Genomic DNA, 97434 nt, shown 5'->3' with positions numbered 1-97434 from the left:
CCGAACTCAGAAGTGAAACGTCTTAGCGCCGATGGTAGTGTGGGAGGTCCCATGCGAGAGTAGGTCATCGCCAAGCTTATATCCTAAAACCCGCCTACCTCACCGTGGCGGGTTTTTTTTTGCCTAAAATCGACTCTGTTAATTCACATGAGTATTTCTGCTCAGTGTTCTGTATCCATAAATCATCCGATAGCGTTATAATACGCGCCTGATTTAATATGCATTTAGGAAGAAATATGACACCTGCGCAAGCTGCAATTGCTCAAATGATCATCGATGCCGTTAATCTTGAAGACGTGACAGTAGAGGATATTGACCCTCAGGCTGCCATTTTTAACGATGGATTGGGATTGGATTCGATTGACGCTTTGGAAATCTCGCTGGCCCTGAACAAGCAGTACGGTATCAAGATCAAATCCGGCGACCAGAATGTATCTGAGATTTTTTCCTCTGTAGCGGCCTTAACCGATTTTGTTGAAGCCCATAAACCCGCTTAAGACGGTTTTGTGTGTTGTCACGTCTTTCACATCATGCATTAAGGGATGGCTGGTTATTAACTGACGGTACAGATGGTTATTCCACAAGTTCGATTATTAGTGCTGCCTGGCAGCTTGCCCAGCGCCTGCCTCCCAAGCCTCATGTAGTCAATCTGTTCAGTGATCGGCATGCCTTTTTGATAGTGCTGCTGGCGGTTGCGATGCGTAGCGGCACGCTTCTTTTGCCATCCGGCACGACGCGTCGTGCCTTGGACGATATTCAGGCCTTTTTTCCCGACAGCTTGTTGTGGTTGGCCAGCGACTGTTCAATTCTCAACAGGCCGGCTACCGAGTGGATCAGTTCTGCGGATATTAGTGATTGTCTTGCCCAAGAAGCATCTGTTTCGCTGGAACAAATGCTTGCTGAATTTGATTCCAATAGTGACGTGGTAATGTTTACTTCCGGTTCGACTGGCTTGCCCAAACCGGTGCGTAAAACCTGGCGTGAACTCGCCGCGATGGGTGAGCAAGCCATTGCACGTTTTGGCTGGGCGGATGTTAAACCTTACGTGGTGGCAACCGTTCCGCAACAGCATATGTTCGGCTTTGAGACCACCATGCTGTGGCCGTTATTGAGTGGCGCACAGGTATACAACGGACGTCCGTTATTTCCGGAAGACATTCAGGCTGCCATTAATGCCGTTGACGGCCGCGAAGTGTGGCTGATTTCCACGCCGTTGCATTTACGCAATCTATTGGACTACGGTGTTGAGCTCACTGTGCCTCGTCTTAATATCCTTTCTGCGACTGCGCCGCTGTCTGAAGCATTGGCGCGTGATCTCGCCATGCACCTTAATGCACGTGTCTTTGAGGTGTATGGCAGTACCGAAACCGCGTCACTCGCCTCGCGTGAACCATTGCATCATCCACTTTGGCGATTGTATGACGGCTACCGGTTGACACAGCGCGGTGATTGCACGGAACTGCATATCGACGCGCTGGCACAAACGCACGTCCTGCATGATCGCTTAAGATTGGCCGATGCTGACCAGTTTGAACTGCTGGGCCGGCAGAGTGACCTGGTTAAAGTCGCCGGCAAGCGGGCCTCGCTTGAGGATCTGAACAGAGCCTTGCTCGGGATAGACGGGGTCGAGGATGCCACCTTTTGGTATGATGCAGCTAGCGACCGGATGCACGCGCTGGTGGTTTCCACTTGTTTAGAGGCGGCGCGAATCAAAGCCGCGTTAACGCCCTGGATGGATCCGGTTTTTTTACCCCGTCGGATTCATTTTGTCGAATCCTTGCCGCGCAATGCCGTCGGCAAGTTACCGCAGGCGGCACTGGCTGAGTTGGTGGCGCATTTGCAGGAAAAATTGTCATGTCAACGCCACGCGTGAATTTACAAGAGATACAATGCATTCAGGCGAATCATCCGTCATTTGCCGGACATTTTCCAGGTCGGCCGATTGTGCCGGGTGTGGTATTGCTGCAACGCGTAGAACATCTGATTTCTCAACATTACCCCGAATTCTGTGTGGCAGCGGTCAATCAGGCCAAATTCACCGCATCGGTCCAACCGCAAGAAAACTGGTTGGTTGATGTGACTTTTAAGAGCAAATCGCCGCAAACCGTTAGCGCAGATTTTAAAATATGGCTGCATCCGGCCACACCGCAGCAAACCCTGGCCGTATCGGGGCAGTTTACGTTGGTTGAAAATGCCTTACTCTGAACGCAGTTGGACAAAACAAAAAGAGCGCAGTTCTAAATTCTGGCTGCGTCTGATACGCGGCATTGCTCTTAAACTGCCGCGTTTTGCCGTTTTGCCGTTGCTGTATCCGATCACGTTGTTTTTTGTGTTGATCTCCAAGTCGCAAGTCGCGGCATCCCGCCATTATTTACGTCAGGTCCTTGACCGGCCTGTTGGGTTTGCGGATGTTTTCCGCCATTTTTTGTGGTTTGCGACCACCATTCTCGACCGCGTCTATTTTCTGACTGGGCGTACGCATACGTTTGCCCTGCAGTTTGATAATCCCCCAAATTGGGCGGAGAGCATCAGCCGGCAGCCGGCCCAGCTGTTCCTGGGCGCGCATTTCGGCAGTTTCGACGCGATACGCGCTCTGTCGGCAAAGCGCCTCAGCCTGAAAATCAAAATCGTCCTTAAAGTCGATCAGAACCAGAATCTTGTCAAACTGCTGAACGACCTCAACCCGGCATTGGCCGAGAACATTATCGCCTCGGAGGGGATGGGCACCGTTTTTGCCATGCATGAGGCTTTGCAGAACGGCCAGTCCGTCGCCATGTTGAAAGACCGGGCGGTGGGCGATGAGACCACGGTACCGGTTAAGTTCTTCAACGATACGATTGCCGTGCCGGTGTCGGGGTTCAAGCTGGCCAAACGCTTCAAACTGCCGGTGAATGTCTTTTTCGGCCGTTTCGACGGCGGCAACCGCTATACCATTATCAACCGCCAGCTGGATTATACGGCGGATACGCCAATTGAAGAGATGGCGCAGGCCTATATGGATATGGTGGCGGAGCAGTGTCGTGTGTCGCCCTACAACTGGTTCAACTTCTTTCAGTATTGGCAGCGCTCGGGAGAGGCAGAGTGAAACGCGGGATTCTTGCCATGTTGCTGTGTTGGGTTCAATCCGCTGCGCACGCGCAAATCAGCCTGAACGAACTCTACCAGGCCTGGCCTCAACCCTTGGCCGAGCAAGGCTTTCAGGAAGAGCGTTTCGACGCCTTATTGGAGTTGACGAGCCGCTATGCCGGCCTGTTCAGATTTGTTTCGCCGCAGCATTTCGAGATGGTTTATACCGCGCCCATCAGCGGTAGACTCGCCCTGCAGGATGGGCAGTTGCAGGTTGATCTGCCGGGACGCAAATTGCAGATCGCTCTGGCCCAGCTACCCGAGGTGGCGCAGTTTATCGAACCTTTGCAGTGGTTGATGCAGGGGCGGCCGCAGAAGTTGCAACCACAGTATGCCAGCGAACTGCTTTGGCAAGATAACACGCATTGGCAGCTGCGCCTCAAACCCAAAGCGCAATCGCCACTGAATGCCAGTCAGATCGTGGTCAGCGGGGTCTATCAATCTCAACAGGCCGGGGTAGAGCGTATCCGTCTGGAGATGCGTCAGGGCGACTGGCGCGAGTTCAGCCTTTTACCGGCCTCAGCAACCGTAACCGGACCTAAGCCGTGATGGCCTCGCCGTTTTCAGCAAAAGCGCGTTATGTCTTGCTAGTGCTGATGATCCTGCTTTTCGCATGGCTGGCGGCGTGGAGCCTGCCTAAAATCACGCTGCAAAACCACCTCACCGCGTTTTTCCCCGCTCCGCAGACAACAGAGCAGGCGCTATTACAATCCACCTTAAAAGAGGCCTTATCGCAGGACCAGCGGCAGCAGCCGGTGATGCTGGCATTGCGTCTACCAAACCCGACTGACACGGCCGCGCTACTTCAGGCCGGCAACCAACTCAAAGCCTTATTGCAAGCCGACACGTCGGTTGCCAGAGTCGAAAACCAACCGCCGTCGCTGTTGGCCGCGCAAACGGCTGGATTGCTGCACTATCGCTACCTGCTGGCGTCGGCCGATTTCAGCGAAGCGGCGCTGCAGGCGGGGTTGCAAACCCTCTGGCAGGCGTGGCAGTTGGGGATTGTGCCGGATAAGACGCAGGCATTGGCCGATCCCACGCAACAGTGGTTGCGTTATATCGGGCAAATGCAGCAGCAAACGCAGATCGCCGTGCGTGACGGCTACTGGTTCGCCGAGGATACGCAGGGGGCTGCGGCGCTGCTGTTGGTCCATTTGCAGGCAGACGAGCAGGCGGCAGCGCATTTTTGGGCGGCGTTGCAGACGATACAAGCGCAGCAGCCGCAATGGCGGATTCAGGCCTCCAGCCCAGCGTTGATTGCCTGGCAGGCGCGGCAGACGATTCAGAGCAGCATTCAGCAGCTGTCGGTGTTGGCCATGTTGACAGTGTTGCTGTTTCTGGGCTGGCGTCTGCGTAAGCCGCTATGGGTGGCGTTGAGCTTTGTGCCCTTGGCGATCGGTTCGCTGTTGGCGGTGTTGGCGGTGCAGTGGCTGTTCGGCTTTGTGGAGGCGCTGGCGCTGGCGCTGGGTGTCGTGCTGATCGGCGTGGCGGTGGATTACCCCATTCACGCCTTCAGTGCGCGGCGTGACGGCCAAGCGGTCGAAAAACGCGCCTGGCCGTTGATCCGCCTCGGTGCGTTGACCACGGCGGCCGGATTTGTGACCTTGTTTGTGCTGGAGATTGACGGCCTGCGGCAGATGGCGGTGTTTGCCATCACCGGTATCTTGAGCGCTATGTGGCTTACCCGTGCCTTGTTGTGGGTTTTGCCGTCCACAACAGCGACTGAAATGGCGGGGCAGCCAGCGCAAACCACGCCGCAAGTTGGGTCTTATGGCCATTGGCTATTGCTGGCAGGATTGCTTCTGGCCGCCTGGCCGTTAAGCCAAAAATGGCTGTGGCAGGATGACCTGGCGAGTTTAAGCCCCGTGCCGCAAGGTCTGTTGCAGCAGGACGGTGAATTGCGCCGCCATTTTCAGCAGGCGGAGGCCGGGCAGTTTTTGCTGGTGAGCGCGCCGGATGTCGAAACCCTGTTGCAGCGTCAGGAGGCTCTGCTACCCGGCCTGTTGAGTTTGCAGCAGCAAGGTCAGATTGCGGGCAAAACGATGCTCGCCGATCTGCTGCCGAGCCAGGCTTTGCAGCACGAACGCCAATATGCACTGCCGGCGGCAGCAGACTTGCAGCCGGCTTTGCTTGCGGCGGCGCAACAGGCGGGAACGCCGTTCCAAGCCAAGCATTTTGCCGGCTTTATCGCCGAGGTTGAACAGAGCAAGAACTTGCCGTTGCTTGATTTGAAAGGGTTTGAATCCCAGGCCGCCGGTTGGCAGAGGGCGCTGGCCGATCATCTGCTGACGCAGCAAAAGGATGGCGTGGTCGGTAAAATTCTATTGCGACAGGTGGCCGATAAGGACAGCGTGCGTACCTGGGCACACGCCCAGGGTCTGGTCTGGTTCGATCAGCGCGAGTTTGTGGCGCAGTCGGTGGGCGCCTTGCGCACGCAGCTGTTGCAGGTGTTGGCGGCTTTTCTGGTGGTGATGCTGTTGGTTTTATGGGCGGTCAAGGCGCAAAGCCTCTCCTGGAAACGTGCGTTCACCCCGGCCTGTTCACTTTTAATGCCGGTCGTTTTGGGCTTGGTCTTTACCTATGCGATTTTGCTGGCGTTGGGGCAGGTGTTGACGGTTTTTCACCTGTTGGCGAGCCTGCTGTTGATCGGCATCGGCCTGGATTACAGCCTGTTCGCACAGAGTGCCCGCAACGACAAGCAGCCGGAATATCTACGTTCCGTGCATGCCGCGCTGCTGACGACGCTCTTGTCGTTCGGTTTTCTGCTGTTGACGCCGATTCCAATATTGGTGGCAATCGGCCAGGTGATGGTGGTGGGCGTGCTGGCGATTTATGTGAGCGCACGCCTTTTCTTCAAGGTGTGAGGTTTCAGCGGGCTTCGATAATGGAGACCAGCGTGTCGACCGCACGGCCGCTGTTTTTGACAAAGAAGTTCTTCGGATTCCACACGTAGCCGCTCAACACCGAGGTGATCGACTGCTTGATGCGCGGTTCCTTGTCGTCGGCAAAGAAGATGGTCTGCAAGCGGCCGTCATACCAGGCGGTGACGAATTCGCGGAAGACGTTGATGCCGCGCAGCATATAGTCTTCATATTCGACCTGCCAATCCACGGTTTCGCCGTTGAGTTCCTTGATGGTCAAATCGGCGGCGACCGAACCCGATTCCAGCGCCAGCGTTACGCCTGAACTGAATACCGGATCGAGGAATTCCGAGGCGTTGCCTACCAGCACGAAGTTGCTACCGTAAAGTTTTTTGACCGCCGCCGAATAGCCGCTTAAGAAACCCACGTCGTTGATTTTTTTGGCGTGCGCATAGCGCGCTTTGGCGGCCGGCGTGGTGTCGATAATGTGATCCCAGAATTCGCTTTCGTTCATGTTTTTGGACTGGAAGAACTCCTCGGTACAGACCACGCCCACCGAGGTGATGCCGTCGTTGAAAGGGATGTTCCAGATCCAGGCGTCGTTGTCGCCGTGAATGTCCACGTAAATGTAGCCGTCGGTGCCGTCTGCAGGGCGGATGTCGCCCTCTACGCGGCAGAAAGTCGCACGGCGCAGCGCCAGTTTGGGGGTGCTGTCCAAATCCAGCAGGCGCGGTAAAACGCGGCCGTAACCGGAGGCGTCGATGACCTTTTTGGCCTGATAACGTTCAATGTCACCCTGTTTGGTTCTGACGGTGACGATGTTGGCCTCCGGGTCGTAGGCGATCACTTCCGACTCAAACTCCACCTCCACGCCTTTGCGTTCGGCGTCTTTGAGCAGTTCATGGTCAAACAGTTCGCGCTTCACCTGAAACGAGCTGTTATGCGCTTCGCCGAGGTTGTCGGCAAAATGGTAGATCTCAAACTTGCCCGGCGTTTGGAAGGCGACGCCGCCTTTGAACTGGAAACCGGCGTTTTCGATGCTTTCCAACATATTGGCTTCGGCCAAGAGTTGGTTGCAACGCGGTAACAGTGATTCGCCGATGACAAAACGCGGAAAAGTCTGGCGTTCCACCAGTTTGACGTTGAAGCCGGCCTGAACCAGTTTGGCGCCGGCAATCGAACCGGCAGGGCCGCCGCCGATAATAAAGACATCGCAGTGTTTCAAGGTGTTTCCTTCGTTGTGGAGGAGATGAAAATGTTGGGTTTGTGTCTCAAGGATCTGAACAGGCCGGGTAGGAACAGGCCTTTTTTCAGCAGTTTTCTGGCCACCATCAGGGTGATCTGGGTGATGTCGAAACCCGGACGGAAATGGCTGGCGCGGCGCTGCTCCGGGTAGCTGGAGGCGATCGGCACAAAAACGAAATCAAAGCCTTCACGCGCCGCTTCAATCAAGACTTCGCTTTCAAACACAAAACCGGAACGGCGGTGCGGACGGATCGAGAGCTTTTCCAGCAAAGCAAACGGGTAGAGGCGGAAGCCGGATTGGCTGTCGGCAATCGGTTTGCCCGCCGCCCAGCTGACCCAGAAATCGGCGATTTTGTTGGCCATCAAGCGCGCTTTGGGGGCGTTTTCGCGGTTCTGCAGACGTGCCGCGACCACCAGATGCTGCGGGTGCTGCGCATAAGCTGCCTGCAGTTGCGGGATATTATGCGGATCGTGCTGGCCGTCGCCGTCGAGGGTGATGGCGTAGTCCACATTAAGCTGGCGGGCTTTTATAAAACCCGATTGCAACGCCGCCGCCTTGCCTTGGTTTTTGACGTGTTCAATGAGGATGGCGGCCGTTTGCTGCACGATTTGCGCGGTCGCATCCTGCGAGGCGTCGTTGACCACAATCACGTGCGGCGTGTGTTGCAAGGCGTTTTCCACCACCTCGCGAATCGTCAGGGCTTCATTGTACGCGGGAATGATAATCGCAAAGTGTGTTGCGGAAGAGGATAGGGTCATCTTAGTGGATCTTGTTGAGCATACGTTGGTTATTGAGCCGTTTACTGATAAAGGCGCCGGTATGGTACCAATGCACAAAGAAACCTTCCAGCGCAATTTTGAGGAGAGCGGCCGGCGTAGCTTGCCATTGTGCCTCGGCGGCGACCGGCACGGCATTGAGTCCCAATCTCCCGGCCATGATCATGCAGCGGTGCAGATGGTAGCGGTTGCTGATGAGCGCGACCGGTAGATTGCGTTCGGGCAGATAATCACGCGCCTGCTTGAGGTTTTCGAGCGTATTGCGCGAAGCCTCTTCCAACAGCAGCGCCGGTTGCAGTGCGGGACGGCAGGTCAGCAGATAGTCGGCCGCGGCCTGCGCCTCGCTAAGACGATTGCTGCCGGTTTTACCGCCCAATAGTACAATCGCTGGCGGCAACGGCTGATGTTCCGCTAGGCGTAACACGCCTTGCAAACGTCGTTGAAAATCGGCGTCGGGCAGGTCGTTGTGCAGTTGTTTGCCAAACAGAATCCAGGCGTACAGGGAATTTGGAGGTTGCGCCGGCGCGTGCCGCGCGGTGCGGGCGATTTGCAGGACTCTCCACAGCCAGAACAGCCCGCCGGAGAGTACCAGACTGAGCACCGCCAGAATCAGCATCAATAAGCCGTCCCGGTCGGTGCCTTGTTGCGAGGCGCTTGAGGTTAAGCGCACCCGCTTACATGCCGCTTAGTTGAACTTGAATGCGGTTGTTGAGGTTCTGCATCCAGCCGTTGTAGTTTTTGTGGATGGTGCCTTTTTCGGCATCGTAATCCAGGTTGACGCTGTTCTTGTAGATCAGGCTGTAAGAGGTGGTGGAGTAAGGGATGGAAATAACCGCCTGGTGGCTGCGTAGGTTCAAGGTACCTTTCAGTTTGTCACCGTCTTCGCTGATAATCCAACCCAAGCTCACGCCAGCCTGACGGATCGCTTGTTTTACCTGTTCGGTCGACTTGATATTGGTTGGAACCGGTTGCGCTTCATAGTTTTGCACCGGCGTGGCGCCGCAGCCCGCCAAGGTCAATGTGAATGCGACCAGTGCCGCCATGAAAGTGCTTTTTAGAACTGCTGCTCTCATTGTGATTTTCCTTTGGTTGTGTGAAAAAGTGATGGTTTAAATCAGTTCAGGTCGCCGAAACGCGCGCCGTCAACCGGTGAATTCAGCCACATGACAGTGTCTTTGGCGTTGGCTTCGACCGTGCGGCCCAGTACCGAACAAGAGCCTTTGTAGCCGCCGAAGAAGCCGCCGCCGGAAACGCGGCCAAAGTCCGCTTCAGCCATTTTTTGGCCGTCCTTGTAAAGCACCATGTGCATTTGCGTGTATTTGCGATGGCCGATAAAGGCGTTGCCGCCGCTGTGAATCTGCGTGAAAGTCGGTTTCAGGAAGTAGCCGTTTGCGGTTGGCTCCTGCGAGTTGACCACATTGACCTGAATGCCGTCGTCCTGCGCTTGTTCTTGCAGCAACTGCGTGTACTGGGTGGTCAGGGTGCATTCATTCAGAGCCGCCTGGCTGATTTGGCCGCGGTTGTCACTGATGGCGATAATCTGAGGTACGCTGACCAGCGTGATTTTATCGCTCTGCTGCGCCTGTGGTGCCGCGACCGTAGCGCTATCGGTGGCAGGTTGTGTGGTGGCGTTGCCGCCACAGCCGACCAGAGTTGAAGTGGAAAGAGCCAGAACCGCCAAATAACGTATTTTCATAAAGCCTCAAGCGTCGATTTAATGGATGGATAAACGTAGTTTTTGCGCATAAGTTACACTAAAAATCGGGTCTTGAAAAGAGCGGGTACGCATTTTAACGGTTCAGTCAAAGCTCTAGGCCATACCACCATTCACCTGAATCACCTGGCTGGTGATATAGGCGGCTTGTTCCGAGGCCAAAAAACTCACGGCATGAGCGACTTCTTGCGGCGTGCCGGCGCGTTGGGCGGGCACCATCTGCTTGATGGTGTCGGGGCTGAATACGTCCTCGGTCATGCTGCCGGCGATAATGCCGGGGGCGACCACATTCACGGTGATTTTGCGCGAGGCGAGTTCCAGCGCCAGCGACTTGCTGGCGCCGATCAGCCCTGCTTTGGCGGCGGCGTAGTTGGTCTGGCCGCGGTTGCCCATGACGCCGGCGATGGAGGCGATATTGATAATGCGGCCCCAGCGCGTGCGGATCATCGGCAGCAACAGCGGTTGGGTGACATTGAAAAAGCCGTTCAGCGAGACATCGATGACGTTCTGCCACTGTTCGTGGCTCATGCCCGCCATGACCGCGTCGTCGTGAATGCCGGCATTATTGACGATGACCTGGATCGCTCCGTCTTGCAGCAAGGCTTCCAGCGCGGCTTGGGTTTCCTGGGGGTGTGTCACATCAAACTGCACCGCCTGCGCTGCATAGCCTTGTGTCAACAGTCCATCCACGACCCCTTGGGCTTTGGCCAGTTGGCGGTTGGCGTGGACAATCACTTCGTAGCCGTCGGCCGCCAGTTGTGAGGCGATCGCCGCGCCGATGTCGCCGCTGCCGCCGGTAATCAGAGCGCGTTTAGGGGTGTTTTCAGGCATGCGTTTCTCCGGTTGGGGCGCTTGGCGGGTGGGCAATCATCACTCTGCCGTGACAGAGCCGCTGGTGTTGCGCGTCTGCAATGCAAAATTGATAGAGCTTGCCGCTTTCGTCGGCAAACAGCTGTTCGGCCTGGCCGAAAAGATGCGGGGTTTGCAAAGCGTCAGGCGCAAACTCACCGAACTGCACCTGACGCACGCTGGCCAGATAGCCGATTTGCGGGCCGGTTGCCGATGCGTTTTGCAAACTCAACAGGCCGCCATGTACCGCGACGAGTTGCGCGCCGAATTCAATCAGGTGCAGGCGCGACAGTTGGCCCTGCTCTTTCAACGGGTGATCGGGCATCAGATGCCGGGCCGTGCGGCAGTCAATCCGTTCCTCATCAAACGCCAGCACGCTGTCCCACAGGCACATGCCGCCTTTATGCGGGATCATTGCCTCAATCTGTGCAAAGTCGTACAGTGCGCTCACCGCTTTTCCAGCGTGATTTGCAGTGATTGGCTATTTGACAGCGGCAACAGGTGCAAGCCGTTCTGATGTCTTGCCAAAGACGCCAGCAGCGGCCAGATTTGCGCCGCACGGTTGTCGCCAAACAGCGGGTGCGATGTCACCTCGCTAGGTTGCTGCACGAGCGACAGCTGTATTTTGGCGAGACAGCGGGGCGAGGGCTGTGCGCTTAAAACCATGCCAAAGGCAAAGGGCTCAATCTTGGGCTGAAAGGTTTCAATCACCGGGTCGATCGGCAGGTCGTATGCCACCAGCAGCAGTTGGGGGTGGTTTGCGTCCAGCTGGCTCAGCCCCTCAAGCAGACTGTTGGCAAGCTGATAGTCGCCGGCGGAAATCGCCGAGGCGGCCTGCCGATTGCCTTTGCCGATCATCCAGTAACCGGCCGGCGCATTATGCACGGAGTTGTGGAACTGGATCGGCGAAATCATCGGCTCGTCTTCCAGAATCGCGGTGGTCATCTGCGCCGAAATCGCGGTGTCGCCGTCCACGCTGGCAAACAGTGTCAGCATGGCGGCAATCGCGTCATCCGCATAGTCAGCCGTGCAGGCTTCGGCGGTGCGCAACGCCAGTTTGATGGTGTCGGTGGTGCGGCGGCGTTCGTTGGCCGGCAAAAAGGCCGGGGCGTATTTGCTCAAGGGGGCGAATTCGTATGGTTGTTCGCCGCGCAAAACTGCACAGGCCGGCTCCCAGCCTTCCATGCCGGGGGCCTGCACGCTGACGCTGTCGATATAGGCGATCATCGGGCGGCCTCCGTCAGACTGAAAATCAGGGTGGCATTATTGCCGCCAAAACCGAACGAGTTGCTCATGGCGTGTTGCACCTTGGCCGCTTGGGTTTGGGTGACGGGCTGCAAATCCAGTTCGGCATCCACCTGCTGTAGATTGAGATTGGCCGGTACCAGTTGGTTTTGCAGGGCGATCTGGCAAAACACCGCTTCGGTAATGCCCGCCGCGCCGAGGGTATGGCCGGTAAATCCTTTGGTGGAGCTGAGTGGCGGCAAATTTTCGCCGAATACGCGGTGCACCGCCTTGGATTCCGACAGGTCGTTGCTGGGGGTGCCGGTACCGTGCAGGTTCAGGTAGTCGATTTGGGATGGCGCCAATTTGGCCCTGTCCAGCGCTTGCTGCATCGCCTGGCGCGCGCCTTCGCCCTCTGGATGCGGGGTGGAAATATGGTAGGCGTCGCTGCTTTCGCCGTAACCGCTCAAAACGATTTGCGGCGCATGCGGCGGCTGTTTTTCCAGCAGCATAAATCCGCCGGCTTCACCGATATTGATGCCGTTGCGCTTGGCATCCAGCGGGCGCACCGGGGTTTCGCTGACCAATCCCAGTGCGTTGAAGCCGTGCAGCGTGGTCAGGCAGAGGCTGTCGACCCCGCCGACGACCACCGCATCGACCAGATCATGCGCCATCCAGCGCGCGGCGGTGGCAAACACTTTGGCGCTGGAGGAGCAGGCGGTGGAAATGACCAGGCGCGGGCCGGCAGCCCCCAAAGCGGCGGCACAGAAATCGGCCAGGGCATTCATACGGTGGGTGTGTTCATAGCGGTAATCGGGCGGAAAGCAGCCGTGTTGTGCGTTATGCATCAGCGCCAGTTCGGTTTCCAGAATGCCGGAGGTGCTGGTGCCCACGGCGATACCGACGCGATGCGCGCCATAGCGGGCAACGGCCTGCGCCACCGCTTCGGCAAAACCGTCGGTTTGCAGTGCCAGCCAGGCGAGTTGATGGTTGCGGCAGTGATAGCTTTGCAGCGCCGGCGGCAGCTGCACGTCGGCCAGGGCGTCAACCTCGCCAAAAAACGAGTTGAGTTTGGGGGCAAACGCCTGCAAATGCGGGCGCAAGCCGGCCTGCTGGGTTTGCAAGGCCGCGGCGTGCGCTTGCAGGCCTCGGCCCAAAGGGCTGACGAGCGTGGAAGCGGTGATAGGCAGTGCAAGAGTCATCGTTGAGCGTGTTTGCGAATACTTGTTTGAATGCGCAAAGTATAAGGGAAAAACCTTAACCTTGTCAGCTGGTTTGGCGTTTTGCTTGCTGGGTGCGCTCAGGCGGTTGGAATCGCCAGACGGCGCTGAATGGCGTCTGCAGCAGTTGCAGCACAAATGTTCCCAAACGGGCCTGCGCCTGATCGGCAAACAGGCGCTTGCGGATCAGAAACTCGCCGCCCAGCAGGCTGAGCATGAGCAGCAGGCCCAGCAGATCGCTCCAGATTGAAAGCGGCAAACAAACTGAACAGGCCGGGTCGGGCAGGATGATTTGCAGTTTATTGAGCCAAAGCCAGCCGAGCAGAAGCGTCCACGCCCAGGTCACGCGGCGGGTATAGCGGCGTTTGCGTGCGTCCATGCTGCCGTCAATCAGCCAGGCGTACCGGGTAATCAGCGGGATCTGCTGCGGCAGCAGACTGGCGGCAAACAACAGCCAGACAAAACTCAACCCCAACAGCATCAAACCTTGCCAGATTGCCAACAGCAGCGCCTGGCTTTGCGGGAAGAGCCACAGGCAGATCAACAGCGCCAGAATCAGGCCGAAAAAACTCAACAGGCCGGGTCTGAACAGGTTCTTAAGCATCGCCTTAATCCAAACCTTTGACGGTTTCTTTTGACACGTAGAAGTTCCAGGTCAACGCCAGGCCAAAGGTTTCGGAGCGGGTGGTTTCCAGCAGCGGGCTGTCTTCATAAACGCTGCCGTTGAGGTCGTTGAGCTTATAGAAAGCGCCGAGCCAATAATCGCCCAAGTGCCAATTCAGGCCCAGCAGATAGGTCAGACCGGAAAAACCGCTTTTGCCCTCGTACGCCGGACGCGAAGCGGTGGCGTCTGCCGCATCCACGCCGTAAACATAGTGGTGGTAGGTGTCGGTGGCGAAGTTGGCGCTGATGCCGGCGCTGAATTTCACACGCTGCGACTGGTTGAACTGACGGCGGTAGGCGTAGTGCAGTCCCGGTGCGCTGATCCAGCCTTCCTGATGGATGGAGCGGAAGTCGGAGGCGATGACGGCGCGAATCGGCAGTTCGAACTGCAGGGTGTTGAGCCGGTCTTGCCACAGCGGATAACGCACCACCGGCCCCAGTTCAACCGCCGCATCCAGGTCGTCCATGCCGTTTCTCAAGCGGTTGTCCTTGCTGGAAACCGGGATCGAACCGGCCAGACTCAAATCCAGTTCCCATCTGCCGACATGGAAGAGCGGCTTTTTGACTTCGCGCTGGTCGATCTGGAAATGTTCGCCGCGATAGGTGATATAGGGAAACGGCAGCAGCAGCAGGGTGTTGCGCTCTTTGGAACCGGGGTAATCGGGATAGTCGATCAGACCCGGACCCAAGCCGATTTCCCATTTTGGCAGGGTTTGCTGCGGTTTTTTTGCCGTATTTTCGGTGGCCGAAGCGGAAAGGGTAAATGTCAGGCCCAGCAGGGCGAGCATCAGAAATCTGGTCATAAACGCGAACAAAAAGAGTGGTTGGGGGTGGAATCTTAGCGCGTTTTGCGGCGGCGTGCCACTCATGGATAAGGGATTTTAAGTAGGATACGGCGTGGGCAGAACGCCCACACCGAAGAGAGGGGGGCGATTACTTCAAGGCGTCCATAATCGCTTTTTCAACGGCGGCGATGGTTTGCGTGCCGTCGACCTTGACGTATTTCAGGTTGGCGTTTTGCGCCGCTTCGCCTTGGTAGTAGTCGATCAAAGGCGCGGTCTGCTTGTGGTAGACGTTCAGACGGTCTTTGACCACTTCCGGCTTGTCGTCGTCGCGCTGCACCAGGTCTTCGCCGGTTTCGTCGTCTTTGCCTTCGACTTTAGGCGGATTGTAAACCACATGGTAAGTGCGGCCAGACGCCAAGTGCGCACGGCGGCCTGACATACGGTTCACGATCTCTTCATCCGGCACGTCGATTTCGACCACGGCGTCAATCGCCACACCGGCTTCTTTCAATGCATCCGCCTGCGGAACGGTACGCGGGAAACCATCCAGCAGGAAACCGTTGGCGCAGTCTGCCTGGGCAATGCGCTCTTTGACCATGCCGATAATGATGTCGTCAGTCACCAATTGACCGGCGTCGATGGCGGCTTTGGCTTTCATCCCCAGTTCCGTGCCCGCCTTGATGGCCGCGCGCAGCATGTCGCCGGTAGAGATTTGCGGGATGTTGAATTGTTTGGTCAAAAACTGGGCTTGGGTGCCTTTACCAGCGCCGGGTGCGCCTAACAGAATGAATTTCATGGAAAATCCTAGTTGCTAACAGATTAATTTAAAACGGAAATTGGCGCCTATTATAAGACCTTTAAGCAGGCGGGAAAAGCCTTGGTGCTAATGCGTAGTATTTAGCGCGGTTGGCGTCATCTACCCGGCCTGTTGAGTTTTTTGGCCGGTTTTTTTGTGGTTAAGCGTTTGCCTGTCTTAGCAGGCTTTGCATGGTCTGTTCCGCCTGCTGGGCGTAATGGCCGCCAAACAGATTGAAATGGTTCAGAATATGGTAAAGGTTGTAGAGTGGTTTGCGGCTCGCATAACCGTCATCCAGCGGAAAGACTTCGTTATAACCAGCGTAGAAATCAGGCGAGAAGCCGCCGAACAGTTCGGTCATAGCGATGTCGGTTTCACGGTCGCCGTAATAGCAGGCCGGGTCGAAAACCACCGCGTCGCCGTCGGCGGTGAAGGCGCTGTTGCCGCCCCACAGGTCGCCGTGCAACAGACTGGCTTCGGGGCGGTAGTTTTGAAACCAATAAGGCAGGGTCTCAATCAGACGCAGTCCCAAATCGAATAGTGGCCGTGGAGCGCCACGCAATTGCGCCAGCTCCAGTTGCGGGCGCAGGCGCTCTTCGCCATAGAAGCCGATCCAATCGCTGTGCCAGCGGTTTTTCTGCAAGGTATGGCCGATATAGTTGTCCTCAAACCAGCCGAAGGGTTGTGTCTGCTGCTGATGGCGATTGATCTGGTGATGCATCAGCGCCAGATCGCGGCCGCGTTGAAAGTCGTCACCGTGCGAGGTCAGTGGCAGAAACTCCATCAACAACCAGGCCTGTCCATTATGTTCGCCGTAGCCGTAAGGCTTGGGACAGAGCAGGCTGTTGGACGCGGCAATGGCTTGCAGGTTGTGGGCTTCAGCGGCAAACAGCGGCAGCGCTGCCGCGCGGTTTAACTTCAGGAAGTAATTTCCTTCAGTACAGTGCAACTGGTAGGCTTCATGAATATCGCCTCCTGCGACGGCATGGGCCGAAACAATATGCAGCTCCCGTCCGAGCGAGTCCGCCGCCGTGATATTGATGGTTTTTGCCAAGTCCTGCCAGTTCATGTGTTTCTCCTATTGAAACAGCTCCTGCGTAATCTCGTGGATTTTGGTTTCCGTCTCATCGGGAATCTGCGGGGCGTTGTCGGCTTTGAATACCTCAAAGAAGGCGTTGGGCGTATCCGCCGGCACCGCTTCGCCGGTTTCCGGGTTGATGGGTACGTTCACCAAACCGTCGGGACGTGCCAGCGGCGCATTCGGGTAAGGCGCCAGAGCGCTGCGCATATAGTCGATCCAGATCGGCAGGGCGGCGCGGCCGCCGACTTCGCTGCGTCCCAGGGTTGACGGGGTATCGAAGCCAACCCAGACGGTGGTGACCACATCCGGGTTGAAGCCGGAGAACCAGGCGTCTTTCTGGTCGTTGGTGGTCCCGGTTTTACCGGCGATGTCGTCGCGGTTGAGTTCGTTGGCGCGCTTGCCGGAACCGTATTTAATGACGTCCTGCATCATCGAGGTGGCGATATAAGCGGTTTGCGGGCTGATGACGCGCGGCGCGCTCAACGGATCGTCTTCCAGACACTGCGCCTCGCAGGCCTTTTTCGGTTCGGCCTGATAGATGACGTCGCCGTTGAAATCGCGCACTTCCTTGATCAGATAGGGGTCGACTTTATAGCCGGTATTGGCAAAGGTGGCGTAGCCCTGCACCACTTCCCACGGCGTCAGTTGGACGCTGCCCAGCGCCAGCGACAGGTTGCGGGTGGCGTTGAGGGCGCTGCGGTCAAAGCCGAAGCGTTGTGCGTAATCGACCACATAATTGATGCCGATTTCCTGCAGCAGGCGGATGGAAACCAGGTTACGCGAATAGGCCAATGCCTGACGCAGACGGGTCGGGCCGTAGAAGCGGCCGGAGTAGTTTTCCGGACGCCAGACATCTTCCAGCGCGTTGTCGTGGAACACCACCGGCGCATCGTTGATGACGGTGGCGGCAGTCAATCCTTTATCCAGTGCGGCGGCATACAGGAACGGCTTGAAGTTGGAACCCGGCTGACGCTTGGCCTGAATGACGCGGTTGAACTTGCTGCGGAAGAAATCGAAACCGCCGACCAGCGCCAGCACACTGCCGTCTTTGGGGCTGATGGAGATCAGCGCCGCCTCGGTTAGAGGGTCTTGCGCCAGCTGCCAGCTGTTATTGAGCCACTGCAGATAGATGATGTCGCCGACTTTGAGCACGTCCTGCGGTTTGCTCGGTTTGGCGCCGGTCTTATTGACGTCGAGATAGGGTTCCGCCCACTCCATTGAGGCAAACGGCAGGGTCACGGTCTGGCCGTCGAGCATCAAAACTTCGGTGTCCGTGTGGTTGAAACGGGTCACCACGCCGGTTTTCAAATGGCCGAATTTGGGAGTGTTCTCCAAGGTGTTGAGAACGCTGGCTTCATCGGTCATTTCGGTGGGCGACAGGTGGGCCACCGGGCCGCGGTAACCGTGGCGACGTTCATATTCCTGCAAGCCGTCGCGCACCGCCAGATTGGCCTGGTTTTGCAGCTCGCTGTTGACTGTGGTGACGATGGTCAACCCTTGTTTAAGGGCGTCCTCGCCGAAACGCTCGACCGCAAAGGCGCGTGCCATTTCGGCGACATAACCGGCTTCGATGTCGATGCGGGCGCCGACCAGTTTGGCATGCACCTCGACCGCCTGCGCGTCGCGCATCTCCTGTTCGGTGATGAACCCCAGTTCGAACATGCGGCGCAACACATAGTTGCGGCGCAGTTTGGCGCGGGCGGCGTTGGCGATCGGATTATAGGCCGACGGCGCTTTGGGCAGGCCGGCAATCATGGCGTATTCGTCCAGCGACAGTTCGCTGATGGGTTTGCCGTAGTAAGTCTGTGCCGCGGCGGCGACGCCGTAAGAGCGGTAGCCGAGGAAGATTTTATTGAGGTAGAGCGCCAGAATCTCCTGCTTGCTCAGTTCGTTTTCGATCTTGTAGGAGAGGATGATCTCATTGAGTTTGCGCAGGTAGGTCTTCTCGCTGCTCAAAAAGAAGTTACGCGCCACCTGCATGGTGATGGTAGAACCGCCGGACTGCTTGCTGCCGGTGGTGACCAGTTCAAACACCGCACGCGCCAGACCTTTGTAGTCGACGCCGCCGTGCTCGAAGAAACTCTCGTCTTCGGAGGAGATGATCGCCTGCGTCATGCGCTCCGGGATTTCGGTGTAGTCCAGCGGAATGCGTTTCTCGGTGCCGATTTCGCTGATGAGTTTGCCGTCTTCGGTGACGATGCGCAGCGGCACATGATAGGTCACGTCTTTAAGGGTCGCGGCATCCGGCAGGGTCGGGTAGACGGTCAACACATAGACCAAAACGGCGGTGAACCCCAAGCCGATCAGGCTGAAAAACGAGCTTAGCCAGATCCAGCGCTGCCATCTGCGATGTTGAGGTTGCTTGGGTGGCTTCGGTGGTTTGGAATCGGGCTGCGGCGTGCCGGCGGGTTCAAGCTGGGCGCGTTCAAGGTCGATATGCGGGGTGGTTTCGCTCATAAGGGCTCAAAGTGGTCGTTTTGGAATTTTTTGCGAGTACGTCACCTGGGCGGCGGCGTCTGGCCGGATTTCATTAAGAAGTTGTTATTATACAAATTTATCCGGCAAATGCAGGGGCGAGGGAGTCTTTAGCGGCCTAAAAACGCAAAAGCCCGGCATTAACCGGGCTTTTGGCAGAAAAACGCTTAACGGATTAAGAGTTTTTGCTGTAACGACCTGTTTTGATGTCGCTCCACATCAGGTACAGGTTGCCGATCACGATGAAGCCGATGGCAGAAATCACGCCGATCATGCCGATAGCAACTTGCACCGATTGTGGCAGGATATCCATCCAGATGCCCAACAGAACAACTAGAGGGATGACAACTGCAACAACAATGGTCAGCAACATTTTAGTTAGATTATTCATAGTTTGCGCCTCAGATATTTATTATTGTGTTATTACAGCAGCAACTATACTTTTGTTAAATCCGAATTTCAAATAAAAATGCTTGATTTCAATCAAGAAAGCACACTGCTAGTCGGGTTATGTGTTCCGATCTGTTTTGTGATGCATTCCTTATTCGATATTCTGCACCTGCTCGCGCATCTGCTCGATCAAGACTTTCAACTCCACGCTGATCTGCGAGGTACGGCTGTCGGCCGATTTGGAGCCGAGCGTATTGGCTTCGCGGTTGAGTTCCTGCATCAAAAAATCCAGGCGGCGGCCAATGGCCTCTTTTGACTTCAACGTATGCGTCACCTCCAGCAGATGGGTGCGCAGACGATCCAATTCCTCTTGCACATCGAGCTTCTGCGCTAGGATGGCGACCTCCTGATGCAGGCGCATTTCATCGACCTCGTCCAGCAGGGTGAGGATGCGTTGTCGCAGTTTTTCGGTCTGCCCGGCAATGATTTCCGGCAGAAGTTGCTGTGCCTGCTCGACCAGCTGTTCAATGGCTTGACAGCGCTGGCGGATAATCTCGGCCAAAACCGCACCCTCGCGCTCGCGGTGGGCGTTGAGCGCGCTGATGGCGCTTGGCAGGGCGCGCAGGATGTCGTTTTCGCGCTGCGTTTCATCCTGGTCGTTGCCTGGGCCTGATTGCAACACGCCAGGCCAGTTGAGCATTTCCAGCGGATTGACATGGGTGGCTTCCGGCAGTGCCTGCTGCACTTGGCTCACCGCCTGGCTCAGTGCGGCGAGTACGGCGGGATTGATCTCCAGCGACCCGGCCTGTTGGGTTTCGTGAACCTTGAGTGTGACCTCGACCTTGCCGCGCTGCAACGCGGCCTTGAGCTGCTCGCGGGTGGCCATTTCCAGATGGCGCAGATTGTCGGGCAGCTTGAAGTAGGTTTCCAGAAAACGCTGGTTGACCGAGCGGATTTCCCAGCTGAAGCTGCCCCAGTCGGCGGTGTGTTGCGTGCGTGCAAAAGCGGTCATGCTTTTCATTAAAAAGACTCCATCGCTGCCCCGAAGGGGCTCATTGGTTTATAATGCGGGACAGTTTTAAATTACGTAAAGGATACCCCAATGAGCAGTCAGACACCAAGTATTCGTCCGAGCGGACGCCAGCCCGACCAGATGCGCGCGGTCAAAATCACCCAAGGCTTTACCAAGCACGCCGAAGGTTCGGTGTTGGTGGAATTCGGCGATACCAAAGTCATCTGCACTGCGACCGTGGAGGAGAGTATCCCGCCGTTTCTGCGCGGTCAGGGGCAGGGTTGGGTCACGGCGGAATACGGCATGTTGCCGCGCTCCACCGGCTCGCGTATGCGCCGTGAGGCCTCAAGCGGCAAGCAGAGCGGGCGCACGCAGGAGATTCAGCGTCTCATCGGCCGTTCGTTGCGCGCCGCGGTGGATATGAAAAAACTGGGCGAGCGCACCGTGTTTATCGACTGCGATGTGATTCAGGCCGACGGCGGCACGCGTACCGCGTCGATTACCGGTGCGTTTATCGCGCTGGTGCTGGCGGTCGAAGGGTTGATCGAAAAAGGCTTGCTGACCGACAACCCGATTCTGCATTATGTGGCGTCGGTTTCGGTGGGTATTTTTGAAGGGGTGCCGGTGCTGGATCTGGATTATGCCGAAGATTCCACCGCGCATACCGATATGAATCTGGTGATGGCCGAAGACGGCCGTTTTATCGAAGTGCAGGGCACGGCGGAAGGCGAGCCTTACTCGATGGATGAGATGCAGGCGATGCTGGCCTTGGGGCAGAAAGGTATTCGTGAACTGATCGCCGTCCAGAAAGCCGCCGTCAAGGCGTCGTGAGAGGGATTGCCATGAGACGAGTGGTTCTGGCCAGCGGCAATGCCGGCAAAATCCGTGAAATGACCGACATCCTGCAGCCGCTGGGCTGGCAGGTGCATCCGCAGACCGAGTTTTTTCAGACGGAAGCGGACGAGACCGGACTGAGTTTTGTTGAAAACGCCATTTTAAAAGCGCGTTACGCCTGTGCGCAGACCGGCTTGCCGGCGATTGCGGATGATTCCGGCATTGAGGTGATGGCGCTGCACGGCCGTCCGGGAATCTATTCGGCGCGCTATGCCGCGATGGCCGGCGGCCCGAAACCGAGCGATGAAGATAATTTGCAGAAACTATTGGCCGATATGGACGAGGTGCCGCCGTGCATGCGTCAGGCGAGTTATTACTGTGCGATGGTGTTCTGCGCCCATGCCGAAGACCCGACGCCGATTATCGGCTTGGGGCGCTGGCACGGTGAGATCGGCTACCAAAAACAGGGCGACGGCGGTTTTGGTTACGACCCGATTTTTGTGCTGCCGGAACGCGGTCTGACGGCGGCGCAGATCAGCAAAGACGAGAAAAACCGCATCAGCCACCGTGCGCAGGCGCTGCAATCGCTGGTGGAACAGCTTAAACACAGCACTGTTTAAGTTTCTCCAGAAACGCTGTAAAAAACTCAACAGGCCGGGTGCGTTACCCTTTTAGTTGCTGGCTTTGGCGGATTTTTACAAACGCCTCGCTTTGCGGTAGCGCTTTTGCCCACAAGTAGCCTTGACCCAAACGGCAGCCATGTTGTTTGAGGTATTCAGCCTGCGAATCTTCTTCGATGCCTTCTGCCAGGGTGTTCAGCCCCAGCGTTTGGGCGAGTTGTAAGATGGCTTTGATAATGGCGCGGTCGTTTTCGTCGTGATCGAGATCACGCACAAAACTACGGTCTATTTTAAGTAGGTCAATCGGCAATTGTTTGAGGTAGGCGATGGAGGAGTAGCCGGTGCCGAAGTCGTCTATCGCGATTTTGACCCCCAAACGGCGCAATTTTTGCAGGGCGACAACCGCCTTGTCGAGATCGCGCATCAGCATGCTTTCGGTAATCTCCAGTTCCAGCAGCCGTGCCGGCAGACAGGTGCGTTCCAGCACGGTTTGCACTAAAAACGGCAGGTCAATGTCGGTTAGCTGACGGCTGGATAGGTTGATGGCGATGGTAAAGTCGCTCAGTCCTTGATCGAGCCAATGTTTACGCACTTTGCAACCCTCGTATAACGCCCATTCTCCCAGTTCCAAAATCAAGCCACTCTCTTCAGCCACCGGAATAAACTCATCGGGAGCGATTAGTTTTTCGGCATGTTGCCAGCGCAGTAAAGCTTCTACGCCGATAATGCGGCCGGTTGAGAGGCTGATCTGCGGTTGGTAGAAGAGTCGTAATTCGTCCAGTTCAATGGCGTGGCGTAGTGCATTTTCGGTTTTAAAGCGGTTGCGTGATAGTGTGCTGAGTTCTTCGGAGAATAGTCTGGCTTGGCCTTTATGTTCGCGCTTTCCAGCGTGCAGGGCGGTATCGGCACTGCGCAGCAGGGCTTCTACGGTCTGTCCGTGTTCGGGATAGCGGCTGATGCCAATACTCATCGTCACAAAGAATTCGTTAGCATCAATCACAAAAGGCGATTTTAAAATCTGTTTGATCATGCGCAAAGCACTCTCAAGTTGCGCGGGCGGGAGTGCGATGGAGGTGATCATCACGAATTCGTCGCTGCCGAGATGAAACAGCCGCCAATCCTTGGGCAGGTTGTGGTGCATACGCTGGCCGACGGCATAGAGAAGTTTGTCGCCAGTAATATGACCATGGGTGTCATTCACGGCTTTGAAGTTGTCCAAATCAAAAAAGAGCAGAAAAAACGGATTGCGTGTCGGGGCGAGCCGGCCAAGGGTTTGGCCGAGTTCGTTAAAAAAAGCGTAACGGTTGGGCAGGTGGGTGATGCCGTCAAAATTGGCCTGTTGATAGAGCGCAGCCTCGGAGCGGCCAAGTGCGCGTTGGACTTTTTGCAGCATGAAATAAGCAGCAATGAGTGAGAGCAGCACAACGATAATAGTGATCGATAACAGGGTCAGCAAACGGGTTTTCAACGGATCGTAATTAATCAAAACCAGTAGGTGGCCTTGCACGCTGGCGTTAATCCATACGGGAAGGCTTATGACGTTGTCCGAAAGCCAAGGCGTATCGCTAACGTTCGCATATTGCATTTGCGTCAGTTTGGGGTGGAGCTCGCGGTGTTTGAACCATTGGGCAAACGGTTTTTGGTCGGTGTCGAGCAGCATGGCGGCTTCAACGGAACGGTTACTGTTTAGGCTGGATAAAATGGTCTGCGCACTGTCGCGGTCGCCGAATTGCAAGGCCGGAGAGATATTGTCGACAATGACACGCGCCTGATCGTTGACCATTTCCAGCAGTTGGTTTTTAAGTGATAAGTGGGTCAGATAGCCCAAAGAAAAGGTGATGAGTAGAAGAGCCAGTGCAAGGATGGCAAACTGTGGATTTTGGCGCAGAAAAAAATTCTGAACAGGCCGGGTTGCTGGCAGTGTGGGGAGGGTGGTATTCATTGCGTACTTCTTCTGGCTAAACGCAGTACCGAGGCGCTTAGATTGACCCCGGACTGTTTAAGGTGTTGGAGATTGACATCGAATATCAGACGGCCGTTGACCGTCGCCAGTTGCAACGCGGCAGCGCGGCCGTTGTCGGGAATGATATTGGTGATGCTCAGCAATGGATAGGCCGGCGCGGCATCCAGCAGGTCGGCGTATTGTGAGGCGGCGACAAACAGGGTTTGGCACTGCCAGAGTTCGGCGGCGTCCGTCACGGGGATGATCTGTACCTGGCGTTTTTGGACGGTTTTCCCCTGCAATTTCTGCAGTTGCAAACTGTCTCGGTTTTGTCCGGCAATGCACAGATTAAGCTGTTTGGATGAAATCACCGGCCATTTGGCAAAGACCATGAAGTTGTACACGAAGGCGGTGGTCAGATCGGCGGTATCCGGTGTGGTTTGCGCTTTTGCCTGGGAGGTCTGTAAGCAGCCAATCGTGATCAAAAGCATGAGCAGACTTTTTTGATAGAGAGGCTTTATAAGGCGGGCGTACATGGTTAGTACCGCCATTCCAGTTGCAGGGTGACAAAGCGACCGTCCTGCGGCACCGCACTCATCGGGAAATCGGCCGAAACCGGCGCGCAACAACTGCTATCCAGCAGGTTGAAAGCCGAGAGTTGCGTTTGCAGCGATTTGGAAAACGCTTTGGTAAAGGTCAGGTTGAATAGGCTGGCGGGGGCGGTGGAGTCGCCGGTGCGTTGCTTGCGCTCGCTGATATATTGCCATTCCAGTGCGGGGAGTATGCCTGCGACGCGCGGTGCGCGCAGTTGCATTTTGTAAAGCGCTTCGGGAGCGTCGACACGGAAGTCGCTACCCTCTTCGGTGACGGTTTGCCAGGTGGCGCTGCCGCCCAGGCGCCAGCCAGTCATCCAGCTTTTGTGCCAGGTCAGCTGCACGCCGGTGGCGGTGACACTGTCGCTGTTCAGATGGATTTCCTGCGTGCTGCTCGCGGGGGTCATCAGTTCAATCAGGTCATCGGTCTGATAGTGGAAAGCACTGGCCACCCAGCGACCGTTGTCGGGGCTGTCGATCTCCCAGCTGAGGTCGTAGGAGTCGATATATTCGGGCTTGAGATTCCAGTTGGGCGATTGAAAACCGCTGGTTGGGTCTTCACTGCCATAGCGGATTTGGTAGTCGCTTGGCGTAATCCAGGCTTTGGCCCAGTTAAAGCGCAGGGTGTGGCCGTTGGCAGGGCGGTAGATCAGGCCAAAACGCGGACTGTTGAGGTGCTCGGCCTGCATGTCGCGGTCGTGGCGCAGTCCCAGAATCACCTCTGCCTGCGGGTGAAAGTGCCAGTGGTCCTCTATCCAAAAGGCGCCGGAAGCGGTTTGTCTGGCCGAGTCGATGACCGGTTGGACGGCACCGATTTCGCCGGTATAGAGCCATTGATAGTAGTTGTTTTGAAATTCAATGCCTGCCGACAGGGTGTGTTCCGGCGTCATTTTCCAGGTGCCGTGCAACTCCACGCCCCACCAGCTGCCTTCGGCGCCGCCGCGGTAGTTGACGTCGCTTGGGTAGGCGTAATTTCCGTCAAAACGGTAGTTGCCCCAGTGCAGGCGACTGGTGAGTTGGGTGTCGGCGTCGTCAATAAGGCGGTAACGCAGGTCGGCGAGTATCCAGCGGTCTTCATACCAGGTGTTGGGGTTGTTGAATTCGGTGTATTCCACCATGCTGGGCACTTGTTTGGTGCGGTCGCTGAACATGAAATTGGCAAGCCAGGGACCGTTTTCGTATTTGGCAAACAGCTGGTTGGCGATTTGCGCGTCGCTGTGCGCTACCCGGCCGCCGTGGTTGGGGTAGTTGCGTGCCATGCCCTGACTGTCGACCTTGGTGGCGGAGAGCATCAAGGAACCTTCGGCTAAGTCGGTAAAGACGGTGGCGCGCCCCTTGAAAAGTTCGCCGCTGCCCACGGCACCGGCCAGTTCGGCTTTATGTTGACTGGCGGCGGAGCGGGTAATGATATTGACGACACCCAAAAAAGCGTTATTGCCGTTAGCCGCGCCGCCCGGCCCGGGCACGAATTCGACGCGGTCGATGAGGGCGACGTCGATGGGAAACTCATAACCCGACAGGCCCACTTGATGGTAGATGTTGTCGTTGAAGCGGTGGCCGTCGATGGTGACTAAAATACGCGAGTTAAAGCTGCCGTTGCCGATCAGACCGCGTGCGCCTGCGTAGGTGTAAATATGGTCGTTGGCGGTATATAAACCGGGTAGGGCGTTGAAGATGTCGCTGAGGGTGCGGTAGCCGAAGGCGCGGATGTCGGTGGCGGTGAGGACGGTGATGGCGACCGGCTGGTGTAGCGGGTCCTTGACCAGCATGGAGCCGCTTTCCACCTCGGCTTGTGTGGAGCTGAGCACATCCAGCGGCATGTTAAGAAGATGATCAAGTGTTTCAGCCCCACCTGCCTGTAAAGGGTAGACGCCGGCACCGAGTAATAAGAGCATGCCAATACGTTTAAGGGGGTGAAGGTGATTACGCATATATGCCTAACAATAAGGTTGTCTTGTAGGCATGTTAATCAAATTTATCAGTGCGCTCAAGCCTTTTTTCAGGCTTAATTTAGATAGGTAAAAACCATAAAAAAATTATGAAAAAGTGAACAGGCCGGCTCAAAAGTGGTTAATTTCAACCCGGCCTGTTCAGTTTTAAACCCACACCTCTTCGGCGTATTCGACGATATGCACCGTTTTGTGGAGCCGATCTTCTATGGCTTGCTTGAAAATCTGCTGTTTGTCGAGCTCTCCATGCACCAGAAACACCTTGCCAAGCGTTTGGAACTGGCCCATCCAGTGCAGCATCTCCGCCTGATCGGCGTGGGCCGAGAAGCCGTTGATCATATGCATCTGCGCACGGACTTTGATCGGTTCGCGGTACAGGGTGATTTCATCGGCGCCGTCCACCAGTTTGCGCCCCAGCGTGCCTTCGGCCTGATAACCGACAAACAGCACGCTGTTGCGCTCGTTCCACAAGCGATGTTTGAAATGATGCAGGATGCGCCCGCCGTGGCACATGCCGCTGCCGGCAATAATAATGCAGCCGCTGTCGATATCGTTGATGCGCATCGATTCCTCCGCCGTGGAGGTGTAGTGCAGCGCCGGGAAGTCGAAAATCGAACCGTCTTTTTGCAGCATCTGCTGGGCGCTCTGGTTGAGCTCGCCGGCGTGCTGGTTATAAATTTGCGTGGCGCGGATCGCCATCGGCGAGTCCACAAAAATCTGGCACGGCGGCAGTTCCTTGGCGTAGTAGAGCTGTTTGAGCAGCAGCAGGATTTCCTGGGTGCGTTCGATGGCAAACGACGGGATCATCACATTGCCCTGACGGGCCAGGGTTGCTTGGATGGTATCGCGAAATTCCGCCACGCTGTCTTCCAGCGAGCGGTGGTTGCGGTCGCCGTAGGTCGATTCGATATAGAGCGCATCGGCCTTGGGCGGCGTCTGCGGGGCGGGCATCAGCAGGTCGCGGCGGTTGCCGAGGTCGCCGCTGAAGACCACGCTTTTGGACTGCCCCTCTTCGATAAAGTCGATTTTGACGCAGGCCGAGCCGAGAATATGCCCGGCGTTGTAAAAGGTGACGCTGACATCGCGGCCGATCGTAATCGTTTTGCCGTAGTCGGCATATTGAATGTTCAGGTCAAATACGGCGTGGGCATCGTCCAGATCGTACAACGGCGCCTTGACGCGCTTTTCGCTGCCGCGGCGCTGGGCTTTTTTGTAGGCGGTGGCGTAATCCTCTTGCATGATCTTGGCGCTGTCCATGAGCACCACTTCGGCCAGTTCCATGGTCGGGCGCGTGGCGATGAGGCGGCCGTCAAAGCCCTCCTTGACCAGTTTCGGCAGGCGGCCGCAATGATCCAGGTGGGCGTGGGTAAGAATCACCACGTCGATCTTTTTGGGGTCAAAGCCGAAGTCTTCCGCGCTGCGGTTTTCCTGCAGCCCTTGAAACAGACCGCAGTCGATGAGGATTTTCGGGCCGTGGCGCAGCGCGAGCAGATGGCAGGAACCGGTGACCGTTTGTGCGGCGCCGAAAGATTGAATGGGTGTCATCATAAAACCGTATCCTTTGGAGGCTTGAGAGGCTAATTTAGCACAGCCGTTGCCGGCCGGGGTTGATATGCCGCAACTCCAAGCCCGGATTATTGGTCGGTCAGCGTGACGGTGACGCCTTTATTGGTGATGAGATAGGCGCGTCCTATGCCGCTGTTGGCCATGGTGCCTTTGACCATATGCTGGCCGCGCACCACCGAGCCGACATGTACCTCGCGGCCGTCTTTGATGCAGTTGACCGGCTCGAGCGTGTATTCGTAACGCAGACGCTTGGGGTTGAGGAAGGCATGGCCGTTGGCGATGCAGCCGGCAGCCGCGCCTTCGACAATTTCAAAACGGACCGCCTGCGGGTTCTGCGGGCTGATGTGGCCCTGTACGCTGTTTAGAAGCACCGCGCGGGTTGCGACGGCATCGTTCTGGTCGGCCTGACTGATGTCGGCGCCGAAGGTCAAGCTAAACAGTAAAGGGGTGAAAACAAACGAACGCATACTCATTCCTCCATTGAATGCGGCTCATGAATGTGACCCTGAGCCGGGATGCGGGGCTTGCGGGGGCAGGCTCCAACGGTTTTTCACTGCGCCGGGGCGCAGGTTAAGCACTTTCAGTATGAACTTGAGCGTCGGCTAATATCAATAGAAACAAATATTTAATTTTATGATGCGCAATAAAATTGAGTGATGACTTGTGCGGAATGGACGGTTTGGCGGAATTGAAATTGGGGTAAAATAGGCGGCATTTCGATGCCGATACCCGGCCTGTTGAGTTTTTTCGAGACGATTTTTGTGAATTTCACCCAACCTATTCCGTTGAGCCTGTATGTCCATTATCCGTGGTGCGTGCAGAAATGCCCCTATTGCGATTTCAACTCACATACGCTGAAGCAATCGGTGGATGAGGCGGCCTATATCGACGCCCTGTTGCTCCAGCTGGAGCAGACCCTGCCGATGGTCTGGGGGCGGCCGATCCGCTCGATTTTCTTTGGCGGCGGCACGCCGAGTCTGGTTTCCGAGGCGGGATTGAAGCGCTTTATGTCGCAGGCGCGCGCGCTATTGGGTTTTGGCCCGGAGATCGAAGTGACGCTCGAGGCCAATCCGGGCACGGTGGACTTTGAAAAGTTCGCGATGTTCAGGGAGGCCGGCATCAACCGTCTGTCAATGGGCATTCAGAGTTTTGACGACGCCAAACTCAAGGCGCTGGGGCGCATTCACAGCAGCGACGAGGCGCGCCGCGCGATTGAGGCGGCACACAAAGCCGGCTTTGACAATTTCAACCTCGATCTGATGTTCGCCTTGCCGGAGCAGACCTTGGCGGAGGCGATTGCCGATATCGAAACCGCAATCGCCTTTGCGCCGCCGCATCTGTCGCACTATCAACTCACTTTGGAGCCGAACACGCCGTTTTACAAGCAGCCGCCGGTGCTGCCGGACGAAGACCTCGCGTGGGAGATGCAGCTGGCCTGCCAGAGCCGTCTGCGCGCCGCCGGTTATGGCCATTATGAGGTCTCCGCCTACGCCCGGCCCGGTCGCGAGTGCCGTCACAATCTGAATTACTGGCAGTTTGGCGATTACATCGGCCTGGGAGCGGGGGCGCACGGCAAAATCACCGTGCCGCCGGAAGGCAAAATCTGGCGCACGCAGATGCCGGCCTCGCCGGGCGGCTATATCGAGACCATGAAGAATCCGCAGCCGGGTCGTATGACGCAGGTTTCGGATGAGGACGCGGTGTTTGAGTTTATGTTGAACGCCTTGCGTCTGCAAAACGGTTTTGAACTGGATTTGTTTGCGTTGCGCACCGGCTTGCCTTTAAATACCTTGGATGCCGCGCTGCAAACGCTCATGCAAAACGCCTGGGCGACCGTGGAGAAGGGGCGCTTGCAGCTCACCGCACGCGGTCAGCAATATTTAAACGATGTGGTCGCGCTGTTTTTGTAGGCCGCTTATTTTTTTGATGGAATCACACTCATGCAGTCAAATCCCCATTCCGAAGCCCCTGTTGAACCGCGCACCGCTGAAACCGGGCAGCCGTGCGACAGCTGCCCGGCCGAGCGCCGCCGTCGCGTCGGCTGGAAGGCGTGGCTCAAACGCCTGGTGACCGTCGGGGCGATTATCCCCCTTCTGTTGCTGCTGGCGTTTGCCGGGGCGATCAGCGTCATCGACTTCAATCAGTACAAGCCGCAGATCGAGCAGGAGGTAACCCAGCGTACCGGCCATGAGCTGCGTATTCAGGGGGCGATTGAGGTGTCGGTATGGCCGTTTGCGTTCAGCATCGGTGAGGTGGCGCTGAAAAACCGCGCGGCGTTTGCCGAACAGTTCGGCCAGCCGGATTTGCTGTCGATCAAGCGCGTGCGTGTTGAGCTGTCGGTGTGGGAGCTGCTGTGGCACAAGCGCATGGTGGTAAAAGGGTTGGAGTTGGTGGAGCCGAGTTTGGTGCTGCTGCGGACGCAAACCGGCGACAACTGGCAGCGACTGGCGCAACTCAACGCCCCTTCTGATGTCGGCGCAGAGGCGGCGAGACGTTATGCAGCGGCCTCGCAAGACGATTTGCGGGCGTTTTTAGAGCAAATCGTACCTGTTGCGCTGCAGGCGCAAGCGGGTTCAGCGGAAGCGCTAGAACTGGGGGATGCGCAAAAACCGGCGATGCCGGAGGCCGAAACGCTCAGTGCGCCGCCGGCCGAGGCGCCGCTGCAGCAGGCGGACAGCACGGCGCTGCAGGACATGCCGTCACAAAATATGCCATCACAAGATGCGGTAACACTTTGGCATTTTGACAGCGTGGTGGTCAGAAACGGCCGTTTTGAATTGCAGGATGCGGTGGTCAATCAGCAGGCGGAAATCACCGAATGGAACCTGATGGCGTTTAATGTCAATCTGGGGCAGCCGTTTAAGGTGCGCACCGATTTCCACTACCGCAACCCGCTGGAGCAGCGCGATTATTCGTTTGATTTGTCGGCCGATCTGCATGTCGACAGCGGCTTTATGCGTTGGCAGGTCAGCGACTGGCAGGGCATGTTCACCCTGCGTCTGCCGGAGGAAAAGCAGGTGCCGGAGATGCGTCTGGTCACCGAGGGGGCGCGTTTTAGCCTGAACCTGCGTGAAGATCAGGTGCAGGTGGAAGCGATGCAGCTGGAGACCTTGGGGTCGCGTCTGCAGGCTTCGTTTTCCGGACATTACGGCGCGCATCCCAATCTGTATGGCGTGTTGGAGATGCAGGGCGTCAATCTGCCGAACTGGGCGCGCCATCTGGGCGTGGACTTCCCGCGGTTTGTCAATGCCCAGGCGCTGACCGAGATCAAGGGGCAGATCGACTGGGAGTTGAATGGCAATACCCTGGCATTGAACCGGATTGATATGGTGTGGGACCAATCCAGACTGCAGGGCAAATGGTCGCGCAAGGCCACTCAGCCGGTGCGTTACGGCTATGATCTGCAGATTGATCGGCTGAATCTGGACGATTATCTGGCCTATGTGCAACAGCGCGACGACCGGACGGCAGCGCCGTCGGAAACCTATCTGCCATTGGCGGTGCCGATTGCCACCTTGCGCGATTCGCAGGTGAAAGGGACGCTGACAATGGGGCATTTGCAGGTGGCCGGCTGGCGTTTTGAGGAGGTAAGCAGTCGTTTGCAGGCGGACAAGGGGATTGTGGCGCTGCTGCCGTTGCAGGCCAGGTTGGCCGGCGGCGAGGTGGAGTCGCGTTTTGAACTCGACGTCAACGGCGCGACACCGGCTTACCGCTGGCAGGGGGAGTTGAAGCAGGTGGCGCTGGAGACGTTGCTGCAAGCCGCGCAAGGCCAGTCATCATTGGAGGGTGCGCTCAACGCTTCGTTTGAGCTGGCTTCGCAAGGCAGTAATCAGGCGGCGATTCTGGCCAATCTGACGGGCAATGTGAGTTTGCAGGCCAGTAAAGGGCATATCCAAGGGGTGGATTTGGCGAAACTGCTGGCCGGCGGCATGCCCAAAGCGGGCGACAAGACGGCGTTTAATTCGATGATATTGCGTGGCAAAGTGGCGCAAGGCGTATTGGACAGTCAGCAGCTGCGCGTGTTGGCGCCGCTGTTTGAAGCCAATGGCAAATTGCGTTTGGATCTGAACAAAGGCCGCGTGGACAGCGAGTTGCAGGCCAAACTGAAAAACCTGCCCAAAGGACTGGAAGCCCTGTCAAACGTGCGTGTGCCGTTGCGTTATGCCGGCCCGGTGGAGCAGGCGCAATGGTCGGTGGATTTGCAGAAGTGGTTGCGTTGAATCCAGCCTGAAAAACTCAACAGGCCGGCTTAAGGGTGATTTGAACCACAGAGACACGGAGAGATTGAGAAAGGGGATGTTGCCAACCAGCTTTTCTTACCCAAAAAGCTCTGTGCCTCTGTGCCTCTGTGTCTCTGTGGTGAAATCTTTTTAGACCCGGCCTGTTGAGTTTTTTCAGCTGATTTTCTCAAAGATCAGATCCCAAACGCCGTGCCCTAGACGGTGGCCGCGCTGCTCGAATTTGGTCAGCGGGCGGTAGTCGGGGCGCGGCGTGTAGTGTCCGGGTGCCTGAGTGTTTTTGAAATCGGGCGCGGCGCTCATCACTTCCATCATGTGCTCGGCGTAGTTTTCCCAGTCGGTGGCCATATGGAAGTGGCCGCCGGTTTTGAGGTGTTCGGCCAGGGTTTTGACAAAGGCCGGCTGCACGATGCGGCGTTTATGGTGGCGCGTTTTGTGCCACGGGTCGGGGAAGAACAGATAGACCGCGCTCAGGCTGTTTTTGGGGATGCGTTTGGCGAGCACATCAATGGCGTCGTGGTTGAAGATGCGGATATTGGTCAGGCCTTTCTCTTCGATGAGTTTGAGCAGGGCGCCGACCCCCGGACGGTGGACTTCGATGCCGATATAGTTCTGTTCGGGATGCGCCTCGGCCATCGCCGCCAGGCTCGTGCCCATGCCGAAGCCGATCTCGACGATAGTGGGCGCGTCGCGTCCGAAAACGGCGTTGAAATCGAGCGGTTCGTTGCTCACCTCCAGGCCGAATGTGGGCCATTGACTGTCGATTGCCTGCTGTTGCGAGGCCGACAGGCGACCCTGGCGCAGCACAAAACTTTTAATGCGGCGGTGCAGGCTGTTCTGCGCGGATTCTGTCTGAGGGTTATTTTCGGTTTTTGTCGTTTCGCTCATGGGAATATGGCCAATTTTTACTATTCAAGATTTTACTATTCAGATCAAGGACAAAGGGGACAACGGGCGTACCCCGGAAATCGCAATAGTATAGCCTAAGTTGTGAATGGACGCTTTTTTTCAGGCCCTGCCTTGCGGGCGAGCAATATCGTGAACGGAGTTTATGCAAAATTTTTCTAAGGCGCTGTTAAGTTGGTTCGATGTGCATGGTCGCCATGATCTGCCGTGGCAGCAGGATAAAACGCCCTATCGCGTGTGGGTGTCGGAAATCATGCTGCAGCAGACGCAGGTGCAGACGGTGATTCCCTATTATGAGCGGTTTATGACGTCGTTTCCGACGCTGCAGGCGTTGGCCGAGGCGGACCAGGAAAGTGTGCTGGCGCATTGGGCCGGACTGGGGTATTACGCCCGTGGACGCAATTTGCACAAAGCGGCACAGACGATTCTGCAACAGCATCAAGGCGAATTTCCGAGCGATTTTGAGGCGATTGTCGCCCTGCCGGGAATCGGCCGTTCGACCGCGGGGGCGATTCTGTCGATTGCGCTGCAGCAGCGTTATCCGATTCTGGACGGTAATGTGAAACGCGTTTTAAGCCGCTATTTTGCGGTGGAAGGCTGGCCGGGCGAGAAAACGGTGGAGGCGCAGTTATGGTCGCAGGCGCAAATGCTGACACCGTTGGCGCGCTTTGACGATTATACGCAGGCGATTATGGATTTGGGGGCGACGCTGTGTACGCGCAGTAAGCCCAGGTGCGATGCTTGTCCGGTGGCGCACGGTTGTGCGGCGCTGGCACAGGGGCGCGTGGCCGAGTTCCCGTTTTCCAAGCCCAAGAAAACCTTGCCGGTACGTCGAGCCAGTTTTTTGATGATGCTGAATCAGCAGCGTCAGCTCTGGCTGACGCGTCGGCCTTCGCCGGGCATCTGGGGCGGCCTGTGGAGTTTGCCGCAGTTCGAATCCCGAGAAGATTTAATCGCTGCCTTAAATCCTTCAATGCAAACAACCGAGGATAGTCCGGCGAGTTTGGTAAAATGGGAGGAATTTCGTCACACCTTCAGCCATTATCATCTGCAAATCGAGCCGCACCGGCTGGATAGGGTGCAGGAAGCGCCGGCAGAATGGCAAGGGCAGTGGCATGATTTGGACAAGGCAGCACAACTGGGGCTGCCGGCGCCGGTCAAAAAACTCGTGGAACAATTGGAGAAAGAAGATGGCCAGAATGGTTAAGTGCGTAAAGATGGGCGAAGAGTTGGAAGGCTTGGATTTTCCGCCGTTTCCGGGGGAGCTGGGCAAAAAGGTGTTTGAAAGCGTCTCCAAGGAAGCCTGGAAACAGTGGCTGGCGCAGCAGACCATCCTGATTAACGAGTATCGTCTGTCGAGTCTGGATCCCAAGGCGCGTACCTTTTTGCAGGAAGAGATGCAGAAGTTCCTCTTCAACGACGAAGATATTGATATGCCGGAAGAGTTTAAGGCCATTTAAGTGCGTTAAGTCTTTCAGTTGCGTCAGATAAAAAGCCGGGACATGAATAAGTTGGTTGATGTTTTTGTCGGTCGCCAGCCCATACTGGACAGGGAGATGAACCTGTTCGCCTATGAGCTGCTGTTCCGCGGCAACAGCGAGGATAACCGGGCGCTGGTTGTCGGCGGTGACAGCGCCTCGGCGCAGGTCATGCTCAGTGCGTTTGGCGATATCGGCTTGCCGGAGGTGGTGGGCGACCGTCGTGCGTTTATCAACTTTACCGAAGGCTTGTTGAATCCTGAGTATGAAGCGTTTTTTCCGCGCAGGCATATCGTCATCGAGGTGCTGGAGAGCGTTGAAGTCACGCCGCATCTGATTGCCTCGCTGCAGCATTTGAAGCAGAAAGGCTTTGTGATTGCACTGGATGATTACGTGTTTAATCCGGCGCTCGAGGTGCTGGAGGATTACGCCGATATCATCAAGGTCGACATTCTTGAGGTCGGCCCCAAGCCGTTGATTGAGCATACTGCCAAACTGCGCGCCAAGGGCATCAAATTGTTGGCCGAGAAGGTGGAAACCAAAGAGCAGTTTGAATACTGCAAGAAACTCGGATTCGATTATTTTCAAGGCTACTTTTTCGCCAAACCTAACATTGTGCAAGGCAAACGTCTGCCGGCCAACAAGCTGGCGATTCTGGAACTGCTGTCACGGGTCTATGACCCCGATATCGACCTGCGCAGACTCTCCGAACTGATTAGCCGGGATCTGACCATGAGTCAGAAATTGCTGCGTTTTGTCTCTTCCAACCTGCGCATGCAGCGCGAAATCAGCTCGATTCACGATGCCGTGCTGCAGTTCGGTTTGCAGCGCCTGAAGAGCTGGACCAGTATGCTGGTGATTTCGGGAGTGGATGACAAGCCGCTTGAACTGTTTAAAACGGCGTTGATCCGCGCCAAGTTCTGCGAGCTGGTGGGGGCGAGATTGCGTGAAACGTCGGTGGATACCTATTTTACCGTCGGTTTGTTTTCGAGTCTGGATGCGGTGATGGATGTCGAGATGAAATCGCTGCTCGACAAGATGAATTTGTGTCAGGAGGTTAAGCTGGCGTTGCTTGAGCGGCGCGGTAAGCTCGGTGTGGTTCTCGACGCGGTCTGCGGCCTTGAGAAAGGGGCGACCGATTTCGCGCTTCCAAACGGGGTGAGCGGCAAGGAGTTGTCGACCCTCTATTTGCAGGCGATGCGCTTTGCTGAAGAGGCCAAGCTGTTCTAACATCTGGTTTCAAGCTAAAAAAGCCCCGGAGTTCGGGGCTTTTTTAGGGCTGCAAGGCGCGATTACACGTGATATTGCGGGCTCAATTCCACCACGGCGTTGATAAAGGCCGCAGCGTGCTCCGGATTGACTTCCGGATGAATGCCGTGCCCCAGGTTGAAGACGTGGCCAGTGCCTTTGCCGTACTGCGCCAAAATGTGCGCCACTTCGTCGCGGATACGCTCCGGCTTGGCGTAAAGGATGCTCGGATCCATATTGCCCTGCAGCGCAACTTTGTCGCCGACGCGCGCACGGGCGTTGTCGATGTCGGTGGTCCAGTCCAATCCCAGTGCATCACAGCCAGTATCCGCCATGGCTTCCAACCACTGGCCGCCGCCTTTGGTGAACAGAATGACCGGCACTTTACGGCCCTCGTTTTCGCGCTTCAAGCCGTCCACGATTTTTTGCATATAACGCAAAGAGAACTCTTGATAGTCGCGTGGCGTCAACACGCCGCCCCAGGTATCAAATACCTGCACGGCCTGCGCGCCGGCTTCGATCTGCGCATTCAGATAAGCGATGACAGAATCGGCCAGTACATCCAGAATATGGTGCAATGTCATCGGCTCGTCGTACATCATCGCCTTGATTTTCGAGTAGGTTTTGCTGGAGCCGCCCTCAACCATATAGGTCGCCAAGGTCCAGGGGCTGCCGGAGAAGCCGATGAGCGGCACGCGGCCGTTCAACGCTTTACGGATGGTGCTGACGGCATTCATGACGTAACCTAGGTCGGAACCCATATCCGGTACATACAATTTTTTGGCGTCGGCCAGGGTGCGCACCGGCTTGTCGAACACCGGGCCTTCGCCGGTTTCAAAACGCAAGCCCAAGCCCATCGCATCGGGAATGGTCAGAATGTCGGAAAACAGGATAGCTGCATCCAGCGGGAAACGCTCCAACGGCTGCAAAGTCACTTCGCAAGCCAATTCGGCATTGCGGCACAGGTCCATAAAATTGCCCGCTTTGGCACGGGTAGCGCGGTATTCTGGCAGATAACGCCCTGCTTGACGCATCATCCATACCGGGGTGCGGTCCACTTCCTCTTTCAGAAGAGCGCGTAAAAAACGGTCGTTTTGCAGTGCTGCCATTGAGAATCCCTTTATCTATTATGAGTGCCGGCGCGTCATGGGACGCCAAGCCTTTGATATAACCAAAATAATTGCAAAAATAATCGCACTATTCTAACGGAAATGCGCGCCTGCGGAAACTAAAAAAGCCGCGCCGCTACGATTGGATGCGCTTAGGGGGTTGCAGGGGTGTGCAAGGGATTGAGCAGGTCGATCGCGTTGGGGGTGTCGATGACCATAAACATATTGCCTTTGTAGAAGTACGCCAGGCCGCGCGTTTCGATGACCCGGCCTGTTAGCTTTTGAAGCGCGTTGAAGTCGAACGCACTCCAGCGCTCTTTGGGAATGCGGATGCCGGTGGTGTCCAGATTCACGATGTAATAGGTGGAGGAGGCTTCGACTTTTTCGACCTTGCCGCGAATAATGCGCCAGCCGTCATCATCCTTGCGCAGCTCGGAACTGTTGGCAATCGGGAAATGCAGTTCGGGGTTTTTCTGGGCGAGGTCCCAAAGCTGGTAGCGGTTGTCGCGCGCCACCTTTTCGGCGGCAAAATAGCACTGTTGATGCAGGCTGTTAACGGCTTCCGGCTGCGCTAAAGCGAAACCGCTTTTGAGGATTTCGGCATTGATATTGGTGCCGTCGCGCAGAAACAGATGCACCATCTGGCGGCCGCGGTTATCGACGCTTTCCTGGTCATATTCGACCCCGACCTCCAGCTGGTTGTTGGCCAGCAGTTTGTTGAGGAAGGTTTGCGCCTCTTTAGCCAGCGGTTGGCCTGGTGTGTTGAATTTGTAGGTACGCGGGATTTGCGGCGCCTTGATGCCGATGAGACGCGCGCGCTGGCCCTGAATCACCAGGCTGTCGCCGCTGGTGGCATAGGTCGCCTTGACCCAGGTGAGTTCCTTGGTCGGCGCGCAGTCGTCGGCCCACAGGTTGGACGCGGCAAACAGGAGGCTGAAAGCGGCCAGGCGGCAAAAAGTATGGATGGTCATGGCAAAATTGTACTGTTTTTATCGGTTAAGCAAAGGATTGCATGAGGTTTACACCATCCTAGCAATTCCAGGGCCTAAATACAAAGTTTGGCCGAATGGCAATTTGCAGGCATAAAAAAAGCGCTGGTTCCAGGCGGTTGCCGGGAAAACAGCGCTTTGCTGGAGAAGCAAAAAATTTTGCTTATCGACGACCGTATTTCTGTTTGAACTTCTCAACACGACCTTCAGTATCCACCAGTGTTTGCTTACCAGTGTAGAAAGGGTGAGAGGCGCTAGAAACTTCAACACGAACTAGCGGGTAATCTTTACCGTCTAGAGTGATCGTCTCACCAGAAGTTTTTTCAATCGTAGAACGAGTCACGAATGTTTCACCAGTAGAGATGTCCTGGAAAACGACTTCGTTATATGCTGGATGAATGTCTGCTTGCATGATGACGGTCCATTGTTAAATTTCAAAGAAAGGTGAATTATAGTGATAAAAAATAGAATTGCAAATTTCTTTTTGGTGAAAATCGGCTTTTCTGATTGAATTTATTACCAAAATGCCACAAGGCTGCATAAAAAAACGGCGCTTGAATTGATTGCGCCGTTTTTCAGCAGGCCGGGTGCGCCGTTTAGCGTTTCATGGCGGCGAACAGTTCGGCGTTGGTTTTGCTGACTTTCATCTGATCGATCAGGGTTTCCATCGCTTCGGCTTCGTTCATGGATTGCAGGAAACGACGCAGAATCCAGATGTTCTGCAGTTCGTCCTGTTTGGTCAGCAACTCTTCCTTACGTGTACCGGATTTCTCCAGATTGATGGCCGGGAAAATGCGTTTTTCCGCGAGGCTGCGCGACAGGTGCAGTTCCATGTTACCGGTACCTTTGAACTCTTCAAAGATAACCTCGTCCATTTTCGAACCGGTATCCACCAATGCAGTGGCGATAATCGTCAAGGAACCGCCCTCTTCGATATTACGCGCCGCACCGAAGAAACGCTTCGGACGGTGCAGGGCGTTGGCGTCGACACCCCCCGACAGGATTTTGCCCGATGCCGGGGTCACGGTGTTGTAGGCACGCGCCAGACGGGTAATCGAATCCAATAGGATAATAACATCGGTTTTGTGTTCCACCAGGCGCTTGGCTTTCTCGATCACCATTTCGGCCACCTGCACGTGGCGTGTGGCCGGTTCGTCAAAGGTGGAGGAGATGACTTCGCCCTTGACGGTACGCGCCATCTCGGTCACCTCTTCAGGACGTTCGTCGATCAGCAGTACGATCAGGTAAGCGTCAGGATAGTTCTCGGCAATCGATTGCGCCATCTGTTGCAGAATCACGGTTTTACCGGATTTTGGCGGCGCTACGATCAGTCCGCGCTGCCCCTTACCGAAAGGCGCGGCAATGTCGATAATACGCGGGGTAATGTCTTCGGTACTGCCGTTGCCGATCTCCATCTTCAAACGCTGTTGCGCGTGCAACGGCGTCAGGTTTTCAAAGGCGATTTTCTTGCGCGCCACTTCCGGCTCTTCAAAGTTGATTTTCTCGACTTTCAGCAACGCGAAATAACGCTCGTTGTCCTTGGGAGGGCGGATTTTGCCCTGGATGGTGTCGCCTTTGTGCAGGCCGAAACGGCGGATCTGGCTTGGCGAAACGTATAGGTCGTCAGGGCCGGCCATGTAGGAGCCGTCGGCGGTACGCAGGAAGCCGAAGCCGTCAGGCAGGACTTCGAGTACGCCTTCGCCGTAGATGTCTTCGCCGTTTTTGGCGTGCGCTTTCAAGATGGCAAAGATAATGTCCTGCTTTTTGGCGCGGGCGACATTGTCCAGACCCATGTTGTTGGCCAGTTCAATTAAAGAGGAAACGGATTGTTTTTTGAGGTCACTTAAATTCATAGTGTATTCGCGTTGTGGCTAGTGTTGCAAAAGAGGGTTTGGGGGATTTGAATCGGGTTGATGTTCGCGGAGAGGAGATGTGTCGGCTGCGCGGCACCCGGTCGGGCGCGCGCAGAGGATCTTACAGATTGCCGTCCAAGAAAGCGCAAAGTTGTGATTTTGACAACGCACCCACTTGAGTCGCATCGACTTCGCCGTTTTTGAACAGCATCAATGTCGGGATGCCGCGTACGCCGTATTTTGGTGGCGTAGACGGGTTTTCGTCGATGTTCAGTTTAGCAATCTTGACCTTACCTTGGTACTCTGCAGAAACTTCGTCCAGAATCGGGGCGATCATTTTGCAAGGACCGCACCATTCCGCCCAGAAGTCTACCAGTACAGGAATATCAGATTGTAGAACTTCGGCTTCGAAATTTGCATCGCTGGTTGAGATCATGTTTTTTCTCCTAAGTTTTTATATTTTTTCTATACGCGGCTGTTCCATCCCGGTCCGCCTGACGTTGGCAGTTTAGGTTTGGGAGGTCTCAATGGATTCGTATGGAAAAGTTTGAATCGGTGATGGATGCTTGTTTTTTAAATGCGAGCTTTAAAAAGAGAGATGAAACATCCAATTATGGTTTTTTGAAATTCTGGATTTCAGTAATTATTACATTAAAAGAGTTGGCAGTTCAAGCCTGAATTCGGCGAAAAAATGAAAAATTCGTTAAAATGGGAAAAGGTAATTAAATTCTTTTAGAAACGTATCACGACCGCTTTGGGTACAGGGCGTTTAAAGTAAAGCATGTATGGATATCTCTTATATATTAAATGATTTGAATGATGCGCAACGCGAGGCGGTGACGCTGGACGAGCGTCACGCCCTGATTCTGGCGGGGGCCGGTAGCGGTAAAACCCGCGTCTTGGTGCATCGCATCGCCTGGTTGACCGAGGTGTTGGGGCAGTCGGCTTATAACATTTTGGCGGTGACCTTTACCAATAAAGCCTCGAATGAAATGCGCGGACGTATCGAGAACCTTATCGGCCACAAGGCGCAGGGGCTGACAATGGGCACGTTTCACGGCATTGCCTACCGTCTGTTGCGCCAGCATTATCAGGAAGCCAAATTGCCGCAGAATTTCCAGATTCTGGATGCGGACGATCAGAAGCGCGTGCTCAAGCGCCTGCTCAAAAGCCTGGAGTTGGACGAAAACCAGTGGCCGGTGCGCCAGGTGCAGTCCTTTATTAATAGCGAGAAGGAAGAGGGGCGCCGTCCGCATCATATCGATCCAGGTCACAACCCGTTTGTCATCAAGATGGTGCAGATTTATGCGGCTTATGAGGAGCAGTGTCAGCGCTCCGGCCTGGTGGATTTTGCCGAACTGCTGTTGCGCGCGCATGAGTTGTGGTTGAAAAATCCGCTGGTGCTGGCGCATTATCAGGCGCGTTTCCGTCACATTCTGGTGGACGAGTTTCAGGACACCAATACGCTGCAATATGCTTGGCTGCGGGTTTTGGCCGGCGGTTCCGGCAAGCTGTTTGTGGTGGGCGACGACGACCAGTCGATTTACGGCTGGCGCGGGGCCAAAATTGAGAATATCCGCCGTTTTGACGAGGATTTTGCCGATGTCAAACTGGTGCGTCTGGAGCAGAACTACCGCTCGACCGGTACGATTCTGAAGGCCGCCAACGCGTTGATTGCACACAACGCGGAACGTATGGGCAAGGAGCTGTGGAGTGCCGGCGAGGAGGGTTCGCCGATCAAGATTTACGAGGCCTTTAACGATCTGGACGAAGCCAGCTATGTCTGCAACCAGATCGAGGCCTGGTGCGAGCAGGGCGGGGCGCGTAAAGAGGTGGCGGTGCTGTATCGCTCCAACGCCCAGTCGCGACTGATGGAACAGGCGCTGTTGCAGGCGCAGATTCCATACCGCGTCTATGGCGGCCTGCGCTTTTATGACCGCGCCGAAATCAAGGACGTGCTCGCTTATTTGCGTCTGTTGACCAACCGTGACGACGATGCCGCCTTTGAACGCGCCTTTAACCACCCGCCGCGCGGCATCGGTCAGAAGAGTGCCGACGCTATTCGCGAGGTGGCGCGTGACCAGCAGATTTCGATGTGGGCGGCCGCCCGTTTGTTGGTGGAAAAAGGCTTTAGCGCGCGTGCCAAAACCTCGGTACAAGGGTTTCTGGAGCTGATCGACGAATTGGCGCAGATGCGAGAAGGGCGCGATTTGCAGGATCAGGTGATGCAGGTCATCGCCCGCTCCGGTCTGCAGGCGCATTTTGAAAAAGACCGCTCCGAACAGGGCGAAAGCCGTTTGGAAAACCTGGATGAATTGATCAACGCCGTCAGCCAGTTCAAGCCCAAGCCGCAGGAAACCGTGCCGGGTTTGGACACGGAGGAACAGGCCGAGCAGCAGGTGTTCGGCTTGCCGGAGCAGACCGATTTATTGGGCGAGTTTCTGGCGCAGGCCGCGTTGGAGGCCGGCGAGCAGCAGGCTGATGCGTGGGAGTCGTGCGTGCAGTTGATGACGCTGCACGCGGCCAAGGGGCTGGAGTTTCCGCTGGTATTTATGGTCGGCGTGGAAGAGGGGTTGTTTCCGTCGCAACAGGCGGTTGACGAAGGCGGCCGACTTGAGGAAGAGCGCCGTCTGGCCTATGTGGGCATTACCCGTGCCGAGCAGCAGCTGATTATCACCTACGCCAACCGCCGCCGTTTGCATGGCAATGAATTTTATCCGTTGCCGTCGCGTTTTATCAGGGAGATTCCGGCCGAGTGTGTGGAGCTGGTGCGTATGAGCGGGCAGGTACGTCCCACCAGTGAGGCGCCGGTGTTGAATACCAGCGTACAGGCGGCTTTGGCGGCACAGCGCCCGGCGGATTATCAGATCGGCCATCGCGTGCGCCACGAGAAATTCGGCGAAGGCATTGTGCTGAATATGGAAGGCGCGGGCGATCATGCCCGCGTCAACGTATTCTTTGAACAGGCCGGTGCCAAATGGCTGGTGATGGCTTATGCCAAATTGGAGCGGTGTTGATGTTACAGGTTTCGCAAGTACATACGCCGGGCATGCGGGGAAGCGTGAGTTTTGCGTTGCAGCGCGGCGAGTTGGTCATGCTGTCGGGGCGCTCCGGCAGCGGCAAATCGCTGTTGATGAAGGCGCTGGCCGATCTGTTGCCGCATGACGGCGAAGTGCGTCTGAACGGCGATTTGCAAACCGCCGTGCCGGCGCCGCTCTGGCGGCGCCAGGTGATGTATTTTGCTGCGGAAACGGCCTGGTGGCGCGACACCGTGGACGAGCATTTTGAGACAGTGCCGGAGGAGGCCGCGCTGGCAGCCATCGGTCTGAAAGGGGCTGATTTGCAGCGCAGTGTGGCCACGCTCTCCAGCGGCGAAAAGCAGCGTCTTGCGCTGCTGCGCGGGCTGCAATATGCGCCGAGTGTACTGTTGCTCGACGAAATCAGCGCCAATCTGGATCATCACACCACGTTGCAGGTGGAGCGCTATGTGTTGGATTATTGCCAAACCCGCCAGGCCGCCGTGCTGTGGGTGAGCCATGACTTGGCACAGCATCAGCGCCTGGTCGATGCGGCGCATTGCTGGTCGCTGGATGCGTTGTATGAGGAGAACTTAGCATGATTCATCTGAGTTATTGGGATCTGGCGACGCTATCGGTACTGGTGGTGCTGTTGGGTGTGCTGCTGTGGTTGAACGGCTTCACTCATGTTAAACAGTTTGCGTGGGCGAATGTCCGCATGACCGCGCAACTGCTGCTGATGGGTGTGTGGTTGAGCTGGGTGTTCTATGCCGAAAACTGGATTTGGGTGGCGCTGGTCGGCGCGGTGATGCTGGCGGCGGCTGCTTACGAGATTGCCAAGCGCCAGCACTACCGTTTTGTGAAAGGCGGCAGTGTGTGGATCGGCCTGTTTTCCATCTCCCTGACCTCGCTGCTGTTGCTGGTGGGCGTGCTCACCATTGTGATCGAGCCGACACCCTGGTATCAGGCGCAGTATGCAATTCCGTTGCTGGGCATGTTGCTGGGTAACAGTATGACGGCGATCGGCTTGGGGCTGGATACGCTGACGCGTAATGCGGTGCAGTTGCGCGCCCAGTTGGAGGCGCAACTGGCGCTGGGCAAAACCGCCAAGGAGTCGATGGCGTTTATCCGCGAGCAGAGTCTGCACACGGCAATGATTCCGGTCATCAATATGCTCGCGGCGGCCGGCATTATCTCGCTGCCGGGGATGATGACCGGGCAGATTCTGGCCGGCGCCGATCCCGCCGAGGCGGTCAAATACCAGATTATGGTGATGTTTCTGATTGCCACCTCCACCGGTCTGGGGACTTTGATTGCGGTGTATCTGGCTTCAAAACGGCTGTTTGACGAGCGCGAACGCCTGCAGCTGGCGCAGTTGCAGAAAAGCGCTTGAAATCGGCCGGAAAAACTCAACAGGCCGGGTGGTTTTGTGGAGCGGAATTGTTTTACATCATGTTTTGGTTTGCAAAACTGGTGTAAATTCAATTCGTTGCTATTGTTTCCCACAAAGGAGCGCATTATGCCGTTACGTTTGAAAGAGTTGGTTCAGGCCGCCAAGGCGAATATCAAAGAGGTCAGCTGTAAAGAGGCGCAAGAGCTGCTGAAGTGTGGCTACAAAGCGTTGGATGTGCGTGAAGCCGCGGAGTATTTGGACGGCACCATTCCGATGGCGGTGCATATTCCGCGCGGTATGCTGGAGCCGGTGTGCGATACCCAGTATGCGTGCCATAAGGGTGAGATGTCCGACCTGGATCAGGGTTGGGTGGTCTTTTGCCTGGCGGGCGGGCGCGGCGCTCTGGCGGCAGACACCTTGCAGAAAATGGGTTACACCCACGTGGTGAATCTTGCCGGCGGTTTCACCGCCTGGAAGGAAGCTGGGGGCGCTATTTCCGTGCCACCGATCGAAAACGGCCTGATGCGCTGCGACCACCCCTGGAACCCCGGATTTCAGCAAGGTTGATGGTCTTCGGCGGGTTTCCGGTGGAGGCTGCAAGCGGACGTGAGTATTGGCCTTAAATGGTTTTTTGCACGTCTTCGAAGCTCAATTCCGATTGCCCGCCTGTAGATTCGGGACGGCTAACGGTTATGCGGTTGCGTCCCGCATGTTTGGAGGCATAAAGCGCCATGTCGGCGCGATGTAGAAGGTCGGCAACCGATTCGTTCGCTGCAGGGCAGGCTAAGCCGCCGCTCAGCGTGAGGTGGCCAATCGTTTCAAAGGGTTGTTGCGCCACCCACTCTCTAAAGGTTTCCGCACGCTCCTGCGCGTGGACGATATCACAGTCTTCCAGAATGACAATGAACTCCTCGCCGCCCCAGCGGCCGAGGTGGTGTGCGGGGCTGAAATGCCGGCGCAGCAAATCGGCAAAAAACTGCAGGGTGCGGTCTCCGGTCATGTGCCCTTGGGTGTCATTGATCTGTTTGAAGTGATCCAGATCGATCAGCAGCACGCAATACGGCAGGCGTTTTTGCAGATGGTTTTCGTGCTGTTTCTCCAGAATGTTTTCGATTTCCAAACGATTGTTCAACTGCGTCAGCGGGTCGGTTGACGACAGATGCTGCAGCAAGCTGTTCTGCTTGAGCAGATCGCGTTGCGCTTCAATCAGTTCCTGGGTGCGCTTGTGTACTTCGGCTTCCAGATTGTCGTTGGCCTTTTGTAGGTTTTCGTTGATTTTATTGAAACGGCGGGTCAGGAACAGCGAAAAAACGATACTGAGTGCCACCAGTGCCGCCGCCAGCAGCATGACGGTTTGCATCAGATGGTCGATTTGATGGCGTGCTTTGCTAATGACGCTTTGAATCTCGTTGATTTGATAGTTGGAGAATTGGTTGACCTGGTCAATGAAAGTATCCAGTCCGTCTGTCGCCCGGGTTAAAAAGAGATTGCGGGCCTCTTCGATTTGTCCTGCCATCGCCATTTGCGCGATTTCGTCCTGCAAGGGGGCGATTTGGTGTGCGCCGCGATCCAGTTCGGTCAGCCAGTTCTGTTCAAACGGGCTCTGGGTCAGCAGTCTGACCAGCTGATCGCGGTGGCGCCCGTATTCCATGCCGTCGCGATAGAAGGTCATCAGCGCCTTGTCCTGTTCGAAAATATCGTTATGCAGCAACACCTGCTGCAGATCGACGCTGCGTTTCTGGCCCGCCATATGCAGGTTCATCAGATGGTGCAGCTTCTGATGCTGGATCTGTATCGCTTGGGTGGTCTGATTGAGTGCCTGAACGGTCTGCTTGTCGATAATGAAAAGCAAGGTGGCCACTAACAACAGGGTAACCGCAAACATCATCCATACGATGCTGTGATGGTAGGATTCTGGGCGTGATTGAGGCATCCAGAGATTTCCGATCCAGCCGGTGCTGGGTTCTAAAGAGGGTTAAAAAAGAATAATTTCAACAGGCCGGGTTATCTGAATGGCCGTTTTGCAGACTGTTATTTTTCAGTATGCAAAACGGATTTTTGCCTATTTTTTGAGATTTGGCAAGGCGTTAAGGCGGAATTGGCGCATCGAATGCTCCAGCGCTTCCGCAGATTCCAACAAAGTTTCCGTGGTGGCGGTGGTTTCCTCTACCAGCGCCGCATTCTGCTGAGTGGTGCTGTCGATCTGGGTGATGGCCTTGTTGACCTCGTCCACCCCTTGGGCTTGCTCTTGTGAGGCGCGTGACACATCACCGACGATTTCCAGTACCTTGCGGGTCTCTTCGGTGACATGTACCAGCGCGTCGCCCACCTTATCGACCTGGTTCACCCCAACCTGAATGGCGCTGGAGGTCTGTTCGATCAGGCTGTTGATCTCTTTGGCGGCGTCCGCCGACTTGGCCGCCAGATTGCGAACCTCGCCCGCGACCACCGCAAAACCGCGACCGTGTTCACCGGCACGCGCCGCCTCCACCGCCGCATTCAGCGCCAGCAGGTTGGTCTGGAAGGCGATCGAGTCGATCAGACCGGTGATCTCCTTGATTTTGTCCGACGCCTGCTGAATGTCACTCATCGAGACCTTGGTTTCGCGCATCACGTGATTGGCGTCTTCCAGCATATTGCTCTGTACCTGGGCAATACGCTGGGCATTCTGGGTGTTTTCCAGATTGCTGCGGATCTGCGCGGTGGTTTGCTCCATCGCCGCAGAGGTCTGTTCCAGCGCGGCGGCCTGTTCCTGTGTACGCTGGTTCAGGTTCTGCGTGCCTTCGACCACGGTGTGCACGCCGTCGCGCATCTGATAGGCCACATCGGTTACTTGCATGAGTGTCGCCGACAGGCGGCTGATGCTTTCGTTGATGGCTTGTTTCGCTTCATCCAGGGTGTACTCGTAAGGGCGTGCAATCGGCTGGGTAAAGTCGCCTTCCGCCATGCGGCGCGCAGCGCTGACAACATCGTTGAAGCCGGATTGCAGCACTTCCAGTGACTCGTTGATATTGGTCTGCAGACGACGGATGTCGCCTTCGGAGAAGTTGGCGATGCGTTCGTCCAGTTTGCCGCGCGCGGCAAACGCCATAATCCCGTTGATTTCGTTGAACACGCTATTCAGTGTGCGGGTGGCGCTGTTGCAGTCGTCAATGACGCGCGCGAACTCGCCTTTCAGGGTGTTTTCGCGCTGTTGATCGAAACGGCCGTTACGCAAGTCGCTCATGACGTCGCCGATGGTCTGGAATGTGCTCTTCAGACTCTCGGTGGCGGTATTGATGCGGTTCTGCAGCAGTCCGAAATCGCTTTCAAACGGGAAGTCGATATGGTGATCGAGGCGTCCGGCGACGATTTCGGTCATGGCGGTATTCACTTCCGAAATCACCACTTGCGACATCATGGCCTGACGGTTATAGGCCTGGGCCATCTGGTGGATTTCGTCGTTGCCGTAGGTATGAATCCGGGCAAACAGATCACTTTGCTCCACGGCCGCTTCCATGGTGTGCTGCGTACGGCGGATGGGTCTGATAACCTGCATCCACAGCAGAATCGCAAACAGTGCCAGCATCGACAAAATGCTGATCAGAATCCCCATAAAGGCGTTTTCGGCGACCTTGAGCTGTTTGGCGACGATGTCGTTAAACTGTCCGACCGGTTCGCTGATAATGTGGTATCCCATCAGTTTTTCAGCCGCGTCGTACACCGCTTGCGCGTAATGGAAATAGTCCGGGGTAATCAAATAGCCCTGTTTGAAGAGCGTATTCAAATCCAGTTTGCGCAAGGCTTCGATTTGCGTACCGGAGTTTTCCATGGAGAAATGCTTGTCGTTGCCGACCACCCATTTTTTGTCATTGGACACAGGGATGTTATTGGCGTTTTGGGCGCGGTATTTATCCCCGGCCAGCGCATAATCGACCGAGATGGCCATGAGATAGAGCTGCTTGTGCGAGGCAAAATCGCGTTTGACCGACCCCACGCCCTGAATGAATTCAGCAACCCCTTCAAAGCGTCCGTTTTCGAAAATCGGCACAACCGATTTGATATTGAACCCCACCGAGCTGATGGCGTTGACGATCATCGGTTTTTGTTCCTGCATCAATTTCTTGATATAGGCGCGGCTCGACAGATCGTCGATCACCTGTTTCTCGAGCGGCACCCACGATTTGAAGTAGGATTCGCCCTTTTCGTTAATGAAATGCAGTTTGATGTTTTGCAGATCGGACAGGGTACGGTAGTGGTCACCGATGCCGCTGAGGTTTTCGCTTAAAGCCGCCTGATCTTCCGCTGCTGCGAAGTGACGGATGGTTGCAGGGAAGGTTAAGCCCAGCGCGTTGGTCAGACCGATTTCCGCTTTTTTGGCGATGAGTTTGTCCAGATTGCTGCCGAGGAACTTGGTATGGTTAAGGGCGGCATTCAGTTGAATAGTGTGCTTTTCGTTTTGTTCGTGCAGATACGCCGCGCCCAAAATCACCGCTGAAATCAGGATCAGGGCGCCGAAGATTTTCTGTCCCAAACTGGCTTTGTGCAGACCAATCAGCGAATAGAGGCGGTGCTGGGTCTTGTTGACCCATTCACCGTTGTAATAGACCATTTTCCCCTGATTGATTTTGGCGTAGAGCGCCCGCGCCTTCTCAATCCGCTTAGGGTCTTCAATCACACGTTTAACCGAGGTATAACCCTGGTATTCACCCTCCTTAAAGACCGGCTGAATCGTCATGTCGACCCAGAAGCTCTCGCCGTTTTTCTTTTTTTCGTGGATCACGAAGTTGAGTGTGCGGTTATTGCGGCACTCGATGCGGATGACATCCTGAATCATTTGCGGAACATCATCGGCACGCAGCATGGCGGTGGGCTGGTTTTGGATTTCATCCAGGCGATAACCCAGCCAGAGCCGATAGTCTTCGTTGATATAGGTGATGCGAGCTTCGCTATTGACGTTGGTGATAAAGCGTAGATGGTTGTTTGATGACATAATAACTTTCGTGGATTAATGTGGCCTAAAGTTGTACGGTTGTATAACTTTTGTATTGTATTTCAAATCGTTCGATAAATGCCAATATAATCTACATGGGTGTCGGCGTCTATAAAATGATTTTTGACAAAAAACAGGACAAAACTTGAGGACAATCAAGCTGTCGGGCAAATGCCTCAAGCGGCGTTTGCCGCTGTTTATCGGCGCCGTTTGCGGATTAAACGCACCACCAGCAAGCCGACGGCCAGACCGATCAATCCCGCCAATACGTAGAGTTCAATCTGTTTGACTTCGTTAATCAACGCCGCCAGGGTTTGCCCGATCAGATAACCGAGCCAGCCGAAACTGATGGCCCAGATTGCCGCGCCGATCATGTTGAGCGCCAAAAAGCGCCCCGGAGGGTAGCCGCTGGCGCCGATAACAAACGGCGTAACGGTGCGCAAGCCGTAAAGAAAACGCGAGCTGATGACCAGCCAGTTCCGATGACGCTGGAGTTCTGCAAACACCTTGTCTGCATGCGCTTGCCATTTGGGATTGTTATCGATGAACTGACGTCCCTTGCGGCGTCCCAAATAGAAAAACAGCTGGTCGCCGGCGAGGCTGCCGACAAAGGCGGTGAGAATCACCCAGTGCAGTTCCAGATAGTCCTGATGGGCGAGAAAACCGCCGATCAGCAGAATAATCTCGCCCTCAAAGAAGGTGCCGATCAAAATCGCCCAGTAGCCGTACTGGCTGATAATCTGTTCCACATCCAAATCAAACAGCATGGGGTTAGGCCGCCAGACTCGGGAACAGCCCCTTGAGGCCGTTGGCGATGAACTCAATGGCAATCGCCGCCAGCAGCAGCCCCATAATACGGGTCACAATGGTCATGCCCATGACGCTGAGATGGCGTGAAATCCACGGTGTGAGCTGGAATACCGCCCACAGCAATGCGGCGATGACGAGGATGTCGCCCGCCAGAATGGAGTAGTGCATGACGCTGCTGCCGCGATGCGCTTCGATAATCACCGTACTGATGGCGCCGGGGCCGGCCAGCAGCGGAATCGCCAAGGGCACCACCGCGATGGAGTCGCGGTCATCGGCCTGATAGCTCTCTTTGGCGGCTTTGGGTTCGCTTTTGGCGTGCATCATGCCTATTGCCATCAGCAGGATCAGAATGCCGCCGCCGACACGGAAGGAGTTGATGGAGATGCCGAAAAACTCCAGCAATATCTCGCCGAACAGTAACGAGATCAGCAGAATGCTGGCCACCGCCACTACGCTCATATTGATAATGCGGCGGCGCTCCTGCGGGTAGAGGTCGGCGGTGAGCGCAAGAAACACCGGAATCACGCCAATCGGATTCACAATGGCGATGAGGCCGATCAGAAACTTGGTGTATTCGGTATAGTCCAGCATGACGGTGACGCGCCTTGATTTTATGCAGATGGGTAGCCTGTTAGTTTACTGGCAAAGCGCTGGCTAAACCAGTTTAATGCCCGAAAATAGAGGCGCTCAAACGGCGGGTCGTCCGCAGAATCTCATTGGGGGTTATTCGAGGCGCCCTAAACCCCGATAGGGGTCAGGTAACGCTGTCTCTTTTTGGCCTGGATTTTATCCAGTTCCACCAGAATCAGACTGTCGATGCAGCCGCCGAAATCGGGGTCGATGCTGAAATCGATAAAACGGCAGCCTTTGTCCTCGCACAGTTCGGCGTATTGTTTGAACAGGGTGGGAACCTTAACGCCTTCCAAATCGAGCAGGGCATTGAGTTTCTTGAAGCTGGTTTTGTAGTCCTCATTGAAGAGGGTCTGTGCAATCTGCCGATTGGCTTCGCTGACGCTGACCGGGCGTTTTGCACAGGCCAGGTCCTGATGCGAACCGAACTGCTGTTCATAAAAACCGATAATCAATTCCTTGGCGTTTTGCGGGTAGGCGTCGCTCAAGGAAACCGGGCCGAACAGGTATTTGATGTCAGGATGCTGCGCCACATAGGCACCGATGCCGTACCATAGATAGTCCAGGCTGCGCATCCCCCAGTAGCGCGGCTGCACAAAGCTGCGCCCCAGCTCGATGGCGTGCGGCAGATAGGGTTCGATTTCCGCTTTAAGGTCAAACAGCGTGCTGGAATAAAGCCCTTGTTTGCCGTGCGTATCCATAATGGCGCTGCATTCGCCGATACGGTAGGCGCCGACAATTTCCAGATCCTCTTCGTCCCACAACACCAAGTGACGGTAGTAACTGTCATAGGCATCCAGATCCAGCGAGTGCCCCGTGCCTTCTTCGACCGAACGGAAGGTCAGTTCGCGTAACCGGCCGATTTCGTGCATCACCGGCGAGTCCGGCGCAAAGTCGTACAGATAGATTTTTTTGCCGTCCTGCGTCTGCCCGAGCAGCTGGCTGGCCTTGAGGGCTTTTTTCAAGGCCTTGCGGTCAACCGGATGGGCCACGGTCTCCAGCGTTTCAAACAGCGCCGGCTTGCCTTTTTTGGCGGCTTTGGCCTCCTTGTCGAGTTGGTAGAGGTGTTTGCGGAAACGGTTGGCGAGGGTACTGGCCGGCAAATCCAGTTTGGCGACGGTTTTCCAGGCAATCGCCTTGCCGATATGGAACTGGATTTCCTGATGATCTTTATTGAACATCTCCTGCACCAGCATCAAGGTTCCTAACGGCTTGTAAAGCGCGGACAGACTGTAAAACAGCGCGGAATTGCGGGCATCGACATAAATCGGCACGATCGGCGCTTTGGTCTTTTCGGCCAGTTTGAGGAAGCCGCCTTTCCATTTGCCGTCGCGCACGCCGTTGGGGCGGATGCGCGAGACTTCGCCGGAAGGGAAAATAATCACGGCTTCGTCGTTTTGCAGCGCGCCCAGCATCGCCTTGAACTGGGTTTTGTGGCTGTTTTTGCCGCTGATATTGTCCACGCCCAGAAACAGCGATTGCAGGGGTTCGATATGATTGAGCAGGTCGCTGGCGACGATGCGCACGTCGGGCCGCACGCTGCGTACCATTTTCAGCAGCGACAGGCCGTCGAGCGAGCCGATGGGGTGGTTGGCGACGATAATGACGCGCCCTTCGGCGGGAATGCGCTGCAGGGCGCGGGAGCTGACCTTGTAGCTGAAGTTGAAGTGGTTGAGCACCGCATCCAGAAAGGCAAAGCCGCGCAGGTGCTGGTGGCTGAGGATGAACTGGTTGATCTCCTCTTCGTGACTCAATGCCTTGATGAGTTTGACCAGCCATTTACTGCCGGGCTTGCGGCTCAGTTCGGGGAATTTGTCGCTCAGCGCTTTTTCCAGATTCAGCATTCTTGTGATTACCTGTGTTTTTCGGGATGGATTCAGACTGGATTATCAGGCGGCTGTTTGACGCCGAGATGACAGCGACGTGATGTTTTTTTTACAGGCCATCTCTTCTACAATGGCGTAACCCGCATTGGGTGTCATTTGAGGAGAAGGCCGTGGCGCGTACCATTATTCAATTGCTGTTTGTCGTATGGAGCTGGAGCCTGCTTCCGGTTCAGGCCGAGACGCGCCCCTTGCCGCTTGCGGATGCCGAATTGAACATTGAGGTCGTTTCTGCAGAGGCGCCGGCTCAGGCGCGGCTGCTATGGCTGCCGTCCGAATATGGCGTGTTGTCGCAGGAACGCAAGGTCGCGGAAAGGCTGGCAAAAAACGGCATTGAAAGCTGGTTTAGCGATCTGTATGAACCGCTGTTCTTGGCGCCGGCGCCGAGCGCGGTCGATCAGGTGCCGACGGCCTGGGTGCAGGCGCTGATTAAAGAGGCGCGCAAGGATGGCAAGCCGCTGTGGATTGTGGCGGCCAACAAGGCGGCACAGCTTGCGGTGCGCGGCGTGAGCGCTTTCCAGCAGGAATCCTTGAACCACTTGGGATTGGTTTTGATCAATCCCAATTTGTATGTGAATACGCCGCAAGCGGGGGAATCGGCGCAGTACTGGAACGAGGTCGCCAGCGTCAATTTGCCGGTGACGATTTGGCAGGCGGAGTTGTCGCCCTGGCGTTGGCGTTTGGCGGAGCTGTCAAAACAATTTGAACAGGCCGGCAGCGATGTGTTTACCGTTTTGCAGCCCAAGGTGCGCGACCGCTTCTATTTCCGTGCGGACGCACTGGCGGTAGAAAAAACCGCGGCTGAACAGTTGGCCCCGCGCCTGCAAACCCTAATAGGGTTGCAACTGCCCTATATGTCTGCGGATCGGCGTATGGCGCCGGTCGCTTCCGCAGCGCCGCAGAAGGCCGCCAGCCATCGCTCCACCGAATTGCAGCCGTATCAGGGCCCGCAGGATCGCGTTTTGCAGTTGCAAGATCAGCAGGGTAACACGGTCGCTTTAAGCGATTATCGCGGCAAGGTGGTGTTGCTGAATTTCTGGGCGAGCTGGTGTCCGCCGTGCGTGCACGAAATGCCGTCGATGGCGCGCTTGAAAACCCGCTTAAAAGAGGCGCCGTTTGAGATTCTGGCGGTCAATCTGGCGGAATCGGCGGCGGCGATAAGCGCGTTTCTGCAGACTCATCCGGTGAATTTCCCGGTGTTGCTCGACCCGAGCGGTTCGGCGGTGAAGGAGTGGCAGGTGTTTGCCTATCCGAGTACCTATCTGATCGACAAGCAGGGACAAATCCGTTACGCGCTGTTTGGCGGCACGCAATGGGATGCAGCAGAACATCTGACGCTGATAGAAGAGGCGTTGCAGCAGCCGTAACCCGGCCTGTTGAAAATTTTGGGGAGAATTTGGGGAAGAGTTTTGGCACGATGCCGGAACAAGGTTTGAACCACCAGGAGGCCAAAACACCAAGGCGCGAAGCGTTTGGACGGTGAGGTCTGTGCGATTCGTGCCTGGGCGTTCCGGTGGTGTTAAATCACCTGAGTTTTGTCAGCTTTTCCAAACGTCGGCGGTAATGCTCTTGTACCAGCCGCGCGCGTATTCGGCTTCCATTTTGCGCACTTGTTGCGAAGCGCCCATCTGGCTGACGCCGCCGGCGATCTCTTTGATGATGCCGTCCTGCATTTCGTACACCCCGGCGATGCTGATGCCGTAGTGGGCGCCTACCAGACTGTAGCAGGTGTTGGCGTTTTTAGGCCGCGGCATGGCCCAGTTGTTAAGCTGGGAGACAATCGCCGCCGCGCACATTTTGCCGTGGCTGGAGGCGGAGTGTCCCGATTTCGGCATCTGTCCGGCAATCGAGGCGTCGCCAATCACGAAAATGCCGCGTTTCTGTGTGGATTCAAAGGTTTCCTGATTGACCGGACACCAGCCGGTGGCGTCGGTCAGGCCGGTATCAAACGCGATTTTGGCGGCTTTTTGCGGCGGAATCACGTTGATCACGTCGGCTTTGAAGGTATCCAGTTCGCAGCTCACGGTTTTGTTTGCTACGTCCAGCTCTTCAACGATGGCGCCGTCGTTTTTGCCGTACCACTCGATCATGCTGCCGTAAAGTTCCTGCCAGCCCTCCATAAACAGCGCCTGTTTGGAGAATTTGGATTTGGGGTCGAGCACGATGATTTTCGCCGTGGGATTGTGTTCCTTGAAGTAGGCGGCAATCATGCTGACGCGCTCGTAAGGCCCTGGCGGGCAGCGGAACGGATTGGGCGGGGCGATCATCAGGAAGGTGCCGCCCTGGCGCATTTCACGAATCTGTTGGTACAGCAGCTCGGTCTGCGGGCCGGCCTGATAGGCGTGCGGCAGCACTTCGCTGGCGGCTTCGGAGTAACCGGGGACAGCGTCGTAAACAAAGTCAATGCCGGGCGACATCACCAGACGGTCGTAATGCAGCGTCTCGCCGTTTTGCAGGGACACGCTTTGCGCGTCGCCATCCACGCGGCTGACGGTGTCGTGAATCACCTTCACGCCGTGTTGGGTTTTAAGCGCTTCATAGTCGTGCGTGAGGCTCGGCACATCGGTCAGGCCGGCCAGATACCAGTTGCTGCCGGGGCAGGTCATGTAGGTTTGTTTGGGCTCGATCAAGGTCACGTCGATCTGGTTGCGGCTGAAACGGCGCAGGTATTTGGCGGCCGTGGCGCCGCCAAAGCCACCGCCGATGACGACAACGTGCGGACGGGCGTTTCTGAACGGGGTGCTGCAGCCGTTTAGCGTGGCGGCCAGCGGTGCGCCCAGACCGGCAGCGGCCAGGGCTTTGATGAGAGTTCTACGATTGGATTGAATCATGTCGGTCTGTTCCTGTTGAAAGGGCGGCAAGGGCGTTAAGGCTTGAGCGTGGCAAAGTAGCTTGCCAGGGCTTCAATCTCTTCGTCGGAATACGCCTTCAGGTGGCGCTGCATGACGGTTGAGGGGCGCTTGCCGCTTTTCATGTCTTTGAGTTGCTGTACCATGATGTTGGCGGGATAGCCAGCCAGCGGCGGAATGGCGCCGCCGCTGTATTTGCCTTCGGGGCCGTGGCACATAAAACAGGTGGTGGCCGATAGTTCGGCGTTGCTGATGACGTCGGCGTGCGCGGCCAGCGGCATCAGGCTCAAAGCGCCGACAAACAGGGCGCTCAATGGCATCATGACGGTTTTCATAGGGTTCCCTTCTGGCTACGCGCCGTTGCTGGACGGCGCGTGTAGTGCATTGATGTGGATAGGGTTTTGGCAGGCCACCCGGCCCGCATAATTTTGTGGGCCTATTTTCACGAGTCTATAAGTAAATTCTAATAAATATAATTTTTTGCCATTCATAATCTATTTTTATGGCAATAAAAATACGCACAAGCTCTTATCAAAAGCGTGTTTTGAGAGCGATTTTTGAAAAAAATCAGGGATTACGGGCGGTTTTGAGCAGGCCGGGCTTTTAGGGGTATAAAAAAATATTATGCATTTTAAAAGTAGGGTTTTAGCGCGCTTTGCTGGTGGAGCATGGTTGTATTGCCGGACGGCGAAGAAGCTATCAACAAGATTTGAAATATCAATTGGCTAGGTTGAACAGGACGGCGCTAAGATAATTTGCGCGGCAAAGGTGTTTTCAACTTTGCCGTGTTGCCAGTAACAGGCAATCAGCCGATTCACCGGCCTGATTGTTGCACGCTCAAGGTGCTTGAGGGATATTTCTTTAACGCTCTATAGGGCACCTCTAATAACCCCCGATGAGATTCTGCGGGACTTAAAAGCCACTTATTCCAAGCGTGCGTTGCCGACCTTAGTCATTCTAAGGTCAAGGCGCACAATACCGAAGAAGTGGCTTTTAAGCACCGCCCGAAGGGGCTTAGCCAAATTTGTCATTTCTGCGTTGTGAAGTTTTGCAAGGTCTAGACATTACTGCAACTTCACGCCTTGACCTGACAAATTTGGCGTTGCCAGAATCCAACGTGAGTTATTAGAGGTGCCCTATAACCTTGTCCTGCAAAGTGCGCTGAGCCTCTGCACGCCTTTAATAGGCCACCCCAAACTTGGCTCTGCCAGCCGTTGATGCGGCGAACAGAGCCTTTTTTAGTCGCTTCCTTTAGCCGTTTTTTAGTGGCGCATTCAAATAACGTCCGGCCAGGTCGTAACCCAGCTGAATCATCGGTGATACCAGGGTGAATTCGAGCATGCCGCAGGCATTGCGCGGAATGTCGATGACCACATCGGGCGGGTAAGCCGCCAGTTTCGAGCGGGCAATGCTGTTCTGCATACTGTCGAAAGCCTGGTTGCTGATTTCATACACGTCCCACACAAACGGCGTTTCGCTGGTTTCCTGCGTACCAAAATGCGATTTAATGTCGCTCAGCAACTCGCCCAGGCTTTCCAGCCAGGCGGGCCGGGTCTCTGCCGGTTCGCTCAGTTGCAGGGTCTTATCGGCTTTGCCGCCGAGGTTGACGGCAATGGTCAGGTCGGTGCGGTCGCCGAAGGTGGGGGCGATGGGCACCGGATTGAGCACGCCGCCGTCAATCAGCGTCATGCCGTGGTGCTGGTGCGGCGTGAAAATCATCGGCAGGGCGATCGAGGCGCGGATGGCTTCCAGCAGCGAGCCGCTTTGCAGCCACACCTCTTTTTCGTGTTCGATATCGGTGGCCACCGCGGTGAATTTGATAGGCAGGCTTTCGATATCAGGGTTGCCGATCATCTCCTTCAGCACCGAGAAAAGTTTGTCGCCTTTGATCAGGCCGGTGCGATCCCAGGCGAGATCCAGCAGGGCGAGGATGTCGGTTTGGGTGAGTTGTTTGAACCAGTTCTCGAAGGCGTCGAGTTTGCCGGCGGCGTACACGCCGCCCACCAGAGCGCCCATGGAGCAGCCGGAAATGGAGTCGATGCGGTAACCGTTTTCTTCCAGCCAGCGGATCACACCGATATGCGCCAGCCCGCGGCCGCCGCCGCTGCCGAGAATCAGGGAGACACTTTTACGGTTGTCCGTGGTCATGGTCGAAGCGCGTTATCTTAGGCGTTCGCCAGCGCCTGGCTGACAATGGTTTGCGCTTCCTGCACAATCTGTTGCAGGTGCGCCTCGCCTTTAAAACTTTCGGCGTAGATTTTGTAAATATCCTCGGTGCCGGACGGGCGTGCCGCAAACCAGCCGTTTTCAGTGGTGATTTTCAAGCCGCCAATCGCCGCGCCGTTGCCGGGAGCATGCGTGAGCTTGGCGGTGATTTTCTCGCCCGCGAGGATGTCGGCTTTGACCATCTCCGGCGAGAGGTTGCTCAAAATCGTTTTCTCTTCGCGGTTGGCGGGGGCGTCAATGCGCGTGTAAAGCGGGTTGCCGAACTGTGCGGTCAGCTCCTGGTAACGTTCGCCGGGGTCTTTGCCGGTGACGGCGGTGATTTCCGCCGCCAGCAGGTTGAGGATAATGCCGTCCTTGTCGGTGCTCCAGGCACTGCCGTCCATGCACAGGAAAGACGCGCCGGCCGATTCTTCGCCGCCAAAGCCGAAGCTGCCGGTTTGCAAGCCGTCCACAAACCACTTGAAGCCGACCGGCACCTCGCACAGATTGAGGTGGTGCGCCGCCGCCACGCGGTCGATCATCGAGCTGGACACCAGGGTTTTGCCGACCGCCGCGTTCTTCGGCCAGTTGGGGCGGTGGGTAAAGAGGTAGTCGATGGCCACGGCCAGATAGTGGTTGGGATTCATCAAACCGACCGATTTCGTCACAATGCCGTGGCGATCCACGTCGGGGTCGTTGCCGAAGGCCAGATCGTAGTTGTCCTTGAGGTCGATCAGGCCGGCCATCGCATAGGGCGAGGAGCAGTCCATGCGGATTTTGCCGTCCTTGTCGACATGCATAAAACCGAAGGTCGGGTCGACTTGCTGATTGACCACCTCCAGATTCAAGCCGTAGTGTTCGGCAATCGGCTGCCAGAAGTCGATGGCGGCACCGCCCATCGGGTCGACCGCAAGTTTCAAACCGGCCTCTTTGATGGCCTGCATGTTGACCACCTTATGCAGGTTCTCGACATAAGGGGTGATCAGGTCGGTCGGGATGACGCAGTCGGACGCCATCGCCTGCGCCAAGGGTAGGCGTTTGACCTCTTTGAGGTCGTTCAGCAGAATCGCGTTGGCGCGGTTTTGAATCCATTGGGTCGCGTCGGTGTCGGCTGGGCCGCCGTTGGGCGGGTTGTATTTAAAGCCGCCATCCTGCGGCGGATTGTGCGACGGGGTGATAATCACGCCGTCGGCAAAGCCGCCCTGACGGCCGGCGTTGTAACTCAAAATGGCGTTGGAAATGACCGGTGTGGGCGTGTAGCGGCCGTTGGACTGGATCATCACATGAATGCCGTTGGCGGCAAACACCTCTATGGCGGTGGCGTGCGCCGCTTCCGAAAGCGCGTGGGTGTCCATGCCGATAAACAGCGGGCCGACGATGTTCTGCAAACGGCGGTATTCGACGATCGCCTGGCAGATGGCGGCGATATGGTTTTCGTTAAAGGTGGTTTTGCTGGAGCAGCCGCGATGGCCGGAGGTGCCGAAACTGACCGCCTGTTCCGGCAGGTTGGCGTCGGGTTTGAGGTGGTAGTAATCCGCCATGAGTTTGGGGATGTTTTCTAACAGTTTTGCAGGGGCTTTTTTTCCGGCATAGGGAGAGATCGCCATAGTCACACACACCTTTAGATTGCTGCCCCAAAAGAGGCAAATTCGTCGATTAACTGCGTCTAAATATCCGTTGATTATATCGGGGAATCTTGCTGTCGTGGCTAAAAAATAAACTCAACAGGCCGGGTGCTGGCAAGGGGTAAAAATAGCGGTTTTATCCTGTCTGTTGTGGATGCCATTTGTATGGCCGGTTGTTATAATGCTCGGCTATGATGAGTTTTATGATGCGTGTTAGGTTCTTGAAAAACCGGATTTTTTTAGCGGTTTTTCTGCTGGCGCTGTTTGTCTCCGCGCAAACGGCGTCGTTGTTGCATGCCGAAATTCATCCTTTTCATCACCATACCGCCGAATGCGATCTGCTGGAGCAGATAGCCCAGCCGGTGCAGGCGGCGAGTGATGCGGTCGCCCCGCTGGTCACGCAATGGCGTGCGCATATTGCTGTCACTGTAGCGGTTGCCGCGCCTGCGTTGGCCGTTGTCGTTCCTTATTACGGCCGTGCCCCTCCATTTTCTGTTTAAAACAGCTTTTTGATTTATTTAAATTTGTTTTAACAGGAAAATACCATGCGATTAACCAAACTTGCAGCCGCTTTGTGGGCGGCTGGTGGTGTGCTGTCTGCGCACGCCCAAACTACTTCCGATTCAACGACCTCAACTTCACTGGATGCCGTCACTGTGTCGGCCTCTCCGATACATGAACATGAAGCTTTCGATGTGCCTTCGCAGGTCGATGTCTTGAGCGGCCAGGATAAAATGCAACGCGATAGCGGCTCTTTGGGCGAAATGCTTGAATCCATGCCGGGTGTCAACAATATGAGTGCCGGCACGCAATCGGGCAAGCCGGTGATTCGCGGGCTGACAGGCAACCGCGTCAAAGTGCTTTCCAACGGCCAGAACACCGATTATCAGGCTTACGGTACGCGCCACCTGCCCAATACCGACCCGTATCTGGCGGATCGCGTTGAAGTGATTCGCGGGCCGCAAAGCGTGTTGTACGGTTCCGAGGCGATGGGCGGTGTGGTCAATGTTTTGCAGGCCCCCATCCCTTACGGACAGGACACCCACGGCGAATTGGCGACGGAATACAACACCAATAACCGTGAAACGCAATTTGGCGTAAAAGTCGGTGCCGGCGCCGAGAAGTTCGGCGTAACCGCCGGTTACTCTGTGCGCGAAGCGGATAACTTCACCGTACCCAATGCCGCTTCCAGCCAAGGGGCGACGCCCTCCAGCGCGGTGAGCGACAAGCCGCTGTTTGTGGGCGAAGTGCCTTATACCAATTTTGAGAACCGTTCCGGCACCATCGGTGTGGGTTACCGCGATGACTGGGGCAAGGTCGAGTTGCGTCATACCCAGTGGATTTCGCATCAGAACTATCTGGGAATTGAGGCCGCCAACAGCACGTCAGAATACGAGGCGCTGGCTGCCGGGCAGAAGTTGCAGAACGACGAGACGCAATTGAGCGGCGAATTCTATCTGAACGACGACTGGACGTTAAAACCAAGTTGGACGCATACCCGCAATGCGCGTGAAGCGTCGCATGATCTGCCGTTTGAAACCATGGCCGAAGACGAAGGCACCGAGGAATACCTTGATTTGCTGGTGCAGCGCGACGATATCAAGCTGGCGTTGCAGCATCCGGCTATCGGGCCGTTTGAAGGCGAAATTGGCGTGGAGTTGGGCGAGGTGCAGCAGACGTTGCGTTCCGGACATCTGACACCATCGGCCGACGAGAGCAAGCGTGCGGTTTATCTGTTTGAAGAAGCCGATATGGATAAATGGCTGGTGCAGTTGGGCGCGCGTTACGATACGCATACTGTCAAAGCACCATTGAATGCGGAAAACGAACACTTCTGGGATGAAATGGAGGTGTTTGACGCCAGCAACAATGAGCGTGAGTTTGATGTCTTTACCGGTTCTGCGGGCGCGACCTACCGCTTCAGCGACAAGCTGAGTCTGGCGGCGAATATGGCCACCGGTTTCCGTGCGCCGAGCATTTTCGAGCTGTATGCGGCGGGCGAACACGGCGGTGTGCAGGCGTTCCAGCTGGGTAACCCGGATCTGAAAGCGGAAACCTCGTTGAATACCGATCTGTCATTGCGCTGGCAGGACCAGGCCACGCAGATGACGGTCACGGTCTACCAGAACTGGATCAATAACTATATCTATCTGGCGAATACCGGATTCTACCGTGCCAAAGAGGGCGCGCCGAATGAAGGTCAGCAAGTGGCTTCGACAGCACCTGGCGCCATTCCCGAAATGCAGGCCGAGCAGACCGATGCCGAAATCCGCGGCTTGGAGTTGAGCGTGGCGCAGCAGTTCGATGCCAACTGGTCGGCGGATGCCGCACTGGAAATCATCGACGGGCGTGATGTCAAAAACCATCAGGCGCTGCCGTTGATTCCGGCCAACAATCTGGCGCTGAACGGGCACTACCGTTTTGATGACGCCGCTGGCCTAAAAAACCAGAAGGTCAGTCTGGGTGTACGTCTGGTGGACAAGAAGAAAATTGCCGGTCTGTACGAGCCGTTCTCGCAATTTGACAACCTGCCTATCGGTACCGGTTCGACCGATGCCTATGCGGTGTGGAACCTGAGTTATGCAGTGGATGTGAAACTCGACAGCAACACCCTGAAGCTGGGTGCGGCGGTGGAGAACCTGTTTGATACCGCCTACGTTGACTTCCTCAACACCTACAAAGGGTATACGTTGAATCCGGGGCGTAACTTCAAGTTGACGGCGCGTCTGGATTTCTAACCCGGCCTGTTCACTTTTTTGAGGCGTTTTTGTAAGCGCCTTCACCTCTCTAAAGCGTCTGTCATCCCGGGATGGCAGGCGCTTTTTTTATTATCACGTAGCCAATACGTTATATGACCCGGTTGTATGGCCTATCAGGTAATAAGGGGTTTCTATGTGTAAACTACGTTATTTTTGCTAAAATCGGAGCTCTATCATGGCCTTGCAGGTGGTGTATGCTCCCGTTATTTTCACAACTTCCTCCCGCCGATTATTACGCGCGGCGCACCGCCCTTTTCCTGAAGTATCAGGCCAGTCTGGCCGCCCTGGCCATTACTCCGATGGCCGTCTGGCGCTTCAGTCTGGAGCAGACCGTGCATGGCATTGTCGATGTGCTGATTGTGCTGTTTTTGCTGCTGCTCAGTTGGCTGGCGACCCGAGGGTTGGCGATTCGCGCAATTGCCTGGCTGGCGTCGTGTATCTATATGGCCGGTGCCTGGTATGTGGTGTACGCCTTCGGCACCTCTACGCTCTTATGGGCCTTTCCGGCGGGGGTGGCGATGCACTTCATTCTGCCGGACAAAGAGGCCTTGTTTGCCAATACCCTGCTGCTGTTCGGCGTGTTGTTGGTTGGTGTTAAGGTCGATGCCATGACGCTGACCATTTTTGCCTTGACCTATAGTCTGGTGGCGATATTTGCCTGGCAGTTTTCGAGCCGTTTGCGGGCGGATAACCTATTGTTGCAGCGTTTCGCCCATTTGGATCCGCTGACCGGTGTCGGCAACCGGCGGGCGTTGGATGTGCGTGTGGCCGAGTTGATTGCGAATCGCGACGTTAAATGCCAGCCCTCCTGTGCGATGTTGATGGTGGATATCGATCATTTCAAACGCATCAACGACACTCACGGCCACGAGGTCGGTGACGGCGCCTTGCAAAAGCTGGTGGGTTATCTGCACGAGCATTGCGATCCGCAAACCGAAATCTACCGTTTCGGCGGCGAGGAGTTTTGCATCCTCACGGCCAAAACCCTTGAAGGTGCGCATCATTTGGCGGAAGTTTTGCGCCAGGCGGTGGAGCGGGCAACGCAGGCGGAAGAACATCCTTTGACGATTTCCATCGGCGTGGCGTTGCTGCAACCCGGGCAGAGTGCATCCGACTGGTTTAAAAGTGCCGATGAAGCGTTGTATCGCGCCAAGTCGGGCGGACGCAATTGCACCCATATTGCCTGATTTTGCTTGAAAAAACCGCCCTGCACCCTTATGTTACCCTGCATTATCGTATCTAGTGACGAACAGGATAGCCATGAGCAAAGATTACTATGCATTATTGGGCGTAAACAGAAACGCCGATGAAGCGGAAATAAAAAAAGCCTACCGCAAACTGGCGGCCAAATACCACCCGGACAAGCCGACCGGCGACGAGGCCAGGTTCAAGGAGATCAGCGAAGCTTATGAAACCCTGAGCGATCCGGAGAAGCGCTCGATGTATGACCGCTTCGGGGCTGATTACGCGCATCACCGCTCCTCCGGATTTGGCGGGTTTGAAGGCCAGGGAGCCGATTTTGCCGATATCTTCGGCTCGATGTTCGGCGGCGGCCAGGGCTTTGGCGGGTTTGGCGAGCAGGGCTTCGGTCAGCGCCAGCCGCGTCCGCAAAAGGGTGAAGATCAGACCGTGGCGGTCATGGTCACCTTGCAGGAAGCGATTGACGGCGCCGAGAAGATCATCAATGTGCAAACCGGCAATCCGCGCACCCACAGCTACGCTTACGAAACCAAACCGATCAAGGTGCGCATTCCGGCCGGCGTGCTGCAGGGACAGAAAATCCGCGTCAAGGGGAAAGGGTTCAGCGGCTTTAACGGCGGGCCGGATGGCGATGTGATTATTGAGATCAATCTGCAAAAAGACGCGCGTTTCCGTATCGACGGCGAGGATGTCTATGTGGATTTGCCGATTACCCCGTGGGAAGCGGCCTTGGGTGCCAAGGTGGAAATTCCGACCCTGAAAGGCCCGGTGAAGATGTCAATCGCACCGGGTACGCAGTCCGGCGCTAAATTGCGTATCAAGGGCCGCGGTTTGGGCGGTGCACAGGGGCGTGAGCCGGGCAATCAGTATGTGGTGGTGCAGATTCATGTGCCGCTGCCGCAGACCGACGAGCAGAAAGCGCTGTACGAGCAAATGGCGCAAAGCATGCCGTTTGATCCCAGAGCGCATCTGGCCTAGTTTTTAAGCCTGTTAAGGTCTGTTTAAGGCGGTTTGACTGTCATACTCCAGCCCGGAACCTCCGGGCTTTTTTATGCGCGCTGGCCGGCCTGTTAAGAAAAGGTAGTTTGCTGGCTGGCATTCAGAATGGCGGTTTGAATCTCCTCGACCTGGAAGGGTTTATGCAGAAAACCATCCATACCGCAGTGCTTGGCTTTTTCGCGATCCTCTTCCGCCGTGGTGGCGGTAAGCGCGATAATCGGCAGGGTTACCCCCAGTTGTCTGAGCTGTTGCGCCGCTTCAAAGCCGTCCATTTCCGGCATAAAGCAGTCCATGAAAATCAGGTCGAACGCCTCGCTGGCCTGCGGGTTTTGCGAGAAGAGTTCCACGGCTTCACGGCCGTTTTCCAATAGTGTGACGCTATGCCCGAGTTTCTCGAGCGTTTTTTCGGCAATGCGGCGGTTGATGAGGTTGTCTTCCACCACCAGAATTCGGCTGCTTTGGGCTTTTAAATGTTCGATAGGGCGTTTGACCTTGGGCTGAGATACGCTGTCTTCCGCCGGAATGCAGGGGATTTCGGCCCAGAAAAGCGAACCTTGCCCTAAGGTGCTCTCCACACCGACCCGGCCTTGCATCATTTCAATGAGTTTTTTACTGATGACCAGCCCCAGGCCGGTGCCGCCGAACTGGCGGGTGGTGGAGGCATCGACCTGCGAAAAGTCGATAAACAGCTTTTTCTGGTTTTCGCTGGAAATGCCCAGTCCGCTGTCTTCCACCTCGAAGCGCACGATGTTCTCGCGCTGTTTGACTTTGAGGATGATATGGCCCTCTTCGGTGAATTTGATAGCGTTGCTCAAATAGTTGTTGAGCACCTGCGTGAGTCGATAGGGATCGCCCTGAATCCATGGCGGAACGGCGTCATCCCATTGCAGTTCCAATGCAATCTGCTTGCGTGTGCAGTTTTCTTTGAAGGTGGTCAGAATCGTCTGACATTGCTGCTGCAGATTAAAGGCGACCTTTTCCAAGCGCATCTGCCCGGCTTCGATTTTGGAAAAATCGAGAATGTCGTTGATGACATGCAACAGAATGCCGGCAGACTGCTGGGCAATGCCCAGCAGGCGGAAGCACTCGTCGGAAGCCACTTCGCTTTCGAGCAGATTGAGCGCGCCGATAATGCCGTTGATGGGGGTGCGGATTTCATGGCTCATGGTGGCCACGAATTCGGACTTGGCCTTGCTGAGGGCGAGCGCACGGTTTTTTTCCTGCTCCACTTCGGCAGTGCGTTCGATGACCTTCTTCTCCAGGTCGGACGCCATCTTCTGCAGGGCGAGATTGCTTGCATACAGTTCAAGGGATTTGGTTTCGAGTAACTGCTCCGCTTGCTTTCTGGCCTGGCGTTCTCGTTGAAGCCGTCTTTCAAATAGGTTGCTGTCCATCTTCTGCTTATCTGGTCTTCATGCAATGGGGTAAATTAGGATTTGGTGAGGATAAACAACACCTGCGTCAGTCCATCGGTTGACTGATCCTGCATGTCGATGCTGATATTTTCCTTAAAGTAGGTCGCCGAGCCCTTGATCAGGCCGAAAGCCAGTGCCGAAAACGGGCGTTTGGACTGGTAGGTCAGCAGCATGCGGTTGTCCGATTCGATCTTCGAACGGAAAGTGGGCAGTTCCGCCTCGGGATAGAGTTTTTTGACTTCAACATGCACCTTGTTTTCGATGGTGTCTAAAAACTCGAAGCAGGAAGCGACATTCTCGAAAAACATCGGATAGCCTACAACAAAGCGTTCCAGCAGATACTCTCCGAATGTCTTGACCAGGTCTTCAACCGCAATGCCGCTGGCTTGGCTCAGGTGGGTGACCAGTTCGAGCAGTTCGCGGTGATCGTAGGTGCCGACCGACGTATAGGCCCCGCCGGAAGGCAGGTTGGATTTCTCGATAATTTCGTCGGCCATCTCGTAACCGAACTTATCTTCGACCAATTCGATAAATTCAGAAAAAACAATTCCTTTCATGTTTTCCGGCTCCGTTAGCTGGGGTGTTTATGTTTACGGCTCTCCAGGCACCATTCTAGCAATTTCTGTTGTGGTGGCAGTGGTTTGTGATGGCAATTTGCGTTCAAAAAAGTCCTGTTCACGGCGTTTTTTGCATAAAATGGTCAGATTAAAATCATGTTAAGGATGGCTAATCGATGAAACGTAGAGAATTTATTGGCGCGATTGCCGGCGCCACGGCGGCGACCGCCCTGTCAGCCTGCGGTAAAGACGAGTCTCAAGCGACAGCGGCGGCATCTCAACCGCAAAAGACCTATGAATGGAAAATGGTCACCACCTGGCCCAAGAATTTCCCCGGGTTGGGCACCGGTGCCAATAATGTGGCGCGTTTGATTAACGAGATGTCGGGCGGCCGCATCAAGGTCAAGGTATATGGCGCGGGCGAACTGGTCGGTGCCTTTGAGGTGTTCGATGCGGTTTCCGCCGGCAACGCACAGCTGGGCCATGCGGGTGCCTATTACTGGAAAGGTAAGATTCCTTCGGCGGCGTTTTTCTCGTCGGTGCCGTTTGGCCTGACCGCCAACGAAATGAACGCCTGGCTGTATTACGGCGGCGGCATGGAGTTGTGGGAAGAGGCGTACAAACCGTTCGGCCTGATCCCGAATCCGGCCGGCAATTCCGGTACGCAGATGGGCGGCTGGTTTAACAAAGAGATCAACAGCGTCAAGGATCTGGAAGGGCTGAAAATGCGCATTCCGGGGCTGGGCGGCGAAGTGCTGAAGCGTGCCGGCGGCGTGCCGGTGACCTTGCCGGGCGGCGAGTTGTTCCCGTCGATGCAGTCGGGCGCGTTGGATGCGACCGAATGGGTCGGGCCTTATAATGATCTGGCGTTCGGTTTCTACAAGGCGGCCAAGTACTACTACACGCCGGGCTGGCACGAGCCGGGAACGACGATGGAATGCATGATCAACGAAAAGGCGTTCAACGAATTACCGGTCGATCTGCAAAGCATCGTGCGCAATGCCATGAAAGTGGCCAATCTGGAGATGTTGGCGGAATACACCGCCCGCAACCAGCAGGCGTTGCAGACCTTGATTCACAAACATAATGTCGAGCTGCGCCAGTTCCCCGACGATGTGCTGCAGGCGCTGAAGACACTGGCCGAACAGGTGGTGGAAGAAGAGGCGCAGAAAGACGCGCTGTCAGCCAGAGTGTGGGCATCGCAGAAGACGTTCCGCGATCAGGTCGTCAAATGGACCGAGGTGTCCGAGCAGGCCTATATTCGCGCCCGCAGCCTGTAACAGACGACTTCTGCCAGGTCGTGCTTAGTTTGGCTCAAAAAAGAGCGTTTTTTTGAGCCATAGATTCGGCTTTTCCGGCCGGTTTTTGTAAGGTTTTTCCGGTGTTAAATCAGCACACTCCATTTTCTAAAGAGCGTCCCCTTGACGGATTGCGGGCGCAGATTTGTGCAGAGGCCAATCACCCCAGGGTCTTTTTGGCCAGGGTACTGCTGCAAATGCAAATGCTGCTGTTCGGCGGTTTTGCGATTCTGCATTTAATTCTAGGCAAGTCCCCCGGCATCGTCATCGCGGATTCTGTGGCCTTTCTGGCGGTCAGCGCCCTGTTTTGGCTGCTCACACAAACCCGTAAGGCGGCGTTGGTTGGTCATTTGAATACGCTGATCGGCCTGCTGTTTTTCCCGGTGTTTATCCATTTCAACCAGAATCAGGATTTCGGCTTGATATGGGTGTTCTTTGTACCGTTTATTCTGGTCGCACTCAACGGCTGGCGTATCGGTCTGTTCTATCTGAGCGTGTTTTATGCGGTGGTCTTTACCCAGGCGTATATGGGAATCGGCAACTGGCAGGACGGCTTGTGGAGCGAACTGAGTTTTGTGCGTTTTGTGGTCAGCTCGCTGATGGGGGTCTTGCTCGCCGTGGTGGTTGATGAAACGCATAGCCGGCTGCATCACGCGCTGGAGATGCAAAATGTCAAAGAGCGCCGTTATGTCAACCAGCTGCAGCACTTCTCCAATACCGACAGTCTGACGACGCTGTATAACCGCCACTATTTGAATAAGGTGGTTGATGCCAAGGTGAAGGAATTGCAGGGTAGCCCGCTGTATATCACCTTCTTTATTCTGGATATTGACCAGTTCAAGCTCTATAACGACTATTTCGGCCATCCGGAAGGCGACAAGGTTTTGCGCCGTGTCGCGCAGACGGTGAAGCACTATATTCGCCGTCGTGACGATCTGGTTTTCAGATTGGGCGGCGAGGAGTTCGGCGGACTGCTGGTCAGCGACCATCCGCATGAAACCAGCCGTTGGGTAGCGCAGTTGACCGAACAGGTCGAGGCGTTGCAGATAGCGCATGCCCCCGGCGCCTTGCATCCCGTGGTGACGGTTTCGGTGGGGATTTTTTCTGCGCGCATGGACGGTGTCAAAACGTTTGAAACGCTCTATCGTTCGGCGGATTGCGCGCTTTATCAGGCGAAACAGATAGGGCGCAATCAGGCGGTTACTTTTAACCCCGAAGAGCAGCTAGAGGCGTGTTAGCGGAATTCACCCAGGGAAAAGTCGGTATGAATACACAAGCAAAATCGGACGGTTTTAAAAACTCAGCAGGCCGGGTAGGACGGTCGTTGTTGGCGACGGTGCTCATGGCAAGTCTGTTGGGTGGCTGCACCACCATTCGTCTGGGACCCGCGTATGATGCGCCTTTCAAGGAGCAGGTCATCGAGGAAGCGCCCGCTGCCGCCGGTAAGGTGCTGTTGCTGGAGGTGCGCGGCAAAATCAACGACGAACCGAAAGGCGGTCTGCTTTCCAAAGGACCGAGTCTGCTGGATAGTGTTTTAATGCAGCTTAAAAAAGCGCGTGAAGACAAGACAATCAAGGCGCTGGTATTGAAGATCGATTCGCCGGGCGGTGGGGTGACCGCCAGTGATATTCTCTACCACGAGTTGATGGCCTACAAGGCCGATAGCGGTGTTAAGATTTTTGTGCAGATGATGGACGTGGCTGCCTCCGGTGGGTATTACATTGCATTGGCGGGGGATCATATCCAGGCGCATCCCACCACGGTGACCGGTTCGGTCGGTGTGATTTCGGTGTCGCCCGATCTTTCGCAAGCGATGGATAAGCTGGGTGTCGGGGTCAATGTCTATAAAAGCGGTGCCAGTAAGGATATGGGGTCGCCTTTCAGAGCCGCCAATCCAACCGATCAGGCGCTTTTCCAGGAGCTGATTGCCAAAATGGCCGAGCGCTTTTACGGTGTGGTGGCAGAGCGCCGCAGTTTGAACGAGGCGCAGATGCGGGAGATTAAAAGCGCGCGTATCTACAGCGGCGCGGCGGCCAAAGACGCCGGCTTGGTGGATTCGTTGGGATATTTGTCGGATGCGACGCAGCAGGCCTGCGAGTTGGCGGGCGAAAAGCGTTGTGAAGTCATCGCTTACCGTTTTACTAAAAATCCCAATGCCTCAATCTACTCGCCTTCCGCCCAAGAGATTGACAGCTCACCGAACGCCTTGCTGCACGTGCCTTTATTGGAAAGCGCGTTGCAGCTGACTCCCGGAGTTTACTATCTTTATCAGCCCTGAGCGTCTTTTGCAGAGCCTCATACATAGCGCCCCTTAGCGCTTGGCTAAAGCGCGTGGGGCGTTCAATGCAGGTTGGCCGGTTTTAAAGTAAGCCATCTCCTGATTCAATATTTGCGCCTGTTTGGCCATCTGTTCCGAAGCGCGCGCCGTTTCCTCGACCAGGTTGGCGTTTTGCTGCGTGACCTGGTCAATCTGCGCCATCGAGTGATGTACGCGTTGGATGCCGGACGACTGCTCCGCGGAGGCGTGTGCAATCTGGTTGATCATCTCGCTGACGCTGGCAACAGCGGCATTGATTTGCTGCAGCACCTCTCCTGAATCGTGTGCCAAGGCGTTGCCTTGATCGACCCGCTGCACGGTGACTTGAATCAGGTTCTTGATGTCCTTGGCGGCTTCCGCCGATTTCTGCGCCAGTGCGCGCACCTCTCCGGCAACCACCGCAAAACCGCGGCCGTGTTCGCCTGCACGGGCCGCTTCCACCGCGGCATTCAGTGCGAGCAGATTGGTCTGGAAGGCGATGCCGTCGATCAGCGCCACAATTTCGGAAATCTCCTGACTGGAGGTTTGGATGGCGTTCATGGCGTGGATGGTCTCCTCCATGACGCGCGTGCCCTGTTCCGATTTGCGCTGCACCTCGCTGGCCACTTGCGACGCTTTTTGCGCGCCTGCGGTGTTGTTCTGCACCGTGGCGCTCATCTCCTGCATGGTATGGTTGGTGTGCTGCAGTTCGGAGGCCAGTTGCTGGATACGCTCGCTGAGAATCTGCGTGCTCTCGGACACTTCATTGGTGACCTGATTGACCCGGTTGGCCGCCTGCGAGGTGTTGTGAATGACTTCGCTCAGACGGGTCGCCATCTCCACCGTCGCCTCGGAGAGCGCTTCGACGGCGTTTCTGAACAGCGACTCCTCATTGGGTTGCAGGTGCTGTTTCATGCGCTGGGACAGGTCGCCCTGGGCGAAGCTGTGCAACACTCTGGCGGCATCTTCGACCACGTTTTGCAGCAGTTTCATATTGGCGTTGTTGCCCACGTCGGTGCCGTACTTGACGACCTTGTAGACATTGCCGTCGTTATCGAAAATCGGGTTGTAGCTGGCTTCCAGCCAGACTTCTCTGCCCGATTTATCGATTCGTTTGATGGTGCCTGAAAAGAATTTCCCTGCTTTGAGGTTCTGCCAGAGTTGCTTGTAGTCGTCCGAGTTGCGGTAGGCGGGAGTGACGAACAGACTATGGTGTTTGCCCACCAGCTCTTCAGCCGAATAGCCCATGGTTTTCAGGAAGTTGTCGTTGGCACGGCGGATAGTGCCGTCGAGATCGAATTCAATGACCGCCATCACGCGGTTAATCGCCGCAATCTGCGAGCGGTTCTCTTTTTCCTGCGCCACCTGGGCGCTGATGTCGGTTGCGAACTTGACGATTTTGCTGACTTTGCCGTGTTCATCCAGAATCGGGTTATAACTCGCTTCCAGACAGATGATGTGTCCGTCTTTTTTGATGCGTTCGATACGCCCGCTGAAAAAATCGCCATGACGCAGCTTTGCCCAGAATTCGCTATATTCCCGGCTGTTGGCATAGTCCGGACGCACAAACAGGCGGTGCTGCTGGCCCAGCACCTCGTCGCAGCTATAGCCCATGGCTTGCAGGAAGTTGTCGTTGGCCTTGAGAATGCGGCCGTCAAGGTCGAATTCGATCACCGCCATGACACGATGCAGGGCGGCAAGGATCGCCTGGTCGTTTTGAAGCGTTTTTTCGAGTGTCTGCAGTTGATTCTTATAGCGTTGGCAAAACATACCGTTCCCTGAAAGTGATTCATCAAATTTTTCTATTTAAACACTTAAACCTATAGAAAGTAATCAAAGAATTTTATGTATAGCGCACGTACAAGTTTATTGGAGGGGGGATGAGGTAGGGTTTAGTGGCAGGACTTTGTTTCCGCCCGTTTAAAGGCGCGTTGCAGCATCTGCTTGCGGTAGTCCGCATTGACGTATTTGGCGGGTTGTGCCTGCAGCAGATAGACGAAATCACCTTGCGCCAGTTCCTCTTGATTCACGGCGGCGGTTGCCGGCGAATCGACGTGAATTGGGGTGATCACGGCGATTTTCAGCGCCGGCAGCAGGCGTTTTAGCGCGGCAACCGTGCCCGAGCCGCTTTGGCTGTGAAAGGTGCCGTTGATATGAATCAGCTGGTATCCGGGGTGTTCCTGCAAAGCCTTGGCAATGCTTTCAGCCATGGTGTTGTCACGCGTCAGCTGTGCCAGATAACTGTTATGCGCCTGTTCATCCGACAGGTGCCGGGCGTTTTGCATCCAGTCCCGGAAGCGTTCCGCGTATTCCGGTATGTCGGCAAACGGAGCCTCCGCAATCCAGCGGCGTTCTTCGGGCGGCAGACGGTTGATATAGGCATCGCCGTGGCGGCCGATGCAGCGGATAATGTCGCCGGGCGCATTGGCGGCGACCACCGGTAGCAGATGTTGTTTGGCAAACTCCACCAGCGGACGATAGGACCCGGCGTAGTTTTCCCAGGCGGGCGCCTCATTGATCAGATAGGCCTCGCCGATTTCACCGTCCAGATAGCGGCTGAGCAGAGGTTGCTGATGGCGTTCGAACTGCTCCATCGAGAGAATCTGCTGCGGACGCTGTTGATAAAGCAGCGCCTGCAGCTGCGCTTCAAGCAGATGAGAGGCGTGGTTGCCGTGGAATTCGCCGATAAAAATGACGTCGCGGTCCGCCAGTTTGGGGACGAGCGCTGTCAGGGTTAAAGGGCGGCCGTTGCCTGAATCCATCAGCTGGTAGTCGTAGAGCGTGGTTATATCGGGCGCTTCACGCACACTGCTGCAGCCGCCTAACAACCAAAGGCTGAACAATACAACTTGGGCAATACCTATGTAACGCGCTTTAAGAGCCATGAGTTCAAGGTTGCTGGGTCTGATGGAGTTTGGCGAGTAACTCGGCAAACGGTATTGGCCTGCTCAGATAGTACCCCTGAAAATGTTTGCAGTGCAGCCCCACCAGCGTGTCGAACTGCTCCTGGGTTTCCACCCCTTCGGCGATGGCGCTGACGTTCAATGCTTTTACAATCCCGATAATGGCTTTGGCGATTTTATGCGATTTATGGTCAACGATATGCACCATGTCGATAAAGGTCTTGTCGATTTTGATTTCGTCGAATTCCAGCTCGGTCAGATAGGAGAGCGAGGCGTAACCGGTGCCGAAGTCGTCGATGGAGATGCGGAACCCCAAAGCCCGCAGGTGGCTGATGCGGGTTTTGACGGCCTCGATGTCGTCGATAAAGGCGGTTTCGGTAATTTCCAGCGTCAGATGGTGAACCAGATCGGGATGGCGTGCCAGCAGGGCTTCCAGTTCGTCGACAAAGTTCTCCGCGAGCAGCTGTTTGGCGCTGAGGTTCACGCCCAGTTGGGCATAATGCCGATGCAATCCCTGGGCTTTGAGCTGCTCATAATGCTGTGCCGCCGTTTCCAGCACCCAGCGGCCGATTTTCAGGATCAAACCGCTTTTTTCGGCAAACGGAATAAACACATTCGGCGGAATATAGCTGCCGTTGTGTTTCCAACGGATCAGCAGCTCGCCGCCGGTAATATGGTGATGCTGGTCGTATTGCGGCTGGTGGAACAGCTCGAACTCTGCCATGCTCTGGGTGGCATGGGTCAGCGCCTGCTCGAGTTTATAGCTGTTGTCGGCGATCTGCTGCGATTCGCTCGAATAAAACAGAATCTGACGGCCTTGGTCAATGGCTTCAAAGCTGCTCAGCAGGCCGCGTTCCAGCAGGGTTTCCGCCTGAACGTTTTCGTCGGTGGGCAGTTGGCCGTCAAACACGCAGATGCCGATGCGCGGGTCGAGGTTATGGAGGATGGCATTGCTCTCCTCCAGGTCTTCGATCTGTGCGTGTTCGCCGGCATTGAGCAAAAGAGTGGCGATATCGTTACAGAAATCGATCAAGCCTTCTGTGTCGTGCCTGCGGATAGCCAGCGTGAAATCCGATCCCGAGGTCCGGCCAATCAGGTAGTCCTGGATGGTTATGGCGTCATCCATCTTGTGGACAAACCGCGCCAGCAGTTTGTCGGTGACCTCAAATCCGAGCTGGGTATTGAGTTTGGAGAGGCGGTTGAGGCGCACATGCAGCACAATCAGTTGATCGTGATGCGTTCGGGCTTGTTGCAGGCTGGTGCGCAGCAGTTTTAAAAAATAACTGCGGTTGGGCAGGCCGGTGACCAGATCGTAATTGGCGAAGAACTGCAATTTCTTTTCGGCGTTTTTGAGGTTGCTGATGTCGGCAAAACTCGCTACATAATGCGTCACTTCATGCTGGTCGTTGTAGACCGCACTGACCTTGAGGTATTCGGGATAAATTTCGCCGTTTTTGCGTTTGTTCCAGATTTCGCCCGACCAGTAACCGCGTTCGGCGATGCCTTGCCACATGGCTTCATAAAATTTGGCGTCATGCTTGCCGGAACTCAGCAGGCTTGGGGTTTTGCCGATCGCTTCCTCTTCGCTGTAACCGGTGACCTGGGTGAACACCTTGTTGGTGCGGATAATCACGCCGTTTTTATCGGTAATGACCAAGCCTTCGCCGGTTTCCAACGCTTTGGCGGAGATTGCCAGATCGGCATGCGCCTGAATTTGCGAGGAGATGTCGGTGCCGGTGGCAATCACATACTGCACCTGGTTGTGTGCATCGGTGATGGCCGTATTGTGCCACTGGACGGTGACGTGCTGGCCGTCCTGGGTCAGCCATTCGTTGACCATGCTGTTTGGAAAGTGGCCGGCGGTAAGGGATTTGAAGGTCTTTTCCACCTCCTGACGCTGCTCTTCCGGAACCAGAAAAGACCAGTGGGCATGGTCAATGATATCTTCGGCTTTGTAGCCGGTCAGGCTTTCTGCGGCCGGATTAAAGCGGCGGATCAGGCCATCTCTGTCCATCACGATAATGACGTTATCGACGGTTTCGATAACTTTTTCGAGCAATAGGCAGTCGTCTTGCTTTGACATGTTCATGTGGCCTTCCCTTACTAAAACCAATGTGTTGAATTGTATCCCAGCAGTATGACAAGCCTCAAGAATCAATCATGGAGATTAATCGTGATCTGATGAGTAATAAGACTTATTTAAAAAATGGTTTGAAGTTGGCTCTTAATAAACTCAACAGGCCGGGTAGATGGTGCCTCAATCAAAAAAACGGCTAAAGGCCTCCACCGGTTCGCGGTCGGTGCGGTACTGGTTGACCGGATGCGCCAGGTCTTCATGCCCCAGCGCCATGCCGCCGAGCAGAAGTTTGTCGTCGCCGTAGCCGAGTTGTGCGCGCGCAATCTCGGGATATTCACCCAGCGCGCCTTGCGGGCAGGTCGCCAAGCCTTCTTCCAGCGCCAACAGCATGATGTTCTGCCAGAACATGCCATAGTCCAGATAAGAGCCGGTTTGCAATCCCTTGTCCATCCAGAAAAGCAGCATCACCGGCGCATCGAAGGCGCGGTAGTTGGCGGCCCATTGCGCCAGTTGGCGCTCCTTGTCTTCGCGGGCGATGTTCAAGGCGCCGTAAAGCCGTTTGCCGGTTTCGATGCGGCGCATTTTGTAAGGCGGTTTCCACTCGTCGGGATAATAATGGTAATCCATCTGGCCGCGTTCACCGGCATTAAAGCGTTCGAGCATCGCCGCTTGCAAACGCTGTTTGCTTTGCCCCGTCACCACCGACACCTGCCACGGCTGGGTATTGACGCCCGAGGGGGCGAAACGCGCGCGCTCCAATATCCTGTGGATAACGCGGGTTTCTACGGGTTTGTCCAGAAACGCGCGCACCGAATGGCGCTGCAACACGGCTTGGTGAACGGCTAGGCTCATTATGTGTACTCTCTTAACGCGGCAAAGAGCCGTTATTGATATCCAGACAGATGCCGTTGATATAGTCCGGGCAATCGGTCGCCAGCCAGAACATGGCATCGGCCACTTCCTGCGCAGTAGCGAATCGGCCGCTGATGGTGTTTCGTAAAAACGCCTGCTGGCGGTGTTCGGGAATATTGTTCAATAGCTCCGTTTCGGTGGGGCTGGGGGCGACGGCATTGACGATAATCTGCCCTTGGAAGGCTTTGGCAAAGGCTTTGGTGGCGTTAATCAACCCGGCTTTGGCAATGCCGTACCAGATGTCGGGATGGCCGATTTGCCCGGCGATGGAGGCGTTATTGACTACGCGACCTTTATGGGGCGAGGCTTTGAGTTTGTCTTCCAATAGGGTGGTCAGCATCACAGGCGTCAGCAGGTTCAGGTTCAGGCCGTAATCGCGGTTCACTTCGGGGTAGGCGTCATAGGTCAGGGTTTGCAGCAGGCCGGCGTTATTGATCAGCACATCCACTGCATCCAGCTGCACGACCAGTTCGGAGAGCCTGTCGGTTTGGCTCAGATCAAAGGCAATACAGCGCACCTGCGGATGGTTCTGGTAATCAAAGGTTTCCTGATTGCTGAAGTCGCGCGCCACGATAATGACGTGATCGCCGTTTTCCACAAATTTCTGCGTCAACGCCAGGCCGATGCCCTTATTGCCGCCGGTAATGACTACGTTTCTCATGCTTGCTCCCAACATTTTTGCCATCATGGTAACAAAAAGGCCCGCCAAGGCAATGTTGGCGAGCATTTTGTTTTTGGCGATTTTTAAAACTCAACAGGCCGGGTAGTCGGCACTGGCGCGCGGTTGCGGGTGGCGATCAGCTCATTTTCACCAGAATGTCTTCCAGCGAATTGGCGCAGACCTGAAAGCGTTTGCCGATCTCCTTGAGCTGCAGCAGCAGTTCGCGGTGAATGAACATCTCCTGCAGATTGTTGCTTTTGGAGAGCAGCGCCATTTTTTCCGCATAAATATCCACCAGATAGTCGTAACTGTCCCTGACGTTCTGCGCTTCCGTTGCGACGGCGTTGTGCTCCCGTTCAATCAGTTTTTCAAACCCTTTGGCGAGGTGATCGGCGCTTTGGCAGATCTGAAAAAACAGGGTGCTGTAGCCATCGTGCAACTTGTCGATTTCATAGGCCTTGGCCTCGATGATGAAATGGCGGATGCTGACCGAGAGCCAGTCCAGCTGGCTGATAATGCGGAAGATCGATTCGCGGTCAATCGGCGTGATAAAGCTGTTGAGCAGCTCGTTCATATTGGTGTCTTTGATATTTTTCGCCTGATGCTGGTCTTCTATCACCGCCTGGCAACTGGTTTCGTTGCCGTCGATAAAGCAGGCCTGCAAATCGTGGGTGATGCGTTTGATCGCCTGGGCATGCAGATTCAAGGCGCCCAGAAAATCGACCTCTTTGGGCAGGACGTATTTTTGCAGCAGGGACTTAAACATATTGGCCTCCAATCAGCGTGAAAATCAGCGTGGCGTAGAGTGCGCCCAGCGCCATCGAAATCGGGACATTCAGAAACCAGCCGGTCACAATCCCCTTGGCTTTGAGCCAGTTGACGTGGCGCGGTTTTTCGGCCGCGCCGTTGCCGATGAGCGCGGCTGTCACCACCTGCGTGGTCGAGGTCGGCGCGCCGAGCAGCGTCGCCAGGGTGTTGACCAGCGAGGCGCTGACTTGGTTGGCAACGGAGTGCACCACGCGGATGCGGTAGATTTCAAAGCCCAGGGTTTTAATAATACTCCAACCGCCGAAAAAGGTGCCAAGTGTAATCGCCGTGGTGCACAGCAGAATGGTCCACAAGGGCACTTCGAAACTTTGCGTCTGCCCCGAAGCGAGCAGCATCATGCCGATAATCGCCATGCCTTTCTGGGCGTCGTTGGCGCCGTGCGAAAAGCCCAGCCAGGCCACACTGAAATACTGCGAGGCCACAAACAGGTTGCGCACCCGGTAGGTGAAGTTTTTAAACAGCGTCAGAATCAGTTTCATCAACAGAAAACCGATCAGCAATCCCAGAAACGGCGAGGCAAACAGGCCGGCGACCACTTTCATGACGCCTTCCAGATGGCCGTTAGCCAGGGCCTCTACACCCCAGTTGATCTGCTGGTTGCCGAGCAGCGCCAAGCCCGCGCCCACCAGTCCGCCGGCCAGCGAGTTGGAGGATGAGGAGGGGAAGCCCAGTTTCCAGGTGATCAGATTGTAGGTGATGGCGGCCAGCAAAGCGCCGATGACCAAACTTTGCGCGCGGTAGAGTTGCACGCCCTCAATATCCACAAAGGTGCCGACCGTATCGGCCACCGCCAGCCCCATCAGCAGCGGCCCCAAAAAGGTGAAGCAGCCGGCGATGACAATCGCCACGGACGCTTTCATGGCACCCGAGGCGATGGCGGTGGCGACCATGTCGGCGGCATCGTGGAAGCCGTTGGTGAAGTCGTAGAGCGCGACCACCACGATGACCAGAATTAAAAGAAAAAAGCTGAGTTCCATAGATTCCAACCGGACCGATTCAGACCCTGGTGCATTTGCGTCGCCTGAGCGTGGCGAATTCCGTCAAATTTCATGCGTTGTGCGGTGTTGCAGGTATTCGCTGATCTCCTGCATGGAGCCGCTGAACGCCACCTTGTGCTGGCGTTTTTTCATCTGGTAGTCGTACATCGGGTCGTAATATTCCACCAGCAAGGTTTCGATCCAGGCGCGGTGCTTTTCAGTGGAGCCGTGCATGATCTGATGTTGCATGGCCGCCTCGAACTGTTTGAGCACGCGCTGGTAGCGTTCACCGCCCAGACGGGTATGGATGCGTGTCAGCGCGTCGTGCATAAAACTCTGCCAGGCTTCAAGCGACGGATATTCGCGCTGCGCTTGATCCACATATTCATCGAGCGTAATGGCAATGCGCTCTTCCAGCGGCGTTTCCAGCACAATGCGTTCGCCGCTCTTCAAAAAATCGAACAATTCCTTGGGCAGATTGACCGAACCGATATTGCGCCCTTCGTCTTCTATGACCAGTTGCGTGGCGCCGCTTTCCGCAAAGCGGATCAGTTCCATCGCCAGATTGTTTTCAAAATTGATCTGCGTCGGCTGCGGCGTGGCGTGACGCCCGAAGGCGGAGCCGCGGTGGTGGGCAAGTGCTTCCAGGTCGATTTTATGCGCCAATTGTGCCAGCAATAGGGTTTTGCCCGAACCGGTGCGGCCGGCCAATACATAAGTTTGTATACCGGCCTGTTGAAAACGGGCCGGCACCGCATCGAGAAAGTCGATCAGGTAACGTCTAAAGGCCTTGTAACCGCCTTTCAAACGGACAATTTGGCGGCCGTGGTCGTGCAGCCATTGCTGCGCTATTTTGGAGCGCATTCCACCGCGGAAGCAGTAGAGCAGCGCGTCGGGATGCGCCTCCATAAAGTCCATCCACGCCTGGATGCGCGCTGCGCGCACCGCTTCATTGACGAGTTTGTGGCCGAGTTTCACCGCGGTTTCGTTGCCGTGCTGCTTGTAGCAGATGCCGACTTTCTGGCGTTCTTCGTCGTTCATCAACGGCAGATTGACGGCTGAAGCAAAGGCGCCCTGGTTGAACTCCACCGGGGCGCGCACGTCGATCAGCGGCGTATGGTTGAGCACAATCGATTTGAAATCGGCGGTCTGCGGCAGCTCGGCGGTGAAGCGGGTGACGGCCATCAAACAACCTCAACCAGAGGGGTTGCATCGGCCGAGGGCAGGGTGCGGCCGATCGATTCCAGTTGCAGACCGAATTGCGCGGCAATCGCCTTGAAGTCAGCGACGGCATCGGGTCTGACGGCGGCCAGCAAACCGCCGGAGGTTTGCGGATCGCACAGAATCATTTTCTGGGTTTCAAAGTGCGGCGTTTCTGCCGTAAACGCGACCTTGTGGCCGTAGCTGTCGAAGTTGCGGCCGGTGCCGCCCGGCGTACAGCCTTGCGCCAGATAGTCCAGCACGTGCGGCAGCAGCGGCACCTTGTCGAATTCAACCTGGGCGCGGATGCCGCTGCCTTCGCAGATTTCGATGAGATGCCCCAGAATGCCGAAACCGGTCACATCCGTCAGCGCCGTCACACCGGCCAATTTGGCGAATTCGCTGCCCGCCTGGTTGAGTGTGGTCATCGCCTCGATCGCCATTTCTAGGTGTTCCGGCTGGATTTTCTTCTGTTTCTGCGCGGTGGTCAAAATGCCGATGCCGACCGGCTTGCTCAGAAACAGTTCGCAACCGGCTTCGGCGCTGGCGTTTTTCTTGAGGTGCTGGTTATCCACCAGGCCGGTGACCGCCAGTCCGAAAATCGGTTCGGGCGCGTCGATGGAGTGGCCGCCCGCCAGCGGGATGCCGGCCGCTTCGCAGGTGGCGCGGCCGCCTTCGATGACCTGCTGGCCGACTTCCGGCGGCAGCTTGTCGATCGGCCAGCCGAAAATGGCGATCGCCATCAGCGGCTTGCCGCCCATCGCATAGATGTCGCTGATCGCATTGGTGGCGGCGATTCTACCAAAGGTAAACGGGTCGTCGACAATCGGCATAAAGAAATCGGTGGTGCTCAGGACCGAGGTGCCGTTGCCCAGATCGTAGGCGGCCGCGTCGTCCTTGGTGCTGTTGCCGACCAGCAGCGCCGGATGCGGCGCGACGGCCAGCGACGTTTGCAGAATGCTGTCGAGAATTTTTGGCGAAATTTTGCAGCCGCAACCGGCGCCGTGGCTGTACTCGGTCAATTTGATGATGTTATCTGCACGCATAGCTGTCCTTTTGTCCGATGTTTTTATTTGCAATGACTGGCTGCCTATTTTAGAACTTTCTTGGCAAAGAGGGGGGAGGCAAGCAAATTATTTACGTGCCCAAATGATTTTTTGGCGGGGAATTGCGCGTTTTCTTTCTTAACAAAGCATGACAACACTTTAGATGGGGGTTGCGTGTCACCCAATCTTTATTGTTATTTAACTTGTTGATATATAGCGTAAAAATATCATTTTTCAGAGTCTCAATACTTTACAAAACTTATTCGGCATAAATTTTTCTTGGTTTGATTGCAGGGTTTCAGTCCCTATTCTGAAGTCAGGAAGGTATTAGCACTTTCTTATATTGGAGGCGAGGAAGCCCAATCTATTTTCCTCAGCACCCTTTAACCATTACCAGGAGTGAGATTATGAAACGTAGAACACTACTTAAAAACACCTTGGCGGGCAGTGCCGCAGTGGTCGCGGCCAATGCCGGGCTTTTGGTTCCTTCGGTCGTGTTGGCCGACTGGAACAAAAAGGCCTTTGCCGCCAAATCGCTTGAGGATGCCTTGACGGATACTTACGGGACCTCGACGGCGACCGAGTCCGGCGACATTAAACTCAAAGCCCCGGCGATTGCCGAAAACGGTGCGGTCACACCGGTCACGGTGGACGCCTCCGCGATAGACGGGGTCGAATCCATCGCGATTCTGGCGAGTAAAAACCCGATGCCGCTGGTGTGCGAATACGCTTTCGGCGCAGGTGCGCTGGGTTATGTTTCAACGCGCATCAAGATGGGTGAAACCATGAATGTGATGGCGGTGGTCAAGGCCGGCGGCAAACTGTTCAAAGCGCAGCAGGAAGTCAAAGTGACCATTGGCGGTTGCGGCGGTTAATCGCTGTTAAACCGTTAAATCGAAATAACAGAGCAAAAGTACAGACACTTTTAAAGGATGGAAAAGATGAGTATTAATATCAGAATGCGCGGCAAATCCCAAGGCGGCGTTGCCGAAATCAAAGCCCTGATTAAACACCCGATGGAATCGGGGGTGAGAATGGATAAAAAAACCGGCAAGCCTTATCCGGCCAAGTTCATCAATATGGTCGAGGTTCTGGTTAACGGCACCAAGCAGGTTGATGCGCAATGGTCCGGCGCGGTTTCCGCCAATCCCTATATGGCGGTGCAGCTCAAGGCCAACGCCGGCGACAAGATCACCATTAACTTAACCGATAACACGGGTGAAACAGGGACGGAAACCCTGGTGATTAAATAATCCCGTGAGCTAAAGATAATATGTCCATCACACGCTCCCCGGTGACCTCAAGGTGATCGGGGATTTTTGCATGGTTGCTAGGGCTTGAAAACCACGGGTTCAGGCGCTTCATCACGTATCACTAGCGTGCCGGCGAGTTTGTCATGCCATCCCTGTTTTCTGGGGTCAAAGCCAATCCAAATAAACCCCAAACCCAATGGCAAAGCGGAAACGATATAGGCAAAGTATCGAACCACTGCTTGAGCTAACGAGATTTTATTGCCGGTACTGGAGTCGACGATCTTGAGTTTCGTGGCCATTTTGCCGGGCGTACCGTAGAAACGTCGCCACAGCCAAATCACCAGAACAAAAGGCAGAATCCAGTTTAACAGCAGATCCCAAAATCCCAGTATTATGCCGCCTGATTCCATTTCATCCGGCCCGTAAATCATCATGGTCGGCAATGTAAACACAATCAAAATCAGTACTAAATCAATCAGAGTGGCTCCGGTTCTGATCCAAAAACCCGCATAAGTTGGCTGCATGACCTTTCCCCTTTCTTATGGTGAATAATAAACCAATGGTAATATTTACGTATATAAAAGGTCAAATTAAAAATTTATACAATAAAAAAGCCCGCTAAGGCGAACCTTGCGGGCTTTTTGGTTTTGAGCGCTTTAAAAACTCAACAGGCCGGGTATCAGACTTCCAGGAAATCCAAAATCCCTTCGGCAGCTTTACGCCCTTCGGCGATGGCTTCCACCACCAGGCTCGAGCCGCGCACCATATCACCACCGGCAAACACTTTCGGGTTGCTGGTCTGGAACTGGTACAGGCTGTTTTCTGATGCGACCACGCCGTTCCAGTCGTTGACGCTGATGTTGAAGTCTTTGAACCAGGCCGGCGGATTCGGTTGGAAGCCGAAAGCGACGATCACGGCATCACAAGGGATGACCTGCTCGGAACCTTCCACCACCTCGGCGCGGCGGCGGCCTGAAGCGTCCGGTTCACCCAGGCGCGTTTCCGCGACCTTGATGCCTTCGACCTTGCCGTTGCCGATGACTTCGACCGGTGCCAGATTGAACTTGAACTGCACGCCTTCTTCTTTGGCGTTTTTGACTTCGGCACGTGAACCCGGCATGTTGGCTTCGTCACGACGGTAGACGCAGTACACTTCGTCCGCGCCCTGACGGATAGAGGTGCGCGTACAGTCCATTGTGGTGTCACCACCGCCCAGAACAACGACGCGCTGACCTTTCATGCTGACGAAAGGCTCCGGATCGTTGGGCATGCCCAGTTCGTGTTTGACGTTGCCGATCAGGAAATCCAAGGCTTTGTAAACGCCCGGCAGGTCTTCGCCCGGGAAGCGGCCGGCCATCGGCTTGTAAGTACCCATACCCAGGAAAACGGCATCGTATTCGTCCAGCAAGGTTTGGAACTGCACGTCTTTACCGATTTCGGTATTGCAACGGAACTCCACGCCCATGCCGGTCAGAATCTCGCGGCGACGCACCACGATGTCTTTGTCCAGCTTGAACTGCGGGATACCGAACGTCAGCAGGCCGCCGATTTCAGGCTGCTTCTCGAATACCACCGGCTTGACGCCATTGCGGATCAGAATATCCGCTGCGGCCAGACCTGCAGGGCCTGAACCGACGATGGCGACTTTCTTGTCGGTCATGGTGACGTGCGACAAATCCGGTGTCCAGCCTTGTGCAAAAGCGGTGTCGGTAATGAATTTCTCGACCGCACCGATGGTGACCGCACCGAAATTCGTGTCTTCCAAGGTACAAGCCTGTTCGCACAGACGGTCCTGCGGACAGATACGGCCGCACATCTCCGGCAGGGAGTTGGTTTTGTGAGAGATTTCCACCGCTTCCATAATGTTGCCTTCGGCCACCAACTTCAACCAGTTAGGGATGTAGTTGTGTACCGGACAGGCAAATTCGCAGTAGGGGTTACCGCAATGCAGGCAGCGGTCGGCTTGCGCCATCGCATCCTGCATTTTGAACGAGGTGTAAATCTCGGAAAATTCCTGTTTGCGCTCTTCAGCCGACTTCTTTTCCGGAAGCTGGCGGTTGAGCTCTAAAAATTGTCTTACATTTGGCATTTTTTAAATTCCTTCCAGTTTCGCTTAGTTGGCTTCTGTCGCAAACAGGTCAAACAACGCATCAATGCTGATAGCGCGTGATTTCACCAACCAGAAGTGGCCGATCTTACGGCTGAAGTTGTTCAATACTTCCTGACCCCACGGGCTGTTGGTTTTGGCCACATACTCCTGGATCAGCGCTTTCAGGTACACGCGGTACTCCTCGGTCGCTTCCGTGTCGATGCGGATGGCTTCAACCATTTCCGTGTTCAAGCGATCTGGCAGGGCGTTGTTTTCATCCAGGATGAACGCCATGCCGCCGGACATACCGGCACCGAAGTTCACGCCCACTTCGCCCAGACTCACCACGGTACCGCCGGTCATGTATTCACAGCCGTGGTCGCCCAGGCCTTCCACGACGGCGATAGCGCCGGAGTTACGCACCGCGAAACGCTCGCCGCCGGTACCGTTGGAAAACAATTTACCGCCGGTGGCGCCGTACAAGCAGGTGTTGCCGACAATCGGCGTATTTTTAGGGTCAAAGGTGCTGCCTTGAGGCGGACGCACCACGATTTCACCGCCGGCCATACCTTTACCGACGTAGTCGTTGGCATCGCCTTCCAAATGCAGGTTCAGACCGTCGACGTTGAAGGCACCGAACGACTGACCGGCGATACCGGTCAGTTTCAGAGTGATCGGCGCATCTTTCATGCCGTCGTTGCCGTAGCGTTCTGCAATTTCACCCGCCACACGCGTACCGATTGAACGGCCGGTGTTGACCAGATGGAATGTGAAAGTACCGCCTTCTTTGGCTTCGATGGCCGGCATCACCGTTTTCACCATCTCCTCGGCCAAAGTGCCGTGGTCCCAAGGCTGGTTACGGGCAACCTGAACGGTTTGCGGTTTGTCCGCCGGTACGCCGCCGTCGGAGATAAACGCCGACAGGTCGATGTTCTTCTGTTTCTCGGTCAACGGGTTGTCGATGACTTTCAACAGGTCAACACGGCCGACCAGTTCGCCCAGTGAGCGCACGCCCAACTTGGCCAACCACTCGCGCGTCTCTTCGGCGACAAAACGGAAGTAGTTCATGACCATTTCCGGCAGACCGATAAAGTGTTCTTTACGCAGACGCTCGTCCTGCGTCGCCACACCCACCGCACAGGTGTTCAGGTGGCAGATACGCAGGTACTTACAGCCCAGCGCGATCATCGGCACAGTACCGAAACCGAACGATTCCGCACCCAGGATGGCCGCTTTGATAACGTCCAGACCGGTTTTCAAACCGCCGTCCGCCTGCAGAATTACCTGGCCGCGCAGGTCGTTGGCACGCAACGTTTGGTGCGCTTCGACCAGACCCATTTCAAACGGGTTACCGGCATATTTAACCGAGGTCATCGGTGATGCACCGGTACCGCCGTCATAACCGGAGATGGTGATCAGGTCAGCGTAAGCCTTGGCGACACCGGCTGCGATCGTACCGACACCCGGTTCAGCTACCAGCTTGACGGAGATCAACGCATTCGGGTTAACCTGTTTCAAATCGAAAATCAGCTGTGCCAAATCTTCGATCGAGTAAATGTCGTGGTGCGGCGGAGGCGAAATCAGCGTTACGCCCGGTACGGAGTGGCGCAGTTTCGCGATGGTCATGTCTACCTTGTGGCCTGGCAGCTGACCACCTTCGCCCGGCTTGGCGCCTTGCGCTACCTTGATCTGCAATACTTCGGCATTACGCAGGTAGTGTGCGGTGACACCGAAACGGCCGGATGCGATCTGCTTGATCTTAGACATCTTCTCTGTGCCGTAACGTGCCGGATCTTCCGCGCCTTCACCGGAGTTGGAGCGTGCGCCCAGACGGTTCATGGCCGTCGCCAGGGCTTCGTGCGCTTCAGGCGACAGCGCGCCCAGCGAGATGCCTGCTGAGTCAAAACGCTTGTAGATGGATTCGACCGGCTCGACTTCACTCAGGTCGATCGCATTTACGCCCTCTTTGAAGGTCAGCAGGTCGCGGATCGTCATGGCCGGACGGTTGTTCACCAGATCACGGAACTTGTTGTACATGGTCTGGTCGTTTTTCTGTACCGCTTCACGGATGCTGTTCACCACGTCAGGGTTGAACGCGTGGTATTCACCGCCGTGCACATATTTGAACAGGCCGCCTTGTTGCAGTGGTTTGCGTGGGTTGAACGCTTCCCATGCCAAACGGCGTTGATCCAGTTCCAGGTGATCGAAGTTCGTTCCTTCAATACGTGAAGGCGTGCCTTTGAAGCACAGGTCGACGATTTCTGAGGTCAGACCAACGGCTTCGAACAGCTGTGAACCACGGTAAGAGGTGATGGTGGAAATCCCCATCTTCGACAGGATTTTGTACAACCCTTTGTTGATCCCCTTACGGTAGTTTTTGATGTAGGTGCTGATCGGCGTGTTTTTGTCCAGCTCGTTGGAGCGACGCAAATCTTCGATGGTCTCGTATGCCAGGTATGGGAACACTGCAGTGGCACCATATGCAAACAGAACCGCAAAGTGGTGCGGGTCACGCGCCGTTGCGGTTTGCACGATAATGTTGGTTTCAGGACGCAGCCCTTCGCTGATCAAACGGTGGTGCACGGCACCGGTGGCCATCGCCGCAGGAACGGTGACCTTGCCGTTTTCAATGCCCAGGTCGCTCAACACCAGCAGGGTTTTACCGGCACGGGCTGCCGCCACGGCTTGATCGCAGATATCCACAACGGCCTGCTTCATGCCTTTTTCTTCGTGGTTGTAGTGCAACGAGATGATTTGGTGCTGGTAGTCGGCGTCTTTCAGTTCCAACAGTTGCGCCATCATCGATGGGCTTAGCACCGGAGAAGACACTTCCAAACGGCGTGCGTGTTCCGCGCCTTCCTCGAACATGTTCAGCTCACGGCCGAAACAGGTGTTCAATGACATGACGATGTTTTCACGCAGCGGATCGATTGGCGGGTTGGTGACCTGCGCAAACATCTGGCGGAAATAGTCGAAAATGGAGCGTGGCTTGTGCGAGAAAACCGGCAGCGGGGCGTCGTCACCCATTGAAACCGTGGTTTCCTGACCTTCTTCCGCCAGTACGCGGATAACGGCATCACGCTCTTCAAACGTCACCTGATAGTATTTCTGATAGGTGTCAGCCAGCAAAGAGTCCCAGCCCATTGTCTGGTCGTCTTGCTTAAGCTGTTCTTCAATGCGCATGTAGCCTTTGTCCATCCATTCGCGGTAGGGCTTGGCGATTTTCAGGGCGTCATCGATTTCCTGTGGTTTCAACAAAGTACCCGTTTCCAGATCAACGGCAATCAACTGGCCTGGCTTCAAGCGGCCTTTTTCGACCACGTCTTCCGGCGCGTAGTTGTACACGCCGATTTCAGATGCAAAGGTGATGTGACGGTCTTTGGTGATGACATAACGCGTTGGGCGCAGACCGTTACGGTCAACGCCGCAGATGGCGTATTTACCGGTGTTGATAACCATACCGGCCGGGCCGTCCCAAGGCTCCATGTGCATGGAGTTGTATTCCAGGAACGCTTTCAGATCTGGATCCATGTGCGGCATGTTCTGCCAGGCGGGTGGAATCAACAGACGCAATGCCTGGAACACCGGCATGTCGCCCATCATCAGCACTTCCAACATGTTGTCCAGTGAGTTGGAGTCGGAACCGGTTTGCGCGACCAATGGCTTCAGATCAGCCAGGTCCGGCAGCAATGGCGTGGCGAATTTGCTTTGGCGCGCCAAGGCCCAGTTACGGTTACCGCGGATAGTATTCAACTCACCGTTATGCGCTAAGAAACGGAAAGGCTGTGCCAAACGCCATTGTGGCATGGTGTTGGTCGAAAAACGCTGGTGGTAAGAGATGACGGAAGACTCAAACGCCGGGTTTTTCAGATCCAAATAGAATTCGGGTAGTTCGCGCGGCATGACCAGGCCTTTGTAAGCCAAAAGCTGGGTGTGCAGTGACGCGATATAGAAAGTGCCGTCCTGAGGCTCGATCACCATTTCAGTTTTACGGCGCGCCGTGAACAATAGGCGGTTGAACTCGCCTTCGGTCATGCCTTCAGGCGCGTTAACGAACACCTGTTCGATGACCGGCTCCATGCCGGCGGCCTGCGCACCCAATACGTCGGACTTAACCGGTACTTTACGCCAGCCGGCAACGCTCAGACCTTTGTTGGTCAGTTTTTCCTGCAGCGTTTTACGGGCCAAATCGGCTTTGGCGGCATCCTGGTTCAGGAAGACCATACCGACAGCATACAGGGCGTTCAGTGCAAAACCGGCTTCTGAGGCGACAGTTTGCAGGAAAGCCGCAGGTTTTTTAATCAATAGTCCACAACCGTCTCCCGTACAGCAATCCGCCGCAACCCCACCACGGTGGGTCATGTTGGAAAGTGATTCAATGGCAGTTTGCACTACCCAGTGGCTAGGTTTGTCGTCCATATTGGCGATCATCCCGAAACCACAGTTCTCCTTTTCAAACTCTGGGGAGTAAAGGCCTGTCAGATTAAGGCCGTTTTGTACTGGATTCATAATTGTGTCCTGTCCGTCAAAATCTTATATTTTGGCCGGGTTACAGCGTCAAATGGCTTTGTAACTGGTTGTTATATAAGGGTTTTATGTTTTTTTAGCGCATTTAAAAAATAAAATAGGTGCGAGATTATACTTTATCTATGCATTTGGAATCAAATTGTAGCAGTTTTTCAGGTGCTTGGTGGGGGGAAATCAGAGGGTGCAGAAGCGCGCGAGCAGCGGGTTGTGGTCGGAGATTTCACGCACATGGATCGCTCTGGCTTCCTGAAGTCTGAGCTGACGGTAGAAGATGTAGTCGAGCGGATGGCGGAACAGGGTTTTGATGGCACCGGCGTTGCTAATTTCCGCCTGTTGCAGGTGCAGGTTGTCATTCAGGTGGTGCAGCGTTTGGAGGCGGGTTTTGTTCCAGGTGTTGAAGTCGCCGCTGACGATCAAAGGGCCGGTATGCTGCGCCAAGTGCTGGTAGAGATGCTGCAGTTCGCGTTGGAAAACCGGATTGGGCACGAAGTTGATGGCGTGAATATTGGCGTGAATCAGGACCTCGCCGTTTGCCAGTTGATGCTGGGTGATCAGAGCCGTTTTATGGGTGCTCCAGCCGAGTTCGCGGCTGTGGGTCAGGCATTGCAGGTGGGGGGTCATGCTGTATTCGCAGGCCGTGAGTACGCCGAAATGGCGTTTGCCGGTCTGGATGTTGGGCGCCATGGCAAACGGCATATCAAAAAAGCGCGTTTGTGACGCATGGGTGGAGGCTTCTTGCAGGGCGAGCAGTTGCGGCGGCGCGATATCGAGCAGTTGCTCGATGGAGCGGTGCATAAAGTGGCTGAAATCGGTCTTCTGCAAATTCCAGCAGAGCAGTTTGAAGCAGTTGGGCAGTGGGTTCTGCTGGTGGTTGGGTTCGCTCAGTGGCGTGTAGCGGGGTCGGTACATGGCGGATTGCTCTATAAAATCGGTGCGAAAATCCGCGTGAGGTTTTCAAACAGGCGCCGGCCTTTTTGTTGGGTCGGATAGTAGGGGATGCAGGCCTGTTTGATCGGGGCCAGCCAGCTGGTAATGTCCTTTATTAAGGCGGGTGAATAGATGCAGTTCACCACCTCGTGGTTAATGAATAGCGAGCGGTAGTCCAGATTGGCCGAGCCGATAAACAGATTCTGCCGGTCGATCATCACCAGTTTGGCGTGCAGCATGGTGTGCGGATAGAGCAGGATTTCGCCGCCCTGTTCGGCGAGCTCGCGCATATAGGAGCTGCGCCCCAGATCAAACAGCAGGTGGTCGGACTTGTGCGGGCTGACCAGAGTGACGCGGACGCCGCGCTTCACCGCGATCAGCAGCGCGTTGAGAATGTCGCTGTCGGGGATGAAGTAAGGCGTCACGATCTCGATCTCCTCCTGCGCCATATGAATACCCTGCAGCAGGGTTTCAAACAGGGCGTCGCTATCGATGTCCGGGCCGGAAGGGATGACTTGCACGATTTCGCCGGTGGTTGGCGCGGGACCGCTGGCCGGATGGGTTTGCAGTCTTTCGCCGGTGGTGTAGAACCAGTCTTCGTTGAAAATATTCTGGTAATGAATCAGGCTTGAGCCGCGGATTTCAATCATCAGATCCTGCCAGCGTTGCTCATGCGGATTGGCGCCGAGGTAGTCGTGGGAAAGGTTCATGCCACCGGTCAGCAGAATCTGCTGGTCAAACAGGTAAATCTTGCGGTGGTTGCGCAGGTTGATCTGGCTTTTAAGCAGTGAATGCAGTGGCGGCTGAAAAAACGCAAACTGTCCGCCGGCCTGTTGCAGTTTTTTAAGCGGCTTGCGGCACAGATAGAGTTTGAACGAGCCGATGGCATCGAGCAGCAGGCGCACTTCGACACCTTCTTGAGCCTTGCGGCAAAGTGCTTCAAGGATGGCACGGCCGGTGGCATCGTTTTCCAGGATATAGGTCTGCAGGTGAATCTGCCGTTGGGTGCTTTCGATCAGGTTGAGAAAGTGTTGAAAGGCCGCTTCGCCGTTCTGGCAGAGATGTACCTGGTTGTCGTTGCTGCTGCCGGCGATCTGGTTGGCGCGCAACAGGCGTTCGATGCGCTGCGCGAAAGGCTGGTCTGGCAGAAGGTCGGAAACCGGTTGCAGCGAGATTTTGGCTTTGCGGCGTTTGGCATATAGCAGTTTGCGCGAGCCGAAAATAATATAGAGCACCACGCCGATAAAGGGCAGCAGCAGCAGGGTCAGTGTCCAGGCCATGAGGTTTTGCGGCGAACGCCGCTGGTAGAGCATATGCAGCAAGGTCGCGATGATCAGCGAGATGTCGATCAGGTAGAACCAGAATGTGGGGTGCTCAATGAAAACGGTCATGTTCGGCGCTTTTTAGTGAACAGGTGTGTTTCATAGCATAAGAGGCTTGCCCTGATTTTTCCAGTCGCTTGTATGGTCTATTGGGTTGGATTGTCAAAAAAGGCGCTCTAAAAACTGAACAGGCCGGGTAGGAAAGATTCCCACCCGGCCTGTTCAGTTTTGCAGAAGCAGTTTGGTTTGCGTTTTATTTGTAACGTGCAATCAAGCTCAAACCGGTCATCTCTTCCGGTTGCGGCAAGCCCATGATGTCGAGCATGGTCGGCATCACATCCGGCAGCGTGCCGCCGTTGCGCAGCTCGACCTGTTGCGGGCCGAAATAGACCAGCGGTACCGGGAAAGTGGTGTGCGATGTCAACGGCTCACCGGTTGCCGGGTCTTCCAGCATTTCGATATTGCCGTGGTCGGCGGTGACGATGACCTGACCGCCCGCTTTTTCGATGGCCGCCAGGATTTTACCGAGGGCTTCGTCCACCGCTTCAACCGCTTTGATACAGGCCGGAATATTGCCGGAGTGGCCGACCATGTCCGGGTTGGCGATATTGCAGATAAAGGTGTCGTATTTATCCGCTTCGACCGCTTCGATGAGTTTCTCGGTCAGCTCGCCGACGCTCATTTCCGGCTGCAGATCGTAGGTGCGTACTTTGGGTGAAGGCACCAGAATGCGGTCTTCGCCTTTGTAGGGCGCTTCGATGCCGCCGTTCAGGAAGAAGGTCACGTGGGCGTATTTTTCGGTTTCGGCAATGCGCAACTGGCAAAGGTCCAGACTGGAAATGTATTCGCCGAAGGTGTTTTTCAGTTTGTTCGGACGGTAGGCGATGGTGGCGCCGAAGTTCTCGAAATTTTTGTTGTATTCGGTCAAGGTCACAAAGGCCGACAGCACCGGCGTCTTGCAGCGGTGGAAATCGCCGAAGTCGCTGATGATGAAGGCGCTGGTCAACTGGCGCGCGCGGTCTGAACGGTAGTTCATGAAAATCATCGAAGAGCCGTCTTTGACCTTGGCCTTTTTGCCTTTTTTGCTGAGGATGGCGGTTGGCTGAATGAACTCGTCGGTCTCGCCGCGTGCATAAGCCATTTCCACGGCTTCTTTGGCAGAGTTGGCTTCAAAAGGCGCTTCGCCGCAGCAGATGGCGTTGTAAGCCTGCTGAATGCGTTCCCAGCGGTTGTCGCGGTCCAGCGCAAAGAAACGGCCGGTGACCGAAACGATGCGGCCGCCGCCGATGCTTTTCAGGTGCTCTTCCATCTCTTCGACGTATTGCAGGGCGCTTTGCGGCGAGGTGTCGCGGCCGTCGGTGAAGATATGCAGCAGCGCCTTGGCGCCGCGCTGTACCGCCAATGTCATCGCCGCTTTCAGGTGGTTGATGTGCGAGTGGACGCCGCCATCCGACAGCAGGCCCATGATATGCACGGCGCGTCCGCGCTCGACCGATTTGTCGATGGCGTTGAGCAGCGCGTTGTTCTGGAAGAAACGGCCGTCATCAATGTCTTTTTGGATGCGAGTCAAGTCCTGGTACACCACGCGGCCGGCACCGAGGTTAAGGTGGCCGACTTCGGAGTTACCCATCTGCCCTTGCGGCAAGCCAACGTCCATGCCGGAGGTGCCGATCAGGGTGTGCGGGTGGTTGTTGAAGAGTTTGTCCCAGTTGGGGGTGTTGGCCAAGGCGATGGCGTTGGCGTGGGTTTCTTCGCGGTATCCCCAGCCGTCGAGGATGATCAATCCGGTCGGGCGGTATTGCAGATGCTTTTTGGGCTTAAGTTCTTGACTCATAGTGGTTAGGTACCCTAAAAATTTGTTAAATTCGATTTATTGTAGCGAGTTTCGCTGTTAAAATCATTAGCTTTGAATGAACTCCTCTCATAGGTTTAACGCAGTTCAAGTGCGCTTTAGTGAAAAGGAAGCCTGATGTTTATTGAATTTATGCAAGAGCATATGCTTTTGTTTGTGGCCCTGGCGGTCGTTGTGGCCATGTTGGTTTTCAGTTACGTAGGTGATCGCATCGCCGGCTATAAAAGTGTGGGAACGGATGAAGCCACGCGTCTTTATAATGATGACGCCTTTTTGCTGGACGTGCGCACCGCCGGTGAAACGCGTGACGGCATGATCGGTAATGCGGTCAATATTTCTGTCACCGAACTGGCGGGCAAAATCGCTTCCCTGAATGCACCCAAGGATAAGCCGGTTCTGGTGTATTGCGCCAGTGGTGCACGCTCCAGCCGTGCCGCCGGTATGCTGGTCAAAAACGGTTATACGCAGGTGTTTAATTTGGCGGGCGGTATCAATGCCTGGCGTGCGGCCGGTCTGCCGGTTGGCGGCAAGTCAAAAAAAAACCGCAAAAACTAGCCTCCAAGGCAAAATCAAGCAAGGAGAACGCAATGGCGCACGTAGTGATTTATCTGACCCAGACCTGCCCTTACTGCAATATGGCTAAACGCCTGCTGGATTCCAAGGGTGTGGCCTACGAAACCATTGATGTGGGTCGCGACCCGCAATTATGGGCGGATTTGAGAGCCAAGTGCGGGCGTGAAACCGTGCCGCAGATTTATATCGGCGATCACCATGTGGGCGGTTTTGATGATCTGTCGGCCGCCGACAAGCGCGGCGAAATCGATCCGCTATTGAACGCTTGATTCAACCTTCTGTGTAATCTTTTAAGCGCGCGTCTGACATGGCAGACGCGCGCTTTCACATTTATAAGCTTTTAAGGAACGACACATGTCTGAAACGACTGCAGCGAAAAAATTCATTATTCAAAAAATCTACACCAAGGATATCTCGTTTGAATCGCCGAACACGCCGGGTATTTTCGCGGCGGACTTCAAGCCGGTGTTGGATGTGAATCTGAATGTCGAAAGCAAAGGCTTGGAAGATGGCCTGTTTCACGTGGTGCTGCGCGTGACCGCGACCACTAAAATCGGCGAACACACGGCGTTTTTGTGTGAAGTTGAACAGGCCGGCATCTTCACGCTGGAAGGTTTTAGCGACGAAGAGTTGGGTTATTTGCTGGGTTCGCAGTGCCCGAATACCTTGTTCCCCTATGCGCGCGAAACGGTATCCGATCTGGTAGCGCGTGGCGGTTTCCCGCAGCTGTTGCTGGAGCCGGTGAATTTCGATGCCATGTATCATGAGCACTTGCAGGCACAAGCCGCTCAGGCGACGGCGCAGTAAGCGGCCGGCCAAGTCGGACAGGGTCTGAAAGTGACGGCGACGATGCCCATCGCGGTAATCGGTGCGGGTGCCTGGGGCACGGCGCTGGCGATTCATCTGGCGCGCGGCGGCCATGCCGTGCGTTTATGGACGCACAGTGCCGAGCAGGCCAAAAAGCTGCGCACGCAGCGCGAAAACACCGCCTATCTTAAAGGTATTCATTTTCCCGATAACCTGCAGATCAGCGCCCAGCTGGATGAGGTGCTGGCTGCGGCGCAGGCCGTGTTGGTCGTGGTGCCGAGCCATGTGTTCCGTGAAACTTTGCAACAGATTCAGGCGTATCAACCGCAAGGCTTAGCCCATTTTGCCTGGGCGACCAAAGGCTTTGAGCCGCAAAATGCGTTGCTGCTGCATCAGGTGGCCAAAAGCGTGTTGGGTGAGGCGCAGCCGATGGCGGTGCTCTCCGGCCCGACCTTTGCCGACGAGGTCGCCAAAGGACTGCCGACGGCGATGGTCAGCGCCTCGGAAAATCAGGCGGAAGCGCAGTTCTGGGCAGATTTGTTTCACTTCGGCAATTTCCGCATGTACACCCAGAACGATATGATCGGCGTGGAGATCGGCGGCGCTTACAAGAATATTATGGCCATCGCCACCGGCATGAGCGACGGCCTGCATCTGGGCGCCAATGCGCGCGCGGCGCTGGTGGCGCGCGGTATGGCGGAGATGATGCGTTTGGGGCAGGCGTTGGGTGCCAATCCGGAAACCCTGATGGGCTTGGCCGGTTTGGGTGATCTGGTGCTGACCTGTACCGATGATTTGTCACGTAACCGTCGTTTCGGTTTGGCGTTGGCGCAGCAGCCCGGACAGGCCGAATCGGTGATGGCCGCCATCGGTCAGGTGGTCGAAGGGGTCAAAGCGGTGCAGGCGGTGAAAAAAATTGCCGAACGCCATCATCTGGATTTGCCGATTATGCAGCAGGTGTATCGCATCGTGAATAACGAATGTTCGCCGGCCGATGCGGTGCGCGAATTGATGGCACGCGACGGCAAGGCGGAAATTACGCTGTAAGCATCAGGTATTGACCCGGCCTGTTGAGTTTTTTTGCGGCATTTTCGCGGTTCAAAAAACTCAACAGGCCGGGTAAGGTGATGGGATTATAGCGACTGGCTAAAGCCCAGCTGACGCCACGCCTCGTACGCCATAACCGATACCGCATTCGCCAAATTCAGGCTGCGGCCGCCCGGCATCATCGGAATGGTCAGACGTTGCTCTTCTGGCAGGCTTTGGATCACTTCCATCGGCAGGCCGCGGCTTTCGGGGCCGAACAGGAAAGCATCGCCATTCTCGAACTGCGGCTCGGTGTAGTAACGAGTGGTTTTAGTGGTGAGCGCAAATACGCGGTTGGGTTGAACGGTTTCCAGGCAGGCTTGCAGGCTGTCATGTTCATGCAGGTTGGCCAGTTCGGCGTAATCCAATCCGGCGCGGCGCACCTTTTTTTCGCTTAAATCGAACGCGTAGGGTTTGATGAGATGCAGGTGGGCGCCCATATTGGCGCTCAAACGGATTAAGGCTCCGGTGTTCTGCGGGATTTCCGGTTCATATAAAATAATGTGCAGCATAATAATTTAGTTCAGGGCGGCTTCTATGGTGGATTTATCGGTAAATTTGTGTGGCATTGAGTTCACCTCGCCGGTGGCAATGGCTTCGGGCAATGCGGGGTATGGCATAGAATACCAATCTGTCAGCGGCTTTTCCAATCGCGATGTCGGTGCGGTGTTTCTGAAGGGCACCACCTTGCAGCCGAAACTGGGCAACAAGCCGGAGCGCGTGATGGAATCGGCCTGCGGTTTGTTGAACTCTATCGGTCTGCAGAATCCGGGTGCGCATGCGGTCATCAGCGACTATCTACCTAAGCTGGATTTGAGCGAGACGCGTTTTATTATTAACGTGTCCGGCTCGTCGATTGAGGAATATGTCGAGGTGGTGCGTCTTTTTGATCAGACCGCTTTGCCGGCGATGGAAATCAATATTTCCTGTCCGAACGTCAAAAAAGGCGGCGCGGCTTTCGGTAATGATCCTGAAATGGCGGCGCGCGTGGTCGAGGCGTGTCGTGCCGCTACCACCAAACCGTTGATTGTGAAGTTGTCGCCCAACCAGACCGATATTGCCGAAGGCGCACGCCGCGTGATCGACGCCGGGGCCGATGCGCTGTCGGCCATCAATACCTTGATGGGGATGCAGATTGATGTGCATAGCCGCAAGCCGACGTTGGGAAATAATCAGGGCGGTTTGTCCGGTCCGGCGGTCAAGCCGGTGGCATTGTTGAAAGTGCATCAGGTGTATCAGGTGGCCAAGCAGCACAATATCCCGATTATCGGGCTGGGTGGTATTGCCTCGGCGGAAGATGCGATCGAGTTTTTCCTTGCCGGAGCGTCGATGGTGGCGATCGGTACGGCCATTGCCAAAGATCCGTTATTGGTTAAAAAGGTCAATAAAGGCATTGCCGATTATATGCGCAAGCATGGTTACCAGAAGGTGTCGGAGATGACCGGCCTGTTGGAATTGAATACCGATACCGTGCTGTGCGGTTGAACTAAAATCCGCCAACAGAATTCAAATTAAAAGATAAGACAGACAAGATGAAATCAGTACAAGAACAGTTAGCGATTATTAAACGTGGCGCAGAAGAGATTCTGGTTGAAAAAGAGTTGATTGAAAAATTGGAAAGCGGTCGCCCGTTGCGCGTTAAAGCCGGTTTTGACCCGACGGCCTCCGATTTGCATTTGGGGCACACGGTTCTGATTAATAAGTTGAAGCAGTTTCAGGATTTGGGTCATGAAGTGCTATTCCTGATTGGTGATTTTACCGCGATGATCGGCGACCCGACCGGCAAAAGCCAGACACGTCCGCCGTTGACGCGCGAAGAGGTAGTAGCCAACGCCGCGACCTATCAGGAGCAGGTATTCAAGATTTTGGATCCGGCCAAAACCAAAGTAGTGTTCAACTCCGAATGGCTGTCGAAAATGACTGCCGAAGATATGATCAAACTGGCTGGTACGGTTACAGTGGCGCGTATGCTGGAACGTAACGATTTTTCTGACCGTTTTCATTCCAATACACCGATCGCCATTCACGAGTTTTTGTACCCGATGATTCAAGGTTACGACTCGGTCGCCCTGGATGCGGACATAGAGCTGGGCGGTACCGACCAGAAGTTCAACCTGTTGATGGGGCGTACCTTGCAGGGTCATTTCGGCAAGCCGCAGCAATGTACCTTGACCATGCCGATTCTGGAAGGGTTGGACGGTGTGCAGAAAATGTCCAAATCGCTGGGCAACTATATCGGCATCAAGGATGCGCCGAATGATATGTTCGGTAAGGTCATGTCCGTTTCCGACGAATTGATGTGGCGTTATTATGAGTTGTTGTCGTTTGAGTCGATTGAAACCATCGAAGGGTTGAAGCAAGCGGTCGCCAACGGCGAGAACCCGCGTAATGTCAAAGTGAAGCTGGCGCTGGAGTTGATTGCCCGTTTCCATTCCGAAGAAGCGGCGCAAGCCGCGCTACAGGATTTTGAAACGCGTTTCAGCAAGAACGCCATTCCGGATGAAATGCCGGAGTTCACGTTTGAAGGTGAGATGCCGTTGGCGACGCTATTAAAAGAAGCCGGCTTGGTGGCGTCAACATCGGATGCGCACCGTATGACTAAACAGAATGCGGTGAAGATCAATGGCGAAACGGTGACGGACAGTCGCGGCGTGATGCCGGCGGGAACCACCAGTGTTTATCAGGTCGGCAAACGCAAGTTTGCCCGCGTGACATTAAAGTAATCCGTTTCTACATATATATGTCCATAAAAAGCCCGGTTGCGAAAGCAGCCGGGCTTTTTTGTTTTGGTGAACTTGAAAGAGATAGATATATAAGTACCCGGCCTGTTGAGAATTTATTTGGATTTAATTTGGGGAAGTAAAAGCGTGTTGCGGGGATGGGAAATGGCGGAAAACGGGGTATAAGTGGATAAGTGTGTGGATAAGTCTTGAGTAAGCTGGG

Annotated in this window: 88 protein-coding genes and 1 rRNA gene; 35 read left to right on the top strand and 54 right to left on the bottom strand. The window is 55.5% G+C overall.

The window, feature by feature from the left end:
- The 7 genes from rrf to HZ297_RS08920 all read left to right on the top strand — a co-directional run.
- Nucleotides 1-76 (top strand): 5S ribosomal RNA (rrf, locus tag HZ297_RS12250); the annotation flags it as partial.
- A 160-nt stretch (nucleotides 77-236) separates the two neighbouring features.
- Nucleotides 237-497, top strand: a complete 261-nt coding sequence (locus HZ297_RS08945) for a phosphopantetheine-binding protein (RefSeq protein ID WP_178862931.1) — start codon at nucleotides 237-239, stop codon at nucleotides 495-497.
- Nucleotides 498-511: 14 nt separating this feature from the next.
- Nucleotides 512-1873 (top strand): class I adenylate-forming enzyme family protein, encoded by a 1362-nt coding sequence (locus HZ297_RS08940; RefSeq protein WP_178862929.1) that lies wholly within the window; start codon nucleotides 512-514, stop codon nucleotides 1871-1873.
- Nucleotides 1855-2205, top strand: a complete 351-nt coding sequence (locus HZ297_RS08935) for an ApeI family dehydratase (protein ID WP_178862927.1) — start codon at nucleotides 1855-1857, stop codon at nucleotides 2203-2205. Before HZ297_RS08940 ends, HZ297_RS08935 begins: the two co-directional genes overlap by 19 nt.
- The gene (locus HZ297_RS08930; RefSeq protein WP_178862925.1) at nucleotides 2192-3085 is read left to right on the top strand and encodes a lysophospholipid acyltransferase family protein; all 894 of its coding nucleotides are present in this window, start codon (nucleotides 2192-2194) and stop codon (nucleotides 3083-3085) included. The genes HZ297_RS08935 and HZ297_RS08930 overlap by 14 nt, the downstream gene beginning before the upstream one ends.
- Nucleotides 3082-3675, top strand: coding sequence for a LolA-like protein (locus tag HZ297_RS08925; protein WP_178862924.1), 594 nt, complete (start codon nucleotides 3082-3084; stop codon nucleotides 3673-3675). Before HZ297_RS08930 ends, HZ297_RS08925 begins: the two co-directional genes overlap by 4 nt.
- Complete coding sequence (locus HZ297_RS08920) at nucleotides 3672-5990, top strand: MMPL family transporter (RefSeq protein ID WP_178862923.1); 2319 nt, start codon at nucleotides 3672-3674, stop codon at nucleotides 5988-5990. Before HZ297_RS08925 ends, HZ297_RS08920 begins: the two co-directional genes overlap by 4 nt.
- Before the next feature lie 4 nt (nucleotides 5991-5994).
- On the opposite strand, the gene HZ297_RS08915 is transcribed toward HZ297_RS08920, so the two are convergent.
- The 16 genes from HZ297_RS08915 to HZ297_RS08840 all read right to left on the bottom strand — a co-directional run bounded on the left by HZ297_RS08915 (nucleotide 5995) and on the right by HZ297_RS08840 (nucleotide 20227).
- Entirely contained in the window at nucleotides 5995-7212 is a 1218-nt protein-coding gene (locus HZ297_RS08915) for an NAD(P)/FAD-dependent oxidoreductase (RefSeq protein WP_178862922.1), read from the bottom strand.
- Nucleotides 7209-7991, bottom strand: coding sequence for a glycosyltransferase family 2 protein (locus HZ297_RS08910; protein WP_178862921.1), 783 nt, complete (start codon nucleotides 7989-7991; stop codon nucleotides 7209-7211). Before HZ297_RS08910 ends, HZ297_RS08915 begins: the two co-directional genes overlap by 4 nt.
- A 1-nt stretch (nucleotide 7992) precedes the next feature.
- Entirely contained in the window at nucleotides 7993-8679 is a 687-nt protein-coding gene (locus HZ297_RS08905; RefSeq protein ID WP_178862920.1) for an ElyC/SanA/YdcF family protein, read from the bottom strand.
- Nucleotides 8680-8683: 4 nt separating this feature from the next.
- Nucleotides 8684-9082: a hypothetical protein gene (locus HZ297_RS08900; RefSeq protein WP_178862919.1), complete on the bottom strand. Its 399-nt coding sequence runs from the start codon at nucleotides 9080-9082 to the stop codon at nucleotides 8684-8686.
- 41 nt (nucleotides 9083-9123) lie between these two features.
- The gene (locus tag HZ297_RS08895; RefSeq protein ID WP_178862918.1) at nucleotides 9124-9705 is read right to left on the bottom strand and encodes a hypothetical protein; all 582 of its coding nucleotides are present in this window, start codon (nucleotides 9703-9705) and stop codon (nucleotides 9124-9126) included.
- A 114-nt stretch (nucleotides 9706-9819) separates the two neighbouring features.
- Nucleotides 9820-10554, bottom strand: a complete 735-nt coding sequence (fabG, locus tag HZ297_RS08890; protein WP_178862916.1) for a 3-oxoacyl-ACP reductase FabG — start codon at nucleotides 10552-10554, stop codon at nucleotides 9820-9822.
- Complete coding sequence (locus tag HZ297_RS08885) at nucleotides 10547-11023, bottom strand: hotdog family protein (protein WP_178862913.1); 477 nt, start codon at nucleotides 11021-11023, stop codon at nucleotides 10547-10549. Before HZ297_RS08885 ends, fabG begins: the two co-directional genes overlap by 8 nt.
- Nucleotides 11020-11799: a beta-ketoacyl synthase chain length factor gene (locus HZ297_RS08880; protein WP_178862911.1), complete on the bottom strand. Its 780-nt coding sequence runs from the start codon at nucleotides 11797-11799 to the stop codon at nucleotides 11020-11022. The genes HZ297_RS08885 and HZ297_RS08880 overlap by 4 nt, the downstream gene beginning before the upstream one ends.
- Nucleotides 11796-12998 (bottom strand): beta-ketoacyl-[acyl-carrier-protein] synthase family protein, encoded by a 1203-nt coding sequence (locus tag HZ297_RS08875; protein ID WP_178862909.1) that lies wholly within the window; start codon nucleotides 12996-12998, stop codon nucleotides 11796-11798. The genes HZ297_RS08880 and HZ297_RS08875 overlap by 4 nt, the downstream gene beginning before the upstream one ends.
- Before the next feature lie 64 nt (nucleotides 12999-13062).
- The gene (locus HZ297_RS08870; RefSeq protein WP_178862907.1) at nucleotides 13063-13620 is read right to left on the bottom strand and encodes a COG4648 family protein; all 558 of its coding nucleotides are present in this window, start codon (nucleotides 13618-13620) and stop codon (nucleotides 13063-13065) included.
- Between the two features lie 4 nt (nucleotides 13621-13624).
- Nucleotides 13625-14482 carry a MipA/OmpV family protein gene (locus HZ297_RS08865; RefSeq protein WP_246261819.1) on the bottom strand — a complete coding sequence of 286 codons (858 nt, stop codon included), beginning with the start codon at nucleotides 14480-14482 and terminating at the stop codon, nucleotides 13625-13627.
- 130 nt (nucleotides 14483-14612) lie between these two features.
- Entirely contained in the window at nucleotides 14613-15260 is a 648-nt protein-coding gene (adk, locus tag HZ297_RS08860; RefSeq protein ID WP_178862905.1) for an adenylate kinase, read from the bottom strand.
- A gap of 160 nt (nucleotides 15261-15420) precedes the next feature.
- Nucleotides 15421-16329 carry a fructosamine kinase family protein gene (locus HZ297_RS08855; RefSeq protein WP_178862903.1) on the bottom strand — a complete coding sequence of 303 codons (909 nt, stop codon included), beginning with the start codon at nucleotides 16327-16329 and terminating at the stop codon, nucleotides 15421-15423.
- 9 nt (nucleotides 16330-16338) lie between these two features.
- Entirely contained in the window at nucleotides 16339-18798 is a 2460-nt protein-coding gene (locus HZ297_RS08850) for a penicillin-binding protein 1A (RefSeq protein ID WP_178862901.1), read from the bottom strand.
- A 193-nt stretch (nucleotides 18799-18991) separates the two neighbouring features.
- The gene (locus tag HZ297_RS08845; protein ID WP_178862899.1) at nucleotides 18992-19207 is read right to left on the bottom strand and encodes a hypothetical protein; all 216 of its coding nucleotides are present in this window, start codon (nucleotides 19205-19207) and stop codon (nucleotides 18992-18994) included.
- Nucleotides 19208-19357: 150 nt separating this feature from the next.
- Nucleotides 19358-20227 (bottom strand): YicC/YloC family endoribonuclease, encoded by an 870-nt coding sequence (locus HZ297_RS08840; protein WP_178862897.1) that lies wholly within the window; start codon nucleotides 20225-20227, stop codon nucleotides 19358-19360.
- Between the two features lie 102 nt (nucleotides 20228-20329).
- Between HZ297_RS08840 and rph the strand changes: the two genes are divergently transcribed.
- Both rph and rdgB read left to right on the top strand, forming a co-directional pair.
- Complete coding sequence (rph, locus tag HZ297_RS08835) at nucleotides 20330-21049, top strand: ribonuclease PH (RefSeq protein WP_178862940.1); 720 nt, start codon at nucleotides 20330-20332, stop codon at nucleotides 21047-21049.
- An 11-nt stretch (nucleotides 21050-21060) separates the two neighbouring features.
- Nucleotides 21061-21672, top strand: a complete 612-nt coding sequence (rdgB, locus tag HZ297_RS08830) for an RdgB/HAM1 family non-canonical purine NTP pyrophosphatase (RefSeq protein ID WP_178862895.1) — start codon at nucleotides 21061-21063, stop codon at nucleotides 21670-21672.
- 43 nt (nucleotides 21673-21715) lie between these two features.
- On the opposite strand, the gene HZ297_RS08825 is transcribed toward rdgB, so the two are convergent.
- From HZ297_RS08825 to HZ297_RS08805, 5 genes are all read right to left on the bottom strand, one after another.
- Nucleotides 21716-23614, bottom strand: a complete 1899-nt coding sequence (locus HZ297_RS08825; RefSeq protein WP_178862893.1) for a bifunctional diguanylate cyclase/phosphodiesterase — start codon at nucleotides 23612-23614, stop codon at nucleotides 21716-21718.
- Complete coding sequence (locus HZ297_RS08820; RefSeq protein WP_178862891.1) at nucleotides 23611-24105, bottom strand: YfiR family protein; 495 nt, start codon at nucleotides 24103-24105, stop codon at nucleotides 23611-23613. Before HZ297_RS08820 ends, HZ297_RS08825 begins: the two co-directional genes overlap by 4 nt.
- A 47-nt stretch (nucleotides 24106-24152) precedes the next feature.
- Entirely contained in the window at nucleotides 24153-26102 is a 1950-nt protein-coding gene (locus HZ297_RS08815; RefSeq protein ID WP_178862889.1) for a TonB-dependent receptor plug domain-containing protein, read from the bottom strand.
- A gap of 201 nt (nucleotides 26103-26303) precedes the next feature.
- Nucleotides 26304-27704: an MBL fold metallo-hydrolase gene (locus tag HZ297_RS08810; protein WP_246261817.1), complete on the bottom strand. Its 1401-nt coding sequence runs from the start codon at nucleotides 27702-27704 to the stop codon at nucleotides 26304-26306.
- An 86-nt stretch (nucleotides 27705-27790) separates the two neighbouring features.
- Entirely contained in the window at nucleotides 27791-28189 is a 399-nt protein-coding gene (locus tag HZ297_RS08805) for a hypothetical protein (protein WP_178862887.1), read from the bottom strand.
- Nucleotides 28190-28441: 252 nt separating this feature from the next.
- On the opposite strand from HZ297_RS08805, the gene hemW reads away from it, so the two are divergent.
- Both hemW and HZ297_RS08795 read left to right on the top strand, forming a co-directional pair.
- Entirely contained in the window at nucleotides 28442-29632 is a 1191-nt protein-coding gene (hemW, locus tag HZ297_RS08800) for a radical SAM family heme chaperone HemW (RefSeq protein ID WP_178862885.1), read from the top strand.
- A gap of 30 nt (nucleotides 29633-29662) precedes the next feature.
- Complete coding sequence (locus tag HZ297_RS08795; protein ID WP_178862883.1) at nucleotides 29663-31942, top strand: AsmA family protein; 2280 nt, start codon at nucleotides 29663-29665, stop codon at nucleotides 31940-31942.
- A gap of 174 nt (nucleotides 31943-32116) precedes the next feature.
- On the opposite strand, the gene trmB is transcribed toward HZ297_RS08795, so the two are convergent.
- Nucleotides 32117-32848, bottom strand: coding sequence for a tRNA (guanosine(46)-N7)-methyltransferase TrmB (gene trmB, locus HZ297_RS08790; protein ID WP_178862882.1), 732 nt, complete (start codon nucleotides 32846-32848; stop codon nucleotides 32117-32119).
- A gap of 163 nt (nucleotides 32849-33011) precedes the next feature.
- Between trmB and mutY the strand changes: the two genes are divergently transcribed.
- Genes mutY through HZ297_RS08775 form a run of 3 tightly spaced genes read left to right on the top strand, consistent with a single transcriptional unit; the run spans nucleotide 33012 to nucleotide 35574 of the window.
- Nucleotides 33012-34073, top strand: coding sequence for an A/G-specific adenine glycosylase (gene mutY / locus HZ297_RS08785; RefSeq protein ID WP_178862881.1), 1062 nt, complete (start codon nucleotides 33012-33014; stop codon nucleotides 34071-34073).
- Nucleotides 34057-34326, top strand: coding sequence for an oxidative damage protection protein (locus HZ297_RS08780; RefSeq protein ID WP_178862880.1), 270 nt, complete (start codon nucleotides 34057-34059; stop codon nucleotides 34324-34326). Before mutY ends, HZ297_RS08780 begins: the two co-directional genes overlap by 17 nt.
- A 42-nt stretch (nucleotides 34327-34368) precedes the next feature.
- On the top strand, nucleotides 34369-35574 hold the full coding sequence (locus HZ297_RS08775; RefSeq protein WP_178862879.1) for an EAL and HDOD domain-containing protein: 1206 nt from the start codon (nucleotides 34369-34371) through the stop codon (nucleotides 35572-35574).
- A gap of 62 nt (nucleotides 35575-35636) precedes the next feature.
- Here the strand turns inward: HZ297_RS08775 and hemE are convergent, their stop codons facing one another.
- The 5 genes from hemE to trxA form a co-directional block, all read right to left on the bottom strand.
- Nucleotides 35637-36701 (bottom strand): uroporphyrinogen decarboxylase, encoded by a 1065-nt coding sequence (gene hemE / locus HZ297_RS08770; RefSeq protein WP_178862878.1) that lies wholly within the window; start codon nucleotides 36699-36701, stop codon nucleotides 35637-35639.
- A 152-nt stretch (nucleotides 36702-36853) separates the two neighbouring features.
- On the bottom strand, nucleotides 36854-37672 hold the full coding sequence (locus tag HZ297_RS08765) for a thermonuclease family protein (protein WP_178862877.1): 819 nt from the start codon (nucleotides 37670-37672) through the stop codon (nucleotides 36854-36856).
- Nucleotides 37673-37853: 181 nt separating this feature from the next.
- The gene (locus HZ297_RS08760) at nucleotides 37854-38102 is read right to left on the bottom strand and encodes a type B 50S ribosomal protein L31 (RefSeq protein ID WP_178862876.1); all 249 of its coding nucleotides are present in this window, start codon (nucleotides 38100-38102) and stop codon (nucleotides 37854-37856) included.
- Between the two features lie 184 nt (nucleotides 38103-38286).
- Nucleotides 38287-39543: a transcription termination factor Rho gene (gene rho / locus HZ297_RS08755; RefSeq protein WP_178862867.1), complete on the bottom strand. Its 1257-nt coding sequence runs from the start codon at nucleotides 39541-39543 to the stop codon at nucleotides 38287-38289.
- Between the two features lie 121 nt (nucleotides 39544-39664).
- Nucleotides 39665-39979, bottom strand: coding sequence for a thioredoxin TrxA (gene trxA / locus HZ297_RS08750; protein WP_178862865.1), 315 nt, complete (start codon nucleotides 39977-39979; stop codon nucleotides 39665-39667).
- Nucleotides 39980-40080: 101 nt separating this feature from the next.
- On the opposite strand from trxA, the gene HZ297_RS08745 reads away from it, so the two are divergent.
- The 5 genes from HZ297_RS08745 to HZ297_RS08725 all read left to right on the top strand — a co-directional run bounded on the left by HZ297_RS08745 (nucleotide 40081) and on the right by HZ297_RS08725 (nucleotide 44520).
- Complete coding sequence (locus HZ297_RS08745; protein WP_178862863.1) at nucleotides 40081-40221, top strand: hypothetical protein; 141 nt, start codon at nucleotides 40081-40083, stop codon at nucleotides 40219-40221.
- A gap of 107 nt (nucleotides 40222-40328) precedes the next feature.
- Nucleotides 40329-42560 (top strand): DNA helicase II, encoded by a 2232-nt coding sequence (gene uvrD / locus HZ297_RS08740; protein WP_178862861.1) that lies wholly within the window; start codon nucleotides 40329-40331, stop codon nucleotides 42558-42560.
- On the top strand, nucleotides 42560-43162 hold the full coding sequence (locus HZ297_RS08735) for an ABC transporter ATP-binding protein (RefSeq protein ID WP_178862859.1): 603 nt from the start codon (nucleotides 42560-42562) through the stop codon (nucleotides 43160-43162). Before uvrD ends, HZ297_RS08735 begins: the two co-directional genes overlap by 1 nt.
- Nucleotides 43159-43953, top strand: coding sequence for an ABC transporter permease (locus tag HZ297_RS08730; protein WP_178862858.1), 795 nt, complete (start codon nucleotides 43159-43161; stop codon nucleotides 43951-43953). The genes HZ297_RS08735 and HZ297_RS08730 overlap by 4 nt, the downstream gene beginning before the upstream one ends.
- A 126-nt stretch (nucleotides 43954-44079) precedes the next feature.
- A complete protein-coding gene (locus tag HZ297_RS08725; RefSeq protein ID WP_178862857.1) occupies nucleotides 44080-44520 on the top strand; it encodes a rhodanese-like domain-containing protein in 441 nt (146 codons plus the stop codon).
- A gap of 52 nt (nucleotides 44521-44572) precedes the next feature.
- Here HZ297_RS08725 and HZ297_RS08720 read toward each other — a convergent pair whose 3' ends face one another.
- The 5 genes from HZ297_RS08720 to olsF all read right to left on the bottom strand — a co-directional run bounded on the left by HZ297_RS08720 (nucleotide 44573) and on the right by olsF (nucleotide 52209).
- Nucleotides 44573-45886 (bottom strand): sensor domain-containing diguanylate cyclase, encoded by a 1314-nt coding sequence (locus HZ297_RS08720; RefSeq protein WP_178862855.1) that lies wholly within the window; start codon nucleotides 45884-45886, stop codon nucleotides 44573-44575.
- 129 nt (nucleotides 45887-46015) lie between these two features.
- Nucleotides 46016-48925 carry a methyl-accepting chemotaxis protein gene (locus HZ297_RS08715; RefSeq protein ID WP_178862853.1) on the bottom strand — a complete coding sequence of 970 codons (2910 nt, stop codon included), beginning with the start codon at nucleotides 48923-48925 and terminating at the stop codon, nucleotides 46016-46018.
- A 197-nt stretch (nucleotides 48926-49122) separates the two neighbouring features.
- A complete protein-coding gene (locus tag HZ297_RS08710; RefSeq protein ID WP_246261810.1) occupies nucleotides 49123-49692 on the bottom strand; it encodes a DedA family protein in 570 nt (189 codons plus the stop codon).
- Nucleotides 49693-49696: 4 nt separating this feature from the next.
- The gene (locus tag HZ297_RS08705; RefSeq protein ID WP_178862851.1) at nucleotides 49697-50326 is read right to left on the bottom strand and encodes a YchE family NAAT transporter; all 630 of its coding nucleotides are present in this window, start codon (nucleotides 50324-50326) and stop codon (nucleotides 49697-49699) included.
- A gap of 146 nt (nucleotides 50327-50472) precedes the next feature.
- Nucleotides 50473-52209 (bottom strand): bifunctional ornithine lipid synthase OlsF, encoded by a 1737-nt coding sequence (olsF, locus tag HZ297_RS08700; RefSeq protein ID WP_178862849.1) that lies wholly within the window; start codon nucleotides 52207-52209, stop codon nucleotides 50473-50475.
- A gap of 152 nt (nucleotides 52210-52361) precedes the next feature.
- Between olsF and HZ297_RS12180 the strand changes: the two genes are divergently transcribed.
- Nucleotides 52362-53615: a redoxin domain-containing protein gene (locus HZ297_RS12180; protein WP_178862847.1), complete on the top strand. Its 1254-nt coding sequence runs from the start codon at nucleotides 52362-52364 to the stop codon at nucleotides 53613-53615.
- Between the two features lie 171 nt (nucleotides 53616-53786).
- Here HZ297_RS12180 and HZ297_RS08690 read toward each other — a convergent pair whose 3' ends face one another.
- From HZ297_RS08690 to pgm, 4 genes are all read right to left on the bottom strand, one after another.
- On the bottom strand, nucleotides 53787-55079 hold the full coding sequence (locus HZ297_RS08690; RefSeq protein WP_178862845.1) for an NAD(P)/FAD-dependent oxidoreductase: 1293 nt from the start codon (nucleotides 55077-55079) through the stop codon (nucleotides 53787-53789).
- A gap of 35 nt (nucleotides 55080-55114) precedes the next feature.
- Nucleotides 55115-55432 carry a c-type cytochrome gene (locus tag HZ297_RS08685; protein ID WP_246261808.1) on the bottom strand — a complete coding sequence of 106 codons (318 nt, stop codon included), beginning with the start codon at nucleotides 55430-55432 and terminating at the stop codon, nucleotides 55115-55117.
- A 916-nt stretch (nucleotides 55433-56348) separates the two neighbouring features.
- Entirely contained in the window at nucleotides 56349-57245 is an 897-nt protein-coding gene (locus HZ297_RS08680; RefSeq protein WP_178862843.1) for a patatin-like phospholipase family protein, read from the bottom strand.
- A gap of 17 nt (nucleotides 57246-57262) precedes the next feature.
- A complete protein-coding gene (gene pgm / locus HZ297_RS08675; RefSeq protein WP_178862841.1) occupies nucleotides 57263-58909 on the bottom strand; it encodes a phosphoglucomutase (alpha-D-glucose-1,6-bisphosphate-dependent) in 1647 nt (548 codons plus the stop codon).
- A gap of 224 nt (nucleotides 58910-59133) precedes the next feature.
- Between pgm and HZ297_RS08670 the strand changes: the two genes are divergently transcribed.
- The 4 genes from HZ297_RS08670 (at nucleotide 59134) to HZ297_RS08655 (ending at nucleotide 63864) form a co-directional block, all read left to right on the top strand.
- Nucleotides 59134-59427, top strand: a complete 294-nt coding sequence (locus HZ297_RS08670; protein WP_178862839.1) for a DUF2607 family protein — start codon at nucleotides 59134-59136, stop codon at nucleotides 59425-59427.
- 45 nt (nucleotides 59428-59472) lie between these two features.
- Complete coding sequence (locus tag HZ297_RS08665) at nucleotides 59473-61665, top strand: TonB-dependent receptor (protein WP_178862837.1); 2193 nt, start codon at nucleotides 59473-59475, stop codon at nucleotides 61663-61665.
- A gap of 215 nt (nucleotides 61666-61880) precedes the next feature.
- A complete protein-coding gene (locus tag HZ297_RS08660) occupies nucleotides 61881-62873 on the top strand; it encodes a GGDEF domain-containing protein (RefSeq protein ID WP_178862829.1) in 993 nt (330 codons plus the stop codon).
- Between the two features lie 73 nt (nucleotides 62874-62946).
- Complete coding sequence (locus tag HZ297_RS08655) at nucleotides 62947-63864, top strand: DnaJ C-terminal domain-containing protein (RefSeq protein WP_178862827.1); 918 nt, start codon at nucleotides 62947-62949, stop codon at nucleotides 63862-63864.
- 92 nt (nucleotides 63865-63956) lie between these two features.
- Here the strand turns inward: HZ297_RS08655 and HZ297_RS08650 are convergent, their stop codons facing one another.
- Nucleotides 63957-65279 (bottom strand): response regulator, encoded by a 1323-nt coding sequence (locus tag HZ297_RS08650; RefSeq protein WP_178862825.1) that lies wholly within the window; start codon nucleotides 65277-65279, stop codon nucleotides 63957-63959.
- A gap of 35 nt (nucleotides 65280-65314) precedes the next feature.
- Nucleotides 65315-65857, bottom strand: a complete 543-nt coding sequence (locus HZ297_RS08645) for a heme NO-binding domain-containing protein (RefSeq protein ID WP_178862823.1) — start codon at nucleotides 65855-65857, stop codon at nucleotides 65315-65317.
- A gap of 176 nt (nucleotides 65858-66033) precedes the next feature.
- Here HZ297_RS08645 and HZ297_RS08640 point away from each other — a divergent pair, with 176 nt between their 5' ends.
- From HZ297_RS08640 to sppA, 3 genes are all read left to right on the top strand, one after another.
- Nucleotides 66034-67137 carry a TRAP transporter substrate-binding protein gene (locus tag HZ297_RS08640; protein WP_178862821.1) on the top strand — a complete coding sequence of 368 codons (1104 nt, stop codon included), beginning with the start codon at nucleotides 66034-66036 and terminating at the stop codon, nucleotides 67135-67137.
- A 215-nt stretch (nucleotides 67138-67352) separates the two neighbouring features.
- Nucleotides 67353-68393: a GGDEF domain-containing protein gene (locus HZ297_RS08635; protein WP_178862819.1), complete on the top strand. Its 1041-nt coding sequence runs from the start codon at nucleotides 67353-67355 to the stop codon at nucleotides 68391-68393.
- Nucleotides 68394-68419: 26 nt separating this feature from the next.
- Nucleotides 68420-69433: a signal peptide peptidase SppA gene (gene sppA / locus HZ297_RS08630; RefSeq protein ID WP_178862817.1), complete on the top strand. Its 1014-nt coding sequence runs from the start codon at nucleotides 68420-68422 to the stop codon at nucleotides 69431-69433.
- Between the two features lie 33 nt (nucleotides 69434-69466).
- Here sppA and HZ297_RS08625 read toward each other — a convergent pair whose 3' ends face one another.
- From HZ297_RS08625 to selD, 9 genes are all read right to left on the bottom strand, one after another.
- A complete protein-coding gene (locus HZ297_RS08625; protein ID WP_178862815.1) occupies nucleotides 69467-71221 on the bottom strand; it encodes a methyl-accepting chemotaxis protein in 1755 nt (584 codons plus the stop codon).
- Nucleotides 71222-71343: 122 nt separating this feature from the next.
- The gene (locus HZ297_RS08620; protein ID WP_178862813.1) at nucleotides 71344-72336 is read right to left on the bottom strand and encodes a ChaN family lipoprotein; all 993 of its coding nucleotides are present in this window, start codon (nucleotides 72334-72336) and stop codon (nucleotides 71344-71346) included.
- Nucleotides 72337-72340: 4 nt separating this feature from the next.
- Complete coding sequence (locus tag HZ297_RS08615) at nucleotides 72341-74443, bottom strand: sensor domain-containing protein (RefSeq protein WP_178862811.1); 2103 nt, start codon at nucleotides 74441-74443, stop codon at nucleotides 72341-72343.
- Nucleotides 74444-74611: 168 nt separating this feature from the next.
- Nucleotides 74612-75283, bottom strand: coding sequence for a nitroreductase (locus HZ297_RS08610; RefSeq protein WP_178862809.1), 672 nt, complete (start codon nucleotides 75281-75283; stop codon nucleotides 74612-74614).
- A gap of 13 nt (nucleotides 75284-75296) precedes the next feature.
- On the bottom strand, nucleotides 75297-76004 hold the full coding sequence (locus HZ297_RS08605; RefSeq protein WP_178862807.1) for an SDR family NAD(P)-dependent oxidoreductase: 708 nt from the start codon (nucleotides 76002-76004) through the stop codon (nucleotides 75297-75299).
- A 136-nt stretch (nucleotides 76005-76140) separates the two neighbouring features.
- Entirely contained in the window at nucleotides 76141-76770 is a 630-nt protein-coding gene (locus tag HZ297_RS08600; protein WP_178862805.1) for a DUF47 domain-containing protein, read from the bottom strand.
- Entirely contained in the window at nucleotides 76763-77809 is a 1047-nt protein-coding gene (locus HZ297_RS08595; protein ID WP_178862803.1) for an inorganic phosphate transporter, read from the bottom strand. The genes HZ297_RS08600 and HZ297_RS08595 overlap by 8 nt, the downstream gene beginning before the upstream one ends.
- Nucleotides 77810-77872: 63 nt before the next feature.
- Complete coding sequence (gene mnmH, locus HZ297_RS08590; RefSeq protein WP_178862801.1) at nucleotides 77873-78994, bottom strand: tRNA 2-selenouridine(34) synthase MnmH; 1122 nt, start codon at nucleotides 78992-78994, stop codon at nucleotides 77873-77875.
- Nucleotides 78994-80055: a selenide, water dikinase SelD gene (selD, locus tag HZ297_RS08585; RefSeq protein WP_178862799.1), complete on the bottom strand. Its 1062-nt coding sequence runs from the start codon at nucleotides 80053-80055 to the stop codon at nucleotides 78994-78996. The genes mnmH and selD overlap by 1 nt, the downstream gene beginning before the upstream one ends.
- Nucleotides 80056-80462: 407 nt before the next feature.
- Here selD and soxY point away from each other — a divergent pair, with 407 nt between their 5' ends.
- On the top strand, nucleotides 80463-80930 hold the full coding sequence (soxY, locus tag HZ297_RS08580) for a thiosulfate oxidation carrier protein SoxY (RefSeq protein ID WP_178862797.1): 468 nt from the start codon (nucleotides 80463-80465) through the stop codon (nucleotides 80928-80930).
- A gap of 66 nt (nucleotides 80931-80996) precedes the next feature.
- Nucleotides 80997-81308, top strand: a complete 312-nt coding sequence (gene soxZ, locus HZ297_RS08575) for a thiosulfate oxidation carrier complex protein SoxZ (protein ID WP_178862795.1) — start codon at nucleotides 80997-80999, stop codon at nucleotides 81306-81308.
- Between the two features lie 77 nt (nucleotides 81309-81385).
- Here soxZ and HZ297_RS08570 read toward each other — a convergent pair whose 3' ends face one another.
- The 6 genes from HZ297_RS08570 to gpmI all read right to left on the bottom strand — a co-directional run bounded on the left by HZ297_RS08570 (nucleotide 81386) and on the right by gpmI (nucleotide 92007).
- Nucleotides 81386-81832 carry an RDD family protein gene (locus HZ297_RS08570; RefSeq protein WP_178862793.1) on the bottom strand — a complete coding sequence of 149 codons (447 nt, stop codon included), beginning with the start codon at nucleotides 81830-81832 and terminating at the stop codon, nucleotides 81386-81388.
- Between the two features lie 155 nt (nucleotides 81833-81987).
- Nucleotides 81988-83397 (bottom strand): glutamate synthase subunit beta, encoded by a 1410-nt coding sequence (locus tag HZ297_RS08565; protein WP_178862791.1) that lies wholly within the window; start codon nucleotides 83395-83397, stop codon nucleotides 81988-81990.
- Between the two features lie 24 nt (nucleotides 83398-83421).
- Nucleotides 83422-87906: a glutamate synthase large subunit gene (gene gltB, locus HZ297_RS08560; RefSeq protein WP_178862789.1), complete on the bottom strand. Its 4485-nt coding sequence runs from the start codon at nucleotides 87904-87906 to the stop codon at nucleotides 83422-83424.
- Between the two features lie 192 nt (nucleotides 87907-88098).
- Nucleotides 88099-88833 (bottom strand): endonuclease/exonuclease/phosphatase family protein, encoded by a 735-nt coding sequence (locus HZ297_RS08555; RefSeq protein ID WP_178862787.1) that lies wholly within the window; start codon nucleotides 88831-88833, stop codon nucleotides 88099-88101.
- Between the two features lie 11 nt (nucleotides 88834-88844).
- Nucleotides 88845-90242: a cardiolipin synthase gene (cls, locus tag HZ297_RS08550; RefSeq protein WP_178862785.1), complete on the bottom strand. Its 1398-nt coding sequence runs from the start codon at nucleotides 90240-90242 to the stop codon at nucleotides 88845-88847.
- A gap of 184 nt (nucleotides 90243-90426) precedes the next feature.
- Entirely contained in the window at nucleotides 90427-92007 is a 1581-nt protein-coding gene (gene gpmI, locus HZ297_RS08545; RefSeq protein WP_281357431.1) for a 2,3-bisphosphoglycerate-independent phosphoglycerate mutase, read from the bottom strand.
- Between the two features lie 135 nt (nucleotides 92008-92142).
- Here gpmI and HZ297_RS08540 point away from each other — a divergent pair, with 135 nt between their 5' ends.
- From HZ297_RS08540 to HZ297_RS08525, 4 genes are all read left to right on the top strand, one after another.
- Nucleotides 92143-92580 (top strand): rhodanese-like domain-containing protein, encoded by a 438-nt coding sequence (locus HZ297_RS08540; RefSeq protein WP_178862783.1) that lies wholly within the window; start codon nucleotides 92143-92145, stop codon nucleotides 92578-92580.
- 32 nt (nucleotides 92581-92612) lie between these two features.
- On the top strand, nucleotides 92613-92867 hold the full coding sequence (grxC, locus tag HZ297_RS08535) for a glutaredoxin 3 (RefSeq protein ID WP_178862781.1): 255 nt from the start codon (nucleotides 92613-92615) through the stop codon (nucleotides 92865-92867).
- An 85-nt stretch (nucleotides 92868-92952) separates the two neighbouring features.
- Nucleotides 92953-93405 (top strand): protein-export chaperone SecB, encoded by a 453-nt coding sequence (secB, locus tag HZ297_RS08530; protein ID WP_178862779.1) that lies wholly within the window; start codon nucleotides 92953-92955, stop codon nucleotides 93403-93405.
- 42 nt (nucleotides 93406-93447) lie between these two features.
- Entirely contained in the window at nucleotides 93448-94452 is a 1005-nt protein-coding gene (locus HZ297_RS08525) for an NAD(P)H-dependent glycerol-3-phosphate dehydrogenase (RefSeq protein ID WP_178862777.1), read from the top strand.
- Nucleotides 94453-94538: 86 nt separating this feature from the next.
- Here HZ297_RS08525 and HZ297_RS08520 read toward each other — a convergent pair whose 3' ends face one another.
- Nucleotides 94539-95003, bottom strand: coding sequence for a tRNA (cytidine(34)-2'-O)-methyltransferase (locus HZ297_RS08520; RefSeq protein ID WP_178862775.1), 465 nt, complete (start codon nucleotides 95001-95003; stop codon nucleotides 94539-94541).
- Between the two features lie 25 nt (nucleotides 95004-95028).
- On the opposite strand from HZ297_RS08520, the gene HZ297_RS08515 reads away from it, so the two are divergent.
- Nucleotides 95029-95976 (top strand): dihydroorotate dehydrogenase, encoded by a 948-nt coding sequence (locus tag HZ297_RS08515; RefSeq protein ID WP_178862773.1) that lies wholly within the window; start codon nucleotides 95029-95031, stop codon nucleotides 95974-95976.
- Nucleotides 95977-96023: 47 nt separating this feature from the next.
- The gene (tyrS, locus tag HZ297_RS08510) at nucleotides 96024-97214 is read left to right on the top strand and encodes a tyrosine--tRNA ligase (protein ID WP_178862765.1); all 1191 of its coding nucleotides are present in this window, start codon (nucleotides 96024-96026) and stop codon (nucleotides 97212-97214) included.
- Nucleotides 97215-97434: the final 220 nt, after the last annotated feature.

This window comes from Thiomicrorhabdus cannonii, from assembly GCF_013391695.1.
GTDB lineage: Bacteria > Pseudomonadota > Gammaproteobacteria > Thiomicrospirales > Thiomicrospiraceae > Thiomicrorhabdus > Thiomicrorhabdus cannonii.
This window is presented reverse-complemented; position numbering and strand designations above follow the sequence as displayed.

Bases quoted from the DNA above. Each gene is read 5' to 3' on its own strand.
- hemE (WP_178862878.1), bottom strand. From the start codon at position 36,701: ATGGCAGCACTGCAAAACGACCGTTTTTTACGCGCTCTTCTGAAAGAG.
- HZ297_RS08805 (WP_178862887.1), bottom strand. From the start codon at position 28,189: ATGCGTTCGTTTGTTTTCACCCCTTTACTGTTTAGCTTGACCTTCGGC.
- HZ297_RS08635 (WP_178862819.1), top strand. From the start codon at position 67,353: ATGCAAATGCTGCTGTTCGGCGGTTTTGCGATTCTGCATTTAATTCTA.
- HZ297_RS08780 (WP_178862880.1), top strand. From the start codon at position 34,057: ATGGCCAGAATGGTTAAGTGCGTAAAGATGGGCGAAGAGTTGGAAGGC.
- rho (WP_178862867.1), bottom strand. From the start codon at position 39,543: ATGAATTTAAGTGACCTCAAAAAACAATCCGTTTCCTCTTTAATTGAA.
- mutY (WP_178862881.1), top strand. From the start codon at position 33,012: ATGCAAAATTTTTCTAAGGCGCTGTTAAGTTGGTTCGATGTGCATGGT.
- HZ297_RS08640 (WP_178862821.1), top strand. From the start codon at position 66,034: ATGAAACGTAGAGAATTTATTGGCGCGATTGCCGGCGCCACGGCGGCG.
- HZ297_RS08660 (WP_178862829.1), top strand. From the start codon at position 61,881: ATGCTCCCGTTATTTTCACAACTTCCTCCCGCCGATTATTACGCGCGG.
- HZ297_RS08610 (WP_178862809.1), bottom strand. From the start codon at position 75,283: ATGAGCCTAGCCGTTCACCAAGCCGTGTTGCAGCGCCATTCGGTGCGC.
- HZ297_RS08840 (WP_178862897.1), bottom strand. From the start codon at position 20,227: ATGAAAAGCATGACCGCTTTTGCACGCACGCAACACACCGCCGACTGG.
- HZ297_RS08615 (WP_178862811.1), bottom strand. From the start codon at position 74,443: ATGAACATGTCAAAGCAAGACGACTGCCTATTGCTCGAAAAAGTTATC.
- HZ297_RS08655 (WP_178862827.1), top strand. From the start codon at position 62,947: ATGAGCAAAGATTACTATGCATTATTGGGCGTAAACAGAAACGCCGAT.
- trxA (WP_178862865.1), bottom strand. From the start codon at position 39,979: ATGATCTCAACCAGCGATGCAAATTTCGAAGCCGAAGTTCTACAATCT.
- soxY (WP_178862797.1), top strand. From the start codon at position 80,463: ATGAAACGTAGAACACTACTTAAAAACACCTTGGCGGGCAGTGCCGCA.
- HZ297_RS08855 (WP_178862903.1), bottom strand. From the start codon at position 16,329: ATGAACTGGCAGGACTTGGCAAAAACCATCAATATCACGGCGGCGGAC.
- HZ297_RS08865 (WP_246261819.1), bottom strand. From the start codon at position 14,482: ATGACCAGATTTCTGATGCTCGCCCTGCTGGGCCTGACATTTACCCTT.
- HZ297_RS08730 (WP_178862858.1), top strand. From the start codon at position 43,159: ATGATTCATCTGAGTTATTGGGATCTGGCGACGCTATCGGTACTGGTG.
- gltB (WP_178862789.1), bottom strand. From the start codon at position 87,906: ATGAATCCAGTACAAAACGGCCTTAATCTGACAGGCCTTTACTCCCCA.
- fabG (WP_178862916.1), bottom strand. From the start codon at position 10,554: ATGCCTGAAAACACCCCTAAACGCGCTCTGATTACCGGCGGCAGCGGC.
- cls (WP_178862785.1), bottom strand. From the start codon at position 90,242: ATGACCGTTTTCATTGAGCACCCCACATTCTGGTTCTACCTGATCGAC.
- uvrD (WP_178862861.1), top strand. From the start codon at position 40,329: ATGGATATCTCTTATATATTAAATGATTTGAATGATGCGCAACGCGAG.
- HZ297_RS08870 (WP_178862907.1), bottom strand. From the start codon at position 13,620: ATGCTTAAGAACCTGTTCAGACCCGGCCTGTTGAGTTTTTTCGGCCTG.
- HZ297_RS08665 (WP_178862837.1), top strand. From the start codon at position 59,473: ATGCGATTAACCAAACTTGCAGCCGCTTTGTGGGCGGCTGGTGGTGTG.
- HZ297_RS08825 (WP_178862893.1), bottom strand. From the start codon at position 23,614: ATGAATACCACCCTCCCCACACTGCCAGCAACCCGGCCTGTTCAGAAT.
- HZ297_RS08670 (WP_178862839.1), top strand. From the start codon at position 59,134: ATGCGTGTTAGGTTCTTGAAAAACCGGATTTTTTTAGCGGTTTTTCTG.
- HZ297_RS08820 (WP_178862891.1), bottom strand. From the start codon at position 24,105: ATGCTTTTGATCACGATTGGCTGCTTACAGACCTCCCAGGCAAAAGCG.
- HZ297_RS08705 (WP_178862851.1), bottom strand. From the start codon at position 50,326: ATGCTGGACTATACCGAATACACCAAGTTTCTGATCGGCCTCATCGCC.
- HZ297_RS08710 (WP_246261810.1), bottom strand. From the start codon at position 49,692: ATGCTGTTTGATTTGGATGTGGAACAGATTATCAGCCAGTACGGCTAC.
- HZ297_RS08875 (WP_178862909.1), bottom strand. From the start codon at position 12,998: ATGACTCTTGCACTGCCTATCACCGCTTCCACGCTCGTCAGCCCTTTG.
- rdgB (WP_178862895.1), top strand. From the start codon at position 21,061: ATGAGACGAGTGGTTCTGGCCAGCGGCAATGCCGGCAAAATCCGTGAA.
- HZ297_RS08945 (WP_178862931.1), top strand. From the start codon at position 237: ATGACACCTGCGCAAGCTGCAATTGCTCAAATGATCATCGATGCCGTT.
- HZ297_RS08935 (WP_178862927.1), top strand. From the start codon at position 1,855: ATGTCAACGCCACGCGTGAATTTACAAGAGATACAATGCATTCAGGCG.
- HZ297_RS08525 (WP_178862777.1), top strand. From the start codon at position 93,448: ATGCCCATCGCGGTAATCGGTGCGGGTGCCTGGGGCACGGCGCTGGCG.
- soxZ (WP_178862795.1), top strand. From the start codon at position 80,997: ATGAGTATTAATATCAGAATGCGCGGCAAATCCCAAGGCGGCGTTGCC.
- HZ297_RS08555 (WP_178862787.1), bottom strand. From the start codon at position 88,833: ATGTACCGACCCCGCTACACGCCACTGAGCGAACCCAACCACCAGCAG.
- HZ297_RS08775 (WP_178862879.1), top strand. From the start codon at position 34,369: ATGAATAAGTTGGTTGATGTTTTTGTCGGTCGCCAGCCCATACTGGAC.
- HZ297_RS08650 (WP_178862825.1), bottom strand. From the start codon at position 65,279: ATGGACAGCAACCTATTTGAAAGACGGCTTCAACGAGAACGCCAGGCC.
- HZ297_RS08680 (WP_178862843.1), bottom strand. From the start codon at position 57,245: ATGACCACGGACAACCGTAAAAGTGTCTCCCTGATTCTCGGCAGCGGC.
- tyrS (WP_178862765.1), top strand. From the start codon at position 96,024: ATGAAATCAGTACAAGAACAGTTAGCGATTATTAAACGTGGCGCAGAA.
- HZ297_RS08565 (WP_178862791.1), bottom strand. From the start codon at position 83,397: ATGCCAAATGTAAGACAATTTTTAGAGCTCAACCGCCAGCTTCCGGAA.
- HZ297_RS08520 (WP_178862775.1), bottom strand. From the start codon at position 95,003: ATGCTGCACATTATTTTATATGAACCGGAAATCCCGCAGAACACCGGA.
- selD (WP_178862799.1), bottom strand. From the start codon at position 80,055: ATGCGTGCAGATAACATCATCAAATTGACCGAGTACAGCCACGGCGCC.
- mnmH (WP_178862801.1), bottom strand. From the start codon at position 78,994: ATGGCCGTCACCCGCTTCACCGCCGAGCTGCCGCAGACCGCCGATTTC.
- HZ297_RS08570 (WP_178862793.1), bottom strand. From the start codon at position 81,832: ATGCAGCCAACTTATGCGGGTTTTTGGATCAGAACCGGAGCCACTCTG.
- HZ297_RS08540 (WP_178862783.1), top strand. From the start codon at position 92,143: ATGTTTATTGAATTTATGCAAGAGCATATGCTTTTGTTTGTGGCCCTG.
- HZ297_RS08690 (WP_178862845.1), bottom strand. From the start codon at position 55,079: ATGATTCAATCCAATCGTAGAACTCTCATCAAAGCCCTGGCCGCTGCC.
- grxC (WP_178862781.1), top strand. From the start codon at position 92,613: ATGGCGCACGTAGTGATTTATCTGACCCAGACCTGCCCTTACTGCAAT.
- HZ297_RS08765 (WP_178862877.1), bottom strand. From the start codon at position 37,672: ATGACCATCCATACTTTTTGCCGCCTGGCCGCTTTCAGCCTCCTGTTT.
- HZ297_RS08735 (WP_178862859.1), top strand. From the start codon at position 42,560: ATGTTACAGGTTTCGCAAGTACATACGCCGGGCATGCGGGGAAGCGTG.
- HZ297_RS08930 (WP_178862925.1), top strand. From the start codon at position 2,192: ATGCCTTACTCTGAACGCAGTTGGACAAAACAAAAAGAGCGCAGTTCT.
- HZ297_RS08910 (WP_178862921.1), bottom strand. From the start codon at position 7,991: ATGACCCTATCCTCTTCCGCAACACACTTTGCGATTATCATTCCCGCG.
- secB (WP_178862779.1), top strand. From the start codon at position 92,953: ATGTCTGAAACGACTGCAGCGAAAAAATTCATTATTCAAAAAATCTAC.
- HZ297_RS08685 (WP_246261808.1), bottom strand. From the start codon at position 55,432: ATGAAAACCGTCATGATGCCATTGAGCGCCCTGTTTGTCGGCGCTTTG.
- HZ297_RS08895 (WP_178862918.1), bottom strand. From the start codon at position 9,705: ATGAAAATACGTTATTTGGCGGTTCTGGCTCTTTCCACTTCAACTCTG.
- adk (WP_178862905.1), bottom strand. From the start codon at position 15,260: ATGAAATTCATTCTGTTAGGCGCACCCGGCGCTGGTAAAGGCACCCAA.
- HZ297_RS08880 (WP_178862911.1), bottom strand. From the start codon at position 11,799: ATGATCGCCTATATCGACAGCGTCAGCGTGCAGGCCCCCGGCATGGAA.
- HZ297_RS08595 (WP_178862803.1), bottom strand. From the start codon at position 77,809: ATGGAACTCAGCTTTTTTCTTTTAATTCTGGTCATCGTGGTGGTCGCG.
- HZ297_RS08645 (WP_178862823.1), bottom strand. From the start codon at position 65,857: ATGAAAGGAATTGTTTTTTCTGAATTTATCGAATTGGTCGAAGATAAG.
- sppA (WP_178862817.1), top strand. From the start codon at position 68,420: ATGAATACACAAGCAAAATCGGACGGTTTTAAAAACTCAGCAGGCCGG.
- HZ297_RS08625 (WP_178862815.1), bottom strand. From the start codon at position 71,221: ATGTTTTGCCAACGCTATAAGAATCAACTGCAGACACTCGAAAAAACG.
- HZ297_RS08620 (WP_178862813.1), bottom strand. From the start codon at position 72,336: ATGGCTCTTAAAGCGCGTTACATAGGTATTGCCCAAGTTGTATTGTTC.
- HZ297_RS08900 (WP_178862919.1), bottom strand. From the start codon at position 9,082: ATGAGAGCAGCAGTTCTAAAAAGCACTTTCATGGCGGCACTGGTCGCA.
- HZ297_RS08760 (WP_178862876.1), bottom strand. From the start codon at position 38,102: ATGCAAGCAGACATTCATCCAGCATATAACGAAGTCGTTTTCCAGGAC.
- HZ297_RS08850 (WP_178862901.1), bottom strand. From the start codon at position 18,798: ATGAGCGAAACCACCCCGCATATCGACCTTGAACGCGCCCAGCTTGAA.
- HZ297_RS08600 (WP_178862805.1), bottom strand. From the start codon at position 76,770: ATGTTTAAGTCCCTGCTGCAAAAATACGTCCTGCCCAAAGAGGTCGAT.
- pgm (WP_178862841.1), bottom strand. From the start codon at position 58,909: ATGGCGATCTCTCCCTATGCCGGAAAAAAAGCCCCTGCAAAACTGTTA.
- HZ297_RS08725 (WP_178862857.1), top strand. From the start codon at position 44,080: ATGCCGTTACGTTTGAAAGAGTTGGTTCAGGCCGCCAAGGCGAATATC.
- gpmI (WP_281357431.1), bottom strand. From the start codon at position 92,007: ATGAGTCAAGAACTTAAGCCCAAAAAGCATCTGCAATACCGCCCGACC.
- HZ297_RS08795 (WP_178862883.1), top strand. From the start codon at position 29,663: ATGCAGTCAAATCCCCATTCCGAAGCCCCTGTTGAACCGCGCACCGCT.
- HZ297_RS08515 (WP_178862773.1), top strand. From the start codon at position 95,029: ATGGTGGATTTATCGGTAAATTTGTGTGGCATTGAGTTCACCTCGCCG.
- HZ297_RS08810 (WP_246261817.1), bottom strand. From the start codon at position 27,704: ATGATGACACCCATTCAATCTTTCGGCGCCGCACAAACGGTCACCGGT.
- trmB (WP_178862882.1), bottom strand. From the start codon at position 32,848: ATGAGCGAAACGACAAAAACCGAAAATAACCCTCAGACAGAATCCGCG.
- HZ297_RS08715 (WP_178862853.1), bottom strand. From the start codon at position 48,925: ATGTCATCAAACAACCATCTACGCTTTATCACCAACGTCAATAGCGAA.
- HZ297_RS08745 (WP_178862863.1), top strand. From the start codon at position 40,081: ATGGAAAAGTTTGAATCGGTGATGGATGCTTGTTTTTTAAATGCGAGC.
- hemW (WP_178862885.1), top strand. From the start codon at position 28,442: ATGCCGATACCCGGCCTGTTGAGTTTTTTCGAGACGATTTTTGTGAAT.
- olsF (WP_178862849.1), bottom strand. From the start codon at position 52,209: ATGCTGAATCTGGAAAAAGCGCTGAGCGACAAATTCCCCGAACTGAGC.
- HZ297_RS08605 (WP_178862807.1), bottom strand. From the start codon at position 76,004: ATGAGAAACGTAGTCATTACCGGCGGCAATAAGGGCATCGGCCTGGCG.
- HZ297_RS08845 (WP_178862899.1), bottom strand. From the start codon at position 19,207: ATGAATAATCTAACTAAAATGTTGCTGACCATTGTTGTTGCAGTTGTC.
- HZ297_RS08815 (WP_178862889.1), bottom strand. From the start codon at position 26,102: ATGCTCTTATTACTCGGTGCCGGCGTCTACCCTTTACAGGCAGGTGGG.
- HZ297_RS08720 (WP_178862855.1), bottom strand. From the start codon at position 45,886: ATGCCTCAATCACGCCCAGAATCCTACCATCACAGCATCGTATGGATG.